At 68.6% G+C, this 112,954-nt stretch carries 103 protein-coding genes, 1 tRNA gene, 1 other RNA gene and 4 pseudogenes (2 of these 109 only partly in view); 51 read left to right on the top strand and 58 right to left on the bottom strand.

Annotated elements, in window-relative coordinates; all coding sequences use genetic code 11:
- The 7 genes in view from AC5Y5V_RS16760 to AC5Y5V_RS16730 are tightly spaced (at most 53 nt apart) and all read left to right on the top strand, a layout consistent with a single transcriptional unit that may run on beyond the window.
- Positions 1-560, top strand: partial view of a PPE family protein gene (locus AC5Y5V_RS16760; RefSeq protein ID WP_499937351.1) — the 3' portion only. The gene continues 934 nt to the left of window position 1, outside the view; 560 of the gene's 1,494 nt are visible here — the last part of the coding sequence; its start codon lies beyond the left edge, outside the window; the stop codon is at positions 558-560.
- The gene (locus tag AC5Y5V_RS16755) at positions 557-1,741 is read left to right on the top strand and encodes an FAD-dependent monooxygenase (RefSeq protein WP_499937349.1); all 1,185 of its coding nucleotides are present in this window, start codon (positions 557-559) and stop codon (positions 1,739-1,741) included. Before AC5Y5V_RS16760 ends, AC5Y5V_RS16755 begins: the two co-directional genes overlap by 4 nt.
- On the top strand, positions 1,735-2,409 hold the full coding sequence (locus AC5Y5V_RS16750) for an ABC transporter ATP-binding protein (RefSeq protein WP_499937347.1): 675 nt from the start codon (positions 1,735-1,737) through the stop codon (positions 2,407-2,409). Before AC5Y5V_RS16755 ends, AC5Y5V_RS16750 begins: the two co-directional genes overlap by 7 nt.
- A complete protein-coding gene (locus AC5Y5V_RS16745; RefSeq protein WP_499937345.1) occupies positions 2,406-4,910 on the top strand; it encodes an ABC transporter permease in 2,505 nt (834 codons plus the stop codon). The genes AC5Y5V_RS16750 and AC5Y5V_RS16745 overlap by 4 nt, the downstream gene beginning before the upstream one ends.
- Before the next feature lie 2 nt (positions 4,911-4,912).
- The gene (locus AC5Y5V_RS16740) at positions 4,913-6,001 is read left to right on the top strand and encodes a UbiA family prenyltransferase (protein WP_499937343.1); all 1,089 of its coding nucleotides are present in this window, start codon (positions 4,913-4,915) and stop codon (positions 5,999-6,001) included.
- 53 nt (positions 6,002-6,054) lie between these two features.
- Positions 6,055-7,050, top strand: coding sequence for a pyridoxal phosphate-dependent aminotransferase (locus tag AC5Y5V_RS16735; protein WP_499937340.1), 996 nt, complete (start codon positions 6,055-6,057; stop codon positions 7,048-7,050).
- Positions 7,043-10,009: a thiamine pyrophosphate-binding protein gene (locus tag AC5Y5V_RS16730; RefSeq protein ID WP_499937338.1), complete on the top strand. Its 2,967-nt coding sequence runs from the start codon at positions 7,043-7,045 to the stop codon at positions 10,007-10,009. Before AC5Y5V_RS16735 ends, AC5Y5V_RS16730 begins: the two co-directional genes overlap by 8 nt.
- A gap of 145 nt (positions 10,010-10,154) precedes the next feature.
- On the opposite strand, the gene AC5Y5V_RS16725 is transcribed toward AC5Y5V_RS16730, so the two are convergent.
- Positions 10,155-11,699: a cytochrome P450 gene (locus tag AC5Y5V_RS16725; protein WP_499937336.1), complete on the bottom strand. Its 1,545-nt coding sequence runs from the start codon at positions 11,697-11,699 to the stop codon at positions 10,155-10,157.
- Between the two features lie 106 nt (positions 11,700-11,805).
- Here AC5Y5V_RS16725 and AC5Y5V_RS16720 point away from each other — a divergent pair, with 106 nt between their 5' ends.
- A complete protein-coding gene (locus AC5Y5V_RS16720; RefSeq protein ID WP_499937334.1) occupies positions 11,806-12,375 on the top strand; it encodes a TetR/AcrR family transcriptional regulator in 570 nt (189 codons plus the stop codon).
- Positions 12,376-12,427: 52 nt separating this feature from the next.
- Entirely contained in the window at positions 12,428-13,078 is a 651-nt protein-coding gene (locus tag AC5Y5V_RS16715) for a biliverdin-producing heme oxygenase (RefSeq protein ID WP_499937332.1), read from the top strand.
- 305 nt (positions 13,079-13,383) lie between these two features.
- Here AC5Y5V_RS16715 and AC5Y5V_RS16710 read toward each other — a convergent pair whose 3' ends face one another.
- A complete protein-coding gene (locus tag AC5Y5V_RS16710; RefSeq protein WP_499937330.1) occupies positions 13,384-13,767 on the bottom strand; it encodes a hypothetical protein in 384 nt (127 codons plus the stop codon).
- Between the two features lie 162 nt (positions 13,768-13,929).
- On the opposite strand from AC5Y5V_RS16710, the gene AC5Y5V_RS16705 reads away from it, so the two are divergent.
- The gene (locus AC5Y5V_RS16705; protein WP_499937328.1) at positions 13,930-14,664 is read left to right on the top strand and encodes a PadR family transcriptional regulator; all 735 of its coding nucleotides are present in this window, start codon (positions 13,930-13,932) and stop codon (positions 14,662-14,664) included.
- A gap of 21 nt (positions 14,665-14,685) precedes the next feature.
- Here AC5Y5V_RS16705 and glpK read toward each other — a convergent pair whose 3' ends face one another.
- On the bottom strand, positions 14,686-16,212 hold the full coding sequence (gene glpK, locus AC5Y5V_RS16700; RefSeq protein ID WP_499937326.1) for a glycerol kinase GlpK: 1,527 nt from the start codon (positions 16,210-16,212) through the stop codon (positions 14,686-14,688).
- Between the two features lie 49 nt (positions 16,213-16,261).
- Between glpK and AC5Y5V_RS16695 the strand changes: the two are divergent.
- Together AC5Y5V_RS16695 and AC5Y5V_RS16690 are read left to right on the top strand one after the other, a co-directional pair.
- Positions 16,262-16,393: pseudogene (locus AC5Y5V_RS16695) on the top strand (SAM-dependent methyltransferase); the annotation flags it as partial.
- A 183-nt stretch (positions 16,394-16,576) separates the two neighbouring features.
- Entirely contained in the window at positions 16,577-18,049 is a 1,473-nt protein-coding gene (locus AC5Y5V_RS16690) for a glutamate-cysteine ligase family protein (protein ID WP_499937324.1), read from the top strand.
- A gap of 41 nt (positions 18,050-18,090) precedes the next feature.
- On the opposite strand, the gene AC5Y5V_RS16685 is transcribed toward AC5Y5V_RS16690, so the two are convergent.
- Positions 18,091-18,525: a VOC family protein gene (locus tag AC5Y5V_RS16685; protein ID WP_499937322.1), complete on the bottom strand. Its 435-nt coding sequence runs from the start codon at positions 18,523-18,525 to the stop codon at positions 18,091-18,093.
- 10 nt (positions 18,526-18,535) lie between these two features.
- On the bottom strand, positions 18,536-18,988 hold the full coding sequence (locus tag AC5Y5V_RS16680; RefSeq protein ID WP_499937320.1) for a helix-turn-helix transcriptional regulator: 453 nt from the start codon (positions 18,986-18,988) through the stop codon (positions 18,536-18,538).
- A 35-nt stretch (positions 18,989-19,023) separates the two neighbouring features.
- Between AC5Y5V_RS16680 and AC5Y5V_RS16675 the strand changes: the two are divergent.
- Positions 19,024-19,694: pseudogene (locus AC5Y5V_RS16675) on the top strand (class I SAM-dependent methyltransferase).
- A 177-nt stretch (positions 19,695-19,871) separates the two neighbouring features.
- A complete protein-coding gene (locus tag AC5Y5V_RS16670; RefSeq protein ID WP_499937317.1) occupies positions 19,872-23,906 on the top strand; it encodes a PE family protein in 4,035 nt (1,344 codons plus the stop codon).
- On the opposite strand, the gene egtE is transcribed toward AC5Y5V_RS16670, so the two are convergent.
- The 15 genes from egtE to AC5Y5V_RS16595 form a co-directional block, all read right to left on the bottom strand.
- Positions 23,903-25,030: an ergothioneine biosynthesis PLP-dependent enzyme EgtE gene (gene egtE, locus AC5Y5V_RS16665; RefSeq protein WP_499937315.1), complete on the bottom strand. Its 1,128-nt coding sequence runs from the start codon at positions 25,028-25,030 to the stop codon at positions 23,903-23,905. The two genes, AC5Y5V_RS16670 and egtE, sit on opposite strands and share 4 nt — an antisense overlap.
- Positions 25,027-25,992: an L-histidine N(alpha)-methyltransferase gene (gene egtD, locus AC5Y5V_RS16660; protein WP_499937313.1), complete on the bottom strand. Its 966-nt coding sequence runs from the start codon at positions 25,990-25,992 to the stop codon at positions 25,027-25,029. The genes egtE and egtD overlap by 4 nt, the downstream gene beginning before the upstream one ends.
- Positions 25,989-26,690, bottom strand: coding sequence for an ergothioneine biosynthesis protein EgtC (egtC, locus tag AC5Y5V_RS16655; protein WP_499937311.1), 702 nt, complete (start codon positions 26,688-26,690; stop codon positions 25,989-25,991). Before egtC ends, egtD begins: the two co-directional genes overlap by 4 nt.
- Positions 26,690-27,970, bottom strand: coding sequence for an ergothioneine biosynthesis protein EgtB (gene egtB / locus AC5Y5V_RS16650; protein WP_499937400.1), 1,281 nt, complete (start codon positions 27,968-27,970; stop codon positions 26,690-26,692). The genes egtC and egtB overlap by 1 nt, the downstream gene beginning before the upstream one ends.
- 44 nt (positions 27,971-28,014) lie before the next feature.
- The gene (gene egtA, locus AC5Y5V_RS16645; RefSeq protein ID WP_499937309.1) at positions 28,015-29,295 is read right to left on the bottom strand and encodes an ergothioneine biosynthesis glutamate--cysteine ligase EgtA; all 1,281 of its coding nucleotides are present in this window, start codon (positions 29,293-29,295) and stop codon (positions 28,015-28,017) included.
- 151 nt (positions 29,296-29,446) lie between these two features.
- Positions 29,447-30,088, bottom strand: a complete 642-nt coding sequence (locus tag AC5Y5V_RS16640; protein WP_499937307.1) for a sensor domain-containing protein — start codon at positions 30,086-30,088, stop codon at positions 29,447-29,449.
- A gap of 3 nt (positions 30,089-30,091) precedes the next feature.
- Positions 30,092-30,520, bottom strand: a complete 429-nt coding sequence (locus AC5Y5V_RS16635) for an organic hydroperoxide resistance protein (protein ID WP_499937305.1) — start codon at positions 30,518-30,520, stop codon at positions 30,092-30,094.
- A gap of 9 nt (positions 30,521-30,529) precedes the next feature.
- Positions 30,530-31,978 (bottom strand): catalase, encoded by a 1,449-nt coding sequence (locus AC5Y5V_RS16630; protein WP_499937303.1) that lies wholly within the window; start codon positions 31,976-31,978, stop codon positions 30,530-30,532.
- 107 nt (positions 31,979-32,085) lie between these two features.
- Complete coding sequence (locus AC5Y5V_RS16625) at positions 32,086-32,484, bottom strand: hypothetical protein (RefSeq protein ID WP_499937301.1); 399 nt, start codon at positions 32,482-32,484, stop codon at positions 32,086-32,088.
- Between the two features lie 163 nt (positions 32,485-32,647).
- The gene (locus tag AC5Y5V_RS16620; protein WP_499937396.1) at positions 32,648-33,040 is read right to left on the bottom strand and encodes a hypothetical protein; all 393 of its coding nucleotides are present in this window, start codon (positions 33,038-33,040) and stop codon (positions 32,648-32,650) included.
- Between the two features lie 228 nt (positions 33,041-33,268).
- The gene (locus tag AC5Y5V_RS16615) at positions 33,269-33,643 is read right to left on the bottom strand and encodes a DUF732 domain-containing protein (protein ID WP_499937299.1); all 375 of its coding nucleotides are present in this window, start codon (positions 33,641-33,643) and stop codon (positions 33,269-33,271) included.
- 164 nt (positions 33,644-33,807) lie between these two features.
- On the bottom strand, positions 33,808-34,899 hold the full coding sequence (locus tag AC5Y5V_RS16610) for a DUF4185 domain-containing protein (protein ID WP_499937392.1): 1,092 nt from the start codon (positions 34,897-34,899) through the stop codon (positions 33,808-33,810).
- Between the two features lie 35 nt (positions 34,900-34,934).
- Entirely contained in the window at positions 34,935-35,969 is a 1,035-nt protein-coding gene (locus AC5Y5V_RS16605) for an aspartate-semialdehyde dehydrogenase (protein WP_499937297.1), read from the bottom strand.
- A complete protein-coding gene (locus AC5Y5V_RS16600; protein ID WP_499937295.1) occupies positions 35,970-37,235 on the bottom strand; it encodes an aspartate kinase in 1,266 nt (421 codons plus the stop codon).
- 78 nt (positions 37,236-37,313) lie between these two features.
- A complete protein-coding gene (locus tag AC5Y5V_RS16595; protein ID WP_499937293.1) occupies positions 37,314-37,820 on the bottom strand; it encodes a hypothetical protein in 507 nt (168 codons plus the stop codon).
- A gap of 252 nt (positions 37,821-38,072) precedes the next feature.
- On the opposite strand from AC5Y5V_RS16595, the gene leuA reads away from it, so the two are divergent.
- On the top strand, positions 38,073-39,884 hold the full coding sequence (leuA, locus tag AC5Y5V_RS16590; RefSeq protein WP_499937291.1) for a 2-isopropylmalate synthase: 1,812 nt from the start codon (positions 38,073-38,075) through the stop codon (positions 39,882-39,884).
- A gap of 50 nt (positions 39,885-39,934) precedes the next feature.
- Here the strand turns inward: leuA and AC5Y5V_RS16585 are convergent, their stop codons facing one another.
- Both AC5Y5V_RS16585 and AC5Y5V_RS16580 read right to left on the bottom strand, forming a co-directional pair.
- Positions 39,935-40,645 carry a sensor domain-containing protein gene (locus AC5Y5V_RS16585; RefSeq protein ID WP_499937289.1) on the bottom strand — a complete coding sequence of 237 codons (711 nt, stop codon included), beginning with the start codon at positions 40,643-40,645 and terminating at the stop codon, positions 39,935-39,937.
- The gene (locus AC5Y5V_RS16580) at positions 40,645-40,989 is read right to left on the bottom strand and encodes a WhiB family transcriptional regulator (protein WP_499937287.1); all 345 of its coding nucleotides are present in this window, start codon (positions 40,987-40,989) and stop codon (positions 40,645-40,647) included. The genes AC5Y5V_RS16585 and AC5Y5V_RS16580 overlap by 1 nt, the downstream gene beginning before the upstream one ends.
- A 297-nt stretch (positions 40,990-41,286) precedes the next feature.
- On the opposite strand from AC5Y5V_RS16580, the gene AC5Y5V_RS16575 reads away from it, so the two are divergent.
- Complete coding sequence (locus AC5Y5V_RS16575) at positions 41,287-42,441, top strand: FHA domain-containing protein (protein ID WP_499937284.1); 1,155 nt, start codon at positions 41,287-41,289, stop codon at positions 42,439-42,441.
- 5 nt (positions 42,442-42,446) lie between these two features.
- Here AC5Y5V_RS16575 and AC5Y5V_RS16570 read toward each other — a convergent pair whose 3' ends face one another.
- On the bottom strand, positions 42,447-43,046 hold the full coding sequence (locus AC5Y5V_RS16570) for a helix-turn-helix domain-containing protein (protein WP_499937282.1): 600 nt from the start codon (positions 43,044-43,046) through the stop codon (positions 42,447-42,449).
- Between the two features lie 167 nt (positions 43,047-43,213).
- Here AC5Y5V_RS16570 and AC5Y5V_RS16565 point away from each other — a divergent pair, with 167 nt between their 5' ends.
- Positions 43,214-43,636 carry a WhiB family transcriptional regulator gene (locus tag AC5Y5V_RS16565; RefSeq protein ID WP_499937280.1) on the top strand — a complete coding sequence of 141 codons (423 nt, stop codon included), beginning with the start codon at positions 43,214-43,216 and terminating at the stop codon, positions 43,634-43,636.
- Positions 43,637-43,810: 174 nt separating this feature from the next.
- Here AC5Y5V_RS16565 and AC5Y5V_RS16560 read toward each other — a convergent pair whose 3' ends face one another.
- The 3 genes from AC5Y5V_RS16560 to AC5Y5V_RS16550 all read right to left on the bottom strand — a co-directional run bounded on the left by AC5Y5V_RS16560 (position 43,811) and on the right by AC5Y5V_RS16550 (position 45,064).
- Positions 43,811-44,224, bottom strand: a complete 414-nt coding sequence (locus tag AC5Y5V_RS16560) for a hypothetical protein (RefSeq protein ID WP_499937278.1) — start codon at positions 44,222-44,224, stop codon at positions 43,811-43,813.
- Between the two features lie 11 nt (positions 44,225-44,235).
- Positions 44,236-44,796: a hypothetical protein gene (locus AC5Y5V_RS16555; protein ID WP_499937276.1), complete on the bottom strand. Its 561-nt coding sequence runs from the start codon at positions 44,794-44,796 to the stop codon at positions 44,236-44,238.
- Between the two features lie 112 nt (positions 44,797-44,908).
- Positions 44,909-45,064 (bottom strand): DUF6131 family protein, encoded by a 156-nt coding sequence (locus AC5Y5V_RS16550; RefSeq protein WP_499937274.1) that lies wholly within the window; start codon positions 45,062-45,064, stop codon positions 44,909-44,911.
- 121 nt (positions 45,065-45,185) lie between these two features.
- Here AC5Y5V_RS16550 and AC5Y5V_RS16545 point away from each other — a divergent pair, with 121 nt between their 5' ends.
- Complete coding sequence (locus AC5Y5V_RS16545; RefSeq protein ID WP_499937271.1) at positions 45,186-45,860, top strand: LuxR C-terminal-related transcriptional regulator; 675 nt, start codon at positions 45,186-45,188, stop codon at positions 45,858-45,860.
- 4 nt (positions 45,861-45,864) lie between these two features.
- Here the strand turns inward: AC5Y5V_RS16545 and AC5Y5V_RS16540 are convergent, their stop codons facing one another.
- Entirely contained in the window at positions 45,865-46,854 is a 990-nt protein-coding gene (locus AC5Y5V_RS16540) for a DEDDh family exonuclease (RefSeq protein ID WP_499937267.1), read from the bottom strand.
- A 334-nt stretch (positions 46,855-47,188) separates the two neighbouring features.
- Here AC5Y5V_RS16540 and AC5Y5V_RS16535 point away from each other — a divergent pair, with 334 nt between their 5' ends.
- From AC5Y5V_RS16535 to AC5Y5V_RS16525, 3 genes are read left to right on the top strand one after another with little or no spacing between them, the layout of a single operon-like run.
- A complete protein-coding gene (locus AC5Y5V_RS16535; protein WP_499937264.1) occupies positions 47,189-48,418 on the top strand; it encodes a Mur ligase family protein in 1,230 nt (409 codons plus the stop codon).
- Positions 48,411-49,118 carry a type 1 glutamine amidotransferase gene (locus AC5Y5V_RS16530; protein WP_499937262.1) on the top strand — a complete coding sequence of 236 codons (708 nt, stop codon included), beginning with the start codon at positions 48,411-48,413 and terminating at the stop codon, positions 49,116-49,118. The genes AC5Y5V_RS16535 and AC5Y5V_RS16530 overlap by 8 nt, the downstream gene beginning before the upstream one ends.
- Positions 49,119-49,172: 54 nt before the next feature.
- Positions 49,173-49,772 carry a C39 family peptidase gene (locus AC5Y5V_RS16525; RefSeq protein WP_499937259.1) on the top strand — a complete coding sequence of 200 codons (600 nt, stop codon included), beginning with the start codon at positions 49,173-49,175 and terminating at the stop codon, positions 49,770-49,772.
- Positions 49,773-50,002: 230 nt separating this feature from the next.
- Here AC5Y5V_RS16525 and recR read toward each other — a convergent pair whose 3' ends face one another.
- The gene (recR, locus tag AC5Y5V_RS16520) at positions 50,003-50,614 is read right to left on the bottom strand and encodes a recombination mediator RecR (RefSeq protein ID WP_499937255.1); all 612 of its coding nucleotides are present in this window, start codon (positions 50,612-50,614) and stop codon (positions 50,003-50,005) included.
- 10 nt (positions 50,615-50,624) lie between these two features.
- Positions 50,625-51,005, bottom strand: coding sequence for a YbaB/EbfC family nucleoid-associated protein (locus AC5Y5V_RS16515; protein WP_499937250.1), 381 nt, complete (start codon positions 51,003-51,005; stop codon positions 50,625-50,627).
- A 128-nt stretch (positions 51,006-51,133) separates the two neighbouring features.
- On the opposite strand from AC5Y5V_RS16515, the gene AC5Y5V_RS16510 reads away from it, so the two are divergent.
- Complete coding sequence (locus AC5Y5V_RS16510; protein ID WP_499937247.1) at positions 51,134-51,865, top strand: Rv3717 family N-acetylmuramoyl-L-alanine amidase; 732 nt, start codon at positions 51,134-51,136, stop codon at positions 51,863-51,865.
- On the opposite strand, the gene AC5Y5V_RS16505 is transcribed toward AC5Y5V_RS16510, so the two are convergent.
- Positions 51,862-52,299, bottom strand: coding sequence for an SRPBCC family protein (locus tag AC5Y5V_RS16505; protein ID WP_499937244.1), 438 nt, complete (start codon positions 52,297-52,299; stop codon positions 51,862-51,864). The two genes, AC5Y5V_RS16510 and AC5Y5V_RS16505, sit on opposite strands and share 4 nt — an antisense overlap.
- Before the next feature lie 69 nt (positions 52,300-52,368).
- On the opposite strand from AC5Y5V_RS16505, the gene AC5Y5V_RS16500 reads away from it, so the two are divergent.
- Positions 52,369-53,748 (top strand): FAD-binding protein, encoded by a 1,380-nt coding sequence (locus tag AC5Y5V_RS16500; protein ID WP_499937388.1) that lies wholly within the window; start codon positions 52,369-52,371, stop codon positions 53,746-53,748.
- A complete protein-coding gene (locus AC5Y5V_RS16495) occupies positions 53,745-55,046 on the top strand; it encodes a class I SAM-dependent methyltransferase (protein ID WP_499937242.1) in 1,302 nt (433 codons plus the stop codon). The genes AC5Y5V_RS16500 and AC5Y5V_RS16495 overlap by 4 nt, the downstream gene beginning before the upstream one ends.
- Positions 55,047-55,091: 45 nt before the next feature.
- On the opposite strand, the gene AC5Y5V_RS16490 is transcribed toward AC5Y5V_RS16495, so the two are convergent.
- The 3 genes from AC5Y5V_RS16490 to ffs form a co-directional block, all read right to left on the bottom strand.
- Positions 55,092-56,885: a DNA polymerase III subunits gamma/tau gene (locus AC5Y5V_RS16490; RefSeq protein ID WP_499937240.1), complete on the bottom strand. Its 1,794-nt coding sequence runs from the start codon at positions 56,883-56,885 to the stop codon at positions 55,092-55,094.
- Positions 56,886-57,312: 427 nt separating this feature from the next.
- Positions 57,313-58,602 (bottom strand): aspartate aminotransferase type Ic, encoded by a 1,290-nt coding sequence (locus tag AC5Y5V_RS16485; RefSeq protein ID WP_499937238.1) that lies wholly within the window; start codon positions 58,600-58,602, stop codon positions 57,313-57,315.
- Positions 58,603-58,661: 59 nt separating this feature from the next.
- An RNA gene (gene ffs, locus AC5Y5V_RS16480) (signal recognition particle sRNA small type) lies at positions 58,662-58,756 on the bottom strand.
- 82 nt (positions 58,757-58,838) lie between these two features.
- Between ffs and AC5Y5V_RS16475 the strand changes: the two genes are divergently transcribed.
- Positions 58,839-58,924 (top strand) — tRNA-Ser (locus AC5Y5V_RS16475).
- 94 nt (positions 58,925-59,018) lie between these two features.
- Positions 59,019-59,957, top strand: coding sequence for a lipid uptake coordinator LucA (lucA, locus tag AC5Y5V_RS16470; RefSeq protein WP_499937236.1), 939 nt, complete (start codon positions 59,019-59,021; stop codon positions 59,955-59,957).
- A gap of 112 nt (positions 59,958-60,069) precedes the next feature.
- Here lucA and AC5Y5V_RS16465 read toward each other — a convergent pair whose 3' ends face one another.
- Positions 60,070-60,816, bottom strand: coding sequence for an enoyl-CoA hydratase/isomerase family protein (locus AC5Y5V_RS16465; protein WP_499937233.1), 747 nt, complete (start codon positions 60,814-60,816; stop codon positions 60,070-60,072).
- Positions 60,809-61,189, bottom strand: coding sequence for a hypothetical protein (locus tag AC5Y5V_RS16460; protein ID WP_499937231.1), 381 nt, complete (start codon positions 61,187-61,189; stop codon positions 60,809-60,811). The genes AC5Y5V_RS16465 and AC5Y5V_RS16460 overlap by 8 nt, the downstream gene beginning before the upstream one ends.
- 187 nt (positions 61,190-61,376) lie before the next feature.
- Here AC5Y5V_RS16460 and AC5Y5V_RS16455 point away from each other — a divergent pair, with 187 nt between their 5' ends.
- The 3 genes from AC5Y5V_RS16455 to AC5Y5V_RS16445 all read left to right on the top strand — a co-directional run bounded on the left by AC5Y5V_RS16455 (position 61,377) and on the right by AC5Y5V_RS16445 (position 64,961).
- Positions 61,377-61,817, top strand: a complete 441-nt coding sequence (locus tag AC5Y5V_RS16455; protein WP_499937384.1) for a lipoprotein LpqH — start codon at positions 61,377-61,379, stop codon at positions 61,815-61,817.
- A gap of 73 nt (positions 61,818-61,890) precedes the next feature.
- Positions 61,891-63,597, top strand: coding sequence for a hypothetical protein (locus tag AC5Y5V_RS16450; protein ID WP_499937229.1), 1,707 nt, complete (start codon positions 61,891-61,893; stop codon positions 63,595-63,597).
- A complete protein-coding gene (locus AC5Y5V_RS16445; protein ID WP_499937227.1) occupies positions 63,594-64,961 on the top strand; it encodes a CHAT domain-containing protein in 1,368 nt (455 codons plus the stop codon). Before AC5Y5V_RS16450 ends, AC5Y5V_RS16445 begins: the two co-directional genes overlap by 4 nt.
- Here the strand turns inward: AC5Y5V_RS16445 and AC5Y5V_RS16440 are convergent.
- Positions 64,916-66,859, bottom strand: coding sequence for a flavin-containing monooxygenase (locus AC5Y5V_RS16440; RefSeq protein ID WP_499937225.1), 1,944 nt, complete (start codon positions 66,857-66,859; stop codon positions 64,916-64,918). The genes AC5Y5V_RS16445 and AC5Y5V_RS16440 overlap by 46 nt on opposite strands.
- Positions 66,860-66,956: 97 nt before the next feature.
- Here AC5Y5V_RS16440 and AC5Y5V_RS16435 point away from each other — a divergent pair, with 97 nt between their 5' ends.
- On the top strand, positions 66,957-67,568 hold the full coding sequence (locus tag AC5Y5V_RS16435; RefSeq protein WP_499937223.1) for a TetR/AcrR family transcriptional regulator: 612 nt from the start codon (positions 66,957-66,959) through the stop codon (positions 67,566-67,568).
- Positions 67,569-67,575: 7 nt separating this feature from the next.
- On the opposite strand, the gene AC5Y5V_RS16430 is transcribed toward AC5Y5V_RS16435, so the two are convergent.
- Positions 67,576-68,004 carry a hypothetical protein gene (locus tag AC5Y5V_RS16430; RefSeq protein WP_499937221.1) on the bottom strand — a complete coding sequence of 143 codons (429 nt, stop codon included), beginning with the start codon at positions 68,002-68,004 and terminating at the stop codon, positions 67,576-67,578.
- 83 nt (positions 68,005-68,087) lie between these two features.
- On the opposite strand from AC5Y5V_RS16430, the gene AC5Y5V_RS16425 reads away from it, so the two are divergent.
- From AC5Y5V_RS16425 to AC5Y5V_RS16410, 4 genes are read left to right on the top strand one after another with little or no spacing between them, the layout of a single operon-like run.
- Complete coding sequence (locus AC5Y5V_RS16425; protein ID WP_499937219.1) at positions 68,088-69,413, top strand: hypothetical protein; 1,326 nt, start codon at positions 68,088-68,090, stop codon at positions 69,411-69,413.
- A complete protein-coding gene (locus tag AC5Y5V_RS16420) occupies positions 69,410-70,498 on the top strand; it encodes a hypothetical protein (protein WP_499937217.1) in 1,089 nt (362 codons plus the stop codon). Before AC5Y5V_RS16425 ends, AC5Y5V_RS16420 begins: the two co-directional genes overlap by 4 nt.
- Before the next feature lie 28 nt (positions 70,499-70,526).
- The gene (locus AC5Y5V_RS16415; RefSeq protein ID WP_499937215.1) at positions 70,527-71,585 is read left to right on the top strand and encodes an NAD(P)H-dependent amine dehydrogenase family protein; all 1,059 of its coding nucleotides are present in this window, start codon (positions 70,527-70,529) and stop codon (positions 71,583-71,585) included.
- Positions 71,586-71,626: 41 nt separating this feature from the next.
- Positions 71,627-72,247 (top strand): cutinase family protein, encoded by a 621-nt coding sequence (locus AC5Y5V_RS16410; RefSeq protein WP_499937213.1) that lies wholly within the window; start codon positions 71,627-71,629, stop codon positions 72,245-72,247.
- Here the strand turns inward: AC5Y5V_RS16410 and lipL are convergent.
- The gene (lipL, locus tag AC5Y5V_RS16405; protein ID WP_499937209.1) at positions 72,244-73,521 is read right to left on the bottom strand and encodes an esterase/beta-lactamase LipL; all 1,278 of its coding nucleotides are present in this window, start codon (positions 73,519-73,521) and stop codon (positions 72,244-72,246) included. The genes AC5Y5V_RS16410 and lipL overlap by 4 nt on opposite strands.
- Positions 73,522-73,589: 68 nt before the next feature.
- On the opposite strand from lipL, the gene AC5Y5V_RS16400 reads away from it, so the two are divergent.
- The 4 genes from AC5Y5V_RS16400 to AC5Y5V_RS16385 all read left to right on the top strand — a co-directional run bounded on the left by AC5Y5V_RS16400 (position 73,590) and on the right by AC5Y5V_RS16385 (position 76,054).
- Positions 73,590-73,970 carry a CsbD family protein gene (locus AC5Y5V_RS16400; protein WP_499937381.1) on the top strand — a complete coding sequence of 127 codons (381 nt, stop codon included), beginning with the start codon at positions 73,590-73,592 and terminating at the stop codon, positions 73,968-73,970.
- Positions 73,967-74,140 carry a CsbD family protein gene (locus tag AC5Y5V_RS16395; protein ID WP_499937207.1) on the top strand — a complete coding sequence of 58 codons (174 nt, stop codon included), beginning with the start codon at positions 73,967-73,969 and terminating at the stop codon, positions 74,138-74,140. Before AC5Y5V_RS16400 ends, AC5Y5V_RS16395 begins: the two co-directional genes overlap by 4 nt.
- 144 nt (positions 74,141-74,284) lie before the next feature.
- Complete coding sequence (locus tag AC5Y5V_RS16390; RefSeq protein ID WP_499937205.1) at positions 74,285-75,004, top strand: cutinase family protein; 720 nt, start codon at positions 74,285-74,287, stop codon at positions 75,002-75,004.
- A 75-nt stretch (positions 75,005-75,079) separates the two neighbouring features.
- On the top strand, positions 75,080-76,054 hold the full coding sequence (locus tag AC5Y5V_RS16385; RefSeq protein WP_499937202.1) for an NAD-dependent epimerase/dehydratase family protein: 975 nt from the start codon (positions 75,080-75,082) through the stop codon (positions 76,052-76,054).
- A gap of 135 nt (positions 76,055-76,189) precedes the next feature.
- Here the strand turns inward: AC5Y5V_RS16385 and AC5Y5V_RS16380 are convergent, their stop codons facing one another.
- The 3 genes from AC5Y5V_RS16380 to AC5Y5V_RS16370 all read right to left on the bottom strand — a co-directional run bounded on the left by AC5Y5V_RS16380 (position 76,190) and on the right by AC5Y5V_RS16370 (position 78,019).
- The gene (locus AC5Y5V_RS16380) at positions 76,190-76,336 is read right to left on the bottom strand and encodes a hypothetical protein (RefSeq protein ID WP_499937406.1); all 147 of its coding nucleotides are present in this window, start codon (positions 76,334-76,336) and stop codon (positions 76,190-76,192) included.
- Positions 76,337-76,439: 103 nt separating this feature from the next.
- Positions 76,440-77,222 carry an SDR family NAD(P)-dependent oxidoreductase gene (locus AC5Y5V_RS16375; protein WP_499937200.1) on the bottom strand — a complete coding sequence of 261 codons (783 nt, stop codon included), beginning with the start codon at positions 77,220-77,222 and terminating at the stop codon, positions 76,440-76,442.
- An 11-nt stretch (positions 77,223-77,233) separates the two neighbouring features.
- On the bottom strand, positions 77,234-78,019 hold the full coding sequence (locus AC5Y5V_RS16370) for an SDR family oxidoreductase (protein ID WP_499937198.1): 786 nt from the start codon (positions 78,017-78,019) through the stop codon (positions 77,234-77,236).
- A 44-nt stretch (positions 78,020-78,063) separates the two neighbouring features.
- Here AC5Y5V_RS16370 and AC5Y5V_RS16365 point away from each other — a divergent pair, with 44 nt between their 5' ends.
- Positions 78,064-78,834, top strand: a complete 771-nt coding sequence (locus AC5Y5V_RS16365) for a fructosamine kinase family protein (RefSeq protein WP_499937195.1) — start codon at positions 78,064-78,066, stop codon at positions 78,832-78,834.
- Positions 78,835-78,844: 10 nt separating this feature from the next.
- Here the strand turns inward: AC5Y5V_RS16365 and AC5Y5V_RS16360 are convergent, their stop codons facing one another.
- Entirely contained in the window at positions 78,845-79,543 is a 699-nt protein-coding gene (locus tag AC5Y5V_RS16360) for a sensor domain-containing protein (protein WP_499937193.1), read from the bottom strand.
- A gap of 118 nt (positions 79,544-79,661) precedes the next feature.
- On the bottom strand, positions 79,662-80,048 hold the full coding sequence (locus AC5Y5V_RS16355; RefSeq protein WP_499937189.1) for a PPOX class F420-dependent oxidoreductase: 387 nt from the start codon (positions 80,046-80,048) through the stop codon (positions 79,662-79,664).
- 104 nt (positions 80,049-80,152) lie between these two features.
- Here AC5Y5V_RS16355 and AC5Y5V_RS16350 point away from each other — a divergent pair, with 104 nt between their 5' ends.
- On the top strand, positions 80,153-81,298 hold the full coding sequence (locus AC5Y5V_RS16350) for an LLM class flavin-dependent oxidoreductase (protein WP_499937187.1): 1,146 nt from the start codon (positions 80,153-80,155) through the stop codon (positions 81,296-81,298).
- Here AC5Y5V_RS16350 and AC5Y5V_RS16345 read toward each other — a convergent pair.
- Both AC5Y5V_RS16345 and AC5Y5V_RS16340 read right to left on the bottom strand, forming a co-directional pair.
- Positions 81,295-82,746, bottom strand: a complete 1,452-nt coding sequence (locus AC5Y5V_RS16345) for an aldehyde dehydrogenase (protein WP_499937185.1) — start codon at positions 82,744-82,746, stop codon at positions 81,295-81,297. The genes AC5Y5V_RS16350 and AC5Y5V_RS16345 overlap by 4 nt on opposite strands.
- A 10-nt stretch (positions 82,747-82,756) precedes the next feature.
- A complete protein-coding gene (locus AC5Y5V_RS16340; RefSeq protein ID WP_499937183.1) occupies positions 82,757-83,467 on the bottom strand; it encodes an SDR family NAD(P)-dependent oxidoreductase in 711 nt (236 codons plus the stop codon).
- 94 nt (positions 83,468-83,561) lie between these two features.
- On the opposite strand from AC5Y5V_RS16340, the gene AC5Y5V_RS16335 reads away from it, so the two are divergent.
- The 5 genes from AC5Y5V_RS16335 (at position 83,562) to AC5Y5V_RS16315 (ending at position 87,714) form a co-directional block, all read left to right on the top strand.
- On the top strand, positions 83,562-84,527 hold the full coding sequence (locus AC5Y5V_RS16335; protein WP_499937181.1) for a TIGR03621 family F420-dependent LLM class oxidoreductase: 966 nt from the start codon (positions 83,562-83,564) through the stop codon (positions 84,525-84,527).
- 80 nt (positions 84,528-84,607) lie between these two features.
- Positions 84,608-85,477 (top strand): enoyl-CoA hydratase/isomerase family protein, encoded by an 870-nt coding sequence (locus AC5Y5V_RS16330; protein WP_499937178.1) that lies wholly within the window; start codon positions 84,608-84,610, stop codon positions 85,475-85,477.
- On the top strand, positions 85,474-86,766 hold the full coding sequence (locus tag AC5Y5V_RS16325) for an aromatic ring-hydroxylating oxygenase subunit alpha (protein WP_499937177.1): 1,293 nt from the start codon (positions 85,474-85,476) through the stop codon (positions 86,764-86,766). The genes AC5Y5V_RS16330 and AC5Y5V_RS16325 overlap by 4 nt, the downstream gene beginning before the upstream one ends.
- Positions 86,766-87,095 (top strand): hypothetical protein, encoded by a 330-nt coding sequence (locus tag AC5Y5V_RS16320; RefSeq protein WP_499937175.1) that lies wholly within the window; start codon positions 86,766-86,768, stop codon positions 87,093-87,095. Before AC5Y5V_RS16325 ends, AC5Y5V_RS16320 begins: the two co-directional genes overlap by 1 nt.
- A gap of 4 nt (positions 87,096-87,099) precedes the next feature.
- Positions 87,100-87,714 (top strand): TetR/AcrR family transcriptional regulator, encoded by a 615-nt coding sequence (locus tag AC5Y5V_RS16315; protein ID WP_499937173.1) that lies wholly within the window; start codon positions 87,100-87,102, stop codon positions 87,712-87,714.
- Positions 87,715-87,721: 7 nt separating this feature from the next.
- Here AC5Y5V_RS16315 and AC5Y5V_RS16310 read toward each other — a convergent pair whose 3' ends face one another.
- The 7 genes and pseudogenes from AC5Y5V_RS16310 to AC5Y5V_RS16280 form a co-directional block, all read right to left on the bottom strand.
- Positions 87,722-88,924, bottom strand: coding sequence for a cytochrome P450 (locus tag AC5Y5V_RS16310; protein WP_499937172.1), 1,203 nt, complete (start codon positions 88,922-88,924; stop codon positions 87,722-87,724).
- A gap of 10 nt (positions 88,925-88,934) precedes the next feature.
- Positions 88,935-89,771 (bottom strand): mycofactocin-coupled SDR family oxidoreductase, encoded by an 837-nt coding sequence (locus AC5Y5V_RS16305; protein WP_499937169.1) that lies wholly within the window; start codon positions 89,769-89,771, stop codon positions 88,935-88,937.
- 100 nt (positions 89,772-89,871) lie between these two features.
- Positions 89,872-90,066: pseudogene (locus tag AC5Y5V_RS16300) on the bottom strand (hypothetical protein); the annotation flags it as partial.
- A gap of 24 nt (positions 90,067-90,090) precedes the next feature.
- Complete coding sequence (locus tag AC5Y5V_RS16295; RefSeq protein WP_499937379.1) at positions 90,091-94,107, bottom strand: serine/threonine-protein kinase; 4,017 nt, start codon at positions 94,105-94,107, stop codon at positions 90,091-90,093.
- Positions 94,108-94,249: 142 nt separating this feature from the next.
- Positions 94,250-95,047 carry a DUF3060 domain-containing protein gene (locus tag AC5Y5V_RS16290; RefSeq protein ID WP_499937166.1) on the bottom strand — a complete coding sequence of 266 codons (798 nt, stop codon included), beginning with the start codon at positions 95,045-95,047 and terminating at the stop codon, positions 94,250-94,252.
- 125 nt (positions 95,048-95,172) lie between these two features.
- On the bottom strand, positions 95,173-95,529 hold the full coding sequence (locus AC5Y5V_RS16285) for a DUF4189 domain-containing protein (protein ID WP_499937164.1): 357 nt from the start codon (positions 95,527-95,529) through the stop codon (positions 95,173-95,175).
- A 176-nt stretch (positions 95,530-95,705) separates the two neighbouring features.
- Positions 95,706-97,238 carry a class I adenylate-forming enzyme family protein gene (locus tag AC5Y5V_RS16280; protein ID WP_499937161.1) on the bottom strand — a complete coding sequence of 511 codons (1,533 nt, stop codon included), beginning with the start codon at positions 97,236-97,238 and terminating at the stop codon, positions 95,706-95,708.
- A 65-nt stretch (positions 97,239-97,303) separates the two neighbouring features.
- Here AC5Y5V_RS16280 and AC5Y5V_RS16275 point away from each other — a divergent pair, with 65 nt between their 5' ends.
- Together AC5Y5V_RS16275 and AC5Y5V_RS16270 are read left to right on the top strand one after the other, a co-directional pair.
- Positions 97,304-97,909: a TetR/AcrR family transcriptional regulator gene (locus AC5Y5V_RS16275; protein WP_499937159.1), complete on the top strand. Its 606-nt coding sequence runs from the start codon at positions 97,304-97,306 to the stop codon at positions 97,907-97,909.
- A 198-nt stretch (positions 97,910-98,107) separates the two neighbouring features.
- Positions 98,108-99,547 (top strand): SPFH domain-containing protein, encoded by a 1,440-nt coding sequence (locus AC5Y5V_RS16270; RefSeq protein WP_499937157.1) that lies wholly within the window; start codon positions 98,108-98,110, stop codon positions 99,545-99,547.
- Between the two features lie 48 nt (positions 99,548-99,595).
- On the opposite strand, the pseudogene AC5Y5V_RS16265 reads toward AC5Y5V_RS16270, so the two are convergent.
- Positions 99,596-102,849: pseudogene (locus tag AC5Y5V_RS16265) on the bottom strand (helix-turn-helix transcriptional regulator).
- 142 nt (positions 102,850-102,991) lie between these two features.
- On the bottom strand, positions 102,992-104,020 hold the full coding sequence (gene ligD / locus AC5Y5V_RS16260) for a non-homologous end-joining DNA ligase (protein ID WP_499937155.1): 1,029 nt from the start codon (positions 104,018-104,020) through the stop codon (positions 102,992-102,994).
- Positions 104,021-104,165: 145 nt separating this feature from the next.
- Between ligD and AC5Y5V_RS16255 the strand changes: the two genes are divergently transcribed.
- From AC5Y5V_RS16255 to AC5Y5V_RS16245, 3 genes are read left to right on the top strand one after another with little or no spacing between them, the layout of a single operon-like run.
- Positions 104,166-106,241 carry a serine/threonine-protein kinase gene (locus AC5Y5V_RS16255; protein WP_499937153.1) on the top strand — a complete coding sequence of 692 codons (2,076 nt, stop codon included), beginning with the start codon at positions 104,166-104,168 and terminating at the stop codon, positions 106,239-106,241.
- A 37-nt stretch (positions 106,242-106,278) separates the two neighbouring features.
- Positions 106,279-107,370 (top strand): ATP-dependent DNA ligase, encoded by a 1,092-nt coding sequence (locus AC5Y5V_RS16250; RefSeq protein ID WP_499937151.1) that lies wholly within the window; start codon positions 106,279-106,281, stop codon positions 107,368-107,370.
- Between the two features lie 9 nt (positions 107,371-107,379).
- Entirely contained in the window at positions 107,380-107,814 is a 435-nt protein-coding gene (locus AC5Y5V_RS16245) for a hypothetical protein (protein WP_499937149.1), read from the top strand.
- On the opposite strand, the gene AC5Y5V_RS16240 is transcribed toward AC5Y5V_RS16245, so the two are convergent.
- A complete protein-coding gene (locus AC5Y5V_RS16240; protein ID WP_499937145.1) occupies positions 107,765-109,015 on the bottom strand; it encodes a cytochrome P450 in 1,251 nt (416 codons plus the stop codon). The genes AC5Y5V_RS16245 and AC5Y5V_RS16240 overlap by 50 nt on opposite strands.
- A gap of 71 nt (positions 109,016-109,086) precedes the next feature.
- Between AC5Y5V_RS16240 and AC5Y5V_RS16235 the strand changes: the two genes are divergently transcribed.
- Positions 109,087-110,163 (top strand): DUF2330 domain-containing protein, encoded by a 1,077-nt coding sequence (locus AC5Y5V_RS16235; RefSeq protein WP_499937140.1) that lies wholly within the window; start codon positions 109,087-109,089, stop codon positions 110,161-110,163.
- 110 nt (positions 110,164-110,273) lie between these two features.
- Here the strand turns inward: AC5Y5V_RS16235 and AC5Y5V_RS16230 are convergent, their stop codons facing one another.
- The 3 genes in view from AC5Y5V_RS16230 to AC5Y5V_RS16220 are tightly spaced (at most 22 nt apart) and all read right to left on the bottom strand, a layout consistent with a single transcriptional unit that may run on beyond the window.
- Positions 110,274-111,179 carry a haloalkane dehalogenase gene (locus tag AC5Y5V_RS16230; protein ID WP_499937137.1) on the bottom strand — a complete coding sequence of 302 codons (906 nt, stop codon included), beginning with the start codon at positions 111,177-111,179 and terminating at the stop codon, positions 110,274-110,276.
- Between the two features lie 22 nt (positions 111,180-111,201).
- Positions 111,202-111,687, bottom strand: a complete 486-nt coding sequence (locus AC5Y5V_RS16225) for an NUDIX hydrolase (protein ID WP_499937132.1) — start codon at positions 111,685-111,687, stop codon at positions 111,202-111,204.
- 6 nt (positions 111,688-111,693) lie between these two features.
- Positions 111,694-112,954: the 3' portion of a WS/DGAT/MGAT family O-acyltransferase gene (locus AC5Y5V_RS16220; RefSeq protein WP_499937128.1), read on the bottom strand. Its footprint extends 104 nt past the window's final position; the window shows 1,261 of its 1,365 coding nt (coding positions 105-1,365); its start codon lies beyond the right edge, outside the window; its stop codon occupies positions 111,694-111,696.

Genomic DNA, 112,954 nt, shown 5'->3' with positions numbered 1-112,954 from the left:
CCCCGCAGGTCACGCTGGCCGGCGCGGGCGCGGGCGGGGCGCCCGCCTCCCCGGCGACGGCGACGCCCACCTCGACGACGGCGCCCGCGCCCTCGGCGCCCGCGGCGGGCGCCGCACAGGTCTTCTACGCGATCGGCGGCGGTCCCGACGGCGAAGGGTTCACCCCGACGTCGCGGGTCCGTGCGCAGGCCGCGGTCGGCGCGGGCGCGGTGGCCCCGGCCGCCAAAGTGCCGGCCGACAGTGCGGCGCTGCGCACCAAACGGAAGGCGCGGCTGCGCCAGCGCGGCCACAAGTACCAGTTCGAATACCTGACTGCCGACGTCACCGTGCCGCCCGAGTCGCCCGAGGACACCCTCAGCTCCCGATCCGGTTCGGGACCACTCGGGTTCGCCGGGACCGTTCCGAAGACGGCCACCACATCCGCCAAGGGGCTCACCCACCTGCACGGCGGCCAGTTCGACGAGGCGCCGCGGGCACCGATGTTGCCGCAAACCTGGGCCTTCGAGACAGACCCAGACGCAGCCACCGATGACGGCCCCGACGGCGCGCAACACGCATGAAAGCTGTCGTCGCTGGTGGGGGAATTGCCGGGCTCGCGGTCGCAAGCGGACTGCAGCGGGCCGGGTGGGAGACGCTCGTATTGGAGCGGTCGCCGGATCCGCGGCCGCCCCGGGCCGGGCTGTCGATCTTCGGCAACGGATTCCGGGCCTTGGACGCGCTCGGGTTGGGCGCGGGCGTCCGGGCAATCTGCGCCGACGCCCCGCCCTACACGAAGTCGGGTTTGCGCAGACCGGACGGCCGCTTCCTGGTGACGTTCGCCCCGGCGACGTATGCACAGCTGCGCGCCGTGGACCGCACCGAACTGCACGCGGTGCTGGTGGACTCGCTGACCCCCGGCACCGTGCGGTCGGGATGCCGGGTGACCGCGGTGCGCGGCGGGACCGTCCACACCGAGGACGGCGACCCCATCGACGGCGCCGACCTGATCATCGGCGCCGACGGCATCCGCAGCCGGGTCCGGACGAGCTTGCCGCAGGATCGTCCGATCCGGCACAGCGGCTACGGCGTGTGGCGCGCCCTGACGTCGCGGCCGGTGGCGGTCGACGCCGGCGGCGAGACCTGGGGCGCCGGAGAGCGTTTCGGCCTCGTCCCGCTCAAAGACGGACGGGTGTACTGGTTCGGCGTCGTGGCGGAAGCCCGCTGCGAGACGGGAGCGCGGGCCCTCGACGAGATCCGCGCGCGGTTCGGTTCGTGGCACGAGCCCATCGCCGAGCTGATCGACGCGACCGAACCCGACGCCGTGCACTACACCCACAGCGAGGAGCTCGAGGGGCCCCTCGACTCGTATGTGCACGGCAACACGGTGTTGATCGGCGACGCCGCGCACGCGATGTCGCCGAACCTCGGCCAGGGCGCCAACCAGGCGCTCGAGGACGCGGCCGTGCTGTGCGGCCTGTTGACGGCGCGGCCCGCCTCTGGTCCGCAGGAGCTGAGCGCGGCGCTGCGGCAATACGACCGGCTGCGCCGCCGCCGCACTCAGCGCATCGCGCGGGAGTCACACAGCATCGGCATCGCGGCGCAGTGGAGAAATCCGCTTCTGGTCGGCCTGCGCCAGGCCGGGATGACCCTGGCGCCGAATCGAATCTTCAACCGCCGGACCACACGGTTGCAGCAGTGGGTGCCGCCGCGCGAGGCCGCCGGCGCCCAACAGCCGCAGATACACGGGAGCGCCGGATGCTGATCGAGATCAACGGGGTGAGCAGGACGTACCGGCGGGGCCAGGAGCTGGTCAAAGCGGTCGACGACGTGACCCTGACCCTCGGCAGCGAGAAGCTGGTGGCCATCACGGGCGCGTCGGGCTCGGGCAAGAGCACCCTGCTGCATCTCATCGGCGGGATCGACCGGCCGGACCACGGTTCCATCACGGTCGACGGGGAAGAGCTGTCGCAGAAGAACGACGACGAGCAATCCGACTACCGCCGCCGCAAGGTGTCGTTCATTTTCCAGTTCTTCAACCTGTTGCCGACGCTGACCGCCTGGGAGAACGTCGCCATGCCCCGGGTTCTCGACGGGACGTCGATCAAGTCCGCCCGCAAGGACGCGTGTGAGCTGCTGGAAATGGTCGGCCTGGGCGACCGGATCGACCACAAGCCGTCGCAGCTTTCCGGTGGGCAGATGCAGCGGGTCGCCATCGCCCGCTCGCTGATCATGAAGCCGGGCGTGGTCCTGGCCGACGAACCGACCGGGAACCTGGACTCCGAGTCCGGCAAGAACATCCTCGCGCTGCTGCGCAGGATCGCCGACGACGGCGAATGCTCCGTGATCATGGTCACCCACGACCCGGCGATCGCGGCCGCGGCCGATCGCGAAATCGTGATGCGTGACGGCAAGGTCGTCGAACACGCATGAACGCGTCGGCGGCCGTCCGCTTCAAGCTGCTCAACCTCCGGTATGCGCTCGCGCACTGGAAGCGCTCGTTGAGCTGCGTGGTGGCGGTGATGATCGCGAGCGCGCTGCTGGTGGCGATCGCGGGCATCTACAGCTCGCTGACGAAATCGGTTGCGACGATGTCCGAAGACCTCTACGGCAGGGCCGCTTTCGAGGTCACCGGCGCCGCGGACAGCGGCATGCCCGGGTCACTGGTGGACCAGCTCCGCGGGGTATCCGGCGTGGCCGCCGCGGAGCCCATCGTGAAAGCGACCCTCAACGCTCCCCGTTCCGGCACAACGCTTCTGGGGGTCAGCCCCAACATTCGCGTGCTGAACAACCGGGTCGGCAACGAGCTCGTGCAGCAGGCCGAAGGCGACAAGTCCCACGGATCGCTCGCCGATGGCGCGATCGCCGGGCCCGGCCTCGGGACCGCGGCGGGTGGTTCGGTCGACGTCAACGGCGCGCGCGTCAACGTGGTGTTCGTGCCCAAGGGGACTCTCGCCGAAAAGTACAACGCGGGTGACTATCTGATCGTCCCGCTTCCGGTGGCGCAGCAGCTGTTAGGGCGGCCCGGCAGCGTGAGCTCGGTGTTCATCGTGGCCGCGCCCGGTGCCGATCTTGCACAACTGAGCGCCGAACTGGTGCGGGTCGTGGACCATCGGGCGGTGGTCGCCGAACCACAGTTCCGGGTCGCCCAGACCGACAATTCCATGTCCCTGACCCGCGACACGTTGCTGCTGGTCGGTTCCATCGCCCTGGTGGTGGCGGTGTTCATCGTCTTCAACACCATGAATATGGCTGTGGTGCAACGCCGGCCGATGATCGCCACCCTGCGCGCCCTGGGCGCGCGGCGCGGGCAGCTGGCCAGGGATCTGCTGTTCGAGGTGGCGATCCTGGGGTTCTTCGGCGGCTGCCTGGGCGCCCCCCTGGGCGCGGCGCTGAGCTTCGCGGCGATCAAGCGACTGCCGCCGCTGATGCTGCAGTCGGTGGACGTCAAGCCCGACTTCTTCTTCCCCGCCAACGCAATCGGGGTCGTCGTCGGGTTGGGCGTCGTCGCGTGCGTGTTGGGCGCCGCGTGGCCCGCCATGACGGTGTTCAGGGCGTCGCCCATCGCCGCGATGCGGCCCGTCGAGTTGGAAAGCCTGGGCGACGACCGCACCCGGCCGCACTGGGTGGGGGTCGTCGTCGGGACGGCCTTGACGGTCGCGGCATTCTTCATCGCGATCCGGCTGCATGACGAAAGGACCTTCGCCGGCGGCGTTTTGGTGCTGATCGGTGTCCTCGTGCTGTGCTGGGCGTTCGGCCCGCTGCTGGTGCTGGCCAGCAGCCGGATCGCTGCGCTCATGGGACCCAGCGGTCAGGTCAGTCGCTCCACGATGACCGCATCCAGCAAGCGGACGTGGGCAAGCCTGATGATCGTGACGATCGCGGTGGCGTTGGGCAGCGTGACCAGCGGCGTGCTGACCGACGTGGTCAATTCCACCGGCAGCTTCTTCACCCCGCTGGCGAAGGCGGATGTGTACCTGGCCTCGGCGGCCAAAGACGTTGTCCCGGTGCGGCCGTTGCTGCCGGCCGGGGTGTATGACGAAGTCCGGACGATCCCCGGCGTCGCATCCGTCATCCCCGTGCAGTACGCGTACGTCAACGTCGGTAGCGACCGCATCCTGGTAGTGGGCGGGGGCCCCGGCACGGTGACGCCCGCCTTCTCCGCGATGGAACCGTCCGTGCGCGCCAGCGTCGAGGCCGGTGACGGCGTCGTTGTCTCCCGCCAGCTTTCGCGCCACCTCCATCGCGGGGTCGGCGACAGGCTCACGCTGAACACCCCGTCCGGCGAACAGACCGTACAAGTCCTCGGAGTGGTCGATTACCTGACCACCGAGCGCGGGATGATCGCAATGTCATTGGCCCACATGAAGACCTGGTTCCAACGGGATGGCGCCACCTATCTGGAGATCCATGCGGACAACTCCAAGGATGCGCCCGCCGTCCTCAGACAGGTCGAGAAGATCGCCGCCGCAAAGGATTTGTACGCATTCAGCGGGCAGGACGCGGTTGACTCGGGCAAGGGTGCGGTAGCGCAGATCGGCTCGCTGGCGGTGTTCGTGCAGTGGATCGTGGCGCTGTTGGCGGCGATGGCGCTGTTCAACGCCTTCATGATCTCGGTGATCGAGCGCAGGCGGGAGATCGGCGTGCTGCGCGCCATGGGCGCGTCGCGGCGCTACATCACCAAGACCATCCTGGTCGAGTCGAGCAGCATCGCGCTATTGGGCGGCGCTCTCGGGATGGCGACCGCCGTGGTGGTGCACCGCCTCGGCACCCTGATCATGAGCTCGGTCACGGCGATGAACGTGCGGTTTGCGTTCTCGCCGCTGGACTTAATCACCGTCGTCGTCGCGGTGATCCTGTGCTGGAGCGGCGCATTGCTTCCCGCGTCTCGTGCCGCGAAGTCGACGATCGTGGACGCGCTGGAAGTGGAGTAGCCATGGAAGAACGCCAACTCGCCGCCCCCGCCGGCGCGCACCCCGATACGCTCGCCGGCTTCCTGCAGATGCCGACCGGGCAACGGCTGCTGTGGGTTCGAAGCTCCCCCGGCATTGCCGCGCCGCCGAGCTGGCGGCTCGGGCAATTCATCGCGTTCTCGCGGCCGCGCACCGCCATTCCGGGCATGCTGGGCTTCTACCTCGCCAGCATGGTCGCCGGTGGCGTCTCGCCGGTGGGCCTGGTGGTGGGGATGGTGGTGTCGTATCACATCGCCGTCATCGCGAACCTCTACAACATGTACACCGACGTGGAGGAGGACAACGAGAACATTCCGACGCGGGTCTACGACCTCAGTCGCTACGGCAGGGACCGCCTGCTGCGCGACACCCACGTCCTGACCGCGGGTATCCTCCTGCTCTCGCTGCTGGTCAACCCGTATTTCGCCGGCTTGACGTTCCTGGCTTTGATTGGTTGCCAACAGTATTCGTTCCGTCCCCTGCGAATGAAGGCCCGGGCCCGCATCGGGATCCTCTACTTCGCCAACGCGGTGGCCTACCCCTATGTGAGCGCGGTGCTGGCCTCCGACCTGAAGCTGCACGTGCTGACCAGTAAGGAGTACTGCGCGCTCGCCTTCTACCTGTTCGTCTGGTTCTGCGCCAAGGGCCTGACCAAGAACGTGCCGGACTACGAGGGCGACAAGCGGGTGCATGTGACGACGTCGGCGACGTTGAGCGCCACCCGGCGCCGCGCCGCGATGATCGCCGCCATAGCCACCGTGCTGGTGTACGCGGCCATCGTGATTCCGGTGGCCTTCGGCTTCATCGGGCCGAAGTACCTGATCGGCCTGATTTGGTTGCCAGTGGCGTGTTTTCAAGCGTGGCGCCTGGTCCACACCGTCGACCAGAAATCGTCGAACGACATGTTGCGCGACGACATGTTCGTCTCGGTCGGGTACCTGTCGACCCTCATTCTGATCGAGCGGATTTCGGCGGTGTCGGTCACCGTCGTCATCCTCGGCTTCGCCATCATGCTGCTCACTGACCGCCTCGGCCTGGACACCAGACGGGCAGAGGATTTCGAAGCGCCGTGAGAGTTAAGCGAATTTCCATGCACGGCAATACCGCAACCCCAAGCCGCCCGCGCGTGGAGTTCGACCTGTCGCGCAACGAACTGCATTTCGATCCGCTCCCCGAGGTGCGCAAGGTCTTCGAGTCGCGTGCCGACACCCTTTACCGCTACCCCGAGGACCGCTGCGTCGCCGCGCTGGCCGGACAGATCGGCGCGTTGCACGACATTGCCCGCGAGCAGGTCGTCATCGGCCCGGGCAGCGTCGGCGTTCTGGACGCCGTGTTGCACGCGGACTCGCACCGCGGATCGACGGTCTTTGGCACCCCGACGTTCGACGAGTACGCGGTCCTGGTGTCGCGGGCAGGCGGCATTGCCGTCGGGGCCGCCAGCAGCCCTCCGGGCAGCCAGTCACTGGACAGCATCCTGTCGCGGGTGGATGCCTCCACGCGGCTGGTGATCGTCGCCACGCCGCACAACCCGAGCGGCGCCGCCGTCGGCGTCGACGAGCTCGTCCGGCTGCGCGGGGAGCTGCCGAAATCGGCTCTGCTGGTGGTGGATCAGGCGTACGCGGAGTTCGACGAAACCCTGCCCGACGACGCCGTGCGCCGCATCGTGAGCCTCGACCGGGTGGCCGTGCTGCGCAGCTTCTCCAAGGCCTACGGACTGGCAGGCCTGCGGATCGGCTATGGAATTTTCAGCAGCGCGGCGCAGGCCGCACGGGTCCGGTCCGCCGTCCCGACGTACGCGGTGAACTCCTTCGCGATCGCCGCCGCGGCCGAGTCGCTGCGGCAGGACCGCCCGCTGCGCGAGCGGGTAGCCCGTGTCGTCGAGAACCGGAAAAGGTTGGAGGCATTCCTGGTTCGGCATGACATGCTCGCCACGCCCGGGTCGCAGGGCAACTTCGTCTGGCTGCCCGTCGAGGATCCGCACGCGCTGTTCCTGCACGCGCTGAACGCGGGCATCCTGTTACGGGAGTATCCCGGTATCGGTGTGCGCATCACGGTTCAGTCGGCCGCTTCCGTGGACGCCGTGACGGCGGCGTTGACCAGCTACATCCGTGTCCATGCATAATCGCTACCTGTTTTCGAATGCTGTTGGGCGGCAGCGCTTTGCCGACCAGTTGATCGACTACCTGATCAGGCTGGGTGTCGAATACATCTTCGGCATGCCGGCGGAGTCGGTGAACTCGTTGGTCCACGCCGCGAGCAAGCGCAGCGAGATACGGGTCGTCGGCACCCGCCACGAGACGGCGGCCGCGCTGATGGCGGTGGGGTACGCGAAGACATCCGGCCGATTGGGGGTGTGTTTCGGGACGGCGGGCCCCGGGGCCACCAATCTGGTGGCCGGAGCCTACGAGGCATTCCTCGGGCGGGTGCCGTTGCTTGCGATCAGTGGTCAGGTCCCGGTGGCCAGCGTCGGCCGGGACTCCTTCCAGGAGATCGACTCCGAGGCGCTTTTTCGGTCCTGCACCTCCTCGTCCGTTCAGATCAACGCCACCAGCCAGTTTCAGCGATTCGCCCGCTCTTGTGTGACGGCGCTGCACGAATCCACCGCGTGCCACGTCGCGATTCCCGGTGACGTGCTCTACGCGCCGATCGGCGCGCACGACGCGGAGATCTTCGCGCCGCGGTTGCCTGCTCCGACGCTGCCCAGCAAGGAAGAGATCGGTTCGGTCCTGGAGTTTCTGGACTCCGACGACGTGGCGACGGTGCTGTCCTGCGCCGACGAGAGATACGTTGTTTTGGCCCGCGAGCTTTCGGCGCGATTCGGTGCGCCGGTGCACGACGTGCGCGACACCGGCGCGATCCCCGCCGCCAACGTGCTGGTGGTCGGCCGCGGCAGTCCCCTGCTCCGGCAGCGCGTCCACGGGCACGCGAACCTGCTCGAGCTCACCGACCGCCGCGTCTCGGCCCGGGCCGCAGCCGGTTTCACGCCCTATATCAGGCAGATCATCTGCGACGTCGAGGCCACGCTGCACACGCTGCTCGACTCCGAGCCCGAAACTGGCACCGCGTCGCCCGGCACTCGGCACGTGTTCACCGATCTCGTTGACGTCGAGGGCTTTTCGAGCCTAGCCGCCATCCCGGGCGCGGCGCTGCCGCTCGGCATCGGCGCCGCACTGGCCGGCGACTCGGGCTGTGCGGTGGTCACCGACTTCAGCCAGCTGAGCCAATTCGTCGCGGAGCTGTCCACTTTGTCTTGCGTCGGCGCCGATGTCGTATTGCGGTGCCGGGACACGCCCGACAGGCTCTCGGGGTTGACGCTACTGGGGCAGGCCTTTTCGCTGCCCACGAGCATCATCGCCGAGCCGTGCGAACCGGCAGCCGTTTGTCGCGATCCGTTGCCCGGAGAGCGGTCGCTGGCCGAGTGTCTGAACGCCAATCTCGCTGCGCCGGTGCAGATCAGCGACTTCTGCGCGTCGCTGCTGCCGGGATTCGGCGGCGCGCAGCGCAGCGCCAACGTCCAGGCGCCGTCGATGAACGCCTCGGCGCTGCGCAAGTCGGGCAGCCCGTCGGCGGGCTCCGTGGCCGCCTCTGGTTCCGCGCTTCTGTTGCAGCTGAACGGAATCTACGACGCGGCGCTGGACCACGCCCGGATCCTGGTGACGACCGTCGAGACACAGGACTGGCCGCTGGACGCGCGCCCGATCCTCGACGCGGTGAGCGTCGCGCGGTACGTGGTCGACGACCCCGCGACGGCCGCCGCCACGGTGCGGCGAGCGTGCGCGGCCGCGGCGGCGCCGGGGGGCGGCATCGTGCACCTGCAAGTGCTGAGCCATGCGCTGGGAGCGCAGTGGGCCCAATCCCGCAGTGGCAGCCCCGAACCCACATCATGGCGTTCCCCCGCGGCCGACCCGGCCGCGCTCCACGAGGCCGTCGCCGCGGTGCGGGATGCCAAGCGGGTGGCCGTGATTGCGGGTCGGGGCGCGGCGGGCTGCACGGATCTGCTCGCCGAGCTGTCAGGCCTGCTCCGCTGCTCGGTGCACCTGACGATGGGCGGGGACTCCGTGGTCGAGGACCCGGGCCTGCGGGCGGGAGGCCGGGTCGGCGGCTCGGGTGATCTGCGCGCGTTCCACGAGGTGGCCCGGGCCGACGTGCTGCTGTTGGTCGGCGTGTCAAACCGCGGTTCGGCCTTCGACTTAGGGGCCGCCGGGCGGACCATCGCGGTGAACATCGACCCAAACGCCATGCTGCGGCTCGGCGACCGCGACATCTGCGTCCTGGGCGACGCGGTATCGACGCTCGAGGCGATGGTCGGGGCGCTGCGCGTCTCGGCTGTTGCCGAACGGCCGCCGCGGCGAGAGCGTCGGCGCCGGCGTCGGTCGAGGCGCGCCGAGCGGTCCCCGTTGCGCGCGTCGCACCTCACCCAGGCGATCGACGAGGAACTCGCGCGCTTCGACGGGAATTCGACGGTCTGCGCCGACGTCGGCGTGAACACGCTGTGGGTGTACCGCTACATCACGTCGATGACGCGCAGCATCTGGTCGGCGTCCTTCGGCACGATGGGTTTCGCGGTCCCGGCGGCGATTACCGTTGCCAGGAACTGCCCGTCGCAGCGGTTGGCGGTCGCCGTCGCGGGCGACGGCGGAACTTCGGTGACGCTCAGCCAGCTTCAGTCGTCGGCCGGTGTCGACGTACCGGTGGTGTTCGTCGTCGTCAACAACTTGGCGCTGGCCGCGATCAAGTTCGAAAGCGAGATCATGGGCTGGCCGGATCGGGCGTCGGCGATCCCGGACATCAACTTCGCCCAGTACGCGGCGTCGGTCGGGGTGGCGTCGCGCAGAGTCGATACCCTGCGCGACTTCCGCGCAGCCTTCAAGGAGGCGATCGGGGCTCCCCGCCCCTACCTGATCGATGCGCGCTGCATCCTCAACGACGCACCGGTGCAGGCCGGTACGAAGCATTGGCGCCAGGTCATCGGGTTCTTCGTCGCGTGGTCGCAAGAGGGCCGTGCCGGGGGTGCGTCGTTGCGGGAAGTCGTGCGGGCCGTCGTGCTCGGCAAGCTGTACGAGAAGGGGCTGACGAAGTAGCGGGTGGCGTTGCATTCGCTCGCCGCTCCGGGCGCCGCTGGGAGGCATGTGCCGTTTTGCCCGCCTTCACGCGACGGTGGGCACAAGTCCACACGCTCCGCGGCGGCGGCGAGAGTGACCGGCGGGGCCTGGAGTTCGTAAGCCCCTACACCGCAGACAATTTCACCGGCAGGCCATCGTTGACGGTCACCGAGAACGTGAACTTGGGCTCCGGCACCCAGCCGTCGGGCGCCTCCAGCCGATAGCGCTGGAACAGGATCGTCAGGAAGAACTGGGCCGCCATGTACGCCATGGTGGTGCCGAGGCAGAAGTGCTGCCCGGAGCTGAACGGCATGAACGCAAGCCTCGGCCGGGCCCGCAACTGGTCGGGATCGGTGAATCGGCTCGGATCGTACCGATCGGGGTCCGGCCACCAGCGCGGGTCGCGGTGCACCACCGACATCGACGCGCCGACCAGAGTGAACTTCGGCAGCCGGTAGCCGCCCAACACGTTGTCGGTCATGCAGAACCTCGGGAAGAACGGGTGTCCCTGCTTGCGCTGGCCCTCGTCGAAGCACGCCTTGGCCCAGGTGAGCCGTGGCACGTCGTCGAACGTGGGCAACGCCCCGCCCAGCGCGTCGATCTCCTCGTACAGCTTTGCCAGCGAGTCGGGGTTCTTCAACAGCAGCGCGACCGTCCAGGTCAGCGCCGCGCCCGTCGGGTCGTACGCGCCGCCGAGCAGGCCCACGATCTCGGCCGCCAGGTCGGCCCGCGAGATCGGCGATCCGTCCTCGTATCGGGCGTCCAGCAGGGTGTCCAGGAAATCCGGCGTCTGTAGCGGGTGCGCCCGGCGGTCCTTGACCAGGCGGCCGACGAGCCGGTAGATCCGCGCCAGCGCGGGCAGCAGGCTCGATCTCCCTTGGCGCGGAAGCAGATTCGGGAACGGCACCATCAAGGTGGTCAGGCCCAGCAGGCCGGTGATCGCCCGCATGTCCGCATCCAGCTGACGCAGCTCCCGCTCGCCGATCGACGTGGAGAACAACGTGCGTAGGTACACCTTCAGCGTCGTCAGGGAGATCTCGTACTGCAGGTCCACCGGCCGGCCCGTCCCAGCCCACTGCGACCATCCGGCAAGCCGCTCGTCGAACTCGCTGCAGAAGACCTCGGCCATCGTCGTGAGGTGCCTGCGCGTGAACATCGGCATCAGCATCTTGCGGCGTTCCCGCAGCTTCGGCCCTTCGAGCATGATGCTGTTGGCCCCGATTACGGCCAGCAGCGGGCCCAGGGGGCTGTATCGGCTGTACCGGCCGTCGGGGTCGTCCATGAACTCGTGCAGCAACTCCGGATGCGTCACCGCGACCATGTCGAGGAACGGCATCGGAATGCGGAAGATGTCACCGTAGGTGGCCGCGCCGCGGCTGATGAGCTCGAACGGATCCCGGCGTAGTTCGAAAAACGAGCCGACGACGGGCAGCCCCTTCGGCCCCGGCGGTAGCGGCGCGGGACGGCCGAAGCCGCGCGCGGCGCCGAGCATCGTGGGCACCGACAGCCGGGTGGGCCAGAGCGGATCTTCGCGCAGTGCGCCGACCACACTGAGCCGGCCGGAGGCCCACCGACCCCTCGGGGCCGGGGACGCCGAGGCGATGGGCGGGCCTGGGTCCGGAGCCTGCCATTCGCTCGGTGGGTAGATCGGCTCTTCAGCAGCGGTCAACGGGCCATCAGCCTTTCATCCGGAACGTCACCGAGTTAGGGTAGCCTGTGCAAACTGTGCGGATCGCACCATTCGACGTTTGCGTTCACCGCGTTAGAGTCGCGACGTGCCCAAGATCAGCGCGTCATCCGTCGAGGAGCACCGCGAGCAGGTTCAGCGACGGGTCTTCGAGGCGTTCGCGACGCTGATGGCCGAGCACAGCTTCGACGCGATCTCGATGGCGCAAATCGCGTCGCGGGCGGGTATCGGACGCACCGCGATCTACCACCACTTCGCCGACAAGGAAGCGGTGGTCGTCGCGTTCGCCTCGCACGAGACGAGTCGCTACCTCGACGGGCTGCGCGCCGACCTGGCCGACGTCGACGACCCGGCACAGCGGTTGGCCATCTACATCAGGCATCAGCTCACCGCCGGCCAGCAGTTTCACATGGGCCTGGGCCCGCAGCTGTACGGCGCCCTCTCCCAGGACACCATGCACGCCATCCGCGAGCACGTGGTGGCCATCGAGGACGTGCTGCGCAAGATCCTGGCCGACGGCGTGTCCACGGGGCAGTTCACCGTCGAGAACGAAGCGGCGACGATGTCTCTGATCCATGCCTGCCTGGCGCCTCGCGACCTGCCGGTCCCGGCGATCGAACAGTTCGTCCTGCGTGCGCTCGGCGCGGACCTGTGCTAGGTTTCTGACACACTGTCAGTATCGTTTTGACACATTGTCAGAGGAGCAGAGCGTGCCAGTGAGCGCCAGCCAGGCAGTGCGACCGTTTTCCGTCGCGATGAAGGAGGGGTCGGCTGCCGAGCACGACGCCGCGGAGCACTCCCCATATGTGTCGGAGCTGCTTTCGGGTCGCGTGAACCGACGGGGCTATGCCGATTACCTGCTGCGGCTGCGCGTGGTCTACGAGGCGCTGGAGGCCGCGGTGCGCGCCCGTCGGGACGACCCGCTGGTCGCCGCGGTGTACGACCCCGACCTGGAGCGCCTGCCCGCCATCGACGCCGACCTCGACCACTGGGCGCCCGGGGCCGCACGCGACATCGACTCCCCCGCCGCCCGGGCCTACCGCGACCGGCTCGCCGACGCCGCGTGGGGCGGAGCGCTGGTGGCCCACCACTACACCCGCTACCTGGGCGATCTCTCGGGGGGACAGGCCATCGGCAAGATCCTGGACCGCACATTCGGCCTGGACGGGGCCGGGCTGGCATTTTACGAGTTTCCGATGCGCCCCAAGCCCTACAAGGACGCCTACCGCGCCCGGCTCGACGGCCTGCCCCTCGACGCCGACGAGATCGATCGCGCGGTCGACGAGGTGAAGATCGCCTTCAACCTGAACCAGGCGTTGTTCACCGAGCTCGGCCACAACCTGCCGGCCTATCGGAACTAGAGCCTTTGCGTCCGCGGACGTGATGGCGGGCCTTGTGTGCACCGTCGGGGCGGGTTTGCTGGTGGGCCTTATCGCCGCGAGGGGCCTCAAATGTCGGGATTTCGGCGGGTTTGCCGCGATTTTCAGCGCCCTCGCGGCCGGGGCTGCGATTTTGAGCGCCCTCGGGTGACCGGCATTGTGTGCCACGCTGGCGGCGGACCATGCCGTCTTGCCCGCAAGGGGCCGGCGTCTGCTCGCCGAGCGTGAATCTTCTGCGAAATCGCCGCCGTTTTTTCGCAGCCACTTCACGTTCGGTGGAGCCGCTGCTACCCGGCGACCGTCACGGCCATGACGGCGACGTCGGCGATCAACAGCGCCCACCCGGCCAGCGGTACGACGATGCCGCGCCGACGTTTCGCGGTGAAGAACGAGAGCACGATCACAAGGAACGCGACGACGGGCGCGCCGTAGAACGCGACGCCGAAGTCAATCCCGCCGCGGCCCAGGTTGGGGCACGTGCGCTCGGTGCAGGCCGCCGTGCTCATCACGGCGCCGAGGGCAAACAGCATCACGATCGCGGCACCGGGAACCGTGCAGATCGCCAGGCCCCAGTTCAGCCATGTCGAAGCGCGGCCGTCTTCGGCCTGCGCCGGCTCGGTGGAGCGCCGGGCGGGGCCATCGAGGGTCTGGTGGGGGTTCTCGCCGTTCATCGTTCAGGGCCTACCCGGCGGTCATGGGGTGCAAACTGCGACGAAGCCCACGCTGGCCCACAAGAACGTTGCATCGCGTTAGTTCACGATATATCGTGATACTCTGTAACGCATCGAGGGGTGCAGGAGGCGCCCTCTCCAACAGACATAAGGACTACCAACATGAACACACCATTCACCCCTCCCGGCGGACCGTTCGGCGGCCGTCCGGGCTTCGGATTCGGCTTCGCAGCCGGCGGACCCGCTCAGCGCCGCGCCTTGCACGGTGCGCGGCGGCACGCCCGTCGGGAATTCTTCGAGCAGCTCCGCGAAAACGCCGGCGAACACGGTGGGCCGCTCGGCTTCGGGCCAGGCGGCCCCGGCGGCCCAGGCTTCGGGGGCCCCGGCTTCGGCGGCCCAGGCTTCGGTTTCGGCCCTGGCTTCGGCGGCCCGCGTGGCGGGTGGCGCCGGGGACGCGGCCGCGGGCGTCGCGGCGACGTGCGGGCGGCCATTCTGGTGCTGCTGGCCGAGCGGCCGATGCACGGCTACGAGATGATCCAGCAGATCGCCGAGCGCAGCAACGGAATCTGGAAGCCCAGCCCCGGCTCGGTCTACCCGACCCTGCAGCTGCTGGACGATGAAGGCCTGATCACCACCGGCGAAACCGACGGCAGCAAGAAGCTTTTCGAGCTGACCGAGCAGGGCCGCGAGGCCGCCGAGAAGGTCGAGACCCCGCCGTGGGACGAAATTGCCGAAGGCGCCGACCCGGGCCACCTCAACCTGCGGACCGCCGTGGGCCAGCTGTTCGGCGCTGTCGCGCAGTCGGCACACACCGCGACCGCAGAGCAGCAGCAGCGCATCGTCGAGATCCTCAACAATGCGCGCCGCGAGGTCTACGGCATCCTCGGCGAGGACTGAGCGCCGCGAGCGGACCCTGGATCAGGACACGTCGACCCAGTCCAGGGTCCGCTGCACCGCCTTACGCCAGCCCGCATACCCGGCGGCGCGCTTGTCGTCGTCCCAGGTGGGCGTCCAGCGCTTGTCCTCTTGCCAGTTCTCGCGCAGCTCCGACGGGTCGGCCCAGAATCCGACCGCCAACCCCGCCGCGTAGGCGACGCCCAGCGCCGTCGTCTCGGCGACTACCGGTCGCACCACGTCCACGCCCAGCACGTCGGCCTGAATCTGCATGCACAGGTCGTTGGTGGTGATGCCGCCGTCGACCTTCAGCACCTCGAGGCGGACACCGGAATCCGCTTCCATCGCGTCCACCACGTCGCGACTCTGGTAACAGATGGCCTCCAGCGTCGCGCGGGCCAGGTGCGCGTTGGTGTTGAACCGCGACAGCCCGACGATCGCGCCGCGGGCATCGGAGCGCCAGTACGGCGCGAACAGTCCGGAAAACGCCGGGACGAAGTACACGCCGCCGTTGTCCTCGACCTGACGGGCCAGCGCCTCGCTCTGGCTCGCGCCGCTGATGATGCCCAGCTGATCCCGCAGCCATTGCACCGCCGAGCCTGTCACCGCGATCGAACCCTCGAGCGCGTAAACGGGTTTGGCGTCGCCGAACTGGTAGCACACGGTGGTCAGCAGCCCGTTTTTCGAGCGGACGATCGTCTCACCGGTGTTCAGCAGGAGGAAATTGCCCGTGCCGTAGGTGTTTTTGGCCTCTCCGGCGGCCAGGCACACCTGCCCCACCATCGCCGCGTGCTGGTCGCCGAGGACGCCGGTGATCGGCACCTCGGCACCGACCGGCCCGGTGTCCAGGGTGACGCCGTACGGTTGCGTCGGCGACGACGGCTCGATCGTGGGCAGCATGGCCCGGGGGATGGAGAAGAAGGACAACAGCTCGTCGTCCCAGTCCAGTGTCTCGAGGTCCATCAGCATGGTCCGGCTGGCGTTGGTCACGTCGGTGACGTGCACCCCCCCGCGCGTCCCGCCGGTCAGATTCCACAGCAACCAGGTGTCGGGGGTGCCGAACAGGGCGTCGCCGCGTTCGGCGTCGGCGCGGACCCCGTCGACGTTCTCCAGGATCCACTGCAGCTTCCCGCCGGAGAAGTAGGTGGCGGGCGGCAGGCCCGCCCTACGGCGGATCACGTCTCCGCGGCCGTCGCGGTCCAGCGCCGACGCGATGCGGTCGGTGCGGGTGTCCTGCCAGACGATCGCGTTGTAATAGGGCCGCCCCGTCTTGCGGTTCCACACCAGCGTCGTTTCGCGTTGGTTCGTAATCCCCAGCGCCGCAATGTCCTTCGCGGTGAAGTGGGCCGCGTTCAATACCGACATGAGCACCGAGGCGGTGCGTTCCCAGATCTCGACCGGATTGTGCTCGACCCATCCGGCGCGCGGCAGGATCTGCTCGTGCTCAAGCTGGTGACGGGCGACCTCGCTCCCGTCGTGATCGAAGATCATGCAGCGCGTGCTCGTAGTGCCCTGGTCGATGGCGGCGATGAATTCAGCGGACCCGGCCAACTAACCTCTCCTGCGCTCTGGGATCGAACACTGCGTGTAATCGTCCATGATGGTCTATATGGCTATCGACATCGAGGACATGCCCCGCGGCGGGCCTGACGCGTCGTGGTTGGACCGGCGGTTGCAGACCGATCGCCTGGAGCACCTCGATCGTGTCGACGCCGAGAAGCGTGCGGTGGTGCACGATGGCGCGATCAGCTCGCTGCGGTCCTACAGCCGCTCGGCGCTGGTGCGGCATGCCGACCCCGCGATCCGGGTCGAGTTGCGCGGCGGCGGCGTGTTCAACAGCCCGATTCACCCGCGGCCGCAGATCGCGGTTGCGTCCCGCTTGCGTGGCGCGCGGTAAACCGGTTGCATCGGCGTTGTGGGCGAAGAGGTAAAGCGCACCACGTATAACCGCGCACACCGGCGGGAATACCGGCGCAAGGTTCAACTGTGTTTGGACGTCTTCGAGACGATGCTGGTGCAATGCAGGTTCGATTCGGACCGGCCGCTGACCGGCATGGAGATCGAATGCAACCTGGTCGACGCCGACTATCAGCCCGCCATGTCGAATCGCTTCGTGCTGGACGCCATCGCGGACCCGGCCTATCAAACCGAATTGGGTGCTTACAACATCGAATTCAACGTGCCGCCCCGGCCGTTGGGTGGAGACACCGGCCTTGAGCTGGAAGCGGAGGTGCGGGCCAGCCTGAACGACGCGGAGACCAAAGCGAGTGCCCGTGACGCGCACATCGTCATGATCGGCATCCTGCCGACCCTGATGCCGCAGCATCTCGACGAGGGCTGGATGAGCGAATCGACCCGCTATACGGCGCTGAACGATTCGATCTTCAGCGCCCGCGGTGAGGACATCCCGATCAACATCTCCGGCCCGGAGCCGCTGAGCTGGCAGGCCGCTTCCATCGCGCCCGAATCCGCCTGCACCAGTATGCAATTGCATCTACAGCTAGCTCCGGCGGAGTTCGCCGCCAACTGGAACGCGGCGCAGGTGCTGGCCGGGCCACAACTGGCGCTGGGCGCCAACTCGCCGTACTTCTTCGGCCACCACCTGTGGTCGGAGACGCGGATCGAACTGTTCGCGCAGTCCACCGACACCCGGCCCGAGGAGCTCAAGACCCAGGGCGTGCGGCCGCGGGTATGGTTCGGTGAACGCTGGATCGGCTCCGCCGTAGACCTTTTCAAGGAGAACATCCGCTACTTCCCGTCGCTGCTGCCCGAGGTGTCCGACGAGGACCCGGTGGCCGAACTGACCGCCGGGCGCATCCCGCAGCTTTCCGAACTACGGCTGCACAACGGCACGGTGTACCGGTGGAACCGGCCGGTCTACGACGTCGTGCAGGGACGCCCGCACCTGCGCCTGGAGAACCGAGTGCTACCCGCCGGTCCGACCGTCCATGACATGTTGGCGAATTCGGCGTTCTACTACGGCACGCTGCGCAGCCTTGCCGAGGCCGAGGAGCCGGTGTGGTCGGCGATGAGTTTCCCGGCGGCACACCGCAATTTCCTCGAAGCCGCCCGCCGGGGCATCGAGGCCCGGCTGCACTGGCCCGGCGTCGGCGAGGTCAGCTCGCGGGAACTGGTACTGGGGACCCTGCTGCCGATGGCCCACGAGGGGCTGCGGCGCTGGGGCGTCGACGCCGAGGTGCGGGACCGCTTCCTCGGGGTTATCGAGGATCGCGCCATCGCCGGGCGAAACGGCGCGACCTGGCAGGTAACCACTGTGCGCGCTCTGGAAGACGGCGGCATGGATCGGCCGCGGGCGCTGGCCGAGATGGTGCGCCGCTACAGCGAACACATGCACGCCAACGAACCGGTGCACACCTGGGACGTCTAGCGGCCTCGAGCGTGCGGCCGGCCTCACATTGGCGCGGCGGATCACGCGGAAGTTAGACCGATTCCAGCTAATTGGGTCAACCGGACGCTATTGCCGGACGGATCACGGAACCCGCAGTCGATGCCGTACGGCATGTCGTGCGGCTCCTCGGTGAACTCCACGCCGCGGGACTTCATCTCCGCATAGCTGGCCTGACAATCCTCGGTGGTGAGGAACACCGTGCCCGCGAAGCCCTTGGCCATCAGTTCGGCCACCTGCTTGCGGGTCGGCTCGTCCATCACCGGCTGGCCCGGGATCGCCATCAGCACGAGGGACACGTCGTCCTGGCCCGGCGGGCCGACCGTGAGCCACCGGAAGTTGCCGGCGTCGGGCAACGAAACATCTTGTCGCACTTCCATACCCACCTTTTCGGTCCAGTACTTCAGTGCCGCTTCCTGGTCGTGCACCCACAGGTGGGCGCTGGCAATCTTGAACATGCGCATCACGCTACGGCCCGGACTGCGCGTCCGTCTTCTCCCCGTGTGCTGTCTTGACGCGACTGTCGGCGGGCGGGCGGGTGTCCCGCGCGAGGATGCAACTTGGCACCCGCGCGTGCACTGACGCCGGCGGGATGCTGGCCCGGTAGGCCGCGGGCGGCTGGCCGTACACGCGGGCGAAGCTCGTCGTAAACGAGCCGACGCTGCGCAGGCCCACCATGACGGCGATGTCGGCGACGGACCGGTCGGTGTAGCGCAACAGCGACGCGGCGCGCTCCAGCCGCCGGGTCTGCAGGTAAGCCCGCGGCGATTCGCCGAAGGTGCGGGTGAACATCCGGCTGAAATGCGCCCGCGACAGGCCGGCCGCGGCGGCCAGGTCGTCGACGGTGATCGGGTCTGCATACCGCGCGTCGGCGAAGTCTTTGGCGCGCAGCAGATAGCGGGCGGGCGGAACCTGCGGCATGGGACCCAGTATGCGGCGCGCGTAGCTTCGGTGTCATGACCAATCCAGAGGTGATGAACTGGGACGACGCCTACCAGAACAAAGTCTTCGAGGCGCCGCCGCCGTGGAATATCGGCGAGCCGCAGCCCGACCTGGCCGCTCTGATCGAGGCGGGCGAGGTGCGGGGGGAAGTGCTGGACGCCGGCTGCGGGGTTGCCGAACTGGCGCTGGCGCTGGCGGCGCAGGGCTACACCGTGGTCGGCATAGACAATGCGCCCAGCGCCATCGCGGCGGCCAGGAAGGCCGCCGAAGAGCGCAGCCTGAGCACGGCCACCTTCGTGCAGGCCGACATCACGTCGTTCGGCGGCTACGACGGCCGGTTCGAAACGGTCATCGACAGCACGCTGTTTCATTCGCTGCCGGTCGAGGACCGCGACGCCTACCTGTCCGCGATACACCGCGCGGCGGCCCCGGGGGCCAGCATCTACATGCTGGTGTTCGCCAAAGGCGCCTTCCCCGATGCGTTTCCGGTCAAGCCCAATGAGGTGTCCGAGGAAGAGCTGCGGGCCGCGGTCGGCAGTACTTCGAGATCGACGACGTCCGGCCCGCCTTTGTCCACGGCAACATGCCGCCGATTCCCGATTCGCCGTTCGCCTCCTACGACCGCGACGACAAGAGCCGGACGAAGCTGCCCGCCTTCCTGCTTTCGGCGCGTAAGTCGGGCTGAGCCGCGCGGCGCGCTTCCGCCGAGCGTGCGGCCAGCTTCACGTTCGGCGCCGAGCGTGCGGCCAGCTTCACGTTCGGCGCCCGCCCATTATTTGAAAACGGCATGAATAAACCCTAACGGCGATAGGCTTTCCCACCTGCGTGTGCTTCACGGCTATTCGGGGGTCGGAGGTGCGGAATGTCATTCCTAATCACAGCGCCGGAGTTGGTGGCGTCAGCGGCATCTGATCTCGCTGGCCTAGGGTCGACGATCCAGGACGCCAGCGCCGCGGCGGCCCCGTCCACGACATCGATTGCGGTGGCCGCCGGCGACGAAGTGTCGGCGGCGGTCGCGGCGCTCTTCGGCACACACGCCCAGGAATATCAGGCGCTCAGCGCGCGAGCGGCGGCGTTCCATTCGCAGTTCGTGCAGGCCCTCAACGGCGCCGGCGGGGCCTACGCCGCCGCCGAATCGGCCAACGTTCAGTGGTTTTCGCCGTGGAAGCTGTTGACGGGACGCCCGTTGGTCGGCGACGGCGCCAACGCCGCGGCGAACAGCGGTCTCCCCGGCGGCGACGGCGGGTGGATCTTCGGCAATGGCGGCAACGGCGGGTCCGGCGGCGTCGGGCAGGACGGCGGCAAGGGCGGCGACGCCGGCCTGATCGGCAACGGCGGCAAGGGCGGGGCCGGTGGGCTGGGCAGGACCGGCAGCACTCCTGACACGGGTGCCCCGGGGAGCACCGGGCTGACCGGCGGCAATGGCGGCACGGGCGGTAATGGCGGGGCCGGCGGCAACGGCGGGCTGCTGTATGGCAATGGCGGTTCCGGTGGTCAGGGCGGCCAAGGCGGCCAAGGCGGCGCGGGCGGGGCGGGCGCCGACGGAGCGACCGGCGTGGTCACCGCCGCCAACCCCAACGGCGATGGCGGCAATGCCGGCTCCGGCGGAACTGGCGGCACCGGCGGCACCGGCGGCGACGGCGGCGCCGCGGGCAAGAGCGGCTTCGTCGGGCAGGCGGGCCGGGGCGGCGATGGTGGTATGGGCGGTACCGGCGGCACGGCCGGGGCCGCCGGGACGGGTGGTGCCGGCGCGGCCGGGACCGTGGACCACCCCGACGGCGGTAACGGCGGCACGGGCGGCGACCCAGGGACCCCGGGCGGCGGCGGTAGCGGTGGCGCCGGGGAGACCGGCGGCGCGGCCGGCGCGAACGGTGCGGCGCTCACCACCGGCGGCGACGGCGGCAAGGGCGGGGCCGGCTACGACGCCACCACCGGCACGGCGGCCGGGGTGACCGGCGGCAACGGCGGGACCGGCGGCAACGCCGGCAAGTACGGCGACGGCGGCGCAGGCGGTGCCGGCGGAAACGGCTCGGCCGGCGCGGCCGGCGTGGTGAGCGCCGGCAACCCCAACGGCGACGGCGGCCAGGGCGGCGGTGGCGGCAACGGCGGAGGCGGCGGACTCGGCGGCTCGACGTCGGGCAACGGCGGCAACGGCGGGATCGCGGGCAACGGCGCCAACGGTGGCAACGGGGCCGACGGCACCAACGGCGCCACTGGCGTGGTCAGCGCCGCCAACCCCAACGGTGACGGCGGCGATGCGGGCAATGGCGGCAACGGCGGCAACGGCGGAACCGGCGGCAACGGTGGCGCGGGTGGCACGGCGGCCCACGGCGACCCGGGCCTCGACCGGGCCGGCGGAACCGGCGGCAATGGCGGCAACACCGGCGCCGCGGGCGTCGGCGGTGCGGGCGCGGCGGGCACCGTCGACCACCCCGATGGCGGCAACGGCGGCAACGGCGGCGACCCCGGCACGACCGCCGGGATCCACGGTGGCGGCGGCGCTGGTGGAGGCGCCGCGTTACCCGGCGCCGACGGGCACGACGGCACCGCGTTCACCACCGGCGGCGACGGCGGCAGGGGCGGCGCCGGGTATGACGCCACAACCGGCACCGATCCCGGCGTCAACGGCGGCAACGGCGGCAACGGCGGGACCGGCGGCAAGTACGGCGACGGCGGGGCCGGCGGCGCGGGCGGCGACGGTAGCAATGGCGCCCCGGGCACCGACGGTGTCAACGCGGGCGACGCCGGCATCATCGGCGGCGATGCCGGGGCCGGCGGCAATGGCGGCCTTGGAGGCGGCGGCGGGCAGTACGGCGACGGCGGCCACGGCGGGGTTGGTGGCAACGGTGGGATCGGCGGCACCGGCGGCAAGGGCGCGGACGCCACCGCCGAAGGCGCGACCGGCGGGGCCGGCGGAGGCGGCGGCGCGGGCGGTGCCGGCGGCGAAGGCGGCCGCGGCGGCGACGGAGGGCAGTACGGCAACGGCGGCGACGGCGGCGCCGGCGGCAACATCGGTACCGGCGGCAATGGCGGCGACGGCGGCGTTGGCGGCCCCGGCGGCGGCACGGGTGGTGCCGGCGGGCAGGCGGGGGCCAGCGGCCTCGGCTACGGCATCCGGTCAGGCGGCGACGGCGGCGACGGCGGCAACGCCGGGCAGTACGGCAACGGCGGCCATGGCGGCGATGGCGGGACGGTCGGGGCCAGCGGCAATGGCGGCAACGGCGGGGCCGGCGGCGCCGGCGACGCGACCACGCCCAACGGCGGCACCGGCGGGAACGGCGGCAACGGCTGGTATGACGGCGAGGGCGCCGCGGGCGGAAAGGGCGGCAGCGGCGGTTCAATCTCCGGAAACGGCGGTGACGGCGGAGCCGGGGGGAGCGTCGCCGCGGGCGGCAATGGCGGCGACGGCGGCAAGGGCGGAGCCGGCGACTCCAGCGGCGGTACCGGGGGGACGGGCGGCAACGGCGGATACGGCGGCGGCGCGGGCGCTACGTACGGCGGCGGGGCCGGCGGCGACGCCGGGCAGTCCGGCAATGGCGGCAACGGCGGGGCCGCAGGCGTCATCGGAACGCCCGGAAACGGCGGAAACGGCGGCGACGGCGGGGCCGGCGGCGGCACCACCGGGACCGGGGGGAACGGCGGTGTCGGCGGCACCAACGGGCCCGGGGGCGTATCCCTTCCCGGCGGCAACGGCGGAAATGGCGGTTCGATCTCCGGAAACGGCGGGGATGGCGGAGCCGGCGCCAATGGCGGGGACGCCAGCATCGGCGGCGCCGGCGGCAAAGGCGGCGACGGCGGCTCGATCTCGGGCAGCGGCGGCAACGGCGGCAACGGCGGCTATGCAATCTCCAGCGGGTGGGGCTGGGGAAGCGCCGGCGGCGACGGTGGCTCGGCCCTGGGCAACGGCACCGGGGGCAACGGCGGGGCCGGCGGCCACGGCGGCAGCGGCGGTGCGGGCGGACTCGGCGGCGACGGCGGCAGCGGCGGCTCCGCCTCGGGCGACGGCGGCACCGGCGGCAACGGCGGCATAGCCGGCACGAATTTCCAGTCCGACGGCGGAGGTTATGGCGGCGCCGGGGGTGCGGGCGGCGCGGGCGCTGGCGATGGTGCCGGCGGGACGGGCGGCATTGGCGGGTCGGGCGGCACCGGCGGAAGCGGAGGACACGGCGGCGGCGGCGGGGACGCCTCGGGGACCGGCAACGCCGGGGCCGGCGGCGCCGGCGGATCGGCACGCTACGCCGGTGGCGGAAATAGCGGCGCAGGCGGGGCCGGCGGCGCGGGCCAACCCGGCGGCGTGGGTGGCGACGCGGGCGCCTCGGGCACCGGTGGCACCGGTGGTCATGGCGGCACCGGCGGTGATGCCTCGGGTTCGGGCAATGGCGGTGCAGGCGGGGACGCAGGCCAAGGCGGTCAAGGTGGCTATGCCGGCACCGGCGGCACTGGCGGTGCCGGCACCGCAACCTCGGCGGGCGGCCACGGCGGTAACGCCAGCACCGCCGGCACCGGCGGCACCGGCGGCGAGGGCGGATCCGGGGGGGCCGCCGCGGGCGCGGGGACCGGTGGAGGCGGCGGCGCCGGTGGTCAAGGCGGGTCCGGGGGCCGTTCAGGGTTCTACGCGGGCGGAAACGGCGGGGCCGGTAATCCGGGCGGCGACGGCGGCAACGGCGCCAGCAGCGGGAACGGCGGCAACGGCGGCAACGGTGGCAACGGCGGCACTTCCACAGAAGGCACGCCTGGCGCCGGCGGAGCTGCCGGATCTGGCGGAATCACCCTTAACTCGAACGGGCCCGGCGGCACCGGCGGCACGGCACTCGGCGGCGGCAACCCGGGCGGCGACGGCGACCCCGGCATCTACGGCAACCCCGGCGCCGACGGCACCCCGGGCGTGACTCCCTAACCCGTCGTCGCGGCCGTCGCGGCGATCAGCGCCTCGGCGAACACCTCGAGATCCTCGGGCGTGGTGTCCACATGCGGCGAGAGCCGCAGCCGCGGACCGGTCAACTCCAACGGCGCCCGCACCACCCCGACGAACGTGGTCAGGATCCGCCTCTCGGCGAGCAGCCAGTTCCGCACGGCGGCGGGATCGACGCCGTCGCCGGGGGCCAGCGTGGTGATGGCGCTCGGCTCCTCGATCTCCTCGACCAGCGTCCAGTCGGGCACATCGGTCAGCAGGGTCCGGCCGATAGAACCCACCTCGGCCAGCCGCGCCCGCACCACGTCGGGCCCGTACGCCGCATACTCCCCCAATGCCATCGAATACCCCACGCGCGCAGCGACATTGGCCTCACCGAACTCCAGCACCTGCGCCGCGCTGAACGACGACTCCGGCGGCGTCAGCCGCGGCCGCAACCGCTCCATCAGCTCGGGACGCACGGCCAGCATGCCCACTCCCCGCGGCCCGGCGATCCACTTGCGCGACGACGAGTACGTGACGTCGGCGCCCACCGCGCAATCGACCTGGCCCAGCGCCTGGGCGGCGTCGACCACCAGCGGCAACCCCAACTCGCGGCAGAGCTGCGCCACCATCGGGAGCGGCTGCACGATGCCGCTGTGGCTGGCCACCGGCGTGAAGTGGACCAGGTCGGGCGGGTCCTCGTCCAGGGCCAGCGCGGCGTCGTCAAGCGCAATCCGCCCGTCGTCCAGCGTCGGCAGCAGCTGACGCTCAAACCCGTGAATGCCGAAAAGGGCCAGGTTAGGGCCGTATTCACCCGGCAGGCAGGCCACCCGCCGGCGGCCCGCGGGCCAGGCGCCCAGCAGCAGGTCCAGCGCGTTCAGCGAGCCGGTGGTGAAGACCACCTGAGCGTCGGGCGCGCCGGCCAGCGCGGCGAACGCGGCGCGCCCGGCGTCGAGCACCGGCATTGCGGCCTCGGCCGCGACGTATCCGCCGACCTCCGCCTCGTAGCGCGCATGCTGGGCGGCGGCGTCGATCACCGCCAGGCTTTGGCGCGAGCAGGCCGCGCTGTCCAGGTGCAGGCCGGCGACGGGCGGACGAGCCGATCGCCAGCGATCGGCGAGCGTCACTTCACTGCCAGCGAGAGCCCGAAGTCGCCGGCGTCATCCGTCCACCACCGGATGCGTCGCAGCCCGGCCTCGGCCAGCTCGGCGACCACCCCCTCCGGCCGGAACTTGCACGACACCTCGGTGAGCATCTCTTCACCCGCCGCGAAGTCGACGGTCAGGTCCAAGGCGCCGACGCGCACCCGCTGCGAACGTTCTGAGCGCAGCCACATCTCGATGCGCTCCTCGTCGGTGTTCCAGCGGGCGACGTGCCGGTAGGCGTCCACGTCGAAATCGCCGTCCAGCTGCCGGTTGATCACCGCGAGCACGTTGCGGTTGAACCGCGCCGTCACCCCGGCCGCGTCGTCGTAGGCCCGCACCAGCCGCCCGGTGTCCTTGACCAGGTCGGTGCCCAGCAGCAGGCTGTCCCCCGGCGCCATCACCCCGGCCAGGGTCGCGAGAAACTCCGCGCGCGGACCGGGCGTCAGGTTGCCGATCGTCGACCCCAGGAACACGAACAGCCGTCGCCCGCCATCCGGTATCTCCCTCAGGTGCTCCTCGAAATCGCCACACACGGCCTTGATTTCGACGCCGGGATATTCGCGCGCGATGGCGGCCGAGGTCGCCGACAACATGCCGGCGTCGACGTCGAAGGGCACGAACCCGCGCAGCGAGCCGCGCTCACGCAGGGCATCCAGCAGTTGCCGGGTCTTCTCCGACGTTCCGGCGCCGAGCTCGACCAGGGTGTCGGCCTCGCTGGCGGCGGCGACCTCGACCGAGCGGGCGCGCAGGATCTCGGCTTCGGCCCGCGTCGGGTAGTACTCCGGCAGCCGGGTGATCTGGTCGAACAGGTCGCTGCCCACCGAGTCGTAGAACCACTTGGGCGGCAACGACTTCGGCGTCTGTTGCAGGCCCTCGAGCACGTCGCGGCGCAGCGCGCGATCTGCCGAATCCTCGGCCAGGTGGTTCGCTAGCGACAACGTCATCGAGATCCTCTCGTGTGGTCCAATGCGGTCACCGCGACGCCCGCCGCGGTGACCTCGACGAGGTGACGGTCCGGCACGTCCTCCCAGCCCGGGTCGTCGTCGTAGGGTTCGCTGGCCAGGACCACGCCGTCCTCGCGGCGCAGCACCGACAAAGTGTCTCCCCATACCGTGGCCAGCAGGCGGGATCCGTCGCCGGCCAACACGTTCAGCCTGGCCAACGGGTCGGCGGTCCCGAATTCCACGACCGTCGCGCCCAGCGCGTCCAGGCCACGCTCGAAGATCACCGCAGCCAATAGAGCGCTGTCACACACGGATTCGGCCGATGCGGTCAGCGGAAGCACCGTGCGGTCGACGACGCCGTTGTGCGACAGTAGCCACCGTCCGTCGGTGAACGGCGCGGTGGCACTGGCCTCGATCGGCATGCCGACGGTCGCCGACCGCACCGCGGCGACCACGCAACCGCTGCGCAGCGCCGGCGCGACCGAGTCGAACGACACGTCGCCCCACAGCGGCGCCGGGCTGCGCCAGCGCCGCGGAACCCCGGCATCGAAAAACCCGACGCCCCAACCATCGGCGTTCATCAGCCCGTGCTTCTGCCGCCGCGGCGCATACGACTGCACCCGCAGGCCGCATGGCGGGTCCAGCATTAGCGAGGAGACGCTCACGTCGGCGCCGAGCCAGCCCAGATGACGGCACATCAGGCGTCCCACGCCAGCCGGACGCCGGAGAAGATCTGCCGCCGGTAAGGGTGATCCCAATTGCGGAAACTGGGCCGCAGAATGGCCGATTCGACGGCCCACGACCCGCCCCGCAGCACCCGGTAGTCGCCGTCGAAGAAGGGCTGCGAGTAGCGCTCGTAGACCATCGGCGTGAAACCCGGCCAGGGCCGCAGCGGCGACGACGTCCACTCCCAGACGTCGCCGAGCAGCTGCTCCACCCCATACGCCGACGCGCCGCCCGGAAAGGCGCCCACCGGCGCGGGGCGCAACGCGGTACCACCCAGGTTGGCGCGGGCCTGCGACGGCGGCTCGTCCCCCCACGGGTAGCGACGCCGCGAGCCCGTCGCCGGGTCCCACGCGCAGGCCTTTTCCCACTCCACCTCGGTGGGCAGCCGGGCTCCGGCCCAGGCCGCGTACGCCTCCGCCTCGAAGTAGGTGACATGCTGCACCGGCTCGTTAACGGGAATGTCCTCGATGTAGCCGAACCGGGTGCGGCTGCGCGCGTCGGGACCCCAGAATTGCGGCGCCGTCAGGCCCGCCGCCAGCCGATGCTCCCAGCCGCGCTCCGACCACCAGCGTGGCTGCGTGTAGCCGCCGTCGTCGACGAAGCGCTGCCATTCGCCGTTGGTGACCGGAACCCGGCCGATCCGGAAGGCCGGCACGTCAACGACGTGCGCGGGACGTTCGTTATCCAGCGAATACGGTTCGGTCGCGGCGTCCACACCCAGCACGCACGGGCCGCCGGGGACCAGCACCGACGTACCGGCCAGGCCCGGCCGGCCCGGGGGCAGGGCGGCGTCGGCGAGCAGTGGGGCGCCGGTGCGCAGGTTGAGGGCCTGCAGCATGGTCTCGTCGTGCTGGTTCTCGTGGCTGACGACCAGACCGAAGGGGAAGTCGTCGGCGGCGTCGGGCAGGGCGTCCAGGGCGTCCAGCGCGGCGGATCGCACGGTCCTGCAGTACGACCGCGCCTTGTCCGGGGACAGCAGCGGCAGCTCGACCCGGCTGGCGCGCGAGTGCTCGAAGGCGTCGTAGAGGCCCTCGACCGCCGGCGACAACATCCCGGGCCGGTTCGGGTCACCGCCGCGCAGCAGCCACAGCTCTTCCTGCTGGCCGATATGCGCCAGATCCCACACCAGCGGGCTCATCAGCGGGTCGTACTGGCGGCGGAGTTCGGCGTCGTCGAAATCCACCAGGCGCAGCGTCCGCGTCCGTGCGCGCTCGAGATCGTCGGCAAGTTGCTGTCGGGAGGACGATCGCAAGCGCCGCGCAGCCGGGCGCGGCGGGTCGGAATCAGCGGCAGAGGTCACAGCTCCCCTTCCGCCAGCCGGGCGACGGCTGGCGAGAGGCCATGCGCGATCACCTGGTCGGAAAAGTCGTCGCCGGGACATCGGCCCTGCTCGACGGCGCGGACGAGGCGTTCCATCCCGTCGGTGAGTTCCGGCGGCGCGAACTCGGCGGCGACGGCCACGCACCGGTTGGCCGCCTCATACAGCCGGCGGTCACGCAGCCCGAGCCGGGCGGCGTTGTCCCACGCGGTGGCCACGGGTTCGACGGCCTCGGCGGCGATGTCGGAGGCCACCGGATCATCGAGCAGGGCGACCAGCGTGAACACCACCGCGGGCCAGAAGGCGTCCGGCACGCTGTCGAGGTAGCGGATCTCCAGCCACTGCCGCGGACGCACCGGCGGAAACAGGGTGGTCAGGTGGTACTCGAGGTCGGCGAACGTCGGGCGCCGGTCCCCGAGCACCGCCCGGCCCTCCACCCAGTCGGTGAACGGCACATGCTCCGTCACCGCGGTAAGGCTCGGGACCTCCGCGTCATGCACCATCATCACCGGCGCCTTGAGCGCGTAGCGGGCCCAGTCGGTGCCGGGATCCAGGCCACTGGCGCCCAGGATGGGCCCGCAGCGGGCGGAGTCCATGTCGCCCCACACCCGCTGCCGGGTGGACGCCCAGCCGGTGAACTCGCCGGCGATCATCGGCGAGTTGGCCGTGATCGCGATCATCGTGGGGCCTAACGCGTGTGCCAGCCGCACCCGCGCCGGCCAGCCGGCCGCCGGCCCGGCGTCCAGGTTGACCTGGATCGACGCCGTCGAGGTCATCATCGCCGCGCCCGCCGCACCGGAATCGCTGGCCGCGAAGAACTGTTCCATGGCGCGGTAGCGGGGGCCGGGGTTGATGCGCTTGGGTTGGCGCAGCGGATCCGCGCCCAGAAAAACCAGGCCCAGGCCCGCGTCGGCGAACGCCGACCGCAGTACGGCCTGGTCGCGGTGCATGGCGTCGATGGCCGGTTCCACGCCGACGGCGGGCGGGCCGGACAGTTCGACGGCGCCGCCCGGCTCGACGGTGACCGCGCTGCCGCCGGGTAGCGCCGGCAGCAGCTTGAGGACCCCGGCGATTTCGTCCCAGCTCGGCCGGCGGTGTGGATCCGACGGGTCGAAGGAGTGCGCTTCCAGCTCCAAGCCGACGGCCCCGAGTGGACCGTCGACCAGGCAGGCCTCGGCGATGTACTGCGCCGCGGCCGCGTCACTCACTATCTCGGCATCAAGCTGCGGGGTCGCGGCAGTGCTGGCGGCGAACGTCATATCACGATCCCTCCGGGCCCGGAGCCTGCGCAGCTATCCGAACGATAGTCGCCGCTATTTCCTCTTGGGGTTCATCTTCCAGACCGCACCGACATATTCCCGTTTCCGCCGGATTTGGCCACACGGCCTACACGAGTACCCAGTTGGCGCCCTACTGACCCAGCGCGTTCTGCATGGCCCCGGCCAGGACGTTTACCGCAGGACCGGCGTTGCCAGATTGGCAGACCTTGGCCTGCAGCAACACGTTTTCCCGCAGGCGGGTTTGAACGAAGCAGCGGCGGTCGGTGCCCGCCTCCTGCTTGGTCCAGTTCTCGTCCGCGGGCCCCGGCGGGCCGCCCGCGAACGTCCATACCTGCGTGATCCCGTTGTCCAGGTGCATCGCGGTGGTCTGGCCTGCGCAGCCGCCGGTCCGGTCCGTTACGCGGTGAAAGGCGCGCGCCGCGGCGTCGTTGGTGGCGAACACCCCGACGGCCTGCTTGACGTAGTGGGTCTGGTCGGAGGCCGACGTCTGGGTGACGGCCCCGTTGAACGACGCCAGGTCCGGATCGTTGTACACCTCGGCCACGCCGATGTCGGCCCAGTTGTTGCAGACCGGCAGGTCGACCGAAAACTCCTGCGACGGTTGGGTGAACACCGCCTCCCAGCCCATCGGCGCGCCGACGATATTGCCGACCGACCCCCTGCCGAGGACCGCGTAGGACACCACTCCCGGCTCCGACGGGTGAGCGTGCGCGACAGGAACGGCCGCGGCGGTGATCAACCCCAGGCACACCGCCACGGCGCCGACTCGCACGGCCTAGACCCGGGCCGAGACTTCGACGTCGATGTTGCCTCTGGTGGCCTTGGAGTACGGGCACACCTGGTGGGCCTGTTCGACGAGGTCGTCGGCAGCACCCTGGTCCAGGCCCGGGAGGTAGCCGACGATCTTGCCGGTGAGCCCGAAACCGCCCTCGGAGTCCTTGCCGAACCCGACCTCGACCGTGACGTCGGTGGCGTCGTCGAGCTTGACTTTTGCCTTACCGGCCACCAACCGCAGCGCACCCAGGAAACAGGCGGCGTAACCGGCCGAGAACAGCTGCTCGGGATTGGTGCCTTCGCCGTTGCCGCCCATCGCCTTCGGCGGCCTGGTCTCCAGGTCGATGCGGCCGTCGTCCGACTTCACGTGGCCGTCACGACCGCCGCCGGTAGCGGTGGATGCGGTGGTGTACGCGACTTCAATGGTCATGAGTCCCGATCATGCCAGGTTCGCGCGAACACCTTCCTCCACCTGCTTGCCGAGGTTGGGGTCCACGTTGCTCCAGTACTCGAACACCCGCGACAGCACCGGCTCCTTCACTCCTTGGGAAACATGCCCAATGATGTTCTGCGCCAGCCGGTCCCGGGCTGCGTCGTCGAGCACCTCACGGACCATGGTGCCGGCCTGACCCCAGTCGTCGTCGTCGGGGCGCAGCGTGTACGCGGCCCGGACCATCTCGCCGTCGGCCATCCAGCGCACCTCGGCGGCGCGCGCCGGGTCGGCCTTGGGACCGCCGTAGGAGTTCGGTGCATACACCGGATCCGACACGTTGTGCATCCGCATCGCACCGTCTTTCGAGTAGCTGTTCACCTCCACATGCGGCGTGTTGACCGGGATGTGCTTGTAGTTGGTGCCCAGCCTCGCCCGGTGCGCGTCGGCGTAAGAGAAGCCGCGGGCGAGCAGCATCTTGTCCGGGCTCAGGCCGGTGCCGGGCACGATGTTGTTGGGCTCGAACGCGGCCTGCTCGATTTCGGTGTGATAGTCGGTGACGTTGCGGTTCAACGTCATCTTGCCGACGTCGATCAGTGGGTAGTCGCCGTGCGGCCACACCTTCGTGAGGTCGAACGGGTTGTACCGGTAGGTCTTGGCCTCCTCGAACGGCATGATCTGCATCTTGAGCGTCCAACTCGGGAAGTCGCCCTTTTCGATGGAGTCGTAGAGGTCGCGCTGGTGGTAGTCGCCGTCTTCGCCGGCCAGGCGGTCCGCCTCCTCCTGGGTCAGGAAGTCGATGCCCTGGTCGCTGATGAAGTGGTACTTCACCCAGAAGATCTCGCCGCCGGCATTGATCCAGCTGTAGGTGTGGCTGCTGTAGCCGTTCATGTGCCGCCAGTTCTTGGGGATGCCACGGTCCCCCATCAACCAGGTCACCTGATGCGCGGACTCCGGTGACAATGTCCAGAAGTCCCACTGCATGTTGTGGTCGCGGACGTTGCTGGCCTGCAGCCGCTTCTGCGAGCGGATGAAGTGCTGGAACTTCAACGGGTCGCGCATGAAGAAGACCGGAGTGTTGTTGCCGACCATGTCGAAGTTGCCCTCCGACGTGTAGAACTTCAGCGCGAAGCCGCGAGGGTCCCGCCAGGTGTCTGGGCTGCCGCGCTCACCGGCGACGGTCGAGAACCTGGCTAGCATCTCGGTCTTGGTCCCCGGCTGGAACACCGCGGCCCGGGTGTAGTTGCTGACGTCGTTGGTCACCTCGAACTGGCCGAACGCGCCGCCGCCCTTGGCATGCGGTTGGCGCTCCGGGATGCGCTCCCGGTTGAACTGCGCCATCTGCTCGATCAGGTAGTGGTCCTGCAGCAGGATCGGGCCGTCGGGCCCGATGGTCAGGGATTGATCGTCGCTGGGCGCCGCGATGCCGGCGTCCGTAGTGGTGAAGCGTTCCGCCATTTCGCAATCTCCTCTTTTTGGTGTTTGGGCTGGTTCACCAAAATCGCGGCGCTCTAAGGCCCGCTACGGCAGACGGGTACCCCGGCGGTCGATTTTGGAATCGTCGGTTATGGCCGCGGCGCGGGACTGGTGTTCGGAGCGGAGACCGTCGGCGACTGGGTGGGGCCGCCGGGCCCCATGCCGGGCGGAGGGCCGGGCAGATAACCGGGACCCATGCCCGGAGGACCACCCGGGCCGCGGGGACCCCACTGCCACGGCCCGCCTGGACCCGGCGGGCCCCCAGGACGGAACATGCCATGGTGATACCGGTGATGGCACTGGTGCAACGACCCGAAAACCACAGCGCCGGCGAAGAATACGGTCGAGAGAATGAAGACGACGCCGGCAACGATCACTACCCACGCTGCGACCGCGTAGAGCCGCGGCGGCTTGGCCCGCGGTGGCGGAGGCAGAGGCGCAGGAGCGACGGCAGTCGGCGTGCTCGACGGTTCAGGTGTTTCGCTCATGCCTTGAATACTGCTCCTCGGGGAGGTTTGGCCGAAACCGGTTGGGTGAACGAATTTGTTTTGAATTCACCAGATGACACGTAGCCCGGCGCTCTGTCGAGCGCCGGGCTACCGGTTATGGGCTAATGGCCCACCGGGGCCCCCTCGTGCCCCGGGGGCCGGCTTACGGGGTCCGCGACGGGGAAACCGAGGACGGGATCTGGCCGGGACCGCCCGGCGCGGGCGTTGCCGACGCGGGCCCGCCCGGTCCGCCGGGTCCGACCTGACCCGGACCGCCGGGTCCGCCCGGTCCACGGTGGTGCCACATCATCGAGTGCGGCTTGTGATGGCCGTGGCGGTGATGGCCGCCGTGGTGGCCGGAACTCTTGCCGAGGATGAAGCCGCTGAAGAAGACGACCGCGATGATGAACACGATGCCTGCAACGATGGCGACCCATGCCGCGCCCACGAAGACCCTGGGGGTCCTGCGAGCCGGTTCTTCGACGACGGGAGCTGGTGCTGTCGCGGTTGCTGTCCGCGCAGTGGGGGTTTCGGATGTTTCACTCATGAGACGGATGATGCCTGGGTAAACAGTAGTGGCGGCTATGCCCTACTTAAGTACCAGCTATGAGCTGAAACCCCCGTCCTGCCTGGGGTGATTTGCTGGCGGCGGCGGGCTCGTCTTGTCACCCGGCGCGGGCCCCGCGCCTTGTCACCCGCCGCGGGCCCCGCGCCGAGCGTGAAACCAGTGCGAAAAGATCGACGTCTTTTCGCAGTGGCTTCACGTTCGGCGCCCCGCGGGCGGTTAGGCCGGCTGGCCGGGCTGGAACTCGGGGCACAGTTCCGACACGGCCGTCGAGAGGAAGTCCCAGTTCTGCGCGTCGGTCAGGAGCGGGTGGCCGCCGACGTGCGGGTTGTTCGATTCCAGCACCGCCGACACCGGGACGCCGTTGCCGAGGTCCGTACAGGTGGCGTTGCCCATCGTGATCGCCTTTTCATCGGTCAGCGGCATGCCGGCGGCGTGGACGCGGCTGAGAAAGGAGTCCTCGTCGGCGTGCGCCGTTGCCGGGTCAGCGACCAGGGCCAGCGCTGCGCCGATCATCGCGACTCGAAGTGTGGTCTTGAACAACACCGTCGACCCCTTTGCTGTTTGTGCCCGAAACATCGTCGGAAATGCCATTATCGGTCCTTGCGGTGAGTTCGCTGTGCGAGCCGCCAAAAACGCGCGATGGAGGGAACGTCGTGTCGGAGGGAACGACGTTCGGACGCTATCGCCTCGTGAAGTTGCTCGGTCGCGGCGGCATGGGGGAAGTGTCGACCAAGTCGCTGCCGGCATGCCACACGCTACTCAGGCTTGAACGGATTCACCGCATACTGGATCACCCGGTACGGCGCGGCGACCCGCGCGCGAGTATCCCACTGGCTCACGAAGATTCGCAGCTCGTCCAGCGTCGAACCGGGCGAGATGTACCCGCCGTACGGCTGCGCCAACCGATTGTCGTACGGCGGCGGCAGGCTTTCCGCGGGATCGGGCCATTCGTCGGCCTGCACGACGGTCGTCACTGGCGCAAAGCCCAGCGACACAGGGTCGTTGGCCACGCGGACCTCCATGTTCCCGGTGGCGGCGTTGAAATACGACAGCACCGTCTTGCCGTCGATCTGGCGGATGCACATCTCCCCCACCGCGTCGGGCCATAGCGGCGTGGGCACACGGCCCCAACCCCCGCCGGGCCCGGCCGACCAGCCCTGCCAGCGGGACCGGTCGGTGAACGCCTGCGGCGTGGCCCGGTACAGCACGACGGGATCGCGGCGGGTGAAGCTGTTCGCCACGATGTACACCCACCCGCTCTGCGAATCCGGCGTGGGGATCGGGTCGTAGTAGCCGCTGATCTGCGTCTGCCGACCGCCCTGGTAAGCACCCGCGCGGCGCGACCCGGCGACGGTCTGCCAGCCGGCCTGCGCCGGCACCGCCATGACCAGCCGGGAGTCCACCGGCTCCAGGTTCTTCGTGGTGGCCACCATGAGGTAGTTACGACGATTGATCTGCACCACCCCGGCGGGCAGCTGCGACGTGCCGGGGGGCGCCGGATCGGCCAGCAGCGGTCGGCTGATCCCGGTGACGCCGGTATAGCGCACCCCGGACGGGTCGTCGACGGACGCGGTGTCGACGTGCAGCGCCACGGGCGAGTACCAGCCGCCGAAGCCGACGCCCTGCCCGGCGAAGCTGTCGCCGCACACCTGCAGCAGCTGGGTGGGAAATTCGACGAACTCGCACAGGTCGGTGGCTCCGATCCCGTAATCGCCCGTGGGCGTTCCGGTTCCGGCCGTCGGGCCGATCCGCAGCACCTGACCCGGCGCCAACGGCTGCAGGATCGGCTGCGGTATGGGCGCCGGTGGGTCGGCCCACGAAACACCCTGCGGCCCAACCACACACAACAGCAAAGCGGCCAGCAGCACAAGCCGCCCGCGGGTCACAACTGGGCGACCAGCAGCTCAGCGATCTGGATGGTGTTCAACGCCGCCCCCTTGCGCAAGTTGTCCCCCGAAACGAACAGTGCCAGGCCCCGCCCGTCGGGAACCCCTGGGTCCTGACGAAGACGGCCGACCAACGATTCGTCGACCCCGGCCGCGTCCAGCGGCGTCGGCACGTCGACCACCTGCACGCCGGGCGCGCCGTCCAGCACCTCCCGGGCCCGCTGCGGTGACAGCGGGCGCTCGAACTCGGCGTTGATCGACAGCGAGTGCCCGGTGAACACCGGAACCCGCACGCAGGTGCCGCTGACCAGCAGGTCGGGGATGCCGAGGATCTTGCGGCTCTCGAAGCGCAGCTTCTGGTCCTCGTCGGTCTCGCCGGACCCGTCGTCGACCAGCGATCCGGCCAGCGGGACGATGTTGAAGGCGATCGGCGCGACGTACTTCTGGGGCGCCGGAAACTCGACCGCGCGCCCGTCGTGCACCAACCCCTCGGCATCGTCGATCACCGCGCGCGCCTGCGTGGCCAGCTCTTCCACCCCGGCCAGGCCGCTGCCGGAAACCGCCTGGTAGCTGGAGACGACGATGCGCTGCAGCCCGGCCTCGTCGTGCAGCACCTTGAGCACCGGCATCGCGGCCATGGTGGTGCAGTTCGGGTTGGCGATGATGCCCTTCGGCCTGTTCGAAGCGTCCCGCTCGAAGTTCACCTCCGACACCACCAACGGCACGTCGGGGTCCTTACGCCACGCCGACGAGTTGTCGATCACCGTCACCCCGGCGGCCGCGAACCGCGGCGCCTGGACCTTCGACATGGCCCCGCCGGCGGAAAACAGCGCGATGTCCAGGCCCGCCGGGTCGGCCGTCTCGGCGTCCTCGACCTCGATCTCCTGGCCGCGGAAGGGCAGCTTGCGGCCCTGCGAGCGGGCCGACGCGAAGAACCGCACCGCGTCGGCCGGGAAGTCGCGCTCGTCGAGCAACGCGCGCATCACCTGCCCCACCTGGCCGGTGGCACCGACCACGCCGATGGAAACCATCTACCGCCCCGTCCCCGCGTACACCGTCGCCGTCTCCTCGCCGCCGAGCCCGAACGCCTCGTGCAGGGCGACGACGGCCTTGTCCAGTTCGGTGTCGCGGCACAACACCGAAATCCGGATCTCGGAGGTGGAGATCAGGTCGATGTTGACGCCGACGGCGGCCAGCGCCTCACAGAAGGTGGCCGTGACCCCGGGGTGGCTGCGCATCCCGGCGCCGATCAGCGACACCTTGCCGATGTGGTCGTCATACAGCAGTTGGGTGAACCCGATTTCGTCCTTCAGCGAGTCCAGCTTGGCCACCGCGGTGGGCCCGACGTCGCGGGAGCAGGTGAAGGTGATGTCGGTCTTGCCGTCCTCGACCTTGGAGACGTTCTGCAGCACCATGTCGATGTTGACGTCGGCGTCGGCGACGGCGCGGAACACCTTCGCCGCGTAGCCCGGGATGTCGGGGATCCCGACGATGGTCACCTTGGCCTCGCTGCGGTCATGCGCGACACCGGTCAGGATGGGGTCTTCCATGGCTATGTCCTCTATCGATCCGACGACGACGGTGCCGAGCTTGTCCGAATACGACGAGCGCACGTGCACCGGCATGTTGTAGCGGCGGGCGTATTCCACGCAGCGCAGCATCAGCACCTTGGCGCCGCAGGCCGCCATCTCGAGCATCTCCTCGAAGGTGACCGTGTCGAGCTTGCGGGCGTTGTGCACGATCCGCGGGTCCGCGCTGAAGATGCCGTCCACGTCGGTGTAGATCTCGCAGACGTCGGCGTGCAGCGCGGACGCCAAGGCCACGGCCGTCGTGTCCGAGCCGCCGCGGCCCAGCGTCGTGACGTCGCGGGTGTCCTGGCTGACGCCCTGGAACCCGGCGACCAGGACCACGCGGCCCTCCTCCAGAGCGGCCTGCAGCCGCCCCGGCGTGACGTTGATGATCTTCGCGTTGCCGTGGGTGCCGGTGGTGATCACGCCGGCCTGCGAACCGGTGAACGACCGGGCGTGCGCGCCCAGCGATTCGATCGCCATGGCCACCAGCGCGTTGGAGATGCGTTCGCCGGCGGTCAGCAGCATGTCGAGCTCGCGCGGCGGCGGCACCGGGCAGACCTGCTGCGCCAGATCCAGCAGGTCATCGGTGGTGTCGCCCATCGCGGAGACCACGACGACGACGTCGTTGCCCTGCTTTTTGGTCTCCACGATGCGTTCGGCAACGCGGCGGATTCGGTCGGCGTCGGACACCGACGATCCGCCGTACTTCTGCACGACGAGCGCCACTGTTGCTTTTCCTGTCTCGGATTCCAGGCACTGGTTCCGGAATTAGTCCACAACAGAATACGTGGCGGCGCATCTCGACTAATTCGGATGCGACCGTGCCGGCCGCCGCCATCCCCTCCACATACTGACCAGGCCCCACGTGACGAAGATGGGGCCGGCGATGAGCGCCAGGTAGAAGCGCTTGCCCAGCGATGCTGACGTGTAGGCCACGCCGTCGTGCGCATGGACGTTCAGCGACGAACCCGGTCTGACGTTGTCCGACTCGTTGTCGAGGAATGGTGGCTCGATCGGGCCCTGCTGCGACTGGCCGCGCACGCTCCACGTTGCGGTGCAGTTCCTGCTGTGCGGCCCCTCGGTGTTATACCGGTCGTCGCCCCACTCGCAGTGGTCGACTCTCGCCGTCGTCGGCGTGCCCACCCAATATCCGTAGGAGTAGTACGCGCCGTAGCCCAACGCGCCGAGCCCGATCCATAGGCAGACAATTCCCGTCCACATTCCCGCGGCCACCGACGCGATCCGCGAGTGCTTGCGGTGGCCGTCGCTCAGCGGGGGGTCGCCCGGGCTCGTCAGCGAATGCTCGTCCATGGGGCTTCCTTCCGCCGTTGCCGGGCCGAAAGTTAACGCTGACCATATGCGAAATTCTTGCGCCCGACGACCGGATATCCGCCGCGTTTTGGTCCCTTTTTGTTCACGGCGGCGATCACGGTAAAGTGCTGGGCGTGCAGCGGGTGCTCCTCCTCGGACGCCGCGACGGGGTCTGATCCAGACCGGCTTCCCGTCGCGGGCGTTGGCGATGCGCCGGTCTGAGTTCCTTCTCTCACCCTTCGGAGCACAACCGTGACCAGTTCTGATTCACCCGACGCCTACGTCTCAGCGCGCACCATCGTGAAACCCGCCGGGCCACCACGGCCCGATCAACCGGTGTGGAATCCCCAGCGCGGCACCACGATGCCGATCAACCGATACAGATCCTTCGCCGACGAAGTCGAGCCCATCACGCTGCCCGACCGCACCTGGCCGGACCGCGTCATCACCCGGGCGCCGCTGTGGTGCGCGGTGGACCTGCGCGACGGCAACCAGGCGCTGATCGACCCGATGAGCCCGGCCCGCAAGCGCCGCATGTTCGATCTGCTGGTCCGCATGGGCTACAAGGAGATCGAGGTCGGGTTCCCGTCGGCCAGCCAGACCGACTTCGACTTCGTCCGCGACATCATCACCGACGGCGCCATTCCCGACGACGTCACCATCCAGGTGCTGACCCAGTGCCGCGACGAGCTGATCGAGCGCACATTCGTGGCCTGCGAGGGCGCCGCGAACGTCATTGTGCACTTCTACAACTCGACGTCGATCCTGCAGCGGCGCGTGGTCTTTCACGCCGACCGGGCCGCGGTGCAGGCCATCGCGACCGACGGCGCCCGCAAGTGCGTCGAGGAAGCCGCGAAATACCCCGGCACACGGTGGCGGTTCGAGTATTCGCCGGAGTCCTACACCGGGACCGAACTGGAGTACGCCAAGCGGGTCTGCGACGCCGTCGGCGAGGTGATCCGGCCGACGCCCGAGAACCCGATCATCTTCAACCTGCCCGCCACCGTCGAGATGGCCACGCCCAACGTCTACGCCGACTCGATCGAGTGGATGAGCCGCAACCTGGCCAACCGGGAGTCCGTCATCCTGAGCCTGCATCCGCACAATGACCGCGGAACCGCCGTCGCCGCAGCCGAATTGGGCTTCGCCGCCGGCGCTGACCGGATCGAGGGCTGCCTGTTCGGCAATGGCGAGCGCACCGGCAACGTCTGCCTGGTGACGCTTGGGCTGAACCTGTTCAGCCGCGGTGTCGACCCGCAAATCGACTTCTCCAACATCGACGAGATCCGGCGCACCGTGGAGTACTGCAACCAGCTGCCGGTGCATGAGCGTCACCCCTATGGCGGCGACCTGGTCTACACCGCGTTCTCCGGCAGCCATCAGGACGCCATCAACAAGGGCCTGGACCAGATGAAGGTCGACGCGGACGCCGCCGACTCCGACGTCGACGACATCCTGTGGCAGGTGCCGTACCTGCCGATCGACCCCAAGGACGTCGGGCGCACCTACGAGGCGGTGATCCGGGTCAACTCGCAGTCCGGCAAGGGCGGGGTGGCCTACATCATGAAGGCCGATCATGGCCTGGCCCTGCCGCGACGGCTGCAGATCGAGTTCTCTCGGATGATCCAGAAGATCAGCGAAGGCGAGGGCGGCGAAGGCGCCGAGGTGTCACCGAAGGCGATGTGGGACGCGTTCTCCGAGGAGTACCTGGCCCCGATCTTGCCGCTGGAGCGGATCAAGCAGCGCGTCGACGCCTCGGAGGACGACGCCGGCGGCACCAGCATCACGGCGACGGTCAAGATCGACGGCGTGGAGACCGAGATCCGCGGCGCCGGCAACGGCCCGCTGGACGCGTTCGTCGACGCGCTGGGCACCGTCGGCTTCGACGTGTCGGTGCTGGACTACTCCGAGCATGCGATGAGCGCCGGCGGCGACGCGCAGGCGGCGGCGTATGTGGAGGCTTCGGTGGGCGGCAAGGTCGTCTGGGGCGTCGGGATCGCGCCGTCGATCACCACCGCCTCGCTACGTGCCGTTGTCTCGGCGGTTAATCGGGCGCTCGCGTAGGGGCTTTGGCCCGCGAGCGTAACGCCGCGCCAGGCCACATCGGCGCAGCTCTAGGCGCTGGTTACCCCGGCCGCGATCTTGCCGACTACCTGGCCCGCCTCGTTGGTCGTACCCATCCCGCACCACAGCGTGTCGATGATGACGTTGTTGCGCACCCCCATGGCGCGCTGGCAGGCGTAATCGGCGAGGACGATGTTCGGCAGCTGAGTTGCGGTCAGGACGTTGTCGCTGGCGGCGACGTTGCTGAACGACCAGACGATCGCGGACCGACCGGCCCGGACGACGGCCATGGGCCTGTCGGCGCAGGCGGACCAGCGATTCTTGGCCTGGCGGAAGAACCGCTGGGCCGCCTCCGCGTCCGGGAAGCCCACCAGCGCCTGGGTGAGCGCGTGCCGCGGGCTGCCGCCCGGTGCGGCGTCGTTCAGCACCTGCCCGGTCACGGCGACCCAGCCGGTGCCTTCGTAGACGTTGCGTTCGATCGGGGCGTAGATGTCCAGGCAGCTCGGGTCGGTGACGGTGTCGTCGTCGCTGACCAGGCCGGAGATCGGCTGGCGGACCGTCATGCGGGCCGAGCCGGCGATCACGCCCACTTCCCGGGGGCTGAGCAGCAGGTCGTCCAGTTGGGCGGCCTGGATCAGCGGCGGTTGCCAGCGGCCGAGGTCGGGTGCGGCCAACGGGTGGCCGGCGGTGGTGACCGTGCAGCCCGTCAGCATCAGGGACAGGCCGGCGGCGGCGAACGTCACGCCGCGGAATGGCCTCATCAGGACGCCAGGTCGTCGGCGAGGGCGATGCGGTGGCGGGTGCGAATCCGCGGCCGAACCGGGTAGCCGCCGTGCTCGGCCAGCGACCGCAAACGGCGCATCGCGAACTCGCGCGACCGCCCGGACTCGGGGATCACCACGCCGGCCCACAGCCCTTCGACATCCGGCAACTCCCACGCCTCGCGGGCGCACAACCAACGCCGGGGGCAGGCGAAGCAGGCGGCCTTGGCCGCTTCGTCGGGCTGGGTGGTGGTCCAGCGTTCCGGGTCGGCGGCGCATACCGGGACGAAACCCTCGGCCGGCCGTCCGAACGGCTGGCAATGCTGCGCTACAGGTGCACTCATAGCTTCTTTCTCGCTTTCCGAGGCGTGATGCAACGACTTTAAACGAATCTAAGTCATAGCGCAACGCGAAAGTTGTAGCAGCTATGACTCGGTGTCCGATGTCATTAGCCAAAGTGCCGGTGACGTGCAAGAATGGTGAATTTGAAGCGCTACGACTAACATCGATTCGCCTCGACGGCGCCCCGCATCGAGTCGCACTGACGCGGAAGAGTCGAAGCGGTTCGGCTGATTCAGGGGCGGCTAACGGCGCAGGAAAGATGTAGCATCTGAAGGCGCAGCGTCGCGGAGGAAGCGGGAGTGAGAGTGACAACTGAGCACGGTGTTTCTGCGCCCGCACCCACCCTGGCGGTGCAGTTGGGGCACGAGTCGCAGGCTTTCGACCCGCTGGCCGGTGTCGTCGTCATCGGCAGGGACGCGGGAGCGACGATGCGGCTCACCGACGATCGGATCTCCCGCTGGCACCTTCGCCTCGAGCCGCGCCGCGAAGGCTGGGAGGCGATCGACACCAGCACCAACGGCATCTACCTCGACGGCGTGCGCCGCAGCTCGATACTCATCACCGGCCCCACCACCATTCACCTGGGTGCGCCCGACGGGATCCCGGTCGGCCTGTCCCTGGGCGCCCCGTTCGACAACTCCTCGGAGACCACGGGCGTGCTCGACCTGCCGGAACCCGACGAGGACGAATGGTGGGAAGGCGAGTCCGACCCGGGCGTCGCACGCGCCGGCCGCGCGGTGGCCGCCCGGCGCGCCGAACTCGATCTCACCCAGCGCAGCCTCGCCCGGGACAAGATCATCAACGCCGGCACGCTGATCGCCTTCGAAAAGGGCCGCAGCTGGCCGCGCCGCGGAACGCTGTCCAAGCTGGAAAAGGCGCTGAACTGGGCCCCGGGCACCATCACGCGAATCCGCAGCGGGGCCGCCAGCCTGCCCGCGGCGTCCGGGACGTCCGTCATCCACAGCGCGCCCGTCGCCGTTCCCTCCGAACGGGCCACCGAGGCGTTCAGCGACACGGTCGGGGCCCCGCTGATGGCCGAGACGGTCGAACTGGCGATGCACGCCATCACCGAGAGGGTCGCAACGCTGCCCGATCCCGCGAACCCCGAATTCACGGAAAGAATCAGCAGTGTGCTGGCTGACCTGCGCAAACTCGAGCGGGTCGCCGCCAACGCCGCCCGCGGCGCGAAAGGCACGCCGTCCGTCATCCTCGCGCTGAGCGCCGTGCGCCGCACCTACAGCGATTTGATGACCCGCGCCGCACGCTCCCCGCGGGCGACGCTGGGCCAGCGCCTACACGGGGCCCGGCACCGCGCCGAGATCAGCCTTGAAGAGGCGGCGATCGCCGCCGGCCTGCCGGTCAGCGTGCTCGAAGACGCCGAGGCCGACCGGCCCATCGCGCAGAATGCCGCCGACGCCATCGCCACCCTGATCGCCCAGTTGACGATGAGCTGACGCCGTTAGACCGGCGCGCGCAGCTGGCCCAGCAGCTCGATCGCCTCGCCGCGCTCGTCGTCGTCGAGCCAGGGCAGCAGCTTGATGATCGCGTCTTCCGCCTGCCGCGCCGAGCGGGTGACACCGGCCAGCAGACCCTCGCGGGCCCGGGGCTGCATGCCGTGGGTCTGACGGATCACGTCTGCCCGCCACTCCAGCACCTGGCGGGCCATCGCGAACCGATCCGCGGCGGCGGCGTCGGGCCGGGGTCGGGCGGCGGTCGCGACGCCGCCGTCGAGCACGACGTCGATGCTGCCGGTCTCCCACTGCAAGACGCGTTCCAGCGCGCGGCGCACCCGCGGGCTGAGGCGCTGGGCGCGATTGTTCTCGAGCGCACGCAACGTCTCCACTGAAGGACCGCCGCGCTGGGCCACCTCGGCCTGCGTCAAGCCCAGCTCAGCGCGCCGGTCGCGCACCTGTTGGCCGAGCTTTTCCCACAACATGACGTCCACCATCTTGCCGCATTGGCCGGTAAAAATCGGTGAGGTCGCCGCGGCGACCCGGCCGTCGCGCCCGAGTCCGCCCGCACCGCTATGGGACCACTTGACCAGCGTAAATGAACCCATAGTCGAGTAGCCATCGTCATCGCAATGTCGTCGTTGGTCGAGCGAGTCCCAGCTGAGCAGTTCTCGACACCGGCATTTACTGCTTTAATTACCGGTTATTACCGAATATTGCCGATGCGCACGAGCGATGCGATGGGATCAGCTTCGTTCCACGAAAGGACAGCATCATGACCGGCGCCGAACAAGCTCCACGCCTGGGCCCCAGCGACTTTCAGCACCTGCTCACCGTAAAAGGGCGCCTCTTCGAGACGGAGGCACAGACCCCGTGCCGGCAGCACACCGACCCGGCCGAAGGCCGCGACCTGTGGTTCTCTCCGTTCCGCGACCGCGAACAGGCCGCCCGGATGTGCCAGGAGTGCCCGTTCATCGGCCGCTGCGGCTACAACGCCGTCGTCAGCCGCGCCACCCACGGCGTTTGGGGCGGCCACGTCCTTCCGGGCGACAAGCCGGGCGACCTCGAGCCCGTCTACACCTGCCTGCTGGAGCAGTTCGAGGAGCGTCGCACGGTCGAGCTCGGCCACGCGCCGGCCCCCGAGAGGCCCACCACCAGCCCGCGCCGACGGGCGCGCCCCGAGTCCAGAGCCGCCTGAGCCGCTACCGCTCGCCGACTCTTGCTCACCGAGTGTGGGTGCTATGGACGAAAACCGGACATTGCGTGCATATCCCCCACATTCGGCGCACCCATCAGAGAGAACTACACCTGCAGTGGCTTGCCTTGGAGGGGGGCGGCGCCACTGCAGGTGTAGCTGATCATGGCCGCGCGGTCAGACCGCCAGCAGCCGCTCGAAAAATTCGCGGTAGTGCATCAATGCCAAGCGAAGGTCTTCGGTCGACGCTTCCTCGCCGCGAGCCCATTGTTCTTCCAGACGCGAGCGCGCGTGGGCAAAGCCGGTGGTGAGCTGATCGACCAAGTCGGAGACCAGGACGTCGGCCTTTTGCACGCAGTCCTTTGGATCGTCGACGAAGGCCGCCTGCACTCCGGCCCACCTCGCACGCAGATCCGCGAGTTCATCCTGCGCGAAAAGCATTTCCTCCATTGATGATTCGGACTCCACGCGGGAATGCTGCGCGGGTGCCTGCTCCGGCCCGGGCTCTTCGTAGGGTGGTGTCCCGTCCGCTCCTTGGTCGCGCCGTACTTCAGTGCCTTGATCGAGCGGTGCCTGATCGTGGGTTGTCATGTGCTTGCCTCCTATGACGCGCGTGTTCCTGGGCTGGTTTCGAGCAGCGTTTCGAACAGCGCCCGGTAGTGCACGAACGCTTCTCGCTGCTCTTCGGTGCTGACTTCACCGCGCTCCTGGGACAGATGGATCCCGTGCGCAGCGCGGTAATTCTCGACAATCTGCGGATGGTCGACCGAGATGTCGGCCGCTCGCTGATCGAAGTTGTCGACGGGATAACCCCGCTCGCGCATCACCTCGGTCACCAAGCGATCGGCGACGCCCACCGCGGTTCCTGGATTGTCGACGAACGCGGTCTGCACCTGATTCCAGCGCGTACTGAAGTCAGCCAGTGCGGACTGCGTCAACGGAACGATGTCGAGCTTCTCTCGCTTGCGTTCCCGGGCGGCAAGCTCTTTCTCCGCCGCCCTCGGGTCGCCGGCTTCGGAAACCAGACGCTCGTATTCGCGGCCATAGTGCTCCTTGAGACGCTGCGTTTTCCGGCGACTCCTCAGGTAGCTGACCGCGATGACGATTACAGCGACCACGATGACGACGGAGGCCGCGATCAAAATCGTTTCCCAAACGGGCATTTCGTGCTCCTCTCGTACTCATGTCGAATAGCCGCGACGTTCCCCGCGCAAACGTCGTCGAGTGACATGCGACACATCGCGAGGCCTGGAGTCGGGCCGTGACCTGCGGTTTTCAGAAGTAATGCCGCCGGCCGCCGACAGCGCGCCCAGTGGTACCCAGGACCGCCAGAATGGCGCCGATGACAACCAGGATGATCCCGAGAGTCCAAACGATTTGGATCTTCAGCAGAAATCCCGCTATCAGCAGGACGATTCCCAAAACGATCATGACGAGCCCTTCCCCGTGAGTGAGAGCCAACTAATTGGCTGGTCGGTTTTCCCAACGCTGCATTCAGTCGACCACCCCAAAAGGGGGTACCAATACACCCCTAGGGAGGTAATCTCCCCGCATGCCGATACCGTCACCCGCCGGCGCAGCGATCACCGTCGCGCTCGTCGACGACTACGACATCGTCGTCAAAGGTGTGGCCAACATGCTGGACCCGTACCGCGATCGCATCGTGATCGCGGAGCTCGACTCCTCGATGCCCGTCGAAGACACGGTGGACATCGTCTTGTACGACTCATTCGCCCAGCCCGAGTCCGACCACGAAGAGATCGGACACCTGGTCGCCAACCCTCGTGCACGCCGAGTTGTGGTGTACACCTGGAACTTTCACCCCGATCTCATCGAAAGCGCGCGGCAGCACGGGGCACACGGCTACCTGTCGAAGACCCTGCCCGCGCGCGAGTTGGTGGCCGCCCTAGAGGCCGTGCACGCCGGCGATGTGGTCATCAGCGAGGTGGCCATGCGGGCCCGCAGCGCGCCCGGGCTGGACTGGCCCGGCCGCGGGGAGGGACTCAGCGATCGCGAAGCGGAGATCCTGGCACTGATCACCCAGGGTAAGAGCAACGCCGACGTCGCGCGGCTGACCTACCTGAGCCCCAACACCGTGAAGTCCTACATCCGCACGATTTACCGGAAGCTCGGCGTGGGCAGCCGTACGCAGGCGGTGCTGTGGGGGGTGGACCACGGCTTCACGCCCGACCATCACCGCATCGAGCACTGGCGCGGCGGGCCGTGATCCGTCAGAAAAGGGCGAACTGCTCGTCGACCATGGTGGTGTCGGCGAATTGCTCCATGCTGCGGCCCCCCACGACGGCGCCGACGCTGTCCATGAACTGCGCGTCGGAGACCACCGGCACCCCCAACTGCATGGCGTGGTAGCCCTTGCCCTGTCCCGGGGTGGAGTCGTTGCAGACCACCAGTGACGTCTCGCGGTCGACGTCGTCGCTGTAGGCCAGCCCGGCGTGCAGGATCCGCTCGACCAGCTCCTCGTGGGTGCGCCCCACCTCGGTGGCCAGCGCCACCCGCATGCCCTGCACCAAGGGCCGGCCGCGGACATAACGGCCGGGGTTCAGATACGGACAGGGCATGCGCGCCGCCAGCGCCTTGAGCGGCCGCAGCTCGTCATGCGTCACCCGGCCGTTGGGCCAGCGGCGCCGGGTCACCGGGTGCACCGGCAACCACACGTCGCGCTCCCGCGCCCGCCGTAGCGCCGCCGCCAGCACCCCGGTCAGCACCATCGCGTCGTCGAAGGCGTCGTGCGGCCGCAGCTGACTCACTCCCCAGTGCGCCGCCAGCGTCTCCAGCCGCAGATTCTCGGTGCCGAGCTCTAGCCGACGGGCCAGCTCGACGGTGCACATGACGGAGTCGACGGGCAGTTCGGCCCCGGCGATCTCGGCTTCGGCGGACAGAAACGAGTAGTCGAATGCGACGTTGTGGGCCACCAGCGTGCGGCCGCGCAACACCTCGACCACGTCACCGACGATGTCGGCGAACTGCGGCTGGTCTTCCAGCATGGCGGCGGTGAGGCCGTGCACGTGTGTGGGGCCCGGGTCCACGCCGGGATTGAGCAGGCTGACCACGGACTGCTCCACGCGGCCGTCGAGGTCGAGGCCGAGTGCGGCGATGCTGATGATCCGGGCCTGACCCGGGCGGAAGCCCGAGGTCTCGACGTCGATGACGGCCCAACCCTCGTCCGGGTGGCTGGCCGGCCGACCCCAGGTGTGGCTCATGGCTTGAGGATGGCACGGCGAACCGACATCGCTGGCTCGCCAGGCCGCCGTGTCGGGGGGTTATTTCGACGCGGTTGGCGCCGCCAACGCGACGGCGAGCGGCCTCATATTTGCGGGAAATTTCGGGTGTGGCGCACATTTGGGGACGCTCGCGCCGGGTGAGCTGTTTCGCGCGCAAAAAGCGCCGCGCTTGCGATCGCCCTGGACCCGATGAGGGCGACCCGCTGCGCCCGGCAAAAAGCGCCGCGCTTGCGATCGCCCTGGACCCGATGAGGGCGACCCGCTGCGCCCGGCAAAGAGCGCCGCGCTTGCGATCGCCCTTTAAACTCGCCGGGTGGTTACCGCCCGCGCACGACTCGCCCTCGCCGCCGGTTCCGGCGCGCGCTGGGCGTCGCGGGTCACCGGTCGCGGGGCCGGGGCGATGATCGGCGGCCTGGTCGCGATGACGCTGGACCGCTCGGTGTTGCGCCAGCTGGGAGTCGGCCGCCGCACGGTCGTCGTGACCGGCACCAACGGCAAGTCGACCACCACCCGGATGACCGCCGCGGCGCTTGGCACGTTGGGCCTGGTGGCCACCAACGCCGAGGGCGCCAACATGGACGCCGGCCTGGTCGCGGCGCTGGCCGCCAACCGGCGTGCCACGCTGGCCGCGCTCGAGGTCGACGAGATGCACGTCCCGCACGTCTCCGACGCCGTGGAGCCGACGGCGATCGTGCTGCTCAACCTGTCCCGCGACCAGTTGGACCGCGTCGGCGAGATCAACGTCATCGAACGGACCCTGCGGGCCGGACTGGCCGGGCACCCGAGCGCGGTCGTCGTCGCCAACTGCGACGACGTGCTGATGACGTCGGCGGCCTACGACAGCCCGAACGTCGTATGGGTCGCCGCGGGCGGTTCCTGGGCGAACGATTCGGTGAGCTGCCCGCGCAGCGGCGAAGTCATCGTGCGCGAAGGCCGCGACTGGTATTCCACCGGCGCGGACTTCAAGCGGCCCAGCCCGCAGTGGTGGTTCGACGAACAGACCCTGTACGGGCCCGACGGGCTGACCCTGCCGATGCGGCTGGCGCTGCCCGGCGCGGTCAATCGCGGCAACGCCGCCCAGGCCGTCGCCGCCGCCGTCGCGCTGGGCGCCGACCCCGCGCAGGCCGTCGCCGCCGTCGGGCAGGTCGACGAGGTTGCAGGGCGCTACCGGACAGTGCGCGTCGGTCAGCACGACGCACGGATTCTGCTGGCCAAGAACCCGGCCGGTTGGCAAGAAGCGCTCTCGATGGTCGACAAGCACGCCGACGGGGTGGTCATCGCGGTCAACGGGCAGATCCCCGACGGCGAGGATCTGTCGTGGCTGTGGGACGTGCGCTTCGAGCACTTCGAGGACACGGTCGTGGTGGCCGCCGGCGAACGCGGCACCGACCTCGCGGTGCGGCTGGGCTACGCCGGCGTCCAGCACACCCTGGTGCACGACACCCTGGCCGCCATCGCGTCGTGCCCGCCCGGGCGGGTGGAGGTCGTCGCCAACTACACCGCGTTCCTGCAGTTGAACCGCAGGCTGGCGCGCCATGCCTGAGTCGACCGTGCGCATCGGCCTGGTGCTGCCCGACGTGATGGGTACCTACGGCGACGGCGGCAACGCCGTCGTGCTGCGGCAACGACTGCTACTGCGCGGCATCGCCGCCGAGATCGTCGAGATCACGCTGGCCGATCCGGTGCCGGAGTCGCTGGACCTCTACACCCTGGGCGGCGCCGAGGATTATGCGCAGCGACTGGCCACCCGGCACCTGACGCAATACCCCGGCCTGCAGCGCGCGGCGGCCCGCGGCGCGCCCGTGCTGGCGATCTGTGCGGCCATCCAGGTACTCGGGCACTGGTACGAGACGTCCGCGGGCGAGCGGGTCGACGGGGTGGGTCTGCTGGACCTGACCACCTCGCCGCAGGATGCGCGGACGATCGGCGAGCTGGTCTGCACGCCGACCCTGGCCGGCCTGACCCAGCGCCTCACCGGCTTCGAGAACCACCGCGGCGGCACGGTCCTGGGCGCGGACGCGGCGCCGCTGGGCGCGGTGGTCAAGGGCGCCGGCAATCGAGCCGGTGACGGCATCGACGGCGCGGTCCAGGGCAGCGTCTTCGCGACCTACATGCACGGGCCGTGCCTGGCCCGCAACCCGGAGCTCGCGGATCTGCTGCTGTCCAAGGTGGTAGGTGAGCTGCCGGAACTGGCGCTCCCCGAGGTGGACAGGCTGCGCGCCGAACGGCTGTCCGCGCGCTGACAGCGTTTTCGCGATACGCCGACACCCGGCGCGCTGACTGGCGAAGATGTACGGATGAGGCGTGCTGCTGCGTTGAGCGTGGCCGCCGTCGTGCTGCTCGCCGGATCTGCCGCCGCCGCGCAGGCCGCCCCGGGCCGGATGCACGGCGACCCGGCCGCGGCCGCGCCGTTCTGGCGCTACCAACAGCAGGACCTCGACTGCGGGGAGATGGCGGTGGCCGATGTGATCGGCCAGATCACCGGCCACCAACCCAGCGAGGACGAGATCACCTCGGTCGCCGCAAGCATCCCGAGCGGGAGCCGTCCGGGCCCGATCTACAGCCCGACGAGCAGAACCAAGAACGGTGACCTGTCGTTGCTGCTGGCGCACTACGGCGTCAAATCCAGCGGGATCCATACCGACCTCGACACGCTGGAGCGGGATCTGGACCAGGGACGCAAACTGATCGTCGGGGTCAACAACCACATCATCTGGAACGAGGGCGGCAACCGCGGTCAGCAGAACCATTTCGTGGTCCTCACCGGCATCGACACCGGCGCCGGCGTGGTCCACCTCAATGACAGCGGGGTCAGCTCGGGCCGCGACGAGCAGGTTCCCCTCACCACCTTCGAGCACGCGTGGTCTACCGGGAACAACTTTGCGGTCGTGAGCTAGATACGTGGCGTTCGCACGGCCGCGAGCGTGCACAGAATGCCGGCCGGCGCGGCGTGTCGCCGTAGCTCTCGCGGACGTTCGCGGCACGCGACAGGGCCGGTCACACGTTGTCGCTCCGGGCGGGCACTAAACCACATGCCGACTTTCCTGTGACGCCTGGGACTCACACGGTCGACGTGGCGCCGCCACGAGAACCCATCCAGGCCTGTAAGGGCTACTCGGGGACAGGCCTAAACCATTGCGCGGCGGCCGGTGAGCGCGCGACCGAGCGTCAGCTCGTCGGCGAACTCCAAGTCTCCGCCCATCGGCAGCCCCGACGCGATCCGCGTCACGGTCAGGCCGGGGATGTCGCGCAGCATGCGCACCAGATAGGTGGCCGTCGCCTCGCCCTCGGTGTTCGGGTCGGTCGCGATGATCACCTCGGTGATGTCGACGTTGTCGACTCGCTCACCGATGCGGCTGAGCAGCTCGCGGATGCGCAGCTGCTCAGGACCGATCCCGGACAGCGGGTCCAGCGCCCCGCCCAGGACGTGATAGCGGCCGCGGAATTCGCGGGTGCGCTCGACGGCCTGGATGTCCTTGGGCTCCTCGACGACGCAGACCTGCGTGCCGTCGCGGCGCGGATCGGCGCAGATCCGGCACCGCTCGTCGTCGGAAACGTTGCCGCAGACCTCGCAGAACTTGACGCCGTCGCGCACCTTGCCCAGCACGGCGGTCAGCCGGTCGATCTCCGGCGGTTCGACCGACAGCAGGTGGAAGGCGATGCGCTGGGCGCTCTTGGGCCCGATACCCGGCAGCTTGCCGAGCTCGTCGATCAGGTCCTGGACGGGTCCTTCGAACATGTCGACGCGGTCAGGGACCCGCGAAACCGGGTGCGCCCGGCGGGGCTGGTGGCACGGGCGGTGCCGGCGGCGCCGGCGGGGCCGGCGGGGCCATGCCACCGGCCAGCGCCCCCAGGCGCTCCTGCGCCATCCTGGTGACCTGCTTAGACGCGTCGCCCATGGCGCCGACGATCAGGTCCTGCAGGGTCTCGATGTCCGAGGGATCGACGACCTTGGGGTCGATGGTCACCGCGATCACCTCGCCGCTGCCTTTGACGAGGACCTTCACCAAACCACCGCCGGCTTGACCGAGCACCTCGGCGTTGGCCAACTGCTGCTGTGCTTCCATCAGCTTTTGCTGCATCTGCTGCGCCTGGGCGAGCAGCTGCGACATGTCGCCACCGGGTTGCATGACAATCCCCTCGCATCTTGGTCTCGAGTTGGTTTCGCCTGCGTTTGTCGGGCGATTCGAAACACCCAGCGTAGACCGCGCGACGTTACGTTGGCGCCGTGGACGTACCAGATGGGTTCCGTGTCGGAATGAGAACGTTCCTGGGCGCGCTGCTTGCCGCCGCGACGGTGATGGCCCCGACCGCGACCGCCGGCCCCTCCAACATCGCCGGCACGGTCGTGTTCATCGACCCTGGCCACAACGGCGCCAACGACGCGTCCATCGGCCGGCAGGTGCCCACCGGCCGCGGCGGCACCAAGGACTGTCAGGCCAGCGGAACCTCGACCAACAGCGGCTACCCGGAGCACACCTTCACCTGGGATACCGCGCTGCGGGTGCGCGCCGCGTTGAACGCCCTGGGCGTTCGGACCGCGCTGTCACGCAACAACGACAACGCGCTGGGCCCGTGCGTCGATCAGCGTGCGGAGATGGCCAACGCGCTTCACCCCAATGCCGTCGTCAGCCTGCACGCCGACGGCGGACCGGCGTCCGGCCGCGGATTCCACGTCAACTACTCGTCCCCGCCGCTCAACGCCGCGCAGTCCGGGCCGTCGGTGCAGTACGCCCGGATCATGCGCGACCAGTTGCAGGCGTCGGGCATTCCGCCCGCCAACTACATCGGCCAGAGCGGGCTCTACGGCCGCTCGGACCTGGCCGGCCTGAACCTGGCGCAGGTCCCCTCGGTCCTGGTCGAGCTGGGCAACATGAAGAACCCGGCCGACTCCGCGCTGATGGAGTCCGCCGAGGGAAGGCAGAAGTACGCCGACGCGGTGGTCCGCGGTGTCGCCGGCTTCCTGGCCACCCAGGGCCAGGCGCGCTAGCTCTCCAGCTCGTTCTTCAGGTTCGACAGCACCTCGCCCTGAATCTTCTTCAGCCCCAGCGGGGCAAAGGTCTTCTCGAAGAAGCCCTTGACGCCGCCGGCGCCGGTCCAGCTGGTCTTGATGGTGACGCTTGAACCCGGTCCCGCGGGGGCGACGGTCCAGTTGGTCACCATCGACGAGTTCGCGTCCTTCTCGATCACGGTGTGGCCCGCCACGTCGACGTTCACCTGCACGTCGCGAACGCGCGATTCGGTGGCCTGCAGTCGCCATTTCGCGACGGTGCCCTGCCCCTGGCCGCCCTCGAGCACCTCGTACTCGCTGTAGTGCGAGGAAAGGATTTTAGGACGGACGTTCTGATAGTCCGCGACTGCAGCCAGCGTGGCCGCGGGCTCAGCACTGACCAAAATCGTGCTGGCTGCGCTCACCTGTCCCATCAGGCGCTACTCCTCTTGTCGTCAGCTCGCGAGCGGATGCACGCGGTGTCATCGAAGACTAGGGTATATGTGGTGCCTCATCCGAGATCCGACCTGTCGGCTCACTCGTCGGGCGTAGCGCGGCTGTTGGCGAGCTATCGAGCCATCCCCGCAACATCATCCGTCCGGCTTGCCAAGCCGACGTCAAATCTGTTCCGCGCCCGCGCTAAACGCGACGGGCCGGGTCTGGATGTCTCGGGGCTGACCGGCGTGATCAGTGTCGATCCCGAAGCGCGCACGGCAGACGTGGCCGGCATGTGCACCTACGAGGATCTGGTCGCGGAGACGCTGCGCTATGGGCTTACGCCACTTGTGGTCCCGCAATTGAAGACCATCACCCTCGGCGGTGCCGTCACGGGTTTGGGCATCGAATCGGCCTCGTTCCGCAACGGCCTGCCACACGAATCGGTGCTGGAGATGGACATCCTCACCGGCGCCGGGGAATTGCTCACGGCGTCGCCGGACAAGCACTCCGACCTGTTCCGCACCTTCCCCAATTCATATGGGACGCTGGGATATTCGACCAGACTGCGGATCGAGCTGGAGACTGTCGCCCCGTTTGTGACGTTGCGGCACATCCGATTTCGTTCACTGGCCGCGATGATCGCGGCGATGGCACGCATCATCGACACCGGCGGACTGGAAGGTGTGCCGGTGGACTACCTGGACGGGGTGGTGTTCAGCGCGGACGAAAGCTACCTCTGTGTCGGCACCCGCACCGCCACTCCGGGGCCCGTCAGCGACTACACCGGAAAGCGCGTCTACTACCGGTCCATTCAGCACGACGGGGACGTCAAGGAAGATCGGCTGACCATCCACGACTACCTCTGGCGCTGGGACACCGACTGGTTCTGGTGCTCGCGCGCGTTCGGCGCCCAGAATCCGCGGCTGCGGCGATGGTGGCCCCGCCGTTACCGCCGCAGCAGCTTCTACTGGAAGTTGGTGGCGCTGGATCGGCGCTTCGGCGTCGCCGACCGTATCGAGGCGCGTCACGGCCGCCCCGCGCGGGAGCGGGTGGTGCAGGACATCGAGGTGCCGATCGAGCGGACCGTCGAGTTTCTGGAGTGGTTCGGCGACAACGTGCCGATCGAACCCGTCTGGCTGTGCCCGCTGCGATTGCGCGATCACGCCGGCTGGCCGCTGTATCCGATCCGGCCGGACCGCACCTTCGTCAACGTCGGGTTCTGGTCCTCGGTGCCGGCCGGTGCGACCGAAGGCGAGACCAACCGGGCTATCGAGGCGAAGGTTAGCGAACTCGACGGCCACAAGTCGCTTTACTCCGATTCCTTTTACACCCGCGAGGAGTTTGATGAGCTCTACGGCGGGGAGTCTTACAACACCGTGAAGAAGACCTACGATCCCGACTCGCGTCTTCTCGATCTCTATGCAAAGGCGGTGCGACGGCAATGACAGCGAGCAGGGAATCGGTCCTCAACGGCAAGCTCAGCATGGCCGAGGTCTTGGAGATCCTCACGGCCGGTGGTCAGCATCCCCTGAAGTTCACCGCCTACGACGGCAGCACGGCCGGACACGACGACGCCGAGCTCGGCCTGGACCTCTGCACGCCCCGCGGCACCACCTACCTGGCCACGGCTCCTGGTGAACTCGGTATCGCCCGCGCCTACGTTTCGGGTGACCTGGAGGTGCGCGGCGTACATCCCGGCGACCCGTACGAGCTGCTCAAGACGCTGACCGACAAGGTCGACTTCAAGCGGCCGTCGTTGCGGGTGCTGGCCAACGTGGCGCGCTCCGTCGGACTCGAGCGCCTGCTGCCGGTCGCGCCGCCGCCACAGGAGACACCGCCCCGGTGGCGCCGGGTCGCCGACGGCTTCATGCACAGCAAGGCCCGGGATGCCGAGGCGATCCACCACCACTACGACGTCTCCAACACGTTCTACGAGTGGGTGTTGGGGCCGTCGATGACCTACACCTGCGCGGTCTATCCAACCGCCGACGCGACGCTGGAAGAGGCCCAGGAGAACAAGTACCGGCTGATCTTCGAGAAGCTGCGGCTCGAGGCGGGCGACAAACTCCTCGACGTCGGCTGTGGCTGGGGCGGGATGGTGCGATACGCCGCGCGGCGCGGGGTTCGGGCCATCGGCGCGACGCTGTCGGCCGAGCAGGCCAAGTGGGCGCTCAAGGCGATCGAGGACGAGGGCCTAACCGACCTGGCGGAGGTGCGGCACTGCGACTACCGCGACGTGCGCGAGGCCGGGTTCGACGCGGTTTCCTCGATCGGACTGACCGAGCACATCGGGGTGAAGAATTACCCCGCCTACTTCGGCTTCCTGAAATCGAAGCTGCGCACCGGCGGACTGCTACTCAACCACTGCATCACCCGGCAGGACAACAAACCGGCGCCCGTCGGCGAATTCACCGATCGCTACGTCTTTCCCGACGGGGAACTGACGGGCGCCGGCCGCATAATCAGCGAAATCCACGACGCCGGTCTTGAGGTTCTGCACGAAGAGAACTTCCGCCACCACTACGCGATGACGCTGCGCGACTGGTGCCGCAACCTCGTCGAACACTGGGAAGAGGGCGTCGGCGAGGTCGGTCTGCCGGTCGCGAAGGTGTGGGGCCTGTACATGGCGGCCTCGCGAGTGTCGTTCGAGCAGAACAACCTTCAGCTGCATCACGTGCTTGCCGCCAACGTGGACACCTGGGGAGACGACGACCTGCCGCTGCGACCCTGGTGGCGGGCCTAAGCCTGATGGTGGCGACCCGCCTGCCCAGCCCCGCTTGCGATCGCCCTAGGCACCCTCGATACGACGGGCGCCCAGCTCGCTCTGTAGCAGCTCCAACGCGACCTCTTCGGGGTCGCGACGCGGCTCCGACGGATCGCTGCGACTGGCCTCGGCCAGCATGCTTTCCTCTTCTTCGGTGCGTTCCGCGGAAACCTCGTGGGGCACGGGCGGCTCCTGGCGCGGTGGGGCCGCGGGAATGTCGACCGCGACGGCCTCGCCCTCCTCGCAGCGCACCCGCCAGTTCACTCCCAGCGCGTCTTTGAGCGCCTCGGCGATGACGTCCGCGTTGCGCTGTTCACAGAGGCGTTTGGCCAACGGCGCCGACGTGTGGGTCAGCACCAGCGTGTTGCCTTCCACGGCGCGCACCGTGGCCCCCGCCAGCATGGCCTCGGTGGAACGGCTGCGCTGGCGCACCTTGTCGCGCACGGTCTGCCACATCGACCGCACCGCCGCGGCGCTGGGTTCACCCGGGACGGCCGCCGGCTCTGCGGCCGGCTCGGGGGTGGGTTGCGGAACGGGCGGCGGTGGAGGTGGCGGAGGCGGTTCGGGGGCGGGCGTGGGCTTCGGTTCGGGGGCCGCGGCCCGCCGCTGGAACTTCGGCCTGACCGTCGCGGGTTCGGCTTCCGGCGCCGCCTCTGGCACCGACATATCCAGCCGGGTCTCGATGCGCTCGACCCGCTGCAGCAGCGCCGACTCCGCGTCGCTGGCCGACGGCAGCAGCAGCCGCGCGCAGACCACCTCGAGCAGCAGCCGCGGCGCCGTCGCCCCGCGCATCTCGCCCAGCCCGGCCTGCACCACCTCGGCGTAGCGGGTCAGCGTCGCCGGCCCGATGCGGGCGGCCTGCTCGCGCATCCTGTCCAGCACGTCCTCCGGCGCATCGACCACGCCACGGCTCGCGGCGTCAGGAACGGCTTGCATGACGATCAGATCGCGGAACCGCTCCAGCAGATCGGTGGCGAAGCGCCGCGGGTCGTGCCCGGCGTCGATCACCGATTCGACCGCACCGAACAACGCGGCAGCGTCCGCGGCGGCCAGCGCATCGACGGCGTCGTCGATGAGGGCGACGTCGGTGGCACCCAGCAGCCCGAGCGCGCGCTGGTAGGTCACATGGTTGTCTTCGGCCCCGGCCACCAGTTGGTCGAGCACGGAGAGCGTGTCGCGCGGCGAACCACCGCCGGCGCGGATCACCAGCGGGTACACCGCGTCGTCGACCCGGACGTCTTCCTGTTCACAGATCCGCCCTATCAGCGACCGCATGGTGCGCGGGGGCAGCAGCCGGAACGGGTAGTGATGCGTGCGCGACCGGATGGTCGGCAGCACCTTCTCCGGCTCAGTGGTGGCGAAGATGAAGATCAGGTGCTCGGGCGGCTCCTCCACGATCTTCAGCAGCGCGTTGAAGCCCGCGGTGGTGACCATGTGCGCCTCGTCGACGATGAACACCCGATAGCGCGACTGCGCCGGCGCGTAGAAGGCGCGGTCCCTCAGCTCGCGGGTGTCGTCTACACCGCCGTGGCTAGCGGCGTCGAGTTCGACGACGTCGATGCTGCCGGGCGCATTGGGTGCGAGCGCCTGACAGGAATCGCACACCCCGCACGGGCTGGCCGTCGGCCCCTGCGCGCAGTTCAACGACCGCGCCAGAATGCGTGCTGACGACGTCTTTCCGCAGCCGCGCGGCCCGGAGAACAGGTACGCGTGGTTGATCCGGCCAGCTTCCAAGGCGATCGACAGCGGCTCGGTGACGTGCTCCTGCCCCACCACTTCGGCGAAGGTTGCCGGTCGATACTTGCGGTAGAGGGCCACGGTCAGCAGGCTACCGGCGACCGGTGACGCCTGCGTTCGCAGCCGTTGAGTCTGCGCTCAGCGAGGTGTCTACTCGCACTCCCCCGCGGCAGACGCAGAGCGAACGCGGTAAGCGAGCGCCCGGGAAGCGGCCGGGCATTGAGTCTGCGCTCAGCGAGGTGTCTACTCGCACTTCCCCGCAGCAGACGCAGAGCGAACGCGGTAAGCGAGCGTCCAGGCAGCGTCCAGGCATTGAGTCTGCGCTCAGCGAGGTGTCTACTCGCACTTCCCCGCAGCAGACGCAGAGTGAACGCGGTAAGCGAGCGCCCGGCCAGCGCCCGGCCAGCGTCCAGGCGTTGAGTCTGCGCTCAGCGAGCTGTCTACTCGCACTTCCCCGCGGCAGACGCAGAATGAACTGGGCTTCAGCGCGAGCTGCAGCGCGCGAACTTCAGCGCGCCGTGGAACCCATGCCCAACAGCGACTCGGAAGCCGCCAGCAGCGCACACGTCGACAGTCCGTCGACCGCGTTCTGCAGATCCGGCAGCGGCGGGAACGTGGGCGCGATGCGGATGTTCGTGTCGTCGGGATCTTTCCGGTACGGGAACGACGCCCCCGCCTCGGTGACCGCGATGCCGGCATCCTTGGCCAGGGCGACGGTCCGCCGCGCCGTCCCGGGCAACACGTCCAGGCTGACGAAGTAGCCGCCCTTCGGCTCGGTCCAGGAGGCGATCTTGGACTCGCTCAGCCGCCGATCCAGAATCTCCAGCGTCGCCGCGAACTTCGGCGCCAACAGCTGCTGGTGGCGCAGCATGTGCAGGCGCACGCCGTCGGCGTCGCCGAAGAAGCGCAGATGCCGCAGCTGGTTGACCTTGTCCGGGCCGATCGACTTCTTCCCCGCGTACTGCAAATACCAGGCGATGTTGCCCAGCGATCCACCCAGGAAACTGACCCCGGCGCCGGCGAAGGTGATCTTCGACGTGGAAGCGAACACGTAGGGCCGGTTGGCGTTGCCGGCCTTGGCGGCCAGTCCGAGCACGTCGACCTGACGGATGAACTCATGCGTCAGCGTGTGCACCGCATAGGCGTTGTCCCAGAACAGCCGGAAGTCCGGCGCCGCGGTGCGCATCTGCACCAGCCGGCGAACCGTTTCCCACGAGTAGGTGATGCCGGTGGGGTTGCCGAACACCGGAACCGTCCACATGCCCTTGATCGCCGGGTCGACGGCCACCAGTTCCTCGATCAGGTCTACGTCCGGGCCGTCCTGCAGCATCGGGACGGGGATCATCTCGATGCCCATCGTCTCAGTGATGGCGAAATGCCGGTCGTACCCGGGGACGGGGCAGAGGAACTTGACGGCCGGCTCCTGCACCCAAGGCCGCGGCGAGTCCACCCCGCCGTACAGCATCGAGAAGGCCACCAGGTCGTGCATGAGCTCCAGGCTGGAGTTGTTGCCGGCGACCAGGTTCTGCACCGGAATCCCCAGCAGCTCGCCGAAGATGGCCCGCAGACCGGGCAGGCCGTGCAGGCCGCCGTAGTTGCGGGTGTCGGTGCCCTCCTCGTCGCGGTAGTCGTCTCCGGGCAGGCTCAGCAGCTGATTGGACAAGCTGAGTTGTTCGGCGGACGGCTTGCCGCGGGTCAGGTCCAACGACAGCTTCTTGTCCTGCAAAGCCGCGTAATCCTGCTGGTGGCGGCTGTGCAGGTCAGCCAGCGCTTCGGGGCTGAGGGAGTCGAACGCCACTACTCGGCCTTTCGGTCCTAGGCATGGATACGGACCGGTATTGGCTCTGCGGTCCCCGACAAAGGGGACCCCGCGCACCCGACAGAGCCCATTGACCCTTGCTGCCTTCCGGCCCTGGGGGAGTTCACAGGATAAACGCCGCGCGGGGTCCACGGCGAGTGTAATACCTGCCCGCGAAACACCCGTCGGCGGCCGCGAGACATTCAGCGGGTTGACTCAGCGGCTACCATGACGGCGGAGGATTCGCCTAGTGGCCTATGGCGCTCGCCTGGAACGCGGGTTGGGTTAATAGCCCTCGCGGGTTCAAATCCCGCATCCTCCGCAGGGGTTGCCCTCGTTTTGAGGCGCGGACATGCACGGTTGTGGGCTGGTAGGCCTTTATGCTGGCCTGAGCTCAAGCAGCTTGAGGGAGAAGTATGAGACGCAAGTGGGCCATTTTGTGGCACGCGTCGTTTTCGATTTTGGCCGGAGTGCTCTACTTCTACTGCGTGTTGCCTCGCTGGCACGAGCTGATGGGCGACTGGTCGCCCGGAGTGTGCATGGCGGGCCGCATCGCCTCCGGCGCCTTGGTCGGACTGGCCGCGCTTCCGGTGGTGTTCACGCAGTTGCGCACCCGCAAGCCGGAGCTGCGCACGCCACAGCTCGCCCTGTCGATCAGGTTCTGGTCGATCGTGGCCCATGTGCTGGCCGGGGTGCTGATCATCGGCACCGCGATCAGCGAGATCTGGCTCAAGCTCGACTCCTTCGGCGAATGGTTGTTCGGCATTTACGGTGCCGCCGCCGCGGTCGCCGTGCTCGCGATCTTTGGCTTCTACCTGTCGCTTATCGCCGAGTTGCCGCCGCCACCGCCGAAACCGATCAAGCTCAAGCAGCCCAAAGAAAAGGGCAAGGGTCGTAAGAAGCTCGCCAAGAAGGCCAAGGTCGAGGACGACGACGAAGCTGTCGAGTCCGACGAGGCCGACGAAACGGTTGAGGCCGACGAGGCCGCAGATGCCGAAGTGACCACCGACACCGAGGCCACCGAGGTCGCCGAGGTCGCTGACGCCGAGACGGTCGAGGCCAAACTCAGCGAACCCGATGAGAGCGAGTCGGCGGAAACGGCGGAGGAAGCCGTTACCGACACCGCCGTCACCGACGACACCGCCGACGACACCGACACCGCCGACACCGCCGACACCGACGAGACGATCGAAGCGCCCGTCCCCACGACGGAGATCCGCAAGCCCGAACCGGACACCGAGGTCACCAAGGTCGTCGAGAAGCCGCGCCCCAGGCTGCAGAATCGCCGGCCGACCGGCAAGACCACGCATCGGCGCAGGCGCACGCGCGGCGGCGGTGTGGCGGTCGACGACTAAAGCGATCGCCACCCCGCCGAATGTCGACTTATGCCACGCTTCGGGCGCTCAACCGAGGCGCAACCCAACACTCGGCCAGGTGCACGCGGCGCTCAACTGAGCGCTGACCAGCTCAGCCCTCGCGGCGGCGAAGCCGCTCGAGTTGGGCCGCGATGTGCCGAAGGGTCTCCTCCGCTCCCCACATCCGGCGGACCTCGTCGTCAAGGTCGGCGCTCTCGCTGATCCGCGTCAAGGCGGGGCGTCGCAGCTGAGCTTTCGTCTGGCGGTAGGCGTCGGGCGGGATGTCGGCCAGGCCGGCCGCCTCGGTGACCGCGGCCTCGAGGATGTCGTCGGCGACCACTCGGTGCGCCAGACCCATGGCGACCGCCTCGTCTTCCCGATAGATGTGGCCGCCCAGCACGGCCTCCTCGGCGCGGTCCGCGCAGACGTGGCGCATAACCTCCAGCGCCGCGACCGGAAACGGCACCCCGACGCGCACCTCGGACGCCCCGATCGGCGCGGACGGGCTCAGCAGCCGACGATCGCACGCGCACGCCAGCACGCATCCGCCCGCGATGGCGGCCCCGTTGATCGCGGCGACCGTGGGGCCCGGATAACCGAACATCGCCTGAATCATGGCGGACAGGGCGGGGACCAGCCGATCGGTGTACTCCGACCCGCCCTCCACCACACGCTTGAGGTCAACACCTGCACTGAACGCCCGTCCCGCGCCGGTGACCACGAGCGGGCCGGCGCCGGATTGCCGCAACTCGCCGAGTACCTCGGTCAGCTCGTCGGCGAATTCGATGTCGATGGCGTTGACGCTCCCCGACGAGAAGGTCAGCACCGCGACCGCGCCCGCGGTCCGAACCTCAATCACCGGCGGACACCAGGATCACCGGGATGTCGGTGTTCTCGTCGGTGTGGTAGCTCGCGCAGACACGGTGATAGCCGTCGGCGATCTGCAGGGGAACACCGGCCGAGAAATCGCCCCGGACCAGCAGGATCGGCGACAGCGGCTGCCCCTTCTTGATCTTCGACAGATCCGCGGCCACGTGCGGGTTGTCCTCGGAAAGCAGCCGCAGCTGCGCCGCGCGGAGGATATCCTTCGCCTTCCTGTGGACGACGACCCCGGCCTGCAGCCGCTCGGTCAACGCCTTGACGACATGCGGCTCCGCGAGCATATCCAGGTAGTCGCCGGCCGCCGGAAAGTCATGGGCCTCAGGCTTTTCCATCCATTTCACGGTGGGCATCGGAAGTCTCCCTTCGGGTCCGGCACCAGGGACCGCGTCGACCGCAGCCTATCGGAGTCGGCACCGCGAAGTTGGGATCGGTAGCAGGCGGGGCGCCCTGTACTTGCCCCCATGACGTCGCCAAGGGGGCGGCGCATGAACGGAAGGAACTCCAGTGAAACGTCTTCTCGCAGCAGCGATCGGTTCCCTGGGCTGCGCGTCGGCATTGGTGGCCTGTTCCAGCGGTGGCCACACCGCCGCCGGCCCGGCCAGCGTCGCCACGGGCGGCGGCGCAGCGCAGGTCAAGGTCGCCGGCAGCGACCTGGCGGGCTTGGACCCGTCGTCGGTGACCTGCGTCAAGCAGGCCGGCAAGATCAGCATCGGCAGCGGAAACACCGCCGGCAAGCAGCAGGCGGTGGCCGTCGTGATGACCGACGAGGCGGCCCCTAAGGTCGAGTCGCTGATCCTGGTCGTCGACGGCAACGCCTTGTCCGTCGCCAACAACATGGGCCAGAACCTCGGCTCGGCCAAGGTGGCGGTGGACGGCAAGACCTACACCATCACCGGTCAGGCGCAGGGTACCGACATGAAGAACCCGATGGCCGGCATGATCACGAAGGATTTCAGCATCAAGGCGACATGTGGCTGATGCGCCTCATCCGGGCGGCGGGCGTGCGACTCACGTCCGCCGCTTCGGGCTGCGCGGGACTTATGATGCAGCCGTGTCGATCCCCGACGAACTCGAGCGTGCGCGGCGCCTGGCGTTCGCCGACGACGAGTCCGCCGCGCGGGATCTGCTGCTGTCCCTGATGCCGCAGATCGAGCAGGCCGACAGGGACGACCTCATGCTGGAGGTCTTCGCGCAACTCGGTGAGATCTACCTGGTTCGTGGCGCGAATGATGGTGTACAGGAATGCATCCGGCGCATCCGCGACTGTATCGACATCTATGCGCGCATCGTCGCCGGTGAATTGCCGGAAGCGGCCGCGCAGGTGCGGATGTCCTACGCCGAGGTGACGGCAATGGTGTGTCGCTATTCCCGACGAGCCCAATTTCTGCAGACCGGATTGGCCGCCGCGCAGGGTGATCACGACGGCGCCGCGGCCGCCCTGGCAATCACCGAATCCGACTCCGCCGAACACGCTTACCTGCTCACCTACGCTCAAGTCCTCTGCGCGACGGCACTCTGCGACGACGATCTGCACGTGCAGTCGGTTCCGCTGTGGGAGAAGGTTCTCCCGGCCGTCGACACACGCAGCGACGAAGCCGGGGCCGGCGACTTCCTGTGGGTGACCGCGGCCACCGCGTACGGCAGGTTCTGCGTCGAAACCGGCCGACTGCCGGAGGCCGAACCCTGGCTGCGACGCGCGGAGGCCCGCGCGCAGGCGAACGGCTGGGAACTGGCCTGCGCCAGAACACAACTGGAGCGGGCGGCGGCCGCGTGGTCGGCCCGTGACAAGGTGACCGCGGAACGGCTGGCGAGCGGAGCCTATCCGGTGCTGGCACAGCACGCCCGCGCCCACGACGTGTCGCGCTGCTGGCTGTATCTCGGGCTCACCCGCATGGCGACCGGCGCCTTGGAAGCCGCCGACCAGTGCTGGGAACACGCCGAGCGGCACTGGCGCGAACTGGGCAAGCCGCTGCACATCCACCGTATTCTGTTGCAGCGCAGCTGGATCGAAATCTTCCGCGGCCGGTTCGCCGAAGCGGTCGAACTGATCGCGCAGGCCAGGGAGTGCCTGGACGCCACGCCCCGCAGCACCTGGCTGCAGTATGCCCGGCTGGACAATCAGCTCGGGACGGTGTGGCGAGCGGACGCGTTGACGGACTTGGGTTTCGACGGCGCGGGTGACCCTTCGGACACGTGGCGGGAGATCGAGGCCCGGCACGCCGCGTCGCTCGGCGTCATACCGGGTGAGGTGGACGTCGAGCGCCAGAGGCGCGCGATGAGCAAACTCGAACAGGCCGCCGAACTCAAAGTACCGGCGGCGCTCGCGGTTGACTCGGTGCGCTATTCGATAGCCGACGCCGACGCGAGATCACGCTGGGCGACCCATGTTGCGGCGCCCATGCTGGCCGGCGCCTTCGCGGTCGCGTGGGAATGGGAGAACACCGAACTGGTCAGCGAACTCGTCGAATATCACAGCGCACGGGGGACTTTCAGCAGCGACACGCAACAGCTGGAACCCGACGACTGGGCCTCCACCGCCACCGCGCCGGTGCTTGACGACGCCGACCCTAACCCGGCGCTGACCGCGGGCGGAGACACCCCAAGCCAGGCCGGCGCGCTCACCCGGCTGGGCCCGCTGCCGCCGTTGCGGATGCAGCCGGACGCCGAGCCGATCATGAGTCACTACCGCGCGCTGGCGTTGCAGCGCTACGGCCGCGCGGTCACCGCCGCCGAACCCGCGTGGTCGACCTGGCCATGAGTGCACCGGACCGGCTGACCCTGGTCCTGCGTTACGCCGACGTCGGGATCGCCACGTACGGCACCCTGCGGGTGGTGGGGCAGCCCTCGCGAACCGTCACCTGGGTGGTGGACGAACCGATTCTGCTTGCGGCGCTGCAGGAATTGGCCGATGCCCTACCGGAGGCGTGCGGCGCCGAGACCCGGCGTGACGCGATCGAACGGGCGCTGACCCGCGGGCCGTTCGCCGCACCCGACACCGAGCTGACGGCCGCCTACATCCTCGGCGTGCTGCTGATCGGCATGGCAGGCTGGCAGCTGCTGACGGAGTGCATCGCCTCGCCGCGCGCGGTGCTGTTCGTGTCCCCCAGCGCCCGGCTGGCGCGCGTCCCTTGGGGACTGCTCGCGGTGCCGAAATCGGGGCCCAGCGCCGAAGAATTGGTGCGCGTGCGCGCGGCGGCATTCACCGTGTCCGGCACGGTGCCCGCCCAGATCCCCTGGCAGCTCACCGATGTCCGCGAGCACACGGACGGCTATCGGCTGATGGAACTCGTCGACGTGCTGATGGCGGTGCCGCAAAACATCGCGCACTCAGCCCGCACGCCCGCCGACTGGGATGCCCGCCGAGAGCGTCCCCCGCTGCTGGTGCTCGATCCGCGGGTGCCGGGTCAGCTTCCGGACTCGGCGCTCGGGTCGGTGCTGGGCAGGCCGTCGCCAAACACCCGACTGGCAAGGTATTTCGCGGATCTGATGGGACAGCGGCCGGTGTTGCCGGGCGCCGGTGGGGCGGTCGAGTTGTTCCGCCGCCGGGACGCCGACCGCAAGTGGCTGGGCGAGTTGCTGCACGAGGCTCCGAGTCGGCTGGTGTATGTCGGACATGCGAGTTCGGCCGACGGGGATCCCGATCACTCCAGCCGCGCCGATCGCGCGGCGCTGCATCTAGCCTGTGCCGCAGCGATTCCCGGGCATGCCGAACCGATCGGCGACCACCGTCCGCTCACCGCGTCGGACCTGATGTCGCTTCGGCTACCGATGCCGCCCCGGGTCGCGCTGCTGGCCTGCGCGTCGGGCGGCGACTACCAGTTCGACGAGGCGACCGGGTTGGTGGCGGCGATGGTCCTGGGCGGCGCGCGCCTGGTCACCGCCACCTTGTGGTCGCTGCCGACCACGGCGGCGTATCGCCGCTTCGCCGTGGGCGCACGCGTGACGGACCCGATGGCCGACGTGGTCATCGCCGTCGACCGCGCGCACCAGGCCGTCGACGCGGGCTGTGCCGTGAATCGCTGGCAGCGCGAACAGATGCGACGCTGGCGCGACGGGGATGTCACCGCCAGCCCGGTCTATTGGGCCGCGCTGATCACATTCACCGTCGACGGCGCGCGCTGACCATCCCGTGCGGCGGTGCACCCCAGGACGTGCGCGTCCGGGTCGATCCGCCGGGTGCGCTTCCAGTACTCGACCGACCCGAACGGGCACAGCACGTAAACCCCGCCATCGGCGGATTTGTACCACGAATGCTCTATGGACGGGTGCCCCCACATCAGAGTGGCCACCTGCGCCTGCAGTTCCTGCCGGTACCGCTCGTAGGCCGCGGCGCTGGGTTCGATGGTTTGCGCCCCGTCTTCGAAGAGGCTGCGCAAGGCCTCGCCGATGTAGCGCATCTGGCACTCGAGCATGAAGATGACGCTGCCCGCATGCGCCAAACCGGTTCCGGGCCCGGCCATCATGAAGAAGTTGGGAAAATCGGGCACCGAGATTCCGTGCAGGCCAGCGGGTTTGCCGTCCCACACCGCCGACAGCGCTACATCCGCACGCCCGACAATCTCCATCGGCCAGAGCATCTCGGACGCCCGAAACCCGGTGGCCAGGACGATCACGTCGACTTCATAACGGTTTTCGCCGGTCCGAACGGACGATTCGTCGATCTGGACGATCGCGTCCCGCACCAACTCGACGTGGTCCCGCTTCAGGCAGCGCAGCCAGCTGCCGTTGTCCTGCAACATCCGCTTGGCCATCGGCGGGTAGTCAGGCGTGACCCTTCGTGCCAATTCCGGGTCATCGCCGAGTTGGTCCTCGATCCATTTGACGAACAGGGCGCGGCGCGCCGCGCTGGCGGCGTTCGCCGTGCGGGGGAAGTCCGGCCAGTCGGGATCGGCCCTGACGAGTTCCAGCATCTTGTCGCTCGACTGCCACATCAGCATGAACCGATACCAGCGCGCATACCCGGGCAGGTGGCGCATCGCCCACCGCTCGCCCGGTGTGACCTGCGCGTGATAGCGCGGGTTGGGCGCCATCCACTGCGGGGTCCGCTGGAAGACCACCAGGTTCTCGACGTCGTCGACGATCGCGGGGCCGATCTGGAATCCGCTGGCCCCCGCCCCGATCAGCGCCACCCGCTTGCCGGTCAGGTTCACCGAATGGTCCCACCGCGCGGAGTGAAACACCGGCCCTGCGAAGCGATCCAGACCAGCGAGGTCGGGAATCAACGGCCGGTTGAGGAAGCCGACGGCCGAGATGACCGCGCTCGCGGAGAGCGTCTGCACGATGCCGTCACCGTCACGGACCGTCACCCTCCAGCACGCGGCGGGCTCGTCCCAACGCGCGCGTTCGACTTCGGTTCCCCATCGGACCGATTGGGCGATGCCCCGGTCGTCCATGATCTTTCGGAAGTAGCGGTGCAGCTCGGGCTGTCGCGTGTAGTAATCCGTGAAATCGGCGTTGGGCTCGAAGGAGTACGAGTAGAAGTGGCTCGCCACGTCCACGCGGCACCCCGGATAGCTGTTCTCCCACCAGGTACCGCCGGCGTCGCGGTTCTTCTCGACGATCACGTAGGGGATGCCGACGTCCTGCAACCGGATGGCGGCCAACAGCCCCGCCGCCCCGGCTCCGACGATCAGCACCGAAAAGCCCGGTGGCACAGTGGCTTGCGCGGACATGGCGATGGCGCGCGGGTCTTCGCCCGCCAAGTCCATCTCCTCGGCGTAGAGGGCGGCGTGGTCGTCGGGCACCGGTTCACAGGCGATCCAGTCCATCAGCTCACGGACCACCTCGGCGCCCGGGGGTGTCGTCGGCGGGCAGCCCGCGTCGCGCCAGGCGCAGATCGCCGTCAGCGCGTCGCGGCGCAACTGCTCCTGCTCCTCGGCGCTCAACTTGCCCTGGAATTCGTTCTGCACGAACTCCCGCGGCCGGATCGGCCCCCGAATGTAGGCGGGATCGCCCGTCAGCTGTACGACCGAAGCGACCAGGGCCGGTACGGAAACGTCCTTTAGCGCGGCCGCAATCACGTCATCTGCATCCGCAATCCGCTCACTCGGCACGGCTAAGTGTTATTCATGGCACTGTCTAGTGTCAATCCTGAAGTAGGTCGGTTACGCTCGACGGATGGGTCCAACGACGTCGACCGCGCTCGCCGAGGCCAAGCGACAGGCCGCCGTCGAACACATCCTCGCTTCGACGCGACGGCTCGTGCTCAGCGGCGGCCTCGACGTCACGATGGATCAGCTCGCCGACGTCAGCGGCGTCAGCCGCCGCACCCTGTTCCGGCATTTCGAGACGCGGGAAAAGCTGTTGGCGGCGGCTTTCGAGGCCGGCATGACGGGCTATCGTGAGCAACTTCCGGCCTTCGACGGCGATCTGCCCGGCTGGCTGCGGGCCACCTGCGAGGCCGCGCACCGAATGAACGCCACCATCGGGCCCGGGTTTTTCGAACTCGCCTCGCGCCGCGACCTCCCCGCCGAATTGGCCGCCGCCGAACGGCGCCGGCTCCGGGAATTCCGCGGTGCGGCGGCCGACATCACGGCCACCCTGTGGCGGGCGGCGGGGGGTGAGGGCGATCCACCGACGACGCTCACGACCACGGTGACCGCGCACCTGAGCCCCCACTTCACCGCCGCCTTGACGGTCGATGCGGGCGGGGACTGGCGATCCGCGGCCGAGCTTGCGGAGGCCGCGATCCGGGCGGAGCTTCCGCCGCAACGGCTTTCGCCCGCTTAACGCACTCTCAGATCGAGATCAGGTCGGCCGCGCGGACCGCCAACATGTCGTCGGGCATCGAAAGCTGTTCGGGGGAAGCGGGATCGAACGCTACCAGCAGCACGGTGCCCGGACGCAGCCACGATGCGACCGGGTCGCCGTCATGGTGAGCCAGGCGGCCGACGAAGGTTTCACCGTCCACGCTGGTGACCTCGATCATGACCTGCTGTCCGCCGGCGGTCGTTTCGGGTTCGTCGCACACGGTGCCGATTCCGACGATGCGGTCTTCGGCCGCCCGGCGCGGCGTGTGCAGCAGCCAGCCGACGATGGCCAGCGCGCCAAGCACGCAAGCCGTGCCCACCAGCGCATTCCCCACGTCCGCAAAGGCGGCGAACAGCACACAGGTAGCGAGTAACGCGGTTTGCGCACCCAGCAGCAGCACAATCGGCTTCTTCATGCGAACAGCCTCGGGCGCGCGGTCGGCTACCGAACCCAACTTTGTGGATGTGGATATCTCTGGATTGCCCCTATCCTGTGCTGATGAGCGCCGATCCGCAGGCTGAGACCGCCGTCGCGGTGGGTCAGCCCCGCCGCGCGGTCATCGAGCGGGCTTGGCGCGCAATCGGTCCCGGCGTCGAGGTGCTCAGCGGCGACGACGGCGGCCCGTTGACCAGGACCGTCAAACGCATCGTCGACCCGCTGGTGCTCCGCTTGCGGTCGAACCCACAGTATTCGGCCCCGCTGGTGCCGCCCGACAGCGCCGACGCGATGCACGCGGCGATCGTCGGCAACGCGACCCAACTGCGCGCTGCCGCAGCGTGGTTCGAGGTGCTCAAGCTCGAACGCCGTCGGTTGCGGATTCGCAGCGGAAACGCTCAGGAGCTGTACTTCCCGGTCTGCTACGAGCTCGCGGTCACGAAAGGCCCGCCCGCCCCGGGTGATCGCGAGACGCCGGCCGCCGTCCTGCACGACATCCACCGCGGCCGCGACCGCACCGCGATCGAGGTGCTCAACGACTACGTAGCCGGCCCCGAGGTCGTCGCCACGCTGGCCGCGCAGGTGGAGCGCAGCTGGCGCGACGTGCGGGCGCCGGAAGACATCGTCGTCGCTCCGTTCCTGGCGCAGCTCGGCACGGTTCTCGGGCCCGCGAACAGCCACAGTGCTGCCGTCGCGCGCCAGCGAGTCTGGTCGGCCGTCATCGCCGACCCGACCCCGTACAACCTCGGCGCGCTGGCCCGCCTGGAAGCCGCGACGGAGCTACCCTGGTCCCTGGTCGAGCTGGGCTTGAGTTCCATTGTGCCGCAACGTCGGCCGCAGGTCCGTGGCGGAGCCGACAGCGACCGGCCACTGGACCGCACCGTGGTGGACAGGGTGCGCGCGACGTTGCGTCGCGCGCTGGACCGCGACGCTCTGCCGGACGTCCCGCTGCTGTGCGACGAAGAGGTCGACCGGGCCTGCGCGCCATGGGGACTGCTGGGTGAAGACAAGCAGGCCACCCTGGTCACCGGCATCGAAGTCGCGTGCGAACTGGCGCCGCTGGACCGGTCGGTGGTCAGCCGATACGGGTTGGCGGGGCAGATCCAGGCCCGCCTGCGTAAGGAGGCCTACGTCCTGCATGCCCGCCGCTACCTCGCCGAGGGCGGCCCCATTCATCCGCGCCAACAGCAGGTGGTGGACGACCTGGCCGCCTACGCGCAGCCCTACCTGAGCCGGCTGTGGGCGCGACTGCACGGACGCGACGTCTGGCAGGAGCCGTGCGACGACGTCGACGACGTGCGTTCGCTGCTCGAGGGCGTCGCCCGCTCGGTCAGCCTGGACCACCGCCAGCGGATCAAGTCGATGCTGGAATTGCAGGTGGCGGGATGAACCCCGGGGAACTGGTCGCCGACACACCGACACCATTGGTCGCGGTGCTGGAGGTCAGCGGCGCTGTGTTGTCGTGGATCGTCGACGGCCCCGACGCCGACGCCGCCCGGATCACCTTTACCGACCCCGCCCGCGCCGACTGGCTGTGGCGCGTCGTCGGCGAAGCGAAGCACGTCACGGTGATCACTGATGAAGCGCGGGATCTAGGCGGCGCCGACGTCGTGCCCGGCTCGTTGGCGCCGCTGCACAGGCTCGCGATCGGGCACTGGCTGCGGCGCTGGTGGCCCGCCAGCCAGCGGGACGGCATCGTCGCACTCGACCGCGCACTGCTCGACGTCGAGGTGGCGCTGCTGACCGCCGGTGCGCAGGGCTTCTTCGCCGACGACACGCTGGACTCGGATGTGACGCCGCTGTTGGCGCCGCACTCCGCCGCGCTTCTGAGCCACCTGCTTGCCGCCGATCCCCGCGTCCGCGACCTGGTGCGGGCCGGCGCGGACCTGGCCGAAGAGATCGGCCTAGACAGCGACGGCTGGCCGGAATTGTCTGCTGCAGTGCAGGATTCAGGATCTCTCGTGGCGATGCCGACGGGGCGGCGCGACGACTATGCGCTGGCCGCCGGCTCCGACCCGGGCCCGCGGTCCGCGGCCGCGATCGGTCGGGGCGTCGCGTCGATCAACTGGGGCGCGGTGCCGCCGGGCATCTTCGATGCGGCCGAAGACACCGTCGACTGGAGCGTCACGCCCGGCGACCCCGCGGTGGTCGCCGTCGTCCGCGCGGCCGTCATCGGACCGGACCCGGCCACCGACCTACCCGTGCGGGTGCGGTCGGGGACCGTCAGCGGCGCCGGCACCCTCGATGCCAGCGGGCGGGCCACGGTGCCGCTGCTGGATGCGCAGCGCGGCGCGTTGACGGAATCGTCCGCCTGGAACCACGATTGGCCCGCGACCTCGGTGACCGTCGGGGCCGACGTCACGGAGCCGCGCGAAGCCCGGGATCGGGTCCGACGCTGGGTGCGGGCACGGCTGGAGCGGCCGCCGGCGGACGCGTTCCTGGCCGAGATCCTGGCCGCCGAATCCTCTTACTAAGCGGACCTAACCACCCTATGCTGAGCGAGTGCCAAACACCTATCGCGTAGTGCAATGGAACACCGGAAACGTCGGCAAGAGCTCGCTGCAGTCGATCGCCGAGAACCCCACGCTCGAGCTGGTGGGGTGCTACGCGTGGTCGCCCGAAAAGGCCGGCCGGGACGCCGGCGAACTGGTCGGCATCGCGCCGCTGGGGATCACCGCCACCAACGACGTCGACGCGCTGCTGGCGTGCAAGCCGGACTGCGTGGTCTACAACCCCATGTGGATCAACGTCGACGAACTGGTCCGCATCCTGTCCGCGGGCGTCAACGTGGTGACGACGGCGTCGTTCATCACCGGACACAACCTCGGCGAGGGCCGCGACCGCATCCTGGCCGCGTGCGAGAAGGGCGGCTCGACCATCTTCGGATCCGGCGTCAGCCCGGGGTTCGCCGAGTTGCTGGCCATCGTGTCGGCGATGGTCTGCAACCGCGTCGACAAGATCACCGTCAACGAGGCCGCCGACACCACGTTCTACGACTCCCCCGAAACGGAGAAGCCGGTGGGCTTCGGCCAGCCGATCGACCACCCGGAGCTGCAGCAGATGGCGGCCAAGGGCACGGCGATCTTCGGCGAGGCGGTCCGGCTGGTCGCCGACGCGCTCGGCGTCGAGCTGGACGAGGTGCGCTGCGTGGCCGAATTCGCCCAAACCACGGCCGATCTCGACCTCGGCTCGTGGACCATCCCCGCCGGTTGCGTGGCAGGCACCTACATCAGCTGGCAGGGCATCGTCGGCGACAAGACCCTGATCGACCTTAACGTCCGCTGGCGCAAAGGGCAGACCCTTGAGCCCGACTGGAAGATCGAGCAGGACGGCTGGGTCATCCGGGTCGACGGTCAGCCGACCGTGACCACCAAAGTCGGTTTCCTGCCGCCGCCGTACTTCCAGGCCGAGACCATCGCCGACTTCATGGTGATCGGCCACATCCTGACCGCCATGCCCCCGATCAACGCAATTCCCGCCGTCGTCGCTGCTCCACCGGGCATCGTCACGTACAACGACCTACCGCTGACCCTGCCCCGCGGCGTGGCCCGGACCGACTGATCGACCCCGCCGATCGCGCGGCGGTGTGTCAGCATTGAGCGATGCGCATCCCTCGCGTCCTGCTGGCCCTGCTGACCCCCGCGCTGCTGCTCGGCCCGGTCTCGATCCCGTCCGCAACTGCGGCCTCGTGCCCCGACGTCGAGGTGGCATTCGCGCGCGGGACCGGGTCGGCTCCCGGGGTCGGGCCGGTGGGTCAACAGTTCATCGACTCGCTCAAGTCGCAGGTCGGCGGGCGGTCGCTGGGTGTCTACGCGGTCAATTACCCGGCGACGTTCGCCTTCGCCGACAGCTCAAGGGCCGGCGCCGACGACGTCAACGCGCACGTGACGGACATGGTCGGACGCTGCCCCAACACGCGGATCGTGCTCGGCGGGCTGTCGCAGGGCGCGGGCGTCATGGACGTGGCTTCCACGATCCTGCCGCCCCAGGCCGTCGACCACGTCGCCGCGATCGTCCTGTTCGGCAATCCGTCGAGCCTGCTCGCGACGGCCCTGTCGGGCGGCTTCCCGCCGATCGCCGAGGCGTACAGCGGCAAGACCATCGACATGTGCGCCCCCGACGACCCGGCGTGCTCGGGCGGCCTGAACCCGTCGGCGCACGGTTCGTACCTCTCGAACGGGATGCCGGCCCAGGCCGCGGCGCAAGTCGTCGGCCGGCTTTAGACCTTCACCGAAACCGGCTTGCGCCGAACGGCTTTCGGGTAGGTCGCACCCAGCGCCGGCACCTCCACGGGGCCCTGATGGCGAGCGGCCTCGATGGCGTTGCGCAGCGGGCGCGCCAGCCCGGCAAAGGATCCCATGTCGAACAACAGCGGCGTCAGCAACCGGTTGTGCACGAAGCCGAACGAGCTGGCCGTTTCCGGGTCGGCCCAACCCAGCGTCCCGCCCAGTCCGACGTGACCGAACCCCCGCAACAGGCCCGGCACCGGCGACTCGTGATAGCCGAGGTGGAACGGCAGCGGCACCACCATGTTCGCGTCGGGCCACTTGTTGCGCGGCTCGGCCAGGCCACGCGCGAGGTCCTTCGACAGGTATTTCTTGCCGTCGATCCGGCCCTCGTTCGCCAGCACGCCGTACATCTTGGCCACGCCGCGGCCGGTCACCACGCCATTGGCCGCCGGGACCTCGCCGTCCAGGAACGGGGTGTCGCCCTTGACCAGAGAGATGACGCCGGGGAAGTACATCGCGCCCATGGCGCCCGAGAACGGCAGTCCGGCGACCCTCGGCGCGAGGAAGTTGAAGACGGGTGCGCGCAGGCGACCCTGCGGTATCAGGATCTGCGCCGGCGTGGTCGGCGAGCCCTCCGGCGGGCGGCCCAGGTGGATGCCGTCGGTGTTGAGCGGTCGTGCGACCTCTTGGCGGATCAGCTCCCGCATGCCCTTGCCGGTCACCGCGCGGGCCAGCCCGGACAGCAGCCAGCCGTAGGTCAGGGCGTGGTAGGCCTGCACGCCGCGCAGGTGATCGGGTGCGGCGGCGGCCAGGCGTTCCTCCATGAGCAGGTGGTCCATGAGCTCCGTCTTGGTCACACCCTTCAGGTGCGACAGTCCGGAGCGGTGCCGCAGCACCTCGCGGACCGTGACGTCGGCCTTTCCGTTGGCCGCGAACTCAGGCCAGTACTCGGCGACGGGCGCGTCGTAGTCCACCAGGCCCCGGTCCGCCAGCCGATGGATCACCGTGGAGGCGACGCCCTTGGTGGCCGAGAACACCATGGCCCCGGTGTCGGCGGTCCAGCGTTCGGTGCCGGCGCGGTCCGACCAGCCCGTCCAGACGTCGACGACGGGCCGGCCCTCGATGTAGACGCTGAGGGCTCCCCCGCCGAACCGGCGCCCGAAAAACAGCTGCGCGAACACCTTGACGACGTTGGCGAAGTGCGGGTCCGCGGCCCCGGACACGCCGCGCGGCAGGCCGTCGTCGGTAACGAGCAGACTTCGCGTCACTTGGCGACCTCCCTTCGTTGCGGTGCCGACACTGCACCGAAGCTATCAGCGTGGCAAAGCCCCACAGTATGGGGCGTGGGGGCTCGGGTCCCGGCCCAGAGGTGAGTTTTACCGCGGCCCGCCGTCGGGTATCCGCAGAAAGTGAGCTTCCACACAGCCGAACCGAGGGAGCACGGCTCATGACTGCGCGAAACAAACTCAGCAACAAGGCGCAATATTGGGGCGGCAAAGCCAGAGAGACCGTCGGCCGGGCCACCGGAAACCGCCGTACCCAGTACGAAGGCCAGCGAGATCAGGTGACGGCCCACTTGAAAGATGCCGGCGAGAAGGTGAAAGACGCCTTCCGGGCCTTGGTACCGGGCCGACGTGGCGGGTTTCAAGATCGGCCGCCGCGGGGTAGCCAACGCGGGTATTACTCGCGCAATCGTAGGAGCAGGAGAATTCCGTGAGCACCGAAGACAAGATCAAGAACAAGATCGAGGACCTGGGCGGCAAGGCCAAGGAGGCGGTCGGCAGGGTCACCGGTGACAACAAGACCGAGAACGAGGGTCGCGGGGACCAGGCGAAGTCCAGCCTGAAGGACGCCGGGGAAAAGGTGAAGGACGCCTTCAAGAAGTAATCACGGCTCGTCACAAGCAGGGTTGCCGGAAGCCCCGGCAACCCTGCTTTGCGATTGAGGCCTGCGGCTTCGGGCAATCCAAATCGTCATCGGGTCCGAATACCAGCAAAAGTATGCCGAACGATGCGAAACGGTTGGATAGCAATGAACGTCAGAGAATTGGTTGATATCAGGTGGATGCGCCGCATTGCGGTGGCGTCGGGCGTCGTGGGGGTGGTGTCCGCGTCCGCGCTGGTGGGCGTGCCCGCACCGGCGTCCGCCGACCCGTGCCCGGACGTGGATGTGGTGTTCGCCCGAGGCTCAGGCGAGCCACCTGGCCTGGGCGGCGTCGGCGGGCCGTTCGTCGACGCGCTGCGCTCGCAGCTGGGCGGCAAATCGCTGGGGGTCTATCCCGTCAACTACCCCGCCAGCACCGACTTCTCCAGCCCCGACTTTCCGTTGACGGTGATCGACGGCATCCGGGATGCCGGGAACCACATCGAGTCGATGGCCGCGACCTGCCCCAGGACCCGTGAGGTGCTCGGCGGCTACTCACAGGGCGCCGCCCTGGCCGGTTATGTCACCTCACCGGCCGTGCCGCCGGGCGTGCCCGCTTCGGCGGTTCCGCCGCCGATGCCGGCCGACGTCGCGAAACATGTTGCCGCAGTGACGCTTTTCGGGACGCCGTCCCCGCAGTTCCTGCAGCAGTACGGCGCGCCGATGATCACCATCGGTCCGCTGTATCAGCCCAAGACGCTCGAGTTGTGCGCCGACGGCGACGGGATCTGCAGCCCCGCCGGCGGTGGCCCCAACCTGCAGCACACGCTGTACACGGTGAACGGCATGACGGGCCAGGCCGCCTCCTACGCGGCCAGTCACCTCTAACGCCGAGCAGACGCAAAAGCACCCCAAAACCATCCGGTTTGGGGCTTTTGTGTCTGCTCGCCATAACATCGCAGCATGCGAGTTTTGGTAACCGGAGGTACGGGATTCGTCGGCGGCTGGACCGCCAAGGCCATCGCCGACGCGGGCCATTCGGTCCGCTTCCTGGTCCGAACGCCGGCGAAGCTGCAGACGTCCGTCGCCCAGTTGGGCGTGGACGTGTCGGACTACGTCGTCGGCGACATCAAGGACCGCGACTCGGTGCGCGAGGCGCTCACCGGCTGCGACGCCGTCGTGCACAGCGCCGCGCTGGTCGCCACCGATCCGCGGCAAACGCCGCAGATGCTCAGCACCAACATGGACGGCGCCCGCAACGTGCTGGGGCAGGCCGTCCAGCTCGGGCTCGACCCGGTCATCCACGTGTCCAGCTTCACGGCGCTGTTCCATCCCGACCTGGAGACGCTGACCGCGGACCTGCCGGTCGTGGGCGGGACCGACGGCTACGGCACGTCCAAGGCGCAGGTGGAGATCTATGCCCGCGGTCTGCAGGACGCGGGGGCCCCGGTGAACATCACCTACCCCGGCATGGTGCTCGGGCCGCCGGTCGGCGACCAGTTCGGCGAGGCCGGCGAGGGCGTCAAGGCGGCGCTGCAGATCCATACCATCCCCGGTCGCAGCGCCGCATGGCTGATCATCGACGCCCGCGACGTGGCCGCGCTGCACGCCGCCCTGCTGGAACCGGGCCGCGGGCCGCGGCGCTACATGGTGGGCGGACATCGGGTCCCGGTGGCCGAGCTGGCGAAGATGCTCGGACAGGTCGCCGACACGCCGATGGTGTCCGTCCCGGTGCCCGACACGGTGCTGCGCGTCGCGGGGACCGTCCTGGACCTGGCCGGGCCGTATCTGCCGTTCGACAACCCGTTCACCGCCGCGGGCATGCAGTACTACACCCAGATGCCGGAGTCCGACGATTCCCCCAGCGAGCAGGAGCTCGGCATCACCTATCGCGATCCCCGCACCACGCTGGCCGACACCGTCGCGGCGCTTCGCTAGCGACCGCGCGCGCTGACCGGCCCGGCCCGTCGCTCGTTTCGCGAGGGCGCTCAAATTTGCGTGAAATCGCCCGTGGACCCTCGAATTTGGGGACTCTCGGCGCGGGGCTGGGACCAACTCTCGCCGAGCCTGCGCTCAGTCCTCTGACGACTCGTCGTCGGGCGGCGGCGGGAGCGGCGGCGAATTCTTGAGCCAGTCCTTCATCCGGAGCAGCTGGTTGATCACGATGCCAAGCGCCGCCAGCACCAGCGTCACCACGATGATGGCAATTGCGGTGGTCACACCGTCCATGGTGACAGGCCGGCGCGGCGGCGAACGTTCAGCCAGGGCATTGGGCGGGAGACCTGGCCGCAGACCGGCACCGTGAAAGAAGACCGGCGGCTGCTCACAGCGTAGTGACGAACCCGCCGTCGATGCGGTAGTCGGAACCGGTGGTATTGCCGGCGCGGTCGCTGGCCAGGAAGAGGACGAGGTCCGCGACCTGTTCGGGCGTGGTGAACCGACCCGTCGGCATGGCGCCGGCGATCGTCGCCCTGATCTCGTCGGGCGTCTGGCCCGTGGCCTCGGCGAACCCGTCGGCCACCCCGCCCTCGTCCATCCACAACCCGGTCGCGACCGGGCCGGGGCTGACGGAGTTGACCCGAATATTCTTCGGTCCCAACTCTTTTGACAATGCCTTGGCGAAATTGGTGACCGCGGCCTTGACGGCGCAGTAGTCGTAGATCTCGGGGTTGGGGAAGTAGGCGTTGACCGAGCCGACGACGACGATCGAGCCACCGCCGCGCCGTTCGATCTCCGGCAGCGCCGCGCGGGTCGGCCGCACGACGCCCATGACGTTCAGGTCCCACGACGCCTGCCAATCGGCGTCGGTGATTGTGGTGAAGCCGCCGGGGTGGACGGCGGCGCCGCCGACGTTGTTGACCAGCACGTCGATGCCGCCGCGCTGCGCCGCCGCGGCGATCAGTTCCTCCGCGGTGCCCGCCCGAGACAGGTCCACCGCAACAAACGTCACCTGACCCGCGTCTTCCAGCGGCGCCAGCCCGCCACGGCTCCGCGACCCGGCGACCACATGCGCGCCCGCATCGACCAGGGCTTGGGTGACCGCGAGGCCGATGCCCTTGCTGGCGCCGGTGACGACGGCGGTCTTGCCCGACAGATGCAGATCCATGTGCGCTCCTTTTAGAGGGTTGGGATGTATCCGCCGTCAATGCGGTAGTCGGATCCGGTGGTGTTGCCGGCCCGGTCGCTGGCCAAAAAGACCACCAAATCCGCGACTTCGTCGGTGGTGGTGAATCGGCCCGTCGGCGAGGTGCTGGCGAGCTCGGCCATGACCTCCTCGGGCGTCTGGTCGTTGGCCACGGCGAACCGGTCCGCCAATCCACCGGGCTCGATCCAGCGCTCCGTCGCCACCGCGCCCGGAGTGATCAGGTTCACCCGAATGTTCTTCGGCGCCAACTCCTTTGACAGCGCTTTGGCAAAGTTGGCGAGGGCGGCCTTGGCGGTGCAGTAGCCGTAGGTGTCGGAACCGGGTGCGCAGCCGCTGATCGAGCCGACGATGACGACGGCGCCGCCGCCGCGCCGCTCGATCTCCGGCAGCGCCGCGCGGGTGGGGCGCACGACGCCCATCACGTTCAGATCCCAGGACGCCTGCCATTCGGCGTCGGTGATGCTGGCGAGGCCCCCTGGGTGGACCGTGGCACCGCCGACGTTGTTGACCAACACATCGATCCCGCCGCGCCGCGCCGCCGCGGCGATCAACCCCTCGGCGGTTCCGGCCAGGGACAGGTCCACGGGGACGAACGTCACGTGCCCCGCGTCCTCGAGCGCCGGCAGGTGCTCGCCAGGCGTCCGTGACCCGGCCACCACGTGCGCGCCCGCATCGACGAGGGCCTTGGTGACCGCGAGCCCGATGCCCTTGCTGGCCCCGGTGACCACGGCGGTCTTCCCCGCCAGATGCAGATCCATGCGCACTCCTTAGGCGCGCCCGACGCTACTACAGTCGAACACCGATGAACGCCGACTTCGTCAAGGAACATCCGGACGCGCCCGCAGGCTATTTCGCGTGGGAAGCCGCTGGGCTGCGCTGGCTTTCGGCCGTCGACGGCGGCGCGCCATGCGTGCCGGTCGTCGCCGTCGGCGCACACAGCCTGACGCTGCGGCGGCTCGACTCGGTGCCCCCGAGCCGCGAGGCGGCACAGGTCTTCGGCGCCCGGCTGGCGATCACGCACGATGCGGGCGCCGACGGGTTCGGCACCGGGCCCGACGGGTGGGACGGACCGGGGTTCTTCGGGCCGCTCTCGCGGCCGCTGCCGATGTCGCTGCGCGGCCACCGCCGCTGGGGCGAGTTCTACGCGGACGAACGGCTGGTCCCGATGGCCGAGCTCGCCGCGGACCGCCTGGACGCCTCGACGCGCGCGGCGATCGACGGTGTCGTCGCACGGTGTCGCGCGGGCGACTTCGACGACGACGACCCGCCGGCCCGGCTACACGGCGACCTGTGGGGCGGCAACGTGATGTGGACGCCCGACGGGGTGGTGCTGATCGACCCGGCCGCGCAGGCCGGGCACCGCGAGAGCGACCTGGCAATGCTGGCGTTGTTCGGCTGCCCCCACTACGACGCCATCCTGGCGGGCTACCAGCGGGCGCGGCCGCTGAAACCCGGCTGGCGCAACCGTATTGGGCTGCACCAGCTCTATCCGCTGCTGGCGCATGTCGTGCTGTTCGGTGGCGGGCACGCGACCCGCACGCGGGTGGTCGCCCAGGCGGTGCTGCGCGGCTGACACCGGCGCGTCAACCGGGAACTTTGGCGGCGATCTGATTCGCGATGTCGACGGCCGAGTTCTTCGGGTCGACGCTGCACGTGTTGACGTCGATCACCACATTGTTTTTCGCGACGAGCGCGCGTCCACACGCTTTCCACCCCGTGGACGGGGCGTCCCGCAGGGTCGAGGTGGTGCTCAGGACGCCGTTCGCGTTGGATATCGCTCCCAGGGTCCACTGCGTCCGCGACTGGATATGGGTGTATTCCCGGCAGCCCTGCCATTGCTGGACGGAGGCGTTGAAAAAGTCGCTGGCTTGTTTGGGGCTGGTGAATAACACCACTGCCTGCTCGGCGTAATGAGTGAGATTATCGCCGTCCTGACGGTTGAGCGTTTGGTCCCGCTCGGCGATAAAACCGCTGCCCGCATACACCTGCGCCTGCGCCGCGCCGTCGATGGCCAGGCACTCCCTGGGCGTCATCGTGGCGCTGTCGTCGGCCATCGTGTCGCGATTGTTCGTGACCTTCAAATCGGCCGTTTCCAGTGCCGCGTTGATTTGCTCGGGCGTCAGCAGGAACCCTTTCAGGGCGCCCTCCAGCGCGGGCGGCGGAGCTTTCGTCGTCGTGGTGGTGGCGCTGGTGGACCCTTTGGTGCCGTGGGTGGACCCGCTGTGACAGCCGGCCGACATAACGCAGCAGCCGACAATGATCAGGGCGATGAATTGGCGCATATTCTCATTCCCCGTCCGGCTCAAAGTCACCAGCACGGCATACCCGGTTGGGGCGCGTGGAATCCACGCGGAAATTATCTCGCCAAAACGTCGTCGAGTTAAGTGCGACGCGGCTCAATTACGCCGCGGGTTCAATCTCCAGTCCGACGTGCACCTTGTCGATGCCGCCGCGGATGAGCGAATGCGGGTAGAACCACCAGGCGTGGTACCAGTACCGCTTGAGCACGGCGTTGTAGACCCGCTGCGTCTCGGACTTCGGCAGAACGCGCGCGACCGCCTCCACTTCCTCGCTCTTGGGTTTGCCGAGCGCCGCGCTCTTGGCGATCGTCACCCGCGGCGTGTTGTTGATCCGCTTGGTCTTCCAGGACCCGTCGTCGGTGATGACCAGCAGCTTGTCGCCGTCGGGAACACCCCAGATGGGGGTGGGCTTGGGCCGGCCGTCCTTGGTGAACGTCGTCAACAACAGATACTTGGACTGGATGACGTCCCTGAAGGTGATACTCACGCCCGGGAAGATACCCCCGTCGAATAGTTAATTAAACGTGATGATCGTCAATTAAGTACACATCTACTGCACCGGGCCGGCGGGTTGCACGCAATGCTCCAACCATGACCGGAATTCGAGTCGGCGTGGTGGACATGATCGTTGCGGCCGGCTCGGCCGCGGACAGGTACACCCGGGCCAACTACCTGAATGCGGTCGCCAACCGCGTCGACTCCCTGTGGGTGCCCGATCACCTCAACCATCTGCTGCCGCGCGCGCTGTGGCAGCAGAAGTATTGCGGCGCGGCAAAAGTCATCCCGACGCCGGACGCGGCCATGGAGCCGTGGACCATGCTCGGTCACCTCGCCGCCCGCAACCGGATCGGGCGCCTGCGCCTGGGCGTCGGCGTGACCGACAGCGGTCGGCGCAACCCGGCCGTCACCGCCCAGGCCGCCGCGACGCTGCACCTACTCACCCGGGGCCGGGCGATCCTGGGCATGGGGCCCGGCGAACGCGAGGCGAACGAGCCCTACGGCGTCGACTGGTCGAAGCCGGTCGCGCGGTTTGAGGAGGCGATGGCCACCATCCGCGCGCTGTGGGATTCGGGCGGCAAGCTCGTCAACCGGGATTCGCCGTATTTCCCGCTGCGCAACGCGCTCTTTGATTTGCCGCCCTATCAGGGCAAGTGGCCCGAAATCTGGATCGGCGCGCACGGCCCGCGGATGCTGCGCGCGGCGGGGCGTTACGGCGATGCCTATTTCCCCGCGTTCGCGCACCGGCCCGTGGAGTACAAGCAGCGTCTCGACGCCGTGCGGTCAGCCGCTTCCGACGCCGGTCGCGACCCGATGTCCGTCACGCCGGCGATCATGATGTTCGTGTTGACGGGCCGCACCCGCGCCGACGTCGACGAGGCCCTCGAATCCGACATCATCCGGGTGACGGGACTGAACGCGCCGGACGAGTTCTTCACCCGCCACGGCGCACAGCATCCCTTGGGCGCGAACTTCGCCGGCGCTCAGGACCTGCTGCCGCAGGACATGGACGAGCGGACCGCGTTGTCGCATGCGGCCAAGGTCCCGACGTCGGTGATGCGGGAATACCTGCTCAACGGCACCCCCGACGAGGTCCTCGACCAGGCCGCGGAGTGGCGCGATTGCGGAGTCCGCTACATGGTGCTGTCGAACTCCAGCATCGCGCAGCCCAGCCTGCGCAAGGCGATGGCGTCGCTTGTTCCGTTCAACAAGATCCTTCGCGACCTCAAGAAGCTCTAGGTTGCGGCGGCCGCCGAAATCGATTGGCTCACTGTGTAGCTGTCGATTCCCTCGGTGCCGAGTTCGCGGCCGTAGCCGCTGTTTTTGACGCCACCGAAGGGCGCGGCCGGGTCCATGATGTATCCCTCGTTGACGCCGAACGTGCCCGAGCGCACGCGGGCCGCCACCCCGTAGCCGCGCTCCACGTCGGCGGTGAAAACCGAACCGGCCAGCCCGTATTCGGAGTCGTTGGCGAGCCGGACGGCCTCCTCCTCGTCGCGGTAGGGGATGACGGTCAGCACCGGGCCGAAGATCTCCTCCCGCGCGATCCGCATGTCGTTGTGCGCGTCGCTGAACAGCGTGGGCCGCACATACCAGCCGCTGTCGACGCCGTCGGGCATGGTGGCGCCGCCGGTCACCAACCGTGCGCCTTCGCTTTTGCCCGACTCGATGTAGCCGCGGACCCGCTCCTGCTGGTGCTGCGCCACCAACGGGCCGATCGCGGTGCTCGGGTCGGCGGGGTCGCCGACCGTCATCGCGGCCATCGAGGCGGCCAGCGCGTCGACGAACTCGTCCTTAAGCGCCTGCGGCACCAGGATCCGGCTCAGCGCGTTGCAGACCTGGCCGCTATTGGCCAGGCTGGCCATCTGGATTGCGGCCGCGGCGGTGGCGGGGTCGGCGTCGTCGAGCACGATGGCCGCCGACTTGCCGCCCAGCTCCAGGCTCACCTGCGTGAGGTTTTGGGCGCAGGCCAGCGCCACCTGCCGGCCGGCGGCCGTGGATCCGGTGAAGGAGACCTTATCGACGCCGGGGTGACTCACCAGGGCCTCGCCGACCTCGCGGCCGCCGGGCACCACATTCAGCACGCCGGGCGGAAGGTCAGCCGCGGCAACGATTTCCGCGAGCAGCTGCGCATCGAGCACCGACTCGGGTGCCGGTTTGAGCACCACCGTGCACCCGGCCAGCAGCGCCGGTACCACCTTGGTGACGGTGAGGAACTGCGGCATGTTCCACGGCACCACCGCGCCGATGACTCCCACCGGCTGCTTCAGAATCCGAATGTCCTTGCCGTACAGGCCCGGACGCTCTTGCTGCCACTGATAGTTGCCCGCCAGCCCGCAGAACGCGGACAGCATCATCATCGGCAGCCCGACCTGTGCCCGCTTGGCGAACGCGATCGGGGCGCCGATCTCGGCGGAGATCAGCGCGGCCATCTCAGACCGCCGCTCCTTGTAGACGCCGGCCAGCCGGGTGATCGCCTCGATCCGTTCGGCGGGCTGCAGCCGGGGCCACGGCCCGGCGTCGAACGCAACACGGGCCGACTCGACCGCGCGGTTCACGTCCGCGGGTCCCGCGCAGGCCGCCCGCCCGATGGGCTTCTCCGTGTGCGGCGAGATCACCTCGATGACTTCGTCGGCCTCCGGCGCGGTCCACGCCCCGTCGATGAAGAGCTGGTCTCTCTCGTACATCTAGCCCTCTCTAGGTGTTGCGTCCGCCGTTGACGCCCAAAATCTGCCCGGTGATGTAGCCGGCCTCCTCGGACACAAAGAAGGCGCACGCCGCGGCGATGTCCTCGGGCCGGCCGACCCGTCGGACCGGTGTGCGGTTGATGTGGTCCTCCACCGTGCCGCCGAGCAGGTGGCGCTGTTCGGCGCTGCGCAGCATCGGGGTGTCGATGAACCCCGGCGGCACGGCGTTGACCGTGATCCCGGACGGGCCGTATTCCAGGGCCAGCGACTTGGTCAGCCCGTTCACCGCAGACTTTGCCGCGACGTAGTGCGCCATGAACGGCTGGCCGGAGTGGGTGCTCGACGACGAGATGTTGACGATCCGACCCCAGCCGGCCTCGACCATGTCGGGCAGCACCGCCTGAATGGTGTGGAAAACGCCATGCAGGTTCACGTCGATGACCCGCGACCATTCGTCGAACGACAGTTGCAGGAACTTCTTGAACCCCTCGACCCCGGCCGCGTTGACCAGCACCAGAATCGGGCCCAGCTCGGCGCGGATGTCCGACATCGCGGCATCGACCTGCGCGCGGTCGGTCACGTCGGCGACCCGCCCCGATCCGTCGTCCGTGGGTGACAGGTCGATGACGGCCACGCGGAACCCGTCGTCGCGCAGCCGCTGGGCGACGGCGCGACCGATTCCAGACGCACCGCCCGTTACGACAGCCGTCCTCGCACCCAAGCCGCACCAACCTTCCTGAGCGATCGCCCAACAAATCGGCTTCCCATGCCTATCACCGTGTGTCCACCGCGGTCAAGCGACTAGGGTTCGGTTGATGGACCGGCCCCCGTTTCGCTTTGCGGTGCAGGCGACCAACGCCGCTGGGGGGCGCGAATGGCGCGACACCGCACGCAAAGTCGAAGACCTGGGGTATTCAACGCTTTTCCTCGCCGACCACTACCTCGGCCCCGGCCCCGCGCAGCGGGCCGCGCGCACGCCGCGCCAGGACCTGGCACCCATCGCGGCGATGGCCGCGGCCGCCGCGTTCACCGACACGTTACGCATCGGCTGCCGGGTGTTCTGCATCGATTACCACGTGCCGGCCGTGCTGGCCAAGGAAGCCGCGACGCTGGATCTGCTGTCCGACGGCCGGCTGGAACTGGGCATCGGCGCCGGCTGGAGCGAGGTCGAATACACCGCGATGGGCGTGGCCTTCGACCGCCCGGGCCGGCGGATCGCCAAACTCGCCGAGGTCGTTTCGCTGATCAGGGCTCACTGGACGGGCGAAGAACTGGAGGTCTCCGGCGACTTCGTCCAGGTGCACGGGTACGCGGGCCGGCCACGGCCGGTGCAACGACCGCACCCGCCGATCATGATCGGAGGCGGCGGTCAGCGCATCCTCTCGCTGGCCGGCCGCGAGGCCGACATCGTGAGCTTGTCCAGCGTGCCGTTCGTCGCCCGCGACGCCGACGGCCTGGACCCGGTGGCGGTCGCGCAGCGCCGGATCGGCTTCGTGCGCGACGCCGCCGGCGAGCGGTTCGCCGGCCTCGACGTCGAGGGGTCGCCCTACTTCACCCAGATGACCGACGACCACGAAGCCGCGCTGGCGGGCATCGCGAAGGCGACGGGCATCTCGGTCGAGTTGCTGCGCAACCATCCCAACGTTCTGGTCGGGTCGGTGGAAAACGTTGTGGAGCAGCTGTATTCAGCACGCGATACACTGGGCGTCAACTACGTCACGGTGCAGCAGTCGCAGATCGAATCCTTCGCGCCAGTGGTCGCCGCGCTGCGCGGACGCTGAACCTTGACCACCGCATCCCGAGGTGGGACCATGAGGCCTTATGCGATTTGGGCGATCGCCCAAGAGGACGGACGGGCTCTATGGCAAAGCGGACCAGGTTCAGCGAGTACCACGACCAGTACGCGAACTTTCGTCTCGAACTCTCCGACGACGGAATCCTATTTATGCAGTGCCACACGAACGGCGGCAGCCTGGTGTGGGACTGGCGGGCACACGACCAGATGTCGGACGCATTCGCCGACATCGCCGGCGACCGCGAGATCAAGGTGCTCATCCACACCGGCACCGGCGAGAACTACAACGCCAACTGGGGCCGCATGCCCAACGGCGACCCCGTCGAGAAGCCTGACTATCTGCTCATGCCCGGCACCCGCGGCCTGCACAAGCTCGACGAAAAGGCCTGGTATGCCAGGCACTTGATCACCAACGTGCTCGACGTCGACGTGCCGATGATCAGCGCCGTCAACGGGCCGTGCAACATGCACTCCGAGGTTCCGCTGCTCGGCGACATCGTGCTGGCCTCCGAGGACGCCTACTTCCAGGACGCCTCGCACTTCCCCCGCGGCCAGGTGCCCGGCGACGGCCAGCACGTCATCTGGAGCTTCCTGGCCGGCCACACCCGTGCGCGCTACTTCCTGCTTACCGGCATGAAGCTCGGCGCGGCCGAGGCCAAGGAGTGGGGCGTCGTGAACGAGGTACTCCCCAAGGACCGATTGCTGGACCGCGCGTGGGAGCTGGCGCGCGACCTGGTCAAGAGGCCACCGCTGACGCTGCGCTACTCGCGCCAGCTGTTCACAAACCCGCTCAAGCGGGCCTTCCTTGACGAGCTCGGACACGGTCTGGCGCGGGAAACGTACGCGCAGCGCGCCTTTTTCCCATTCGGCGGTGAGATGGCGCCGCTGGATCGGGCCTGGGATGCGGAGCCTTGGAGTGATGGGGTCCGATCATGACCAGCCTGCAACAGCGACTGTCGACCGGCCGCGGAAAGTTCACCACCGACTACCCCGAACTGGGGACGGCGCCGGTCAGCTACGAGGATTCGATTTCAGAGGAGTTCTTCGCCGCCGAGCGTAAGGCCGTCTTCGAGCGAAACTGGTTGTGCGTCGGCCGCATTGAACGGTTGCCGCGCAAGGGTTCGTACTTCACCCGCGACCTGCCCGGGCGGCTCGCGTCGATCGTGATCGCACGTGACCAGAACGACACAGTGCACGCGTTCCACAATGTGTGCGCCCACCGCGGCAACAAGGTGGTGTGGCAGGAACATCCCGGCCGCGAGTCGTCGGGAACCTGTCGCGCGTTCTCGTGCAAGTACCACGGCTGGCGCTATGGCCTGGACGGCAAGGTCAACCACATCACCAACGAAGAGGAGTTCTTCGACCTCGACAAGAGCACGCTGGGCATGCCTTCCGTGCACTGCGAGGTGTGGGCCGGGTTCATCTTCGTCAACCTCGCCTCAGATCCGTTGCCGCTGCGGGAATTCCTCGGCGACGGGCTGCTACCGATCGAGGCCTACCCGTTCCATCTCATGACGCAGCACTACGGCTTCTCCACGCGGATCAACGGCAACTGGAAGCTGGCCGTCGATTCGGTCTGCGAGTGGTACCACCCGCCGTATGTGCACGGCCGGTTCATCGACCCCGACGTTTCCAAGGCCGAGAAGATGGTGCCGCCCGTCGACGCGTACCACTACGAGCTGTTCCGACCGCACATGCTCACGTCGGTGCCAGGGCCGCCGCCGCTGCCACCCCGCGAACCCGGCACCGCCGGGCCCGCCCGTCAGGACCAGCGTTGGGTCTACAAGCTTTTCCGCGCCGGGCTTTTCGGGCCCGACGACGTCCCGGACATCGGCGGTGAGCCGGAGTTTCTCAACCGGGGCAACATCGCATCGTGGGGCAACGACCAGTTCTGGATATTCCCGAACATCTCGGTCCAGATCTGGGCGCGCGGCTACTACATCACCTACACATACTGGCCCGAGACCGTTGATTCGCACATCTACGAGATCGATCTGTACTTCGTGCCGCCGGCCAACGCCGCCGATCGCCTGGCGCAGGAGTTGGTGGTGGACAGTACGATCGAGTTCGCCATGCAGGATGTGAACACGATCGAGGCCACCCACTCGGCGCTGAAGACGCGGGCGCAGAACACCTTCCATCTCAGCGACCAGGAACTGCTGATCCGTCAGTTCCACACGGTCATCCGCGACACGGTCGCCGCGCATCAGGCCGAGGAGGCGTGATGTCGTTATTGCCGCCAGACTTTGCCGACCTGGAACCGTTCGTGGCCGATTGGGCCCTGCCGACGCGCGCGGAACGCTACGCGGCGCGGTTGTCGAAGCCCTTCGGCGAACTCGTCGCGTTCTACGACGCCGTCGCACCACGGGCCGAAGAGGCGATCGCCCACCTGAATTCGCTTGACATCAAAGGTTTGCCGGAGGACGCCGAAAGGCTGCTGCAGCTGCTCTACTCGATGATCCTGGTGTCCTACGCTGTCAATGTGTTCAAGCAGAATCGCATACCCGACTCGGGCGCCGCGTTCTTCGACATGGTCGCCGAGCCGGCGGTGTGAGGCGATGACGGCGTCCGAGCGACCGAAGGCACGGGACTCGTCGACGCGAGACATGCTGGTCGACGCGACGATTCAGATCATGCTCGAGGAGGGTTACGCCGCGGCGACGTCGCGCCGAGTCGCGGCCACGGCTGGCGTCAAACCGGCGCTGGTGCACTACTACTTCCCGACGATGGACGAGTTGTACCTTGCCGTCTTCCGCCGTGGCGCCGCGGTCTACCTGGAGCGCCAGCAGGAGGCGCTGTCCTCCGACCGCCCGCTGCACGCGTTCTGGGACACCCTCACCGCACCGAAGGACACCCGGTTGTTGTTGGAGTTCATGGGGCTGGCCAACCACCGCAAGGAGATCCGGGCCGAGATCGCCGCCTGGTCGGAGCGCTGGCGGGAGATGCAGATCACCGCGCTCAATTTCATCGTTCGCGAACACGGGCTAGAGCCAACGGAATTCCCGCCCGCGGGCCTGGCGGTCGTCATCGCGGCGATCGGGCGCACGCTGATCCTGGAGCAGGGGCTGGGCACCTCGGGCGGCCACGAGGAGGCTGTCGCGCTGGTTGGCCGCTTCCTGGACCGGTTCGAGATGCCGACGCCCAAGTCCCGGCGGCAGCACTTGTCGGACTGAGCGCGAATCAGGGCAGCACGACCCGCAGCCGCTCCCAACCGCGGACGGTGGACGTCGGCGCCAGTTTCGCTGTCTCGTAGTCGATGTCCCACTCGGGCCAGCGGTTGAGCATCTCGTCGAGCGCGACGCGTCCCTCCAGGCGGGCCAGGTTGGCACCCAGGCAGTAGTGCACCCCCTTGCCGAAGGTGATGTGCGAGATGTTATCCCGGTGGATGTTGAACGTGTCCGGGTCGGTGTAGCGGCGCGGGTCGCGGTTGGCCGCACCGAACAGCAGCAGCATGGCGCTGCCGGACGGAACCGTCGTCCCGTAGCACTCGAAATCCTTTGCCATCCAACGCGCGACGTGCGGGCCGGTGGGTTCGAACCGCAGCGTCTCGTCGACGGTGCGGGTCAGTAACGACCGGTCCTCGTAGATCTCCCTGCGCTGTTCGGGGTGCTCGGCCAGCACCTTGGCCAGCCAGCCGATCAGCCGGCCCGTCGTCTCGTTGCCCGCACCGGCCACCACCTGGGTGTAGTGCAGGATCTCCTTGCGGGTCAGCTTGCGGCGCACACCGTTCTCGTCGTCGAACTCGACGTTGAGCAGCTGCGTCATCAGGTCGTCGGAGGGGTTCTTGGATCGCCACTCGACGTAGTCGGCGTAGATGCGGCCGTCGGCGATCGAGTCGGCGTTGGCGACCTTCAGCGGCGCGCCGGGCTTGGTGCGCAGGTTGGCGTCATTGGCGTCGCGCACCGAAATCTGTTCGGACTCCGGGATTCCCAGCAGCATCCCGATCACCCGCATCGGCATCATCGAGGCGAGCTCGGCGATGATGTCGAAGCCGTCCGACCCGACGTGCGGGTCGAGGCACCGCACGCAGTAGGCCCGGATCTGGTCTTCGATCTCGGCCATCCGGCGCGGCGTGAACACCCGCGACATCAGGTTGCGCAGCATCGTGTGTTCAGGCGGATCCTGAAACATCATGACACCGCCGGGCATGTCGAACTTCGACTGCACCAGCTCGAGGATGTCGCTGCGCCGGCTGGAGAAGACCTGCCAGTTCGCCAGGCCCTTCTCGACATCGGAATGCCGTGACACGGCCCAGAAGTCGTATCTTTCGTTGTAGTAGATCGGGGCCTCGTCGCGCAGCCGTGCGTACACCGGGTACGGGTCGGCGATGATGCCGGTGTCGTAGGGGTCGTAGTAGACGTCCGTGTCGTTTGCCACTGTCATCGATGTTTCCTCACTTCAGGCAGCTACCGGCGTCCACGGGAAGCGCGACACCGGTGATGTATCGCGCTTCGTCGGACGCCAGGAACAACACCGCGTTGCTGATGTCTTCGGCGGTCACCCATGGGATGGGCAAGTGGTGGAAGGTCTGGCAGACCGGCGCCAGGTCGTCGGGTCCGGGGTTGGGCAGATCGGGCCGAAATCCGCGGTAGGTCGCGTCATTCAGCAACAGGGGTGTGTTCACGTGAGTCGGCAGAACGGCATTTACCCTGATCATGTGCTGACCCAATTCGACTGCGAACGAACGCATCAGGCCGATCACGCCATGCTTCGCCGCGACGTAGTGGCCCATGTGCGAATAGGCTTTGGCCCCGGCGACCGATGACGTCAGGATGATCGAGCCGCCGCTGCGGCCCGCCAGCAGGTGCGGAACACCGGCCTTCACCGACTTCCACACCCCGCTCAGGTTGACGTCGATCATCTGCTGCCAGACCGCCTCGTCGGTCTTGTGCAGCTTGCCCGCCGCGGTACCGATACCGGCGTTGGCCACGATGACGTCAAGGCGCCCAAGCTGTTCGACGCCGCTGTCCACCGCGGCCTGCAATGCCGCAGAATCGCGGACATCGACTTCTGCGGTGACGACGCGGCCGCCCGCGTCCTTGACCATGCCGGCCGTGACGTCCAGGTCTTCGGGCGTCGCTGCGGGTGCGGATGAGCCGTCGATTCCGCGGCAGATGTCGACCGCGATGACGTCGGCGCCCTCCCGCGCCAAGCGCACGGCGTGACTTCTGCCCTGCCCCCGCGCCGCACCGGTCACGAATGCGACCTTGCCGTCCATCCGGCCCGCCATGCAACCTCCGTCGACTGGATTTGGGCGATCGCCCAAATTTATAGCTTGGCCATGTTTAGCAGCACCGCACTGAGGTCGTCAAGGTTGCCTGCGCGAGCAGAACCGCCTCGTTCATCCGCGCGAGGGCAGCGGTCATCTCGGCGGGCCGGGTCTCCCACAGCCGCGTCGAGCCCTCGACGTCAGCCAACAGCAACGTCACCGTGCCCGTCGGCAACAGGCCGCTCACGACAACTTCGCTCCAGTCCACCAGCGGCAGGTCCGCGCGTCGATCGGTTTCGCTCATGCTAGCCAGCATGCGGCGCACGCGGGCGGCAAAACATCAGCCCAAGGGCGTAGATTCCCCGCGCGAGCGATCGGCCCACTCAATGTGCCCCGCCAAATCCTGCGCGGCAGCCATGTCGCCGTAGCGATCCCGCAACTGCACGTACGCAGCGTCCTCGCCGCGGGCCCGCGCCAGCAAGGCCCTCAGCCGCAGCAACCACACTTCGCGAACCGGCAGCGCGCCACCGCCGTACGCGTCCGCCAGGCGGTCGATCGCCGCCTCGGCCTCGGCCAGGTCGTCGTCGGTCCCCCGCTCGAGCAGGGTCTCCACGAACGCGCCCGTCGCGGGAACGCCCCATGACAGCAGCTGTCCCTCGTCGATCAGGGAGGCGAGGGTCTCCCGCAGCGGCGCCAGGGCTTCGTCGCGATCGCCGCGGCGGGCGCGGTCGCGCGCCAGGTACACGCTGACGATCGGCAGCTGGCGCTGGTACTCGTTGCCGATATCGGCGAGCAGCGCCCGTCCGCGGTCCCTTTCTTCGTCCGAGGCGCGGTGCAGCAGCGCAATGCCGAGCGTGATCCGGGCGAAGCCCAACGCGAAATCGTCGCCGGATCGTTCCGCGATCGGGAGCGCGTCCTCGATCTCGCGCAGGGCCTCATCGTCGACTTTCAGCGCTCCGGCGGGGATGCCAGGTAAATAGACGTAGGCGATCACCCGGGCGTACGTGAGCGGATCGGCATTACGCGCCATCGTCAGGCCGTGCCGCAGGTCCGCACGCCACCCGGAAAGACCCCGGCAGTAGCTGGCCAGAGCCCTGGTCGCGAGGGCGACCGACAGCGGCGATCCGATGATGAGGTTGCCCTTCAACGGATCGCCGTTCGCGAGGTCGATGACGCGCTGTGACCAGCGCAGCACCTGGTCCCATTCGGCGCTTTCGGTCTTGGCCCAGATCGAGGCGAAGGACAACCCCACCGTCAGCGTCGGGTCATCGACCGATTCGACGAGATCCATTGCCTCCGCGGCCAGCCGCGACGCCTGCAGCATGCGGGCGTGATACGCGTGGTCGATCACCATGCCCGCCGTGGCGATTGCCAGCGAGGCGTTGTCGGCGGCGACGGCGCACAGCTCACGCAGCTCCTCGAAGCGGGCTCTGTCGTCCACGTGCACGCGCCAGGCGCTCCCGCACAGCATGGTGCGCGGGGCGATCCGCATCGCCGATCGTTGCGTCGCGTCGGCGGGCAGCGCATCCGCAATGTGTTGGGCGCGTTCCCAACTCAGCCGTGCCGTGGAGATGTCGTGGCCGCTCGCCCATCCCGCGGCGCGCATGTGCCAGCCGTAAGCCTCATACCCGTCGCCGGCGGCTTCGAGGTGCTCGGCGATCGATGCGGCGCTTTGGTCGACGTCCGCTGGGTCGCGCGTCTCGAGCATGGCGGCCAGGCGCCGGTGCAGGCGGGCCCGGTCGGTTTTCAGCCGCGACTCGTAGGCGACGGTGCGAATCAGCGGATGCTGGAACGCGTATACGGCGGGCGCCGTGAAGCCCACCTGCTCGACGAGGTCGGCGTTGACCAGTTCGTCGACGGACAGATCGATACCCAGGCCCGCCAGCAGATCGGAACCGAAACGGGCACCGATCACCGCCGCGGCGGCCAGCGCCTGCTTGGCCGACGGGCTGAGGCGGTCGATGCGGGCCGCAATGGCCGCTTGCAGGCTGGCCGGAACGGTCACGTCGGCGACGTCCCTGCTGCAGGTGTAATTGCCGCGCTCGCCGACCAGCACTCCGCGTTCGGCGAGCGATCGGATGATCTCCTGAGCGAAAAACGGGTTGCCAGCCGCGCGTTCGACGATGCGGCTTCCGATCTGCCGCACCGACGGGTCCGCGCCGAGCAGCGCGGCGACCAGCGTCGACGTTTCCGCGGCGCTCAGCGGCGCTAGCGAGATCACCTGCGCGCCCGCCGTGTGTTGTAGGACGCCGGCGTATTCGGGTCGGTAGGTGAGCATCACCAGCATGCGCGTCTGCGCGACCACCATCAGAAAGTCGGCCAGCACGGCGTCGCTGGCGTCGTCGATCCAGTGCAGGTCTTCGACGACGACGACAGCCGGTTCGGCGCGTGTCAGCAGCACGGCGCTGACCAGGAAGGTCAGCCGTCGGCGTCGCGCATCCGGGTCGATCTTGGGCAGCACCACTTCCGGATCGGCGATGCCTAGCAGACCGTCGAGCAGCAGCAGGTCCTGCGGATCGGCCCGGGGTACCAACGCCCGCACGCGGGCCCGCGCCTGCCTATCATCCAGGCCACGGATCTGCGCCACGGAGCGCAGCAGGCGTGCCACGACACGGAACGGCACGTCGCTGGCGTGCGATTCACAGAAGCTGGAAAAGACTTCGATGCCGAGGCTTTTCGCATTGTCCAGCGTTTCGGCGATCAGCCGGGTCTTGCCGATTCCGGCCAGACCCACCACCGAGACCACGGCGCCACGTCCAGCGACGGAGCGATCCAACATCGCCGTCAGCATGGTCATCTCCCACCCGCGGCCTACAAGCGTCGAATCCCACTGGTGAGCAAGCTGTTCCGGTGCGGCCACTGTCAGCAGCGGCCGCGCACGTACCAGCTCAGCGGAGCCCCGAACGTGCACCGACTCCGGTTCGCCGAGCTCCGCGACACCCTCGACCAGACGCGCGGTGGACTCGCTAAGCATCACCCCGCCGGGCGGTGCGACCGACTCCATCCCCTGAGCCATCCCCACCTGAGCGCCGACCGCGGTGTAACCGAAAGCGCCCGAACCGATCTCGCCGGTGATCACTTCGCCGGAATTCAGGCCGATCCGCATCCGCAGGTCGATACCGTCGCCGCCGACGGTGACGGCCAATCGCGCGGCCTCGTCCTGAATACCCAACGCCGCCAAGCACGCCCGGAGCGCGTGGTCCTCCAACGCCGTCGGCGCACCGAACAACGCCATGATCCCGTCGCCGACGAAGTTGTCCACCGTGCCGCCGTAGCGTCGCACCACCGTCGAACACCGATCGACGATCTCGGTCATCAGCTCGCGGAATCTCTCCGCGCCGACGGCCGTCGCAATGTCCATTGAATACGCCACATCGGCGAACAGCACGGTCACCTGCTTGTACTCCGCCGCCGCATCGGCGCCCGCCACCGGTGGTGCCGCGGCGTCGTCGCGGGTGGCCTGCAGGGTCGCCGCGGTACCGCCGCCGCTGGTTTGCAGCGTTTCGTCGTCGGCCGCTCGCGCGGGCGGGCGGTGCTGCCGGTGCAGCTCGGACAGTGCGGCCCGCGCGGCCTGTCCGAGTTTTTTGGTTGTCGCGTAACGCTGTTGGGGCTCTTTCGCCATCCCGGTGGCGATGACCTGGTCCATCGCCAGGGGTATGGCGTCCGACGCATCGGACGGCCGCGGGGGCGGTTGCATCATGTGGGCGACGACGATCTGTTCCAGGCCTTCGACGGGAAACGGGCGCTCGCCGGTCAACGCCTGGTACAGCACACACGCCAGGGCGTAGATGTCGGCGCGCGCGTCGACGTCGCCGGACCCGAACCGTTCGGGAGCCATGTAAGCCCACGTGCCGATCGTCCTGCCGGCACTGGTCAAGCCCTCGTCTCCGCTGGCCCGCGCGAGCCCGAAGTCGATGAGATAAGCGAAGTCATCTTCGGCGACCAGAATGTTGGAGGGTTTGACGTCGCGGTGTATCAACCCGATTCGGTGCGCGGCGTGCAGCGCGGAAGCGATCTGTTCGATGATTCTCACGGCCCGCTCGGGTTCCAGCGGCCCGTCGAGAAGCAGGGTCTGCAGGTCGTTGCCCTCGATCAGGCGCATGTCCACGTACAACCGGCCGCCGGCCTCGCCGAAATTGTGGATGGGCACCACATGCGGCTCGTTGAGGCCGGCAGCCGCCCGCGCCTCCCGCCGAAACCGCTCCTGAAACACCTTGTCGTCAACCAGATTCGGCGGCAACACCTTCAGCGCCACCACACGGTCGGTGGCGGTGTCGAAGGCGCGCCACACCTCCCCCATGCCGCCGCGGCCCAGGATGTCCAGCAGGCGATACCGGCCGAACGGCACTCCCCCCATCCGAGTCTGGCTCATGGCGTCGCTGCCGCCGAGGTGCCACACGTCTGACACGCCGATCCGGCCGCCATTCGACCTCCACGAACTCCCGACCCGATGTTCCGGGGTTTCCCCAGGATAGGCGGCAAAAGGCCGATCGGTGACGTCAACCCTGCTTCACGACGTTGTTCTGGCCCGAGGTGGTGATCTTTGGCGAGCCGTTGTGGTAGGTCACCGTGTTGTCGTAGCCGGAGACTTTGATGGTGCCGGCGCTGTCGCACCGCACCTGGTTGTCGTAGGCGGCAACGGTGACGCTGCCGCACTGACCGGTGACGGTGATCCGGCCGCCGAAATTGGTCAGGTCGATGGTGTCGACGCTGCCGGCCTGCAGTCGATTGCCGTAGCCGCTGAGCGTGAAGGTGGCGCAGTGTCCTCCGGCGGTGAAGACGTTGCCGTAGCTGGTGAAGGTCAGCTTGCCGTCGTTGCAGGCGGACTCGGTAATCGTGTTGCCGTAACCGGACACCTCCACGAGATCGGCGCTGCCGACGTCCACGCGGGAGTCGAAGCCCCGCACGTTCAGGCTGGCGCAGTGCCCGGTGATCTTGATCGTGCTGTTGTTCGCATTGAGTGTCAGGTGGCTGTCGTTGCACGCGATCGTGTCGGTGCTGCTGTTGCCACCGAGGCTGAACGTGGCGCCGCGCTCGAGCGTGATCGGCGCGGCGACCGTCGCTCCGGCGCTTTGTCTGGCGGGGGTGTTACGCACCGAATTCAGCACCCCGACCAGTATTAGCGCGATTGGCAACGCGATCACCAACCCGACCAACGCGATCAGGCCCCAGCGCGGTCGACGCCGGCTTGTCGGGGGCCCGAAGCTGCTGCCGTAAACGGGAGCCGGGCCGCCGATTCTCATCTTGGCGAGCTCGCGCTCCAGCTCACGGATCCGCTGCTCCGGGTCGTCCTTCATTTGCCACATGCTCTCACCAGATGGCCGGCCACGGAAGATTCGCCGACAACCGACATGCCCAGACGCGGGCCGGCCGCCCCCCGCGTCGTCCTACAGGGGGCGGCCGGTTCAATCGAGCGCCGGATTCAGCACCGAGTGACCATGATTCGCCCGCCCGGGCGCCCGGCGAGGGCGGCGGCCTCGGCGGCTCCCTTGTTCGGCCGGGACGCCCCCGTCCAGCCCGTGCTGTTGCGTGCCGCCGAAACACAGCCCTGCCCGGTGGCGATCTCGTTGCAGACGGCCGCACCCGTGCGTTGGCACTGATCGTTCGCGGCGCCCCGAGCGGCGGCCGCACTGGGATAGTTGTCGGCGGCGCCCCACCGCTCCCCGTTGTGCTCGATGAAGATCGACGACCATGTGGTGTCCGCGTTCGCCGTCGGCGCGAAGGCCAGTCCGGCGGCGATGACACTCGCAGCTGCCGCGCCGCGCAGTATCCGATTCATGATTCCCCCTAGATTCCTTGAAACCGAACCGATTCGGTTCTTGTGCCGTGCAGTCTGATCGTGCTGCGCGGCAGCCCAAAGCACGTGAGTAGTCCGCTACCTGACTTGTGGCGGATGGTTACGCAGTTCCGCCGAGCCAGGCCGGCTCTGCGCCGGCCACGGCTCGAACACGCTGCCTAACAGGTTGCCTGAGTTGCGACGAGATCTGCGCGCAGTACGTGCTTGAGGACTTTGCCCGACGGGTTTCGCGGGATGGCCCTGACGACGAGCTCGCGGGGCAGCTTGTACGCGCTGAGCCGTTCGGCGCCGAATTCGCGCAGCCCCTCAAGCGTGACAGCCTGGCCGGGCTGCGGATTGACCACCGCAACAACAGTTTCCCCGTACACGGGATGGGGACGGGAGATGACGGCGATCTCGGCGACCGCGGGATGCCCGGCGAGCGCGTTCTCCACCTCAACCGAGTAGATGTTGCGTCCGCCGGAGATGATCATGTCCTTCAGCCGGTCGACCAGGGTGATGTAGCCGTCGGCGTCGATCCTGGCGATGTCGCCGGTGTGCAGCCAGCCGTCGCGGATGGTCTCCGCGGTGGCTTCGGGGTTTCGCCAGTATCCCTTCATGACGGTTTCGCCGCGGATGACGAGTTCGCCGGTGCCATCGGGGCCGACGTCGTTGCCGTCGTCGTCGACCACGCGCGCCTCCGTGTTGAACAGCGCGAGGCGCCCGCTGGCGTCGGGACGCTGCCGTACTTCGGTTGCGGTGGAATAGATTCCGCCGGGGCCGCCCTCGGTCTGGCCGCAGGCCTGAATCAGCTCCAGGTTCGGGAGCGCAGCCAAGGCCGCCCGCACGGCCGACGCCGGCATGGGGGCGGCCCCGAACACGCCGACGCGCCACGCGGAGAGGTCCCGCTCGGCCAGTGCGGGCTGGCCCAGCAGCAGTTGGTACATGGCTGGGACGCCGAAGAAGACGTTGATCGCGTGCTTCTCCAGCGCATCGAGCACCGCGTCCGGCCTGAACGCCGGCAGGATCACGTGTGTGCCGCCGACGTGGGTGCCCCCGACGACCAGCATCGCCAAGTCGGCCGCGTGATACATCGGGGCGACGTGCATGATCCGGTCACCGTCCCGAATCCCCAGCATGAGCGCGGCGTTCAGTCCTACCCACAGGAGCCGGTGGTGATCGAACAGCGCTCCTTTCGGGCGACCGGTGGTGCCTGACGTGTAAAGGATTGCGGCATCGTCAGATTCGCGGACGTCGACGGTCGGCGGGACCTCCGGTTGTGACGCCGCCAGAGCGGCCAGCTGCGGATAGCCCTCGACCGGGCCGAGCGCGATCGGCCGCGATGCCAACGACGCGGCCTGCGCGCAGCTCCCGACGGCGCCGGCGGCACCTTCGTCGAAGACCAGCAGGGCCGCTTCGGAGTTGTCGAGCAGGTACTGCAGCTCGACGGCGGGGGCGGCCGGGTTCACCGGTACGACCAGGGCGCCGACCCGCCACGCGGCATAGAGGGCGATGTAGAAGGCGTCGCTGTTGGCCGACATCAAGACAATCCGCTCGCCTTTACGCAGACCGGCCGCAACGAGCACGTGCGTGGAGCGATTCACCTCCGCATCAAGCTCACGGTAGCTGTAGCGACGCTCGCCGAACACGAGCGCCGGGCGATCCGGACAGCGACCCGCGTTGGTCGCCAATATCCCTGCGAGCGTGGGCATAACCATCGAATCTAGCGATTACTATCCAACTGGTCAATAGACTATCCAGCAGTATAGTAGGAGCCGTGGCGACAACCGACACCGTCGAACGGGACCCCACGGATCTCACCGCCAAGGCGCGCATGCGCAACGCCGCGCTCGAATTGTTCGCCGCCAAGGGCGCTTCCAACACGACCATCCGCGAGGTGGCCGCGACGGCCGGCGTGACGCACGGTCTCGTGGTTCACCACTTCGGCAACAAAGAGGGCCTGCGCCGCGCGGTCCGGCAGTACGTCATCGACTTGCTCCGCCAGACATTGGCGGCCACGCCCGCCGACGGCACCGCCGCCGCGATCCGCCGTGCGCGCGACACCAGCGTGGACGCCATGCTGACCGCCAGGCCAGCCGTGCTGAACTATCTGCGCCGCGCGATGCTGGACCCGGCCGAAACCGACCCCGAATTGATCGCAATGATCGCCGACTTCACGCTGAGCGAGGTCCGCGGCCTGCGCGCGCGCGGCCTCGCCGCCACCGACACCCCCGACCACCTGCAGGCGATGGCCGTGATGGTGCGCGAACTGGGACCGCGCCTGCTGGCCCCCGTCGCCGACCAGTTCTGGAGCCGGCTGGCCGGTGGGGCGGCGGGCCCGGCTCCCGCGCTTGACGTCACCATCACATCGTCGCCGTCGTAAGGCAGCGCGCCGACGTCACCGCAAGTATTTCGCAAGTCTCCCGCCGCACAATCGGCGCCGTCGGGCAACGCTGACCGACTGCAAGTGGACACGGGCGCGGTGTGAGTCTCCCGCGAGCCCCGAACACTTCGCTGCCGGCGGCAAAGCGCCTCCGGCGCAAGGAGTCTCGAACCACAGGAGATCAAGGAGAACGACGAAATGTTCGGTTATCGAGTACCGAGTCCCGATCAGGCCATGCTGATCGCGGGCGGTAAGCAAAAGACCGAGGGCGCGCAGTTCAAGGTGGTGATCGGGCACGGTGCGTGGGTGATGCCCGGCTTCCGCAAGGTGCGGTTCTTGGGTCTGGATCTGCACAAGGTGGATATCGACGAGACCTGCCGCTCTACCGAGGGCATCACGCTCAACCTCAAGGCGGTGGTGGCCTTCAAGGTCCAGTCCGACATCACCTCGGTCAACGCCGCCGCGCAGCGCTTCCTGGGCGAGCAGCGCAAGGGCGAGATGGAGGAAATGACCAATCGAATCTTCGCCGGGCACCTGCGCTCCATCGTCGGGGCGATGAAGGTGACCGACATCCACCGCAACCGTGACGCACTTGCCCAGGCCATCCTCGAGCACTCCCAGTTCGAGATGAGCAAGCTGGGCCTGACGGTGGACTCGCTGCAGATCGAGCACCTCGACGACAACGGCATCGGCTATCTGGATAACCTGGCCAAACCGGTTCTCGCCGAGGCCGAGCGCGACGCGGCCATCGCCGCGGCCCGAGCCGAGCAGGAATCGGCGCAGGCCGTCCAGGAGGCCCAGCGCAAGAAGAGCGACCAGGTGCGCGAGACCCAACTCAAGCAGGCGGCGATCAAAGCGGAGGTGGACAAGGCCAACGCCGAGGCCAACGCGGCGGGCCAGCTGGCCGAGGCCGACGTGGAGCGACAGGTGCTGGAGCGCCGGCAGGCGGTGGCCGACACCAACGCCGCGCTGCGTGAGCGGGAGCTGATCGCCGAGCAGATCAAGCCGGCCGAGGCCGCGGCCCGGCGGGTGCGCATCGAGGCCGACGCCCAGACCAGCGCCGCCGAGGCCGCCGCCAAGCGGGCCGGACACGAGGCTGACGCTTCCGCCACTCGCGAGGTGAAGCAGGCCCAGGCCGCAGCGTCCAAGGTCAAACTCGACGCCGAGGCCCAGCGCGATGCCGCAGCCTTCAAGGCGGAAGCCACCCGCGCCGAAGGCGAGGCCCGGGCCGCCGCCCGCCGCGCCGAGGGTGAGGCCGAAGCCGTCGCAAAGCAGGCCTATGAACTGGCCGAGGCCGCCGGTGCGCTGAAAAAGGCCGAGGCGCTGGCCGCCAACAACAACGCCCAGATCGAGGCGAAGCGGGTAGAGGTCATGCCACAGATCGCCCGCGAGCTGGCGCAGGGCCTCGGCCTGCAGGGCGCCAACCTCAACATCCTCAACGGCGGAGCGGGGCTGGCCGAGTTGGTCGGTGCTCTCGGCCCGATCTACCAGATGGTCACCAGCATGTTCGCGACCAAGCCGCGCGACGGCGCCGACGACAAACTGGCCAACGGCGCCGACATCGCGCAGGTTCTACGCCAGGTATCGGACAAGGCAGAGGACAAGGCGTTGAAGAACGACCACGCACCCAACCGCTGACGGGCGCTCGGGAAGGGGTTGGGCGGTTTCGCCCAACCCCTTCGCCGCTCAGTGGCGACGGACCGCTTCCTGCGCAAGCTGCACGCGTGATGCGACGCCGAGTTTGGCGTAGACGTGCGTGAGATGGGTCTGCACGGTGCGCGGTGAGACGAAAAGGCGGGCGGCGACGTCGCTGTTTGACAGTCCTTCGCTGACCAGACGCACGACGTCACGTTCGGTGGGGGTGAGCGACGCCCAGCCGCTGGAGGGCCGTTTGCGTTCGCCGCGGCCGCGCTGCGCGTAGGCGATCGCCTGCTCGGTGGACAGCGCGGCTCCCTCGGCCCATGCTGCGTCGAAGTCGTTCTTGCCCAAGGCATTTTGCAGCGCTTCGACGGACGCCTCGTAATCGGCGTCCCAGACCTTCAAGCGCACCTCGCCCATACGCTGCCGCACCCCGTGTGCCGCGCCCACGAGCCGTGCGGCTTCGCGGTAACTACCGGCCTCCAGGACCAGCGCGGCCAGGCACTCCAGGCCATCGGGAGTGTGTAAGTACGCCTTGATATCGGCGGCGATCGCAAGCGAGCCATGGACGTCGCGTTCGGCCTGCTCTGGCTCGCGTTCTGCGATCGCTATCCGCGCACGTGTGATCAGCGCAATAATCAGGTACCAGCCCATCGATTTGTTGACCGCGTCGTCGACCCATTGGCGGGCTTCGACCAGATCTCCCCCGGCCAACGCGGCCTGCGCACCGATGGCGCGCCCGACCGCCCGAGTCGCCGGCTGGCCATCGTGGTGCCGCCAGACCACTCCGGTCGCGTCCTGCGCCACCCCTGCATCGCCGGCGGCCAAAGCCGCCGCGGTCAACACAAGTAGGCGTTGCCCGCGGCAACTCCACCCAGCTCGGCGGCCGCCTCGACTGCCGCGTCCGCCGCAACTCGCGCGGCACCCGGGTTACCCTGCCACGCCAGGGCGATGCCCTGACCCGCAAGGCTGAGGGCCTGGTAGAACGCGTCGTGTGCCGCCTCGGCCTCGGCAACCAGTTCGGCGAATTGTGCGGCGGCTCCGGTGAGATCACCCTGCATCGTCTGTGCCAGGCCGAGGCACCAGCGGCACTGCCGCGACGCGAATCGGTCGCCGATCGCCTCGGCGAGGTCGCGCCCCTCTTGGCCGGTGGCGAACGCCCCGACCGGGTCGCCCGCCGTGACGGCCCCGCGCGTCTGCCAAGCAAGGATCTGACTGAGCCTCCATTGATCGCCCGACGCCCGGGCCAGGCCGCCCGCTTCGGCGAAGTACGGCCCTGCCGGCTCGGCGTTGTAAGCCGCGATCAGGCCACACGCGCTGAGCGCCCTTGCCAGCAGGGCCCCGTCGTCCAGTTCCCGCGCAAGCGCCAAGGCCTGTTGCGCCTCGTCCAAGCCGCCGCCAGCGCCCGCGACGGTGATCATGACGGCTTTGTCGGCGAGCGCCCGCGCCAGCGTCTCGGCCGCGACATCACAATGCTGTGTATCGAGGCCGGCGAGGGCGACGCCGAACCAGGCCAGCCCTTCCCGGACACGGCCCCGGCCGAGCCAGAGCGGTTGCAGCGACGACGCCAGCGCCAAGGCCAGTTCGACGTCAGATCCTTCCCGGCTCCAGCCGAACGCGGCGCGCAAGTTGTCGATCTCGGTCTCGGCCTGCTCGATGCGCTGCTCGTAATCGCGGCCCGCCGGGGCATCAAGCAGGGCGGCCATCGTCGTGTAGTGATCGCGATGCCGCGAGCGCACGGCATCGGCTTCGCCGGACTCCCCGAGCTTCTCCAGCGCGTACTGGCGCACAGTCTCCAGCAACCTGTATCGCGTTCGGCCCCTGATGTTTTCGGCGACCACCAAGGACTTGTCGACCAGCAGGGTGAGCTGGTCGAGGACTTGGTAGCGCTGCAGCCCGTCGGCGCCCGCCACCGCCTGAACCCCGTCAAGGTCGAACCCACCGAGAAACGCAGCCAATCGACGGAACAGGATCCGTTCGGCATCTGTGAGCAGCGCATGTGACCAATCCACCGAGGCGCGCAACGTCTGCTGGCGGCGCACCGCGGTGCGCGCACCCCCGGTCAGCAACCGGAAGCGGTCGTGCAGGCTGTCCAGGATCTCGGCCACCGACAACGCCCGCACCCGCGCGGCCGCCAACTCGATCGCCAACGGCATCCCGTCCAGGCGGGCGCAGATCTCCACGACTGCGGCGGTGTTGTCGTCGGCAAGCGTGAAGCCGGGCTGAGCCAGCCGGGCCCGGTCGGCGAACAACTCGACCGCCTCGTCGGCCACCGACAACGACGGCACCCGCCACGTCGCCTCGCCGGGCACACCGATCGGTTCGCGACTACTCGCGAGCAGGGTGAGGCCCGGCGCCCCTCCTAGCAGGGCGATGACCAGCTGGGCGCACGCGTCGAGTAGATGCTCGCAGTTGTCCAGCACCACCAGCATCTGACGGTCACGAACGAACCGCAGCAGCGTATCCATCGTGGAACGGCCCGGTTGGTCGGGCAATCCCAGCGCGCGTGCGACCGCAACCGGCACCACGGCGGGATTGGTGATCGGCGCCAGATCCACGCACCAGACGCCTTCGGCAAAGTCGCCCGCCACGCGGTTGGCAACCTCTATCGCGAGGCGCGTCTTGCCGGCCCCGCCGGCGCCGGTCAGGGTGATCAGCCGGTTCTGCGTTAACAGCTTGCCCACCTCGATCAGCTGTGCGCCGCGACCGATAAAGCTCGTGAACAGCGGCGGAAGATTGTGCGTGGCAACATTCTTCGCGGGGCGCAGCGGCGGGAAGTCGTTGCGCAGATCGGGATGACACAGCTGCACAACGCGTTCCGCGCGGGCCATACCGCGCAGCTCGTGGACGCCTAGATCGGTTAACCACACGTCGGCGGGCAGAGTGTCCGCAACCAACGCCTCGGTCGCCGCGGACAGCACGGTCTGCCCGCCGTGAGCCAGGTTGCGCAGCCGCGCCGCCTTGTTGATGGTCGGACCGATGTAGTTGCCCTCGTCGCGCAGCTGCACCTCGCCGGTGTGGACCCCGACGCGCAAGCTGATCGGAGCCAACGGTGCGCGCTGCAATTCCAGCGCACAGGCCACCGCATCGCTGGCCCGCGCGAAGGCCACCACAAAGCTGTCGCCCTCACCCTGCTCGACCGGCCGAACCCCGCCATATGCGCTCAGCAGGTTCGCGAGCGCCTGATCCAACCGCTCAAAGGCCGCCGTCATCTGCTCGGGCTGCGACTCCCACAGCCCGGTCGAGTTCTCCACGTCGGCCAACAGCAGGGTCACCGTGCCCGTCGGTAGAAGCCCGCTCACGCCAAGACCGCTCCAGTTCAACAGCGACATGTCCACGCGGGGATCAGTCTCGCTCATGCTAGCCAGCATGCGGCGCCGCACGCCGCAAACCATCAGCAAAAACGCGTAAAAACTCGACCCGGGAGCTCTTATCTTTCTCAGATCAAGTTCTCTTCAGATCCCTATCCTTACTCGGCTGGACCCGTTTCGGCTCGCCCGGCATCTTGGGGTAGTTCGGGGGGTAAGGCATGTCGCCGAGCCCGCGTTCCTCGTCGGCAGCGACCAGTTCCAGCAAGGGCGCGATCGACTGGGCCATATCGTCCATGCCGGCCCACGGGTCGTCACGGCGCGCCACCAGCTCAGGCACGGTGTCCATGGTGTAGTCGTCCGGATCGGCGTCGGCCAGCTCGTCCCAGGTCAACGGCGTCGATACGGTCGCGATTGGGGTTCGGCGCACCGAATACGGCGAGGCCATGGTGCGATCGCGGGCGTTCTGGTTGAAGTCGATGAAGATCCGTTCGCCACGTTCTTCCTTCCACCACGACGTGGTTACCGCGTCGGGCGCCCGACGCTCGACCTCGCGGGCCAGCGCGATGCCCGCGCGGCGTACGGAGATGAAGTCCCAGTCGGTGGTGATCCGCAGGAACACGTGGATCCCGCGGCCTCCCGACGTCTTGGGGTAGCCGGTCAGGCCGAGTTCGTCGAGCACCGGTCGCAGCACGCCGACAGCGACCTGGCGCGCCTCGTTGAAGCCGGTCCCGGGCTGCGGATCCAGGTCGATGCGCAGCTCGTCGGGGTGTTCGGTGTCGGGACAACGCACCTGCCAGGGATGCAGCGTGATCGTGCCCATCTGCGCCGCCCACACGATCGCCGAGGGATGGGTCACCTTCAGCGCGTCGGCGGTGCGTCCCGACGGGAATGTCACCCGGCAGGTCTGCAAGTAGTCCGGATGGTGTTGCGGCACCCGCTTCTGGTAGATCTCCTCGCCGTCGATGCCGTCGGGGAACCGCTGCAGGTGCGTCGGCCGGTCACGCAGCGCGGACAGCATCGGACCGCCGGCCACCGCCCGGTAGTACTCGACCAGCCGACCCTTGGTTCCCTTCGACCCGAGCTTGGGAAAATACACCTTGTCTCGATTGGTCAGCCGCACCGAGACGCCGTCAATGTCGAGTTCTTCTGCTGCAGCGGGCATACATCGATTCCAGCACGCCGGACACGGTCACGGTCGAAGCGACACCAGCTAACTTATGAGTTGCATTTGAGTACGCCTTGCGGCTCCGCCAGGAGGCCCTAGTCTGTTTGCTGACGGTTTGGTCACAGGTGTTGAGGGGGCGTTGGTGGTCGATGGAACTCCGTTCGGCCGGTACCGGCTGATCGAGCTGTTGGGCCGCGGCGGCATGGGTGAGGTCTGGCGCGCCTTCGACACCGAAACCCAGCGCACGGTCGCGGTAAAGGTGCTGTCGGCGAGCCTTGCCAGCGATCCGTCGTTCGAGCAGCGGTTCCGTCGGGAGGCCCTGGCCGCGGCGGGACTCAACGATCCGCACGTGGTGCCGATTCACCACTTCGGTGAGATCGGCGGCCGGCTCTATGTCGACATGCGGCTGATCAAGGGCCGCGACCTGCAGGCCGTCATCGGCGAGGGGCCGCTGGCGCCCGAACGCGCCGTCAAGATCATCGAGCAGGTCGCCTCGGCGCTGCAGGACGCGCACCGGGTCGGGCTGGTGCACCGCGACGTCAAGCCTTCCAACATCCTGGTCACCGAGAACGACTTCGCCTACCTGATCGATTTCGGCCTCGCCCGCACCGCCACCGAAACCCGAATGACGGGCACCGGCAACGTGATCGGGACCTGGGCCTACATGGCACCCGAGCGGCTCAGCAGCGCGCAGGTCGATCCGCGGGTGGACCAGTACGCCCTGGCGTGCGTGTTGCACGAGTGCCTGACCGGCAGACAGCCCTTCCCGGGCGAGAGCCTCGAACAACAAATCGGCGGCCATCTGACTTCGCCGCCGCCCAGGCCGTCGGCACTGCGCAACGGCGTACCGGCACAACTCGACAAGGTCATCGCGACCGGCATGGCCAAGATGCCCGAGCAGCGCTATCCGACGGTGACCGAGATGGCTTCGGCGGCCCGCAGCGCGATCAGCCAACCGTCGGCGTTGCCGGCCTCCGCGCATCGTGCCGACCCGGTCGAAACGCAGCAAATGCAGATACCGCGGAACTACTATCCCGGCGCCAGCGGCGAGCAACCGGTGCCCGGCGACTATCCGGTACCCAGCGGCGACTATTCGGTGCCGAGCCGCGAGTATCGCGATTATTCGGAAGCCGGCCGCGACCCGTCTTTGTCCGACCCGACTCACTACCAGCCGTATCCTCCACCGAGCGGCGGTTACGGCAACGACGGTCCCGCGGGCGGCGGCAGCCCGCCGGCCGCCGCCAACCCGCCGACCGGCGGCGCGGACGCCAAGCGGAAGCGCATCATCCTGGCGAGCAGCATCGCGGCGGTGGTCGCGATCATCGGCATCGTCGCCGCCATCGCGTTGAGCGGAGGCAGCAGCAAATCCGGTTCGGCGGGCGGCGGAAGCGACGCGCCCCAACCCAACAGCGGCCCCTTCACCGGCACCTACACCGTGGCGCTCGGTCCGAGCCTGAACATGGCGGGCAGGGAGGAACAAGGCAACGACCCCCCCGGCAACGAGACCTGGAAACTGCGCTCGGTATGCGGCGGGAAAGGCTGCGTGGCCAGCGCGGTACGCAGTGCGGGCACCTTTGTGCACCCGACCAACATGGTGTTCGACGACATCAACGGCCGCTGGATCGCCGTCGTGCTGGACACCGAGAAATGCCACGGCCACGACATCGAAGAATGGCACTGGGTCTACCTGCGGCCCCGCCCGGACGGCAGCATGGCCGGCGAATGGATCGAAGACTCCCTGGACTGCTACAGCAAACGCAGCGTCACCTTCACCCGCACCGGTGACACCAACTTCACCGGCCTGACCGACCCAGCCACCCTGCCGAACCGGGTGACCTCCCCCGCACTGGCGCTGCACGGCTTCTACCGCTCGAAGGTCACCGGCGGCGGCCAAGCCAGACCGGGCGACGAGGACTTCAGCGTCGATACGTTCTGCCTGCGCACCGGCGAACGCTGCCTGAGCCGCTTCGTGCTGACCGACTTCAGTAGCCATCAACTGTTCATGTTCGGCAATGGAAACTGGACGCGGAACTCGGAGGAAGACGTCCCCTGCGCAGCCGGCGGCATCAGCCATGTCACCTTCACCGGCCAATTCCCGCTGCCCAAGCCGGCGCAGGACCCGATCATGACGCTCACCGGCCACGGCATGGAAAATCCCACGGGCACCGCGTGCAAGGGCGGCCCCTACGACCAGACGTTCACCCGCATTAGGGACTGAACCGTCGCCCCGGCCGACGGGACGCCACAATGAAGCAATGGACCTACCCGTCATGCCGCCCGTGTCGCCGATGCTGGCCAAGTCGGTCAAGACGATCCCGGCGGGCGCATCGTACGAGCCCAAATGGGATGGCTTCCGGTCCATCTGCTTTCGCGACGGTGACGCCGTCGAGCTGGGCAGCCGCAACGAACGGCCGATGACCCGCTACTTTCCCGAGCTGGTCGCCGCGGTCAAGGCCGAGCTGCCGTCACGTTGTGTGATCGACGGCGAGATCGTGGTCGCGACCGAACACGGCTTGGATTTCGAGGCGCTGCAGCAGCGCATCCATCCGGCCGATTCACGGGTGCGGTTGTTGGCCGAGCAGACGCCGGCGTCGTTCATCGCGTTCGACCTGCTCGCCCTCGGCGACGACGACTACACCCGGCGACCGTTCAGCGAGCGGCGCGCCGCGCTGGTCGACGCCGTGGCCGGGGCCGACGCCGGCCGCTCGGTTCACATCACCCCGGCGACCACAGACCAGGACACCGCGCAGCGCTGGTTCTCTGAGTTCGAGGGAGCCGGCCTCGACGGGGTGATCGCCAAGCCGCTCAACGTCACCTATCAGCCCGACAAGCGCGTCATGTTCAAGATCAAGCACGAGCGCACCGCCGACTGCGTCGTCGCGGGCTACCGCGTACACAAATCAGGCGGCGACACAATCGGTTCGCTGTTGCTGGGCCTGTACCAGCCCGACGGGCAACTCGCGTCGGTGGGCGTCATCGGCGCCTTCCCGATGGCTGAGCGGCGGCGGCTGTTCACCGAATTACAGCCGTTGGTAACCACATTCGACAACCACCCGTGGAACTGGGCCGCCCACGAGGCCGGCGAACGTACCCCGCGCAAGAACGAGTTCTCGCGCTGGAACGCCGGCAAGGACCTCTCGTTCGTTCCGCTGCGGCCCGAGCGGGTCGTCGAGGTGCGCTACGACCACATGGAGGGCCGGCGGTTCCGCCACACGGCCCAGTTCAACCGCTGGCGCCCCGACCGTGATCCGCGTTCGTGCAACTACGAACAACTCGAACAGCCACTCACGTTCCGCCTGACCGACATTGTTCCCGGACTGGTGCCCGACGACGCGGACCCCCGTTAAGCTGTCGTCGTGCATATAGCCGCGCTGTTGGTGGCGGGTGACGCCGCCTTCGACGACGACGGAGCGCTCAACGCGTCGCGCATCCCCACGACCTGCTTTGAGGTCTCCGAATTCCCCTTAGAGGTAACGATTCCGCTGATCGTCGTGGTGCATGCACACGCCGGCACGGACTACGACCCGCAGCTGTACATCGTGTGCAAAGACCCCGATGGGAAGCGGCAGGGCAGCATCGAATCGTCCTGGCACTGGCCCGACGACGAGGACAAGCGGTCCAAGTACCGGTGCTTCACCCACCCGTTCCCGTTCGTGATCTCGGGCGAAGGCGAATACACCATCGGCGCCTACTACGACTCCTACGGCATCGCCGAACTGGCCACTCCCATACCGATTTCGATCAAGCTTGTCGAACCGCAACCGTCAGCGCCGACAGGCCCCGAAGGGTGACGTTCGTCTTGTACTGCGGATCGCCGTCCAGGCGGGCGCCGGGGAAACGCGCCGTCAGCGCCGAGAGGGCGACCCCGGCCTCCAGCCGCGCCAGGGGCGCTCCCAGGCAATAGTGCGCGCCGCGGCCGAAACCCAGGTGCCGCAACGTTCTCCGGTCCGGATCGAAGTCGTCGGGCCGTTCGAACTCGGCGGGATCGCGCTGCGCCGCGGCGAGCAGCAGCATCATCACGTCGCCGGCGGGCACGTCGACGCCGCCAACCGCTATGTCGTCGAGCGCAACTCGGGCGACCATCTGCACCGGCGGGTCGTAACGCAGGGTCTCCTCGATGACGGCGGCCACCCGGGTGGGGTCTGCGCCCAGCGCGGCCCACTCGAGCGGGTTGCGCAGCATCGCCTGTACCGCATTGGCGATCAGGTTGACCGTCGTCTCATGACCGGCGACCAGCAGCAGCACACAGGTGGAGACGATCTCCGCCTCGGTCAACTGGTCGCCGGACTCTTCCACCGCGATCAGACCCGACAACAGGTCTTCGCCGGGCCGCGAACGTCGCCGCTCGATCAGATCGTGCAGGTATCGCCGCAGCCACGCGCCCGCGTCGATGTACTCGTTCATACCCTCCGAGGGTTCGCCGGTGAACGTCATGAAGGGGTCCAAGGCCTGCGCCAGCAGCCCTGACGCCCGGCTGAAGAGCGGTTCATCCTCCAACGGCACGCCCAGCAACCGGCAGATGACGGCCACGGGCAGCGGATAGGCGAAGTCGTCGACCACGTTAAACGGGCCCCGCTCGGCGATCCGGTCCAGCAGTTCGTCCACCAGGGTCCTGATGTCGGGTTGCAACGCGTTCACCATTTTCGGGGCGAACGCCTTGCTGACCAGTTTGCGCAGCCGCGTGTGGTCGGGCGGGTCGAGGAACAAGAATCCGGGCGGGTACTCCGGGGGCGTCGCACCGTCGCGGATCCGCTGCTCCGTGACCGCCGACTTCATCTGGTCGCTGCTCGACAACGGGTGCCGCAAGATGTCGTCGCAGTCCCGATACGCCGAGAAGACGGCCAGGTTGACCTCGGGCAGCAGCAGCGGTCCGCGCTGCCGAAGCCGCGCGTATATCGGGTAGGGATCGGCGCGGTTGGCCGGATTCAGTAGCTCAAGCAACGATGCTTGAGCTTCGGCTTCCTCCGTGTGGTCGATGTCCGGCGTCGTCATTCCCCCATTGTCCGCACACCGCGGCGCGCGAACCGGACCGCGTCCGCCGAACCGGACGTAGCATGTGGGCCATGACGGTGCTGCGCGCGCGCCGACGGGCCCGAATGGCCGTGACCGTCGTGCTGCTGGCCTGGTCCGCCATGGCGGCCGTCGCGCTGGCCGCGCCGGGCCGGGCGTGCGCGTGCGGCGCCGTCATAGCCCCGCCCAACTCGCGGGCGACGATGAACCACGAAGTCGCGCTTGTGCATTGGGATGGCTCGGTCGAGAACATCGTCATGCAGCTCGCGCTGAACGCCAGCACGGACAACGTCGCGTTGGTGGTGCCGACCCCTACGCCGCCGACCGTCGCGGCGGCGGAGCAGGCCACCTTCACCGAGCTGGACTCGCTCACCGCGCCGGAGGTCAAGAAGCGCCGGCAGTGGCGGGTGGGATCACTGTTCGCCATGTCCGCGCATGGCGACGCAGCCCGCACCGGCGCCCCCAACGTCGTCAACCAGGTGCAGCTCGGCCCGCTGGAGGCGACCACGCTGGCCGGCGGCGACCTGGCCGGGCTGCGGAAATGGTTGGCCGACAACGGTTACGCCATCCGCCCGGCGGTGTCGGCCGCGCTGGATCCCTACGTGCGTGACGGCTGGGCGTTCGTGGCGATACGGCTCACCAGCACCGCCCCGATCGTGGGTGGGCTCAAGCCGGTGCGGATGACCTTCCAGTCGTCGCGGCTGGTTTACCCAATGCGCTTGTCGGTCGCGGCCACGGGCGCCCAGCGCGTCACGATCTTCACCCTGGCCGAACATCGCCAGCAGCGCACCGACTCTGACGTCGCCGAATCCACCACGCACGTCCAGTTCGCCGGCAACGTGTCCGGCAGCGTGCACGACCCACTGCTGCGCGAGTTGAGCGGAAACCACGGCCGTTACCTGACCAAGCTGGAGGTGGATATCGCCAAGCCGGACCAGATCACGTCAGATTTCACCTTCGGCGACGCAGCGAAGGACGACGCGTACCGGCAGGTGGTCTACGCCAACGATTACGTCGACATCGTGGTCGAACCGATCCTGTTGGCCGTGCTGCTGTTTGGCGCGATCACGGCCGGGGCGATATTCGTGGTCCGCCGACGTCGGCGTGCCGGTCACCCGCCCATGAACTAGCACCGAACCGGCGGCGCATCCGAGTCCGGCGCGGGCCCGTCGCAACGACCCAGCCGGGCGAATGTCCACTTATGTCACGGCCCCCGCAAAAAACCCGACACTCGACGTCACTAGCGGCGCAGGAACTCGACGATGTGATGGGCCAGTTCCTCGCCGGCGTCCTCCTGCAGGAAGTGCCCGGCGCCCGTCACCACGGGGTGATCGATGCCTTGGGCGCCGCGCATGGTCCGCTGAAACAGCGGGCCCATCGCGCCGGTGATGGGGTCGCTGTCGCTGAAGGCGACCAACATCGGCGTCGGGCTCACGGACAGCTTCTGCCACGCCGCCGTGTTGGCGGCCGCGGCGGGGTCATCAGGCGAGGTGGGCACTAGCCCCGGCAAGGCCCGCGGCCCAACGCAATACGCGTCGTCGGGGAATGGCGCATCGTAGCCGGCCCGCACCTCGTCGCTCAGCTGCGTCCGGCAGCCGCCCTGGACGAACCAGCCGATGTTCAGGTCCGGCCGGGTCTGGATCGCCTCGCGGAACCGCCACCAGATCTTCGGCATCGACACCTGCCCATTCGGCAGGCCAGTGTTGGCGACCACCAGTCGGCGGAAGCGCTCGGGATGCTCGGCGGCCAACCGCAGGCCGATCAGCCCACCCCAGTCCTGGCAGACCAGGGTCACGTCGCGCAGGTCCAGGACGTCGAAGGCCAGCGCGCGCATCCATTCGACATGCCTTGCGTAGCTGTGGTCTTCGATCCGCGTCGGTTTGTCCGAACGGCCGAAGCCCACGAGATCGGGGCAGACGACGCGGTGCCCGTCGGCCGCGAGGATCGGGATCATCTTGCGGTACAGGAAGGACCACGACGGCTCACCGTGCAGCATCAGGATGGGTGCTGCGGTGTCCGGGCCATCCTCGACCCAGGCGACCCGCAGGGTCCCACCCTCCCCATCGGGAAGGTCGTAATAGTTTGGTGCATAAGGGAAGTCGGGTAGGTCATCGAAGCGTTCGTCGGGCGTTCGCAGCGTCTGCATGCCTGCGAACATACTCGGGCACTCAAGCCCCCTCACCGTGCCCCGCCAGATCCGGATGCGCCATCAACCGATCGAGAAACACGCGCTGCCCCTTGAGTAGCTTGACGCGCGCCTGCGCCACCGAAAACCAGCCGACCCGGTCGACCTCGGGGAACTCCCGCACCCTGCCCGAGCCCTTGGGCCACTCCAATTCGAAGGTGTTGCTGCGGGTTTTGTCGATGTCCAGGTCTCCCTGCACTCCGAAAGCGGTGACCACCTTCCCACCGGGCTGTTTCACCGCGCCGAGTTCGATTCGCGGGCCGGCCGGCAGCGGCAGGCCGAGTTCCTCTGCGAACTCCCGCCGCGCCGTCGCCCAAGGGTCGTCGCCGTCGTCGTACTCGCCCTTCGGGATCGACCAGGCCCCGTCGTCCTTGCGCGCCCAGAACGGGCCACCGGGATGGGCCAGCAGGACTTCCACGACGCCGTCGCACGCGCGATGCAGCAGCACCCCGGCACTGAGTTTCGGCATGGGCCCTCAGATCCCGAAGACGCGTTCCAGGTCTTTGAGCGACTCCTCCAGGTGGGTCAGCAGCCGCTGCAGATGCGGCAGGCTGCGACGGCACCCGACCAGCCCGAAATCGAGGTTGCCGGCGTTGTTGACCAGCGTGATGTTCAGCGCCTGCCCGTCCGGGATGTTCGACAGCGGGTAGCTGCCGTCCAGCCTGGCTCCGCCGTAATACATCTGCTCGGCCGGTCCTGGCACGTTGGAGATGACGATGTTGAACGGGGGCGGCACCGTGCGCAGGAAACCCGGCACGCCCGCCAGGGTCAGCGGCGCCATGTTCAGCGCCGACAGCGCCAGCACCTGCAGCCGCGGCAATTCGGAGAGCACCTTCTTATTGGCGCGCATCGATTCGCTGACGATCTCGATCCGTTGCTTCGGGTCCTCGACATCGGTGGCAAGGTTGCACAGGATGCTGCCGACCTGATTGCCGCCGGCGTCGGCGTCGGCCTCCGAGCGCAGGCTCACCGGAACCATTGCGACAAGCGGGGTGTCGGGCAGCGCGTGCTGCTCGATCAGGTAGTAGCGCAGCGCACCGGCGCACATCGCCAGGACTGCGTCGTTGACGGTCACGCCGGCGGCCTGCTTGATGGCCTTGACCCGGTCCAGCGACCAGGACTGCGCGGCGCACCGGCGGGCACCGCCCACCTTGACGTTGAGCATCGTGTGGGGCGCGGCGAACGGCAGGGTCAGCTGCTGCTCGAACAGCGCGGAACGGGCCAGCTTCACCGTCGACGGGGCGAGGCCTGCAACGGAAGCGGCCAATCCGGTCAACGCACCCAGCCGGGATGAACCGCCGCCGGAGGGTTTCTTGTGCTTCTTGCGCGGCAGGCTCCACATCGGGCGGACCTCGGAGTCGTCCGGGTCGACGGACAGCGTGCGTTGCATCAGTTTCATCGCCGACACACCGTCGATCAGGGCGTGGTGCATCTTGGCGTACATGGCGAACCGGCCGTCCTTCAACCCCTCCACCACGTGCAGTTCCCACAGCGGGCGGTGCCGATCCAGCAGGCTGGTGTGCAGCATGGACGACAGCTCGAGCAGGTCGCGGACGCGCCCCGGTGACGGCAGCGCCGAGCGTCGGACGTGGTAGTCGACGTCGACTTCGTTGTCGTATTCCCAGGCCAAGCGGACGATTCCGCCCATCAGCGTTGCGGGATGCTTGCGGAAGGTGGGTTGGAAATCCTGGTTGGCGACCAGCGCGTCGTAAAACTCGCGGACGAAGTCGGGGCCG

The sequence above is a fragment of the Mycobacterium sp. NGS68 genome, from assembly GCF_059812195.1.
This window is presented reverse-complemented; position numbering and strand designations above follow the sequence as displayed.

Coding starts and splice junctions, on each gene's coding strand:
- AC5Y5V_RS16755 (WP_499937349.1), top strand. CDS start 557: ATGAAAGCTGTCGTCGCTGGTGGGGGAATTGCCGGGCTCGCGGTCGCA.
- AC5Y5V_RS16750 (WP_499937347.1), top strand. CDS start 1,735: ATGCTGATCGAGATCAACGGGGTGAGCAGGACGTACCGGCGGGGCCAG.
- AC5Y5V_RS16745 (WP_499937345.1), top strand. CDS start 2,406: ATGAACGCGTCGGCGGCCGTCCGCTTCAAGCTGCTCAACCTCCGGTAT.
- AC5Y5V_RS16740 (WP_499937343.1), top strand. CDS start 4,913: ATGGAAGAACGCCAACTCGCCGCCCCCGCCGGCGCGCACCCCGATACG.
- AC5Y5V_RS16730 (WP_499937338.1), top strand. CDS start 7,043: ATGCATAATCGCTACCTGTTTTCGAATGCTGTTGGGCGGCAGCGCTTT.
- AC5Y5V_RS16710 (WP_499937330.1), bottom strand. CDS start 13,767: ATGAACGGCGAGAACCCCCACCAGACCCTCGATGGCCCCGCCCGGCGC.
- AC5Y5V_RS16705 (WP_499937328.1), top strand. CDS start 13,930: ATGAACACACCATTCACCCCTCCCGGCGGACCGTTCGGCGGCCGTCCG.
- AC5Y5V_RS16685 (WP_499937322.1), bottom strand. CDS start 18,525: ATGTTCAAGATTGCCAGCGCCCACCTGTGGGTGCACGACCAGGAAGCG.
- AC5Y5V_RS16680 (WP_499937320.1), bottom strand. CDS start 18,988: ATGCCGCAGGTTCCGCCCGCCCGCTATCTGCTGCGCGCCAAAGACTTC.
- AC5Y5V_RS16670 (WP_499937317.1), top strand. CDS start 19,872: ATGTCATTCCTAATCACAGCGCCGGAGTTGGTGGCGTCAGCGGCATCT.
- egtD (WP_499937313.1), bottom strand. CDS start 25,992: ATGACGTTGTCGCTAGCGAACCACCTGGCCGAGGATTCGGCAGATCGC.
- egtC (WP_499937311.1), bottom strand. CDS start 26,690: ATGTGCCGTCATCTGGGCTGGCTCGGCGCCGACGTGAGCGTCTCCTCG.
- egtA (WP_499937309.1), bottom strand. CDS start 29,295: ATGACGTTCGCCGCCAGCACTGCCGCGACCCCGCAGCTTGATGCCGAG.
- AC5Y5V_RS16635 (WP_499937305.1), bottom strand. CDS start 30,520: ATGACCATTGAAGTCGCGTACACCACCGCATCCACCGCTACCGGCGGC.
- AC5Y5V_RS16630 (WP_499937303.1), bottom strand. CDS start 31,978: ATGGCGGAACGCTTCACCACTACGGACGCCGGCATCGCGGCGCCCAGC.
- AC5Y5V_RS16625 (WP_499937301.1), bottom strand. CDS start 32,484: ATGAGCGAAACACCTGAACCGTCGAGCACGCCGACTGCCGTCGCTCCT.
- AC5Y5V_RS16615 (WP_499937299.1), bottom strand. CDS start 33,643: ATGGCATTTCCGACGATGTTTCGGGCACAAACAGCAAAGGGGTCGACG.
- AC5Y5V_RS16605 (WP_499937297.1), bottom strand. CDS start 35,969: ATGGTTTCCATCGGCGTGGTCGGTGCCACCGGCCAGGTGGGGCAGGTG.
- AC5Y5V_RS16595 (WP_499937293.1), bottom strand. CDS start 37,820: ATGGACGAGCATTCGCTGACGAGCCCGGGCGACCCCCCGCTGAGCGAC.
- AC5Y5V_RS16585 (WP_499937289.1), bottom strand. CDS start 40,645: ATGAGGCCATTCCGCGGCGTGACGTTCGCCGCCGCCGGCCTGTCCCTG.
- AC5Y5V_RS16580 (WP_499937287.1), bottom strand. CDS start 40,989: ATGAGTGCACCTGTAGCGCAGCATTGCCAGCCGTTCGGACGGCCGGCC.
- AC5Y5V_RS16570 (WP_499937282.1), bottom strand. CDS start 43,046: ATGGGTTCATTTACGCTGGTCAAGTGGTCCCATAGCGGTGCGGGCGGA.
- AC5Y5V_RS16565 (WP_499937280.1), top strand. CDS start 43,214: ATGACCGGCGCCGAACAAGCTCCACGCCTGGGCCCCAGCGACTTTCAG.
- AC5Y5V_RS16560 (WP_499937278.1), bottom strand. CDS start 44,224: ATGACAACCCACGATCAGGCACCGCTCGATCAAGGCACTGAAGTACGG.
- AC5Y5V_RS16555 (WP_499937276.1), bottom strand. CDS start 44,796: ATGCCCGTTTGGGAAACGATTTTGATCGCGGCCTCCGTCGTCATCGTG.
- AC5Y5V_RS16550 (WP_499937274.1), bottom strand. CDS start 45,064: ATGATCGTTTTGGGAATCGTCCTGCTGATAGCGGGATTTCTGCTGAAG.
- AC5Y5V_RS16545 (WP_499937271.1), top strand. CDS start 45,186: ATGCCGATACCGTCACCCGCCGGCGCAGCGATCACCGTCGCGCTCGTC.
- AC5Y5V_RS16540 (WP_499937267.1), bottom strand. CDS start 46,854: ATGAGCCACACCTGGGGTCGGCCGGCCAGCCACCCGGACGAGGGTTGG.
- AC5Y5V_RS16530 (WP_499937262.1), top strand. CDS start 48,411: ATGCCTGAGTCGACCGTGCGCATCGGCCTGGTGCTGCCCGACGTGATG.
- AC5Y5V_RS16525 (WP_499937259.1), top strand. CDS start 49,173: ATGAGGCGTGCTGCTGCGTTGAGCGTGGCCGCCGTCGTGCTGCTCGCC.
- recR (WP_499937255.1), bottom strand. CDS start 50,614: ATGTTCGAAGGACCCGTCCAGGACCTGATCGACGAGCTCGGCAAGCTG.
- AC5Y5V_RS16515 (WP_499937250.1), bottom strand. CDS start 51,005: ATGCAACCCGGTGGCGACATGTCGCAGCTGCTCGCCCAGGCGCAGCAG.
- AC5Y5V_RS16510 (WP_499937247.1), top strand. CDS start 51,134: ATGAGAACGTTCCTGGGCGCGCTGCTTGCCGCCGCGACGGTGATGGCC.
- AC5Y5V_RS16505 (WP_499937244.1), bottom strand. CDS start 52,299: ATGGGACAGGTGAGCGCAGCCAGCACGATTTTGGTCAGTGCTGAGCCC.
- AC5Y5V_RS16495 (WP_499937242.1), top strand. CDS start 53,745: ATGACAGCGAGCAGGGAATCGGTCCTCAACGGCAAGCTCAGCATGGCC.
- lucA (WP_499937236.1), top strand. CDS start 59,019: ATGAGACGCAAGTGGGCCATTTTGTGGCACGCGTCGTTTTCGATTTTG.
- AC5Y5V_RS16460 (WP_499937231.1), bottom strand. CDS start 61,189: ATGCCCACCGTGAAATGGATGGAAAAGCCTGAGGCCCATGACTTTCCG.
- AC5Y5V_RS16445 (WP_499937227.1), top strand. CDS start 63,594: ATGAGTGCACCGGACCGGCTGACCCTGGTCCTGCGTTACGCCGACGTC.
- AC5Y5V_RS16435 (WP_499937223.1), top strand. CDS start 66,957: ATGGGTCCAACGACGTCGACCGCGCTCGCCGAGGCCAAGCGACAGGCC.
- AC5Y5V_RS16430 (WP_499937221.1), bottom strand. CDS start 68,004: ATGAAGAAGCCGATTGTGCTGCTGCTGGGTGCGCAAACCGCGTTACTC.
- AC5Y5V_RS16425 (WP_499937219.1), top strand. CDS start 68,088: ATGAGCGCCGATCCGCAGGCTGAGACCGCCGTCGCGGTGGGTCAGCCC.
- AC5Y5V_RS16420 (WP_499937217.1), top strand. CDS start 69,410: ATGAACCCCGGGGAACTGGTCGCCGACACACCGACACCATTGGTCGCG.
- AC5Y5V_RS16410 (WP_499937213.1), top strand. CDS start 71,627: ATGCGCATCCCTCGCGTCCTGCTGGCCCTGCTGACCCCCGCGCTGCTG.
- AC5Y5V_RS16400 (WP_499937381.1), top strand. CDS start 73,590: ATGGGGCGTGGGGGCTCGGGTCCCGGCCCAGAGGTGAGTTTTACCGCG.
- AC5Y5V_RS16390 (WP_499937205.1), top strand. CDS start 74,285: ATGAACGTCAGAGAATTGGTTGATATCAGGTGGATGCGCCGCATTGCG.
- AC5Y5V_RS16385 (WP_499937202.1), top strand. CDS start 75,080: ATGCGAGTTTTGGTAACCGGAGGTACGGGATTCGTCGGCGGCTGGACC.
- AC5Y5V_RS16375 (WP_499937200.1), bottom strand. CDS start 77,222: ATGGATCTGCATCTGTCGGGCAAGACCGCCGTCGTCACCGGCGCCAGC.
- AC5Y5V_RS16370 (WP_499937198.1), bottom strand. CDS start 78,019: ATGGATCTGCATCTGGCGGGGAAGACCGCCGTGGTCACCGGGGCCAGC.
- AC5Y5V_RS16365 (WP_499937195.1), top strand. CDS start 78,064: ATGAACGCCGACTTCGTCAAGGAACATCCGGACGCGCCCGCAGGCTAT.
- AC5Y5V_RS16360 (WP_499937193.1), bottom strand. CDS start 79,543: ATGCGCCAATTCATCGCCCTGATCATTGTCGGCTGCTGCGTTATGTCG.
- AC5Y5V_RS16350 (WP_499937187.1), top strand. CDS start 80,153: ATGACCGGAATTCGAGTCGGCGTGGTGGACATGATCGTTGCGGCCGGC.
- AC5Y5V_RS16345 (WP_499937185.1), bottom strand. CDS start 82,746: ATGTACGAGAGAGACCAGCTCTTCATCGACGGGGCGTGGACCGCGCCG.
- AC5Y5V_RS16335 (WP_499937181.1), top strand. CDS start 83,562: ATGGACCGGCCCCCGTTTCGCTTTGCGGTGCAGGCGACCAACGCCGCT.
- AC5Y5V_RS16330 (WP_499937178.1), top strand. CDS start 84,608: ATGGCAAAGCGGACCAGGTTCAGCGAGTACCACGACCAGTACGCGAAC.
- AC5Y5V_RS16325 (WP_499937177.1), top strand. CDS start 85,474: ATGACCAGCCTGCAACAGCGACTGTCGACCGGCCGCGGAAAGTTCACC.
- AC5Y5V_RS16320 (WP_499937175.1), top strand. CDS start 86,766: ATGTCGTTATTGCCGCCAGACTTTGCCGACCTGGAACCGTTCGTGGCC.
- AC5Y5V_RS16315 (WP_499937173.1), top strand. CDS start 87,100: ATGACGGCGTCCGAGCGACCGAAGGCACGGGACTCGTCGACGCGAGAC.
- AC5Y5V_RS16310 (WP_499937172.1), bottom strand. CDS start 88,924: ATGACAGTGGCAAACGACACGGACGTCTACTACGACCCCTACGACACC.
- AC5Y5V_RS16305 (WP_499937169.1), bottom strand. CDS start 89,771: ATGGCGGGCCGGATGGACGGCAAGGTCGCATTCGTGACCGGTGCGGCG.
- AC5Y5V_RS16295 (WP_499937379.1), bottom strand. CDS start 94,107: ATGGGGGGAGTGCCGTTCGGCCGGTATCGCCTGCTGGACATCCTGGGC.
- AC5Y5V_RS16290 (WP_499937166.1), bottom strand. CDS start 95,047: ATGAAGGACGACCCGGAGCAGCGGATCCGTGAGCTGGAGCGCGAGCTC.
- AC5Y5V_RS16285 (WP_499937164.1), bottom strand. CDS start 95,529: ATGAATCGGATACTGCGCGGCGCGGCAGCTGCGAGTGTCATCGCCGCC.
- AC5Y5V_RS16280 (WP_499937161.1), bottom strand. CDS start 97,238: ATGCCCACGCTCGCAGGGATATTGGCGACCAACGCGGGTCGCTGTCCG.
- AC5Y5V_RS16270 (WP_499937157.1), top strand. CDS start 98,108: ATGTTCGGTTATCGAGTACCGAGTCCCGATCAGGCCATGCTGATCGCG.
- ligD (WP_499937155.1), bottom strand. CDS start 104,020: ATGCCCGCTGCAGCAGAAGAACTCGACATTGACGGCGTCTCGGTGCGG.
- AC5Y5V_RS16250 (WP_499937151.1), top strand. CDS start 106,279: ATGGACCTACCCGTCATGCCGCCCGTGTCGCCGATGCTGGCCAAGTCG.
- AC5Y5V_RS16240 (WP_499937145.1), bottom strand. CDS start 109,015: ATGACGACGCCGGACATCGACCACACGGAGGAAGCCGAAGCTCAAGCA.
- AC5Y5V_RS16235 (WP_499937140.1), top strand. CDS start 109,087: ATGACGGTGCTGCGCGCGCGCCGACGGGCCCGAATGGCCGTGACCGTC.
- AC5Y5V_RS16230 (WP_499937137.1), bottom strand. CDS start 111,179: ATGCAGACGCTGCGAACGCCCGACGAACGCTTCGATGACCTACCCGAC.
- AC5Y5V_RS16225 (WP_499937132.1), bottom strand. CDS start 111,687: ATGCCGAAACTCAGTGCCGGGGTGCTGCTGCATCGCGCGTGCGACGGC.